The sequence below is a fragment of the Erwinia sp. E_sp_B01_1 genome, from assembly GCF_036865545.1.
Lineage (GTDB): Bacteria > Pseudomonadota > Gammaproteobacteria > Enterobacterales > Enterobacteriaceae > Erwinia.
Genome location: NZ_CP142208.1, coordinates 4,369,902 through 4,485,244, shown reverse-complemented (window position 1 = coordinate 4,485,244; position 115,343 = coordinate 4,369,902). Strand labels below are relative to the sequence as shown.

At 54.0% G+C, this 115,343-nt stretch carries 93 protein-coding genes, 2 tRNA genes, 3 rRNA genes, 3 pseudogenes and 2 riboswitches (2 of these 103 cut by a window edge); of the genes and pseudogenes, 67 read left to right on the top strand and 34 right to left on the bottom strand.

Annotated features, from left to right (window positions below):
• Window positions 1-13, top strand: the 3' portion of a protein-coding gene (locus tag VRC33_RS20815) for a PLP-dependent aminotransferase family protein (protein WP_338559064.1). 1,469 nt of this gene lie to the left of the window's left edge; only the last 13 of its 1,482 coding nucleotides appear in the window; the start codon falls outside the window, past its left edge; the stop codon is at window positions 11-13.
• Between the two features lie 137 nt (window positions 14-150).
• Here the strand turns inward: VRC33_RS20815 and thiH are convergent, their stop codons facing one another.
• From thiH to rsd, 7 genes are all read right to left on the bottom strand, one after another.
• Window positions 151-1,275: a 2-iminoacetate synthase ThiH gene (thiH, locus tag VRC33_RS20810; RefSeq protein WP_338559062.1), complete on the bottom strand. Its 1,125-nt coding sequence runs from the start codon at window positions 1,273-1,275 to the stop codon at window positions 151-153.
• Window positions 1,272-2,048: a thiazole synthase gene (locus tag VRC33_RS20805; protein WP_338559060.1), complete on the bottom strand. Its 777-nt coding sequence runs from the start codon at window positions 2,046-2,048 to the stop codon at window positions 1,272-1,274. Before VRC33_RS20805 ends, thiH begins: the two co-directional genes overlap by 4 nt.
• 1 nt (window position 2,049) lies before the next feature.
• Window positions 2,050-2,250, bottom strand: coding sequence for a sulfur carrier protein ThiS (gene thiS / locus VRC33_RS20800; protein WP_338559058.1), 201 nt, complete (start codon window positions 2,248-2,250; stop codon window positions 2,050-2,052).
• The gene (locus tag VRC33_RS20795) at window positions 2,234-2,995 is read right to left on the bottom strand and encodes a HesA/MoeB/ThiF family protein (RefSeq protein ID WP_338576839.1); all 762 of its coding nucleotides are present in this window, start codon (window positions 2,993-2,995) and stop codon (window positions 2,234-2,236) included. The genes thiS and VRC33_RS20795 overlap by 17 nt, the downstream gene beginning before the upstream one ends.
• On the bottom strand, window positions 2,985-3,632 hold the full coding sequence (gene thiE / locus VRC33_RS20790) for a thiamine phosphate synthase (RefSeq protein WP_338559056.1): 648 nt from the start codon (window positions 3,630-3,632) through the stop codon (window positions 2,985-2,987). Before thiE ends, VRC33_RS20795 begins: the two co-directional genes overlap by 11 nt.
• The gene (gene thiC / locus VRC33_RS20785) at window positions 3,629-5,563 is read right to left on the bottom strand and encodes a phosphomethylpyrimidine synthase ThiC (RefSeq protein ID WP_338567447.1); all 1,935 of its coding nucleotides are present in this window, start codon (window positions 5,561-5,563) and stop codon (window positions 3,629-3,631) included. The genes thiE and thiC overlap by 4 nt, the downstream gene beginning before the upstream one ends.
• Before the next feature lie 89 nt (window positions 5,564-5,652).
• A riboswitch (TPP riboswitch) is annotated at window positions 5,653-5,753 on the bottom strand.
• A 113-nt stretch (window positions 5,754-5,866) separates the two neighbouring features.
• A complete protein-coding gene (gene rsd / locus VRC33_RS20780) occupies window positions 5,867-6,373 on the bottom strand; it encodes a sigma D regulator (RefSeq protein ID WP_338559053.1) in 507 nt (168 codons plus the stop codon).
• 84 nt (window positions 6,374-6,457) lie between these two features.
• Between rsd and nudC the strand changes: the two genes are divergently transcribed.
• The 6 genes and pseudogenes from nudC (at window position 6,458) to VRC33_RS20750 (ending at window position 10,922) form a co-directional block, all read left to right on the top strand.
• Entirely contained in the window at window positions 6,458-7,231 is a 774-nt protein-coding gene (gene nudC, locus VRC33_RS20775) for an NAD(+) diphosphatase (protein ID WP_338559050.1), read from the top strand.
• A 39-nt stretch (window positions 7,232-7,270) separates the two neighbouring features.
• The gene (gene hemE / locus VRC33_RS20770) at window positions 7,271-8,338 is read left to right on the top strand and encodes a uroporphyrinogen decarboxylase (protein ID WP_338559048.1); all 1,068 of its coding nucleotides are present in this window, start codon (window positions 7,271-7,273) and stop codon (window positions 8,336-8,338) included.
• A gap of 2 nt (window positions 8,339-8,340) precedes the next feature.
• Window positions 8,341-9,007, top strand: a pseudogene (nfi, locus tag VRC33_RS20765) (deoxyribonuclease V).
• A 66-nt stretch (window positions 9,008-9,073) separates the two neighbouring features.
• On the top strand, window positions 9,074-9,664 hold the full coding sequence (locus VRC33_RS20760; protein WP_338559046.1) for a YjaG family protein: 591 nt from the start codon (window positions 9,074-9,076) through the stop codon (window positions 9,662-9,664).
• Window positions 9,665-9,852: 188 nt separating this feature from the next.
• On the top strand, window positions 9,853-10,128 hold the full coding sequence (hupA, locus tag VRC33_RS20755) for a nucleoid-associated protein HU-alpha (protein ID WP_013200312.1): 276 nt from the start codon (window positions 9,853-9,855) through the stop codon (window positions 10,126-10,128).
• A gap of 128 nt (window positions 10,129-10,256) precedes the next feature.
• Window positions 10,257-10,922, top strand: coding sequence for a DUF1481 domain-containing protein (locus tag VRC33_RS20750; RefSeq protein WP_338559038.1), 666 nt, complete (start codon window positions 10,257-10,259; stop codon window positions 10,920-10,922).
• A gap of 80 nt (window positions 10,923-11,002) precedes the next feature.
• Here the strand turns inward: VRC33_RS20750 and purD are convergent, their stop codons facing one another.
• Complete coding sequence (purD, locus tag VRC33_RS20745) at window positions 11,003-12,283, bottom strand: phosphoribosylamine--glycine ligase (protein WP_338559035.1); 1,281 nt, start codon at window positions 12,281-12,283, stop codon at window positions 11,003-11,005.
• Window positions 12,284-12,302: 19 nt separating this feature from the next.
• Window positions 12,303-13,892 (bottom strand): bifunctional phosphoribosylaminoimidazolecarboxamide formyltransferase/IMP cyclohydrolase, encoded by a 1,590-nt coding sequence (gene purH, locus VRC33_RS20740; protein WP_338559033.1) that lies wholly within the window; start codon window positions 13,890-13,892, stop codon window positions 12,303-12,305.
• Window positions 13,893-14,521: 629 nt separating this feature from the next.
• On the opposite strand from purH, the gene VRC33_RS20735 reads away from it, so the two are divergent.
• The 5 genes from VRC33_RS20735 (at window position 14,522) to rrf (ending at window position 19,819) form a co-directional block, all read left to right on the top strand.
• A 16S ribosomal RNA gene (locus tag VRC33_RS20735) occupies window positions 14,522-16,062 on the top strand.
• A gap of 76 nt (window positions 16,063-16,138) precedes the next feature.
• Window positions 16,139-16,215: transfer RNA gene (locus VRC33_RS20730), tRNA-Ile, on the top strand.
• 194 nt (window positions 16,216-16,409) lie between these two features.
• Window positions 16,410-16,485, top strand: a tRNA-Ala gene (locus tag VRC33_RS20725).
• A 202-nt stretch (window positions 16,486-16,687) separates the two neighbouring features.
• Window positions 16,688-19,592, top strand: a 23S ribosomal RNA gene (locus tag VRC33_RS20720).
• A gap of 111 nt (window positions 19,593-19,703) precedes the next feature.
• Window positions 19,704-19,819 (top strand): 5S ribosomal RNA (rrf, locus tag VRC33_RS20715).
• The 16S, 23S and 5S rRNA genes sit together here with 2 tRNA genes alongside, the layout of an rRNA operon.
• 179 nt (window positions 19,820-19,998) lie before the next feature.
• Here rrf and VRC33_RS20710 read toward each other — a convergent pair.
• Genes VRC33_RS20710 through VRC33_RS20700 form a run of 3 tightly spaced genes read right to left on the bottom strand, consistent with a single transcriptional unit; the run spans window position 19,999 to window position 23,508 of the window.
• Entirely contained in the window at window positions 19,999-21,687 is a 1,689-nt protein-coding gene (locus VRC33_RS20710) for a M28 family peptidase (protein ID WP_338559030.1), read from the bottom strand.
• Window positions 21,668-22,477 carry a transporter substrate-binding domain-containing protein gene (locus VRC33_RS20705; RefSeq protein WP_338559027.1) on the bottom strand — a complete coding sequence of 270 codons (810 nt, stop codon included), beginning with the start codon at window positions 22,475-22,477 and terminating at the stop codon, window positions 21,668-21,670. The genes VRC33_RS20710 and VRC33_RS20705 overlap by 20 nt, the downstream gene beginning before the upstream one ends.
• The gene (locus tag VRC33_RS20700) at window positions 22,474-23,508 is read right to left on the bottom strand and encodes a M20 family metallopeptidase (protein ID WP_338577009.1); all 1,035 of its coding nucleotides are present in this window, start codon (window positions 23,506-23,508) and stop codon (window positions 22,474-22,476) included. Before VRC33_RS20700 ends, VRC33_RS20705 begins: the two co-directional genes overlap by 4 nt.
• 300 nt (window positions 23,509-23,808) lie before the next feature.
• Between VRC33_RS20700 and VRC33_RS20695 the strand changes: the two genes are divergently transcribed.
• From VRC33_RS20695 to aceK, 5 genes are all read left to right on the top strand, one after another.
• A complete protein-coding gene (locus tag VRC33_RS20695) occupies window positions 23,809-24,642 on the top strand; it encodes a LysR family transcriptional regulator (RefSeq protein ID WP_338559017.1) in 834 nt (277 codons plus the stop codon).
• Between the two features lie 155 nt (window positions 24,643-24,797).
• A complete protein-coding gene (gene metA, locus VRC33_RS20690; RefSeq protein WP_338559015.1) occupies window positions 24,798-25,727 on the top strand; it encodes a homoserine O-succinyltransferase in 930 nt (309 codons plus the stop codon).
• 336 nt (window positions 25,728-26,063) lie between these two features.
• Entirely contained in the window at window positions 26,064-27,662 is a 1,599-nt protein-coding gene (gene aceB / locus VRC33_RS20685) for a malate synthase A (protein WP_338559013.1), read from the top strand.
• Window positions 27,663-27,680: 18 nt separating this feature from the next.
• On the top strand, window positions 27,681-28,985 hold the full coding sequence (aceA, locus tag VRC33_RS20680; RefSeq protein WP_338559011.1) for an isocitrate lyase: 1,305 nt from the start codon (window positions 27,681-27,683) through the stop codon (window positions 28,983-28,985).
• Between the two features lie 18 nt (window positions 28,986-29,003).
• Window positions 29,004-30,812, top strand: a complete 1,809-nt coding sequence (gene aceK / locus VRC33_RS20675; protein WP_338559008.1) for a bifunctional isocitrate dehydrogenase kinase/phosphatase — start codon at window positions 29,004-29,006, stop codon at window positions 30,810-30,812.
• Here the strand turns inward: aceK and VRC33_RS20670 are convergent.
• From VRC33_RS20670 to iclR, 5 genes are all read right to left on the bottom strand, one after another.
• On the bottom strand, window positions 30,758-31,399 hold the full coding sequence (locus VRC33_RS20670; RefSeq protein ID WP_338559006.1) for a bifunctional 4-hydroxy-2-oxoglutarate aldolase/2-dehydro-3-deoxy-phosphogluconate aldolase: 642 nt from the start codon (window positions 31,397-31,399) through the stop codon (window positions 30,758-30,760). The two genes, aceK and VRC33_RS20670, sit on opposite strands and share 55 nt — an antisense overlap.
• 12 nt (window positions 31,400-31,411) lie before the next feature.
• Window positions 31,412-33,232 carry a phosphogluconate dehydratase gene (edd, locus tag VRC33_RS20665; protein WP_338559004.1) on the bottom strand — a complete coding sequence of 607 codons (1,821 nt, stop codon included), beginning with the start codon at window positions 33,230-33,232 and terminating at the stop codon, window positions 31,412-31,414.
• Window positions 33,229-33,768: a gluconokinase gene (gene gntK, locus VRC33_RS20660; RefSeq protein WP_338559002.1), complete on the bottom strand. Its 540-nt coding sequence runs from the start codon at window positions 33,766-33,768 to the stop codon at window positions 33,229-33,231. Before gntK ends, edd begins: the two co-directional genes overlap by 4 nt.
• A gap of 245 nt (window positions 33,769-34,013) precedes the next feature.
• Complete coding sequence (locus VRC33_RS20655; RefSeq protein WP_338558999.1) at window positions 34,014-34,166, bottom strand: Hok/Gef family protein; 153 nt, start codon at window positions 34,164-34,166, stop codon at window positions 34,014-34,016.
• A gap of 337 nt (window positions 34,167-34,503) precedes the next feature.
• Entirely contained in the window at window positions 34,504-35,337 is an 834-nt protein-coding gene (gene iclR / locus VRC33_RS20650; protein ID WP_338558996.1) for a glyoxylate bypass operon transcriptional repressor IclR, read from the bottom strand.
• 198 nt (window positions 35,338-35,535) lie between these two features.
• Here iclR and metH point away from each other — a divergent pair, with 198 nt between their 5' ends.
• A complete protein-coding gene (gene metH, locus VRC33_RS20645; RefSeq protein WP_338558993.1) occupies window positions 35,536-39,219 on the top strand; it encodes a methionine synthase in 3,684 nt (1,227 codons plus the stop codon).
• 95 nt (window positions 39,220-39,314) lie between these two features.
• Here the strand turns inward: metH and VRC33_RS20640 are convergent, their stop codons facing one another.
• Window positions 39,315-40,052: a UTRA domain-containing protein gene (locus VRC33_RS20640; RefSeq protein ID WP_338558991.1), complete on the bottom strand. Its 738-nt coding sequence runs from the start codon at window positions 40,050-40,052 to the stop codon at window positions 39,315-39,317.
• Window positions 40,053-40,259: 207 nt separating this feature from the next.
• On the opposite strand from VRC33_RS20640, the gene VRC33_RS20635 reads away from it, so the two are divergent.
• The 6 genes from VRC33_RS20635 (at window position 40,260) to VRC33_RS20610 (ending at window position 46,529) form a co-directional block, all read left to right on the top strand.
• Window positions 40,260-41,321 carry an ABC transporter substrate-binding protein gene (locus VRC33_RS20635; RefSeq protein WP_338558989.1) on the top strand — a complete coding sequence of 354 codons (1,062 nt, stop codon included), beginning with the start codon at window positions 40,260-40,262 and terminating at the stop codon, window positions 41,319-41,321.
• Window positions 41,322-41,330: 9 nt separating this feature from the next.
• Window positions 41,331-42,149, top strand: coding sequence for an alkaline phosphatase family protein (locus VRC33_RS20630; protein ID WP_338558987.1), 819 nt, complete (start codon window positions 41,331-41,333; stop codon window positions 42,147-42,149).
• Complete coding sequence (locus VRC33_RS20625; RefSeq protein WP_338558985.1) at window positions 42,146-42,985, top strand: ABC transporter permease subunit; 840 nt, start codon at window positions 42,146-42,148, stop codon at window positions 42,983-42,985. The genes VRC33_RS20630 and VRC33_RS20625 overlap by 4 nt, the downstream gene beginning before the upstream one ends.
• A 12-nt stretch (window positions 42,986-42,997) precedes the next feature.
• Window positions 42,998-43,783: an ABC transporter permease gene (locus tag VRC33_RS20620; protein ID WP_338558983.1), complete on the top strand. Its 786-nt coding sequence runs from the start codon at window positions 42,998-43,000 to the stop codon at window positions 43,781-43,783.
• A gap of 2 nt (window positions 43,784-43,785) precedes the next feature.
• Window positions 43,786-44,778, top strand: coding sequence for an ABC transporter ATP-binding protein (locus VRC33_RS20615; protein ID WP_338558981.1), 993 nt, complete (start codon window positions 43,786-43,788; stop codon window positions 44,776-44,778).
• 125 nt (window positions 44,779-44,903) lie between these two features.
• A complete protein-coding gene (locus tag VRC33_RS20610) occupies window positions 44,904-46,529 on the top strand; it encodes a Na/Pi cotransporter family protein (protein WP_338558979.1) in 1,626 nt (541 codons plus the stop codon).
• Window positions 46,530-46,661: 132 nt separating this feature from the next.
• Here VRC33_RS20610 and panS read toward each other — a convergent pair whose 3' ends face one another.
• Window positions 46,662-47,585 carry a ketopantoate/pantoate/pantothenate transporter PanS gene (panS, locus tag VRC33_RS20605; protein ID WP_338558977.1) on the bottom strand — a complete coding sequence of 308 codons (924 nt, stop codon included), beginning with the start codon at window positions 47,583-47,585 and terminating at the stop codon, window positions 46,662-46,664.
• Window positions 47,586-48,535: 950 nt separating this feature from the next.
• On the opposite strand from panS, the gene VRC33_RS20600 reads away from it, so the two are divergent.
• From VRC33_RS20600 to VRC33_RS20585, 4 genes are all read left to right on the top strand, one after another.
• Complete coding sequence (locus VRC33_RS20600) at window positions 48,536-49,231, top strand: hypothetical protein (RefSeq protein WP_338558975.1); 696 nt, start codon at window positions 48,536-48,538, stop codon at window positions 49,229-49,231.
• A 72-nt stretch (window positions 49,232-49,303) separates the two neighbouring features.
• On the top strand, window positions 49,304-49,834 hold the full coding sequence (locus VRC33_RS20595) for a CS1 type fimbrial major subunit (protein ID WP_338558973.1): 531 nt from the start codon (window positions 49,304-49,306) through the stop codon (window positions 49,832-49,834).
• A gap of 62 nt (window positions 49,835-49,896) precedes the next feature.
• The gene (locus tag VRC33_RS20590) at window positions 49,897-52,317 is read left to right on the top strand and encodes a TcfC E-set like domain-containing protein (protein ID WP_338558971.1); all 2,421 of its coding nucleotides are present in this window, start codon (window positions 49,897-49,899) and stop codon (window positions 52,315-52,317) included.
• A 488-nt stretch (window positions 52,318-52,805) separates the two neighbouring features.
• Window positions 52,806-53,573, top strand: a complete 768-nt coding sequence (locus VRC33_RS20585) for a hypothetical protein (protein WP_338558967.1) — start codon at window positions 52,806-52,808, stop codon at window positions 53,571-53,573.
• Window positions 53,574-53,676: 103 nt separating this feature from the next.
• Here VRC33_RS20585 and lysC read toward each other — a convergent pair whose 3' ends face one another.
• Window positions 53,677-55,029: a lysine-sensitive aspartokinase 3 gene (gene lysC / locus VRC33_RS20580; RefSeq protein ID WP_338558964.1), complete on the bottom strand. Its 1,353-nt coding sequence runs from the start codon at window positions 55,027-55,029 to the stop codon at window positions 53,677-53,679.
• 96 nt (window positions 55,030-55,125) lie between these two features.
• Window positions 55,126-55,363: riboswitch (Lysine riboswitch) on the bottom strand.
• Window positions 55,364-55,415: 52 nt separating this feature from the next.
• Window positions 55,416-57,220: pseudogene (locus VRC33_RS20575) on the bottom strand (sodium:proton antiporter).
• A 216-nt stretch (window positions 57,221-57,436) separates the two neighbouring features.
• On the opposite strand from VRC33_RS20575, the gene pgi reads away from it, so the two are divergent.
• From pgi to ubiA, 8 genes are all read left to right on the top strand, one after another.
• The gene (pgi, locus tag VRC33_RS20570) at window positions 57,437-59,086 is read left to right on the top strand and encodes a glucose-6-phosphate isomerase (RefSeq protein ID WP_338558962.1); all 1,650 of its coding nucleotides are present in this window, start codon (window positions 57,437-57,439) and stop codon (window positions 59,084-59,086) included.
• 763 nt (window positions 59,087-59,849) lie between these two features.
• Window positions 59,850-60,098, top strand: coding sequence for an exopolysaccharide production protein YjbE (gene yjbE, locus VRC33_RS20565; RefSeq protein ID WP_306208686.1), 249 nt, complete (start codon window positions 59,850-59,852; stop codon window positions 60,096-60,098).
• A 78-nt stretch (window positions 60,099-60,176) separates the two neighbouring features.
• Window positions 60,177-60,824, top strand: a complete 648-nt coding sequence (locus VRC33_RS20560; protein WP_338558957.1) for a YjbF family lipoprotein — start codon at window positions 60,177-60,179, stop codon at window positions 60,822-60,824.
• Window positions 60,821-61,576, top strand: a complete 756-nt coding sequence (locus VRC33_RS20555; RefSeq protein WP_338558955.1) for a capsule biosynthesis GfcC family protein — start codon at window positions 60,821-60,823, stop codon at window positions 61,574-61,576. Before VRC33_RS20560 ends, VRC33_RS20555 begins: the two co-directional genes overlap by 4 nt.
• Window positions 61,576-63,672 (top strand): YjbH domain-containing protein, encoded by a 2,097-nt coding sequence (locus VRC33_RS20550; protein WP_338558953.1) that lies wholly within the window; start codon window positions 61,576-61,578, stop codon window positions 63,670-63,672. Before VRC33_RS20555 ends, VRC33_RS20550 begins: the two co-directional genes overlap by 1 nt.
• 176 nt (window positions 63,673-63,848) lie before the next feature.
• Window positions 63,849-64,247 (top strand): phosphate-starvation-inducible protein PsiE, encoded by a 399-nt coding sequence (psiE, locus tag VRC33_RS20545; protein WP_338558951.1) that lies wholly within the window; start codon window positions 63,849-63,851, stop codon window positions 64,245-64,247.
• Window positions 64,248-64,371: 124 nt separating this feature from the next.
• Entirely contained in the window at window positions 64,372-64,911 is a 540-nt protein-coding gene (ubiC, locus tag VRC33_RS20540; protein ID WP_338558949.1) for a chorismate lyase, read from the top strand.
• Complete coding sequence (ubiA, locus tag VRC33_RS20535; RefSeq protein ID WP_338558947.1) at window positions 64,901-65,785, top strand: 4-hydroxybenzoate octaprenyltransferase; 885 nt, start codon at window positions 64,901-64,903, stop codon at window positions 65,783-65,785. The genes ubiC and ubiA overlap by 11 nt, the downstream gene beginning before the upstream one ends.
• A gap of 85 nt (window positions 65,786-65,870) precedes the next feature.
• Here ubiA and plsB read toward each other — a convergent pair.
• Window positions 65,871-68,293, bottom strand: a pseudogene (plsB, locus tag VRC33_RS20530) (glycerol-3-phosphate 1-O-acyltransferase PlsB).
• Between the two features lie 128 nt (window positions 68,294-68,421).
• Between plsB and VRC33_RS20525 the strand changes: the two are divergent.
• The 4 genes from VRC33_RS20525 to VRC33_RS20510 all read left to right on the top strand — a co-directional run bounded on the left by VRC33_RS20525 (window position 68,422) and on the right by VRC33_RS20510 (window position 71,386).
• Window positions 68,422-68,781 carry a diacylglycerol kinase gene (locus VRC33_RS20525; RefSeq protein ID WP_338558945.1) on the top strand — a complete coding sequence of 120 codons (360 nt, stop codon included), beginning with the start codon at window positions 68,422-68,424 and terminating at the stop codon, window positions 68,779-68,781.
• A gap of 116 nt (window positions 68,782-68,897) precedes the next feature.
• Window positions 68,898-69,506 carry a transcriptional repressor LexA gene (gene lexA / locus VRC33_RS20520; RefSeq protein ID WP_338558942.1) on the top strand — a complete coding sequence of 203 codons (609 nt, stop codon included), beginning with the start codon at window positions 68,898-68,900 and terminating at the stop codon, window positions 69,504-69,506.
• Between the two features lie 104 nt (window positions 69,507-69,610).
• Window positions 69,611-70,933, top strand: a complete 1,323-nt coding sequence (gene dinF, locus VRC33_RS20515; protein ID WP_338558939.1) for an MATE family efflux transporter DinF — start codon at window positions 69,611-69,613, stop codon at window positions 70,931-70,933.
• Between the two features lie 243 nt (window positions 70,934-71,176).
• Entirely contained in the window at window positions 71,177-71,386 is a 210-nt protein-coding gene (locus tag VRC33_RS20510; protein ID WP_338558937.1) for a CsbD family protein, read from the top strand.
• A gap of 100 nt (window positions 71,387-71,486) precedes the next feature.
• On the opposite strand, the gene zur is transcribed toward VRC33_RS20510, so the two are convergent.
• Window positions 71,487-72,002, bottom strand: coding sequence for a zinc uptake transcriptional repressor Zur (gene zur, locus VRC33_RS20505; RefSeq protein ID WP_338558934.1), 516 nt, complete (start codon window positions 72,000-72,002; stop codon window positions 71,487-71,489).
• 474 nt (window positions 72,003-72,476) lie between these two features.
• On the opposite strand from zur, the gene VRC33_RS20500 reads away from it, so the two are divergent.
• The 4 genes from VRC33_RS20500 (at window position 72,477) to pspG (ending at window position 75,699) form a co-directional block, all read left to right on the top strand.
• A complete protein-coding gene (locus VRC33_RS20500) occupies window positions 72,477-73,727 on the top strand; it encodes a conjugal transfer protein TraF (protein ID WP_338558931.1) in 1,251 nt (416 codons plus the stop codon).
• A gap of 213 nt (window positions 73,728-73,940) precedes the next feature.
• Window positions 73,941-74,936, top strand: a complete 996-nt coding sequence (gene dusA, locus VRC33_RS20495; RefSeq protein WP_338558929.1) for a tRNA dihydrouridine(20/20a) synthase DusA — start codon at window positions 73,941-73,943, stop codon at window positions 74,934-74,936.
• Between the two features lie 195 nt (window positions 74,937-75,131).
• On the top strand, window positions 75,132-75,323 hold the full coding sequence (locus VRC33_RS20490) for a hypothetical protein (RefSeq protein WP_338558927.1): 192 nt from the start codon (window positions 75,132-75,134) through the stop codon (window positions 75,321-75,323).
• 145 nt (window positions 75,324-75,468) lie between these two features.
• Window positions 75,469-75,699: an envelope stress response protein PspG gene (gene pspG / locus VRC33_RS20485; protein WP_338558924.1), complete on the top strand. Its 231-nt coding sequence runs from the start codon at window positions 75,469-75,471 to the stop codon at window positions 75,697-75,699.
• Between the two features lie 305 nt (window positions 75,700-76,004).
• Here the strand turns inward: pspG and VRC33_RS20480 are convergent, their stop codons facing one another.
• Complete coding sequence (locus tag VRC33_RS20480) at window positions 76,005-76,985, bottom strand: quinone oxidoreductase (RefSeq protein ID WP_338558922.1); 981 nt, start codon at window positions 76,983-76,985, stop codon at window positions 76,005-76,007.
• A 95-nt stretch (window positions 76,986-77,080) separates the two neighbouring features.
• Between VRC33_RS20480 and dnaB the strand changes: the two genes are divergently transcribed.
• From dnaB to VRC33_RS20450, 6 genes are all read left to right on the top strand, one after another.
• The gene (dnaB, locus tag VRC33_RS20475) at window positions 77,081-78,496 is read left to right on the top strand and encodes a replicative DNA helicase (protein WP_338558920.1); all 1,416 of its coding nucleotides are present in this window, start codon (window positions 77,081-77,083) and stop codon (window positions 78,494-78,496) included.
• A gap of 118 nt (window positions 78,497-78,614) precedes the next feature.
• On the top strand, window positions 78,615-79,079 hold the full coding sequence (locus VRC33_RS20470; protein WP_338558918.1) for an Lrp/AsnC family transcriptional regulator: 465 nt from the start codon (window positions 78,615-78,617) through the stop codon (window positions 79,077-79,079).
• A 253-nt stretch (window positions 79,080-79,332) separates the two neighbouring features.
• On the top strand, window positions 79,333-79,947 hold the full coding sequence (locus tag VRC33_RS20465; RefSeq protein ID WP_338558916.1) for a YitT family protein: 615 nt from the start codon (window positions 79,333-79,335) through the stop codon (window positions 79,945-79,947).
• A gap of 80 nt (window positions 79,948-80,027) precedes the next feature.
• Entirely contained in the window at window positions 80,028-81,221 is a 1,194-nt protein-coding gene (locus tag VRC33_RS20460) for an amino acid aminotransferase (protein ID WP_338558913.1), read from the top strand.
• A gap of 185 nt (window positions 81,222-81,406) precedes the next feature.
• On the top strand, window positions 81,407-81,823 hold the full coding sequence (locus tag VRC33_RS20455; RefSeq protein WP_338558911.1) for a secondary thiamine-phosphate synthase enzyme YjbQ: 417 nt from the start codon (window positions 81,407-81,409) through the stop codon (window positions 81,821-81,823).
• 2 nt (window positions 81,824-81,825) lie between these two features.
• On the top strand, window positions 81,826-82,158 hold the full coding sequence (locus tag VRC33_RS20450) for an MmcQ/YjbR family DNA-binding protein (protein WP_338558908.1): 333 nt from the start codon (window positions 81,826-81,828) through the stop codon (window positions 82,156-82,158).
• 70 nt (window positions 82,159-82,228) lie between these two features.
• Here VRC33_RS20450 and VRC33_RS20445 read toward each other — a convergent pair whose 3' ends face one another.
• Window positions 82,229-83,281: an NAD(P)-dependent alcohol dehydrogenase gene (locus VRC33_RS20445; protein WP_338558906.1), complete on the bottom strand. Its 1,053-nt coding sequence runs from the start codon at window positions 83,279-83,281 to the stop codon at window positions 82,229-82,231.
• Between the two features lie 257 nt (window positions 83,282-83,538).
• Window positions 83,539-86,370: an excinuclease ABC subunit UvrA gene (gene uvrA, locus VRC33_RS20440; RefSeq protein WP_338558904.1), complete on the bottom strand. Its 2,832-nt coding sequence runs from the start codon at window positions 86,368-86,370 to the stop codon at window positions 83,539-83,541.
• Window positions 86,371-86,674: 304 nt separating this feature from the next.
• On the opposite strand from uvrA, the gene ssb1 reads away from it, so the two are divergent.
• From ssb1 to VRC33_RS20415, 5 genes are all read left to right on the top strand, one after another.
• Window positions 86,675-87,226 (top strand): single-stranded DNA-binding protein SSB1, encoded by a 552-nt coding sequence (gene ssb1 / locus VRC33_RS20435; RefSeq protein WP_338558902.1) that lies wholly within the window; start codon window positions 86,675-86,677, stop codon window positions 87,224-87,226.
• A gap of 450 nt (window positions 87,227-87,676) precedes the next feature.
• On the top strand, window positions 87,677-89,911 hold the full coding sequence (fhuE, locus tag VRC33_RS20430; protein WP_338558900.1) for a ferric-rhodotorulic acid/ferric-coprogen receptor FhuE: 2,235 nt from the start codon (window positions 87,677-87,679) through the stop codon (window positions 89,909-89,911).
• 100 nt (window positions 89,912-90,011) lie between these two features.
• Window positions 90,012-90,854, top strand: a complete 843-nt coding sequence (fhuD, locus tag VRC33_RS20425) for a Fe(3+)-hydroxamate ABC transporter substrate-binding protein FhuD (protein WP_338558898.1) — start codon at window positions 90,012-90,014, stop codon at window positions 90,852-90,854.
• Window positions 90,855-90,919: 65 nt separating this feature from the next.
• Complete coding sequence (gene fhuB / locus VRC33_RS20420) at window positions 90,920-92,917, top strand: Fe(3+)-hydroxamate ABC transporter permease FhuB (protein WP_338558896.1); 1,998 nt, start codon at window positions 90,920-90,922, stop codon at window positions 92,915-92,917.
• Between the two features lie 174 nt (window positions 92,918-93,091).
• A complete protein-coding gene (locus tag VRC33_RS20415; RefSeq protein WP_338558894.1) occupies window positions 93,092-93,529 on the top strand; it encodes a DUF3828 domain-containing protein in 438 nt (145 codons plus the stop codon).
• A 32-nt stretch (window positions 93,530-93,561) separates the two neighbouring features.
• Here VRC33_RS20415 and VRC33_RS20410 read toward each other — a convergent pair whose 3' ends face one another.
• Window positions 93,562-94,497: a VirK/YbjX family protein gene (locus VRC33_RS20410; RefSeq protein ID WP_338558892.1), complete on the bottom strand. Its 936-nt coding sequence runs from the start codon at window positions 94,495-94,497 to the stop codon at window positions 93,562-93,564.
• 265 nt (window positions 94,498-94,762) lie between these two features.
• On the opposite strand from VRC33_RS20410, the gene VRC33_RS20405 reads away from it, so the two are divergent.
• On the top strand, window positions 94,763-95,731 hold the full coding sequence (locus VRC33_RS20405; RefSeq protein WP_338558890.1) for a DMT family transporter: 969 nt from the start codon (window positions 94,763-94,765) through the stop codon (window positions 95,729-95,731).
• A gap of 849 nt (window positions 95,732-96,580) precedes the next feature.
• Here VRC33_RS20405 and VRC33_RS20400 read toward each other — a convergent pair.
• A complete protein-coding gene (locus VRC33_RS20400) occupies window positions 96,581-97,048 on the bottom strand; it encodes a transposase (protein WP_338558888.1) in 468 nt (155 codons plus the stop codon).
• 467 nt (window positions 97,049-97,515) lie between these two features.
• Between VRC33_RS20400 and VRC33_RS20395 the strand changes: the two genes are divergently transcribed.
• Window positions 97,516-98,772 (top strand): polysaccharide biosynthesis C-terminal domain-containing protein, encoded by a 1,257-nt coding sequence (locus tag VRC33_RS20395; RefSeq protein WP_338558886.1) that lies wholly within the window; start codon window positions 97,516-97,518, stop codon window positions 98,770-98,772.
• An 8-nt stretch (window positions 98,773-98,780) separates the two neighbouring features.
• The gene (locus VRC33_RS20390; protein ID WP_338567440.1) at window positions 98,781-99,734 is read left to right on the top strand and encodes an ATP-grasp fold amidoligase family protein; all 954 of its coding nucleotides are present in this window, start codon (window positions 98,781-98,783) and stop codon (window positions 99,732-99,734) included.
• A 56-nt stretch (window positions 99,735-99,790) separates the two neighbouring features.
• Here the strand turns inward: VRC33_RS20390 and VRC33_RS20385 are convergent, their stop codons facing one another.
• Complete coding sequence (locus VRC33_RS20385; protein WP_338558884.1) at window positions 99,791-100,072, bottom strand: YjcB family protein; 282 nt, start codon at window positions 100,070-100,072, stop codon at window positions 99,791-99,793.
• Window positions 100,073-101,003: 931 nt separating this feature from the next.
• On the opposite strand from VRC33_RS20385, the gene VRC33_RS20380 reads away from it, so the two are divergent.
• On the top strand, window positions 101,004-102,296 hold the full coding sequence (locus VRC33_RS20380) for a diguanylate cyclase (protein ID WP_338558882.1): 1,293 nt from the start codon (window positions 101,004-101,006) through the stop codon (window positions 102,294-102,296).
• Window positions 102,297-102,316: 20 nt separating this feature from the next.
• Here the strand turns inward: VRC33_RS20380 and soxS are convergent, their stop codons facing one another.
• The gene (gene soxS, locus VRC33_RS20375) at window positions 102,317-102,706 is read right to left on the bottom strand and encodes a superoxide response transcriptional regulator SoxS (RefSeq protein ID WP_338558880.1); all 390 of its coding nucleotides are present in this window, start codon (window positions 102,704-102,706) and stop codon (window positions 102,317-102,319) included.
• 91 nt (window positions 102,707-102,797) lie between these two features.
• On the opposite strand from soxS, the gene soxR reads away from it, so the two are divergent.
• The 5 genes from soxR to VRC33_RS20350 all read left to right on the top strand — a co-directional run bounded on the left by soxR (window position 102,798) and on the right by VRC33_RS20350 (window position 108,631).
• Complete coding sequence (gene soxR, locus VRC33_RS20370) at window positions 102,798-103,265, top strand: redox-sensitive transcriptional activator SoxR (protein ID WP_338558879.1); 468 nt, start codon at window positions 102,798-102,800, stop codon at window positions 103,263-103,265.
• A gap of 75 nt (window positions 103,266-103,340) precedes the next feature.
• Window positions 103,341-104,003, top strand: a complete 663-nt coding sequence (locus VRC33_RS20365) for a glutathione S-transferase (RefSeq protein WP_338558877.1) — start codon at window positions 103,341-103,343, stop codon at window positions 104,001-104,003.
• Between the two features lie 396 nt (window positions 104,004-104,399).
• The gene (locus VRC33_RS20360; RefSeq protein ID WP_338558875.1) at window positions 104,400-105,749 is read left to right on the top strand and encodes an NCS2 family permease; all 1,350 of its coding nucleotides are present in this window, start codon (window positions 104,400-104,402) and stop codon (window positions 105,747-105,749) included.
• A 243-nt stretch (window positions 105,750-105,992) separates the two neighbouring features.
• Window positions 105,993-107,642: a Na+/H+ antiporter gene (locus tag VRC33_RS20355; protein ID WP_338558873.1), complete on the top strand. Its 1,650-nt coding sequence runs from the start codon at window positions 105,993-105,995 to the stop codon at window positions 107,640-107,642.
• 461 nt (window positions 107,643-108,103) lie between these two features.
• A complete protein-coding gene (locus VRC33_RS20350) occupies window positions 108,104-108,631 on the top strand; it encodes a DUF2778 domain-containing protein (RefSeq protein WP_338558871.1) in 528 nt (175 codons plus the stop codon).
• 265 nt (window positions 108,632-108,896) lie between these two features.
• On the opposite strand, the gene VRC33_RS20345 is transcribed toward VRC33_RS20350, so the two are convergent.
• Window positions 108,897-109,799 carry a LysR family transcriptional regulator gene (locus VRC33_RS20345; protein ID WP_338558869.1) on the bottom strand — a complete coding sequence of 301 codons (903 nt, stop codon included), beginning with the start codon at window positions 109,797-109,799 and terminating at the stop codon, window positions 108,897-108,899.
• Between the two features lie 100 nt (window positions 109,800-109,899).
• On the opposite strand from VRC33_RS20345, the gene VRC33_RS20340 reads away from it, so the two are divergent.
• The 3 genes from VRC33_RS20340 to VRC33_RS20330 all read left to right on the top strand — a co-directional run bounded on the left by VRC33_RS20340 (window position 109,900) and on the right by VRC33_RS20330 (window position 111,707).
• Entirely contained in the window at window positions 109,900-110,328 is a 429-nt protein-coding gene (locus VRC33_RS20340; protein WP_338558867.1) for a CidA/LrgA family protein, read from the top strand.
• A complete protein-coding gene (locus VRC33_RS20335) occupies window positions 110,321-111,019 on the top strand; it encodes an LrgB family protein (RefSeq protein ID WP_338558866.1) in 699 nt (232 codons plus the stop codon). Before VRC33_RS20340 ends, VRC33_RS20335 begins: the two co-directional genes overlap by 8 nt.
• Before the next feature lie 142 nt (window positions 111,020-111,161).
• Window positions 111,162-111,707, top strand: a complete 546-nt coding sequence (locus VRC33_RS20330; RefSeq protein ID WP_338558864.1) for a YfaZ family outer membrane protein — start codon at window positions 111,162-111,164, stop codon at window positions 111,705-111,707.
• A 42-nt stretch (window positions 111,708-111,749) separates the two neighbouring features.
• Here VRC33_RS20330 and actP read toward each other — a convergent pair whose 3' ends face one another.
• From actP to acs, 3 genes are all read right to left on the bottom strand, one after another.
• Window positions 111,750-113,408, bottom strand: coding sequence for a cation/acetate symporter ActP (gene actP / locus VRC33_RS20325; RefSeq protein ID WP_338558862.1), 1,659 nt, complete (start codon window positions 113,406-113,408; stop codon window positions 111,750-111,752).
• Window positions 113,405-113,710, bottom strand: coding sequence for a DUF485 domain-containing protein (locus VRC33_RS20320; protein WP_338576833.1), 306 nt, complete (start codon window positions 113,708-113,710; stop codon window positions 113,405-113,407). The genes actP and VRC33_RS20320 overlap by 4 nt, the downstream gene beginning before the upstream one ends.
• Before the next feature lie 235 nt (window positions 113,711-113,945).
• Window positions 113,946-115,343 carry the 3' portion of an acetate--CoA ligase gene (gene acs, locus VRC33_RS20315; protein ID WP_338558858.1) on the bottom strand. The gene runs 558 nt beyond the window's last position, so only the last 1,398 of its 1,956 coding nucleotides appear in the window; its start codon lies off the right edge, out of view — the gene reads right to left on this strand; its stop codon occupies window positions 113,946-113,948.

The window sequence follows — 115,343 nt, the reverse complement described above, 5'->3', positions numbered from 1 at the left end:
CATGAGGGAGTAATCCTGACCCTGGTCAACCCCCTGAGGGGGTCAACGCGGTCACTTTACCGCCTCTGCTGAGGGATCCCAGCGGAGGTGGCTGACAATGTGTTGCTGCTTCCAGAGATTATTTATCTCATTACCTGCGTGTCACTTTTTTTACGAGCCCCTTCCCAGATAACCATCCCAGTCTTTCCAGACTGGCTGCATCCCCGCAGCCACCAGCGCTTCTGCCACCTGCTGAGGCCGGCGGTTATCGTGAGGCGAGAACTGTTCCAGCTCTGTCTGGCCATCAGCGTAGCCACCTGGCTGAGTTTTGGAAAAGGCGCTGAGGGTATTAATCGCCAGCGGCACAACTTTATCGCGAAACTGTGGCGACTCACGCGTCGAGAGCGACTGCTCCACTTCGGGTGCAAACAACCGGAAAGCGCAAATCACCTGAACCAGTTGAGCCTCATCCATCAAAGACGCTGGCTGTATACCGCCAGCACAGGGGCGCAGCCGGGGGAAGGCCACGGAATACCGGCTCTGCCAGTACGTTTTCTGTAACCACAGCAGATGCTCTGCCATCATATAGCAGTCAGTCCGCCAGCTGTCCGACAGGCCGATCAAGGCCCCAAGGCCAATCTTATCCACACCAGCCCGCCCCAGCCTGTCCGGCGTTTCCAGCCGGAAGAAGAAATCCTGTTTATTGCCTTTCAGATGATGCTGGCTGTAAACAGAAGGGTGGTAGGTCTCCTGATAAACCAACACGCCATCCAGCCCCAGCGTTTTCAGTTCGGCATACTCAGCTTCACTCATCGGCTGGACTTCCATCATCAGAGAGCTGAAGTGCTGTCGAATAGCCGGTAAATGTTCACGGAAATAAGCCATGCCTACTTTGCTCTGATGTTCACCCGTTACCAGTAATAAATTGTCGAAGCCCATCGCGCGGATGGCGGCACACTCCCGCGCGATCTCCTCTGCGTCCAGCGTTTTGCGCCTGATGCGGTTACTCATTGAGAAGCCGCAGTAGGTACAGTCGTTGGCGCAAAGATTGGAAAGATAGAGCGGGACAAAAAGATTAACAGCATGGCCGAATCGCTGACGGGTAAGACGCTGGGCTTTTTGCGCCAGCGGTTCCAGATAGGCCTGGGCTGCGGGAGAGAGCAGGGCCATCAACTCCTCGCGGCCCACTTTCGCGGCGTTCAGGGCGCGCTCCACATCGGCCGCTGTTTTGCTGTGGATCCGCATGCGGATGTCATCCCACTCCAGTTGCTCCCACTGCGAGACAAAACTTTTCATACCGGTTCTCCGGCCTGCAGGAAACTGGTTAGCGGGCTGGTGGCTACGGCCTGATAATGCCGGCTACCTAATCCGCTACGCCAGGCCAGTGCCCCTGCCTCAACGGCCAGCTTAAAGGCGCGAGCCATCTGCACCGGATCCTGCGCGGAGGCTATAGCAGTATTGACCAGTACGGCATCCGCGCCCAGTTCCAGGGCTTCGCTGGCGTGGCTTGGGGCGCCAATCCCGGCATCAATTACTACCGGGATCCCGGCCTGCTCAATAATGATTGCCAGGAGATCGCGCGTTTTAAGCCCCTGATTGCTGCCAATGGGTGCACCAAGAGGCATTACTGCCGCACAACCCACTTCCTCCAGTCGCCGGCAAAGCACGGGATCGGCATGGCAGTAGGGCAAGACGGTAAATCCTTCTCTTACCAGCGTTTCTGCCGCTTTCAGCGTTTCAATAGCATCAGGTAGCAGGTAGCGGACATCGGGATGGATCTCCAGCTTCAGCCAGCTTGTGCCCAGAGCCTCGCGCGCAAGACGAGCGGCGAAGATAGCTTCTTCGGCCGTTTTGGCACCGGAGGTATTTGGCAGTAGCTGAACTCCCAACTCCTGTAACGGGCGCAATATCCCGTCATCGCCACCGCGCAAATCCACCCGCTTCATAGCCATCGTCACCAGCTGGCTGCCGGACTCGCGCAGGGCATCAAGCATCACCTGCGGACTGGAGAATTTACCGGTGCCGGTAAAAAGACGTGATGAAAAGGTTTTATCAGCAATCTTCAGCATATCAGCCTCCGGCGATGGCCTGGAAAATCACCACTTCATCGCCCTCCTGTAAGTAATAGTCAGACCAGCGGTCACGGGAAATAATGTGCTGATTTACCGCCAGCGCGGTACCGGGCTGGTGGCGGCTAAGATGCTCCAGAAGCCCGACCAGGGTTGGTGTGCCAGCCAGCGTCAGGCTGTCATCGTTAACAAGCAATTTCATGACTGCTCCCACAAACTTTGCAGCCGGCACTGCGTTCCAGCGACAGCGTTCGCCAGGTTTGCTGCCGTCCGTCAAACAGGCGCAGTTTGCCAGCAAGACTGGAAGGCTGACCGGCAAGCATTTTCAGCGCCTCCAGCGCCTGAAGCGTCCCCATTACACCCACTACCGGGCCAAGAACGCCGGCATTGCGGCAATTACGTTGTGGCTCTGCTTCATCTGGCCACAGGCAGCGATAGCAGCCGTGGGTAAAGGGCGGGGTCAGAACCAGTAACTGGCCGCCAAAACCCACCGCGCTGGCGCTGATCAGGGGTCTGGCATTCCTGACGCAGGCAGCATTCACGGCATGGCGTGTTTCCATGTTATCGCTGCAATCCAGCACCAGATCGACCCACTGCACGGTTTCATTCAGCGCATCAGCGGTCATGCGGCGATCCAGCGCGATAAACTCAACTTGCGGGTTCAGGGCCTGAAGGTGCTTTTTGGCCATTGCGACCTTTGACTGGCCGGTTTCGGTGGAGCGGAAGAGGATCTGCCGTTGAAGATTGCTGATATGCACCTCATCATCATCAGCCAGCACCAGCTTGCCCACACCTGCCGCCGCGAGGTAAAGAGCGGCTGGTGAACCCAGGCCGCCAAGGCCGATAATCAGCACGCTGGCCGCCTGAAGCTTTTGCTGACCGTCCAGACCAAACTCCTCCAGCAGTAGCTGACGGCTGTAACGCATAAAGTCACTGTCACTGAACATCAGTTTCTTCTCCTGTCCCGGCCAGTTCAAGCAGCTGCGCCGTAGCGGCCCGCCAGTCGGCAGCCTGGGTAATAGCGCTGACGACGGCAATGCTACCCACGCCTGTAGCCAGTACTTGTGGTGCACGTTCCAGACTGATGCCACCGATTGCCACGGTTGATATCCCCTTCAGCCTGGAAACATGGCGCTTCAGCTCTTCCAGCCCCTGAGGGGAGGAGGGCATCGCTTTCGTTTGCGTGGGAAACACATGTCCCAGGGCGATATAGGAGGGCTGTTCAGCCAGCGCACGATCCAGCTCGCTGTCATCATGTGTTGAAAGACCCAGTCTCAATCCGGCCCGGTGCAGGGCATCCAGGTCGGCCACATCCAGATCTTCCTGTCCCAGATGCACGCCATACGCCTGATACCTGATGGCCAGGCGCCAGTAATCATTGATAAACAGGCGTGCCTGATAGCGTTTGCCCAGCGCCACGGCCGCCGCGATATCCTGTTCTACCGCCTGTTCCGGAAGATCCTTAATGCGGAGTTGCAGCGTACGCACGCCAGCATCCAGCAGGCGCTCAACCCATGCTACCGTTTCCACCACCGGGTAGAGGCCGAGACGTGCAGCCGTTGCGGGAAAGGGACCACGACTCATGCTTTTTCCTCCGGTGTAAATGCATCGGCAGGATGGTAAAGCTCACTGCCTCGCTTGCGGAAAGCCCGGGACATTTCAGCCATGCCAATCTCTACCGGTTGCGCTTCGGCTTCCTGTCTGGCGGCATACTCGCGGACTTCCTGAGTGATTTTCATTGAGCAGAATTTTGGCCCACACATTGAGCAAAAATGCGCAACCTTGCCCGATTCCTGCGGCAGCGTCTCATCGTGATAAGCGCGGGCGGTATGGGGATCCAGCGCCAGATTAAACTGATCTTCCCAGCGGAATTCGAAGCGGGCTTTAGACATGGCGTTGTCGCGGATCTGCGCGCCGGGATGACCTTTAGCAAGATCGGCAGCATGCGCAGCGATCTTATAGGTGATCAGCCCCTGCTTAACGTCCTCTTTATTGGGCAGACCAAGGTGCTCTTTAGGCGTCACGTAGCACAGCATGGCGCAGCCGAACCAGCCGATCATCGCGGCGCCAATGCCTGACGTGAAATGGTCATATCCCGGTGCGATATCCGTAGTCAGCGGGCCTAAAGTGTAGAAAGGTGCTTCATGGCAGTGTTCAAGCTGTTCGGTCATATTGCGGCGGATCATCTGCATCGGAACATGACCCGGCCCTTCGATCATCACCTGAACGTCATACTCCCAGGCAATTTTGGTCAGCTCACCCAGCGTGCGCAACTCGGCAAACTGCGCTTCATCGTTGGCATCCTGAATGGAGCCAGGACGGAGGCCATCACCCAGCGACAGCGAGACGTCATAGGCCGCGCACAGTTCGCAGATCTCACGGAAGTGTTCATACAGGAAACTCTCTTTATGGTGCGACAGGCACCACTTCGCCATGATCGAGCCTCCGCGAGAGACGATACCGGTCAGACGTTTAGCGGTCATCGGCACGTAGCGCAGCAGCACCCCTGCGTGAATGGTGAAGTAGTCGACACCCTGCTCGGCCTGCTCCAGCAGCGTATCCCGGAACACTTCCCAGTTCAGATCTTCTGCCACGCCGTTCACCTTCTCCAGCGCCTGATAAATCGGCACCGTACCAATGGGAACCGGACTGTTGCGCAGGATCCATTCGCGGGTTTCATGAATATTGCGCCCGGTAGAGAGATCCATCACCGTATCGGCCCCCCAGCGTGCCGACCACACCAGCTTCTCCACCTCTTCTTCAATTGAAGAGCTGACCGCAGAATTGCCGATGTTGGCATTGATCTTCACCAGGAAGTTACGGCCAATGATCATCGGCTCGGACTCTGGATGGTTGATATTGGCGGGGATAATGGCGCGTCCGGCGGCCACTTCCTGACGGACAAACTCAGGAGTGATGTTCTCCGGCAGCAGGGCACCGAAGCCATGACCCGGATGCTGTTGTAACAGGACTTCGCCACGGATCCGTTCACGACCCATGTTTTCACGCAGAGCGATAAATTCCATCTCAGGAGTAATTACGCCCAGACGGGCATAATGCAGCTGTGTGACGCAGCGCCCAGCAAGGGCTTTTCGTGGCCGGGGCAGTTGATCGAAACGCAGGTGATCGAGGCCTTCGTCCGCCAGCCGTTGCTGCGTATAAACCGAGCTTAGCTGCTCAATGTGCCCGGTATCGCCCCGGGCGAGGATCCAGTCGTTACGCAGCTTTGCCAGCCCGCGATGCACATCTATTTCCGCCTCGGGATCGCCATAAGGCCCGGCGGTGTCATAGACCGGCACCGGCTCATTCTCTTCAAAACGGGGTTGGTCTTTACTGCCGCCCACCCGGGTAGGAGTGAGCTGGATTTCGCGCATGGGGACACGAATATCATCACGGGAACCGGTAAGCCAGATGCGTTTGGAATTGGGGAAGGCTGTTCCTTGCAGGGAGTCGATAAACTTTTGTGCCTCGGCACGTTGCTCGCGACGGGTAGGTTTTTTAGTACTGGTAGACATAGCTCGTTCCTGAAAAATAGGGAATTTGCTTGCCTGGAGTCCGGAGGAGTAAGCGCAGGGTGTGAAAACGCAGGGATCCACACCCTCACTGAATGTTTACTCTTGTTCCCTTCGCAGGTACTAACCTGATCAGGTTCCGCGGATCCCGAATTAACGGTCTCAGCCCCTTAGGGCACTCCGACAAGAAGAATTTTGCGGTACGCAGAGGCACCAGCAAAATGGCGGTGGTGAAAAGTTTCGCTCACCGCTTATAGCCCCTTCAGCATAAAGGGGCTTTTTTAAAACTGCAACATTTTCGTAACGTTAAGCGGGGCGGGCCAGGGCGTTATCATTCGCGGCGGCAAGATTAACGCCGTTTTTTTCCAGGGCCAGCTGAATAAATCTGTCTTCAAGGGTAAATCTGGCTTCCAGCGCTTCCCCCACGGACGACAAGGCAGTCTGGAACTCCAGATAGTTATCATGATCGATGGCGCATTCCAGATGCGAATCATAAACCTGCATAATCAGCTCGGTATTGGCCTGCAAAGAGGGGTAAATAATGGCGGCTCTGGCTAATTGCTCGCTGCCTTCCATCTCTTCGATAAAACGCTCATAAATTGTGAAGTGGCCTGTAGAAAGGTAATCCACTAACCCCTGGCAGAAATTATCCAGCGCGTTTTCGTCGAGCGTAGTCACTGATTCCTTGTTAGGCTTGATGCCAACCAGATGATAATAGGTAATCAGTAGCTGCTTGCGCGAGCGCAGGCAAAAGTCTACCAGGTCGCTACATCCGCCAACACGCGCGGTCAGGACTTCTAACTGGTTTAGCATGAGAAACTCCATGAGTGTAATTGTAAACTTTTCAAACCCAATCCAGTAATTCAGAAAGTCTGTAAGCTGAGGATGAGCAAATTTATGGCACGTGAGATAACAAGCGTAGACGTTGGCTGGTGGGTTGTCAGTCACGAACATAAACTTTGGTTACCAAAAGGTCAATTACCGTTCGGTAGCGCACAAGATTTAAACGTTGTGGGATCCCAGGGATCTTTAATCGGTGAATGGCAGGGCGATCCTGTCTTTTTGATCTCTGAAAATCGGGACAGCGGCATGGGATCGTTACGGCAGATCCTTGACCAGGATGTCGGCCTGTTTCAGCTTGCCGGGAAGGGGATTCAACTGGCGGAGTTCTACCGATCCCATAAGTGGTGCGGCTATTGTGGTCACGAAATGCATCACAGCAAAACCGAATGGGCCTGCCTCTGTCGCCACTGTCGCCAGCGTTATTATCCTCAAATTTCCCCCTGCATCATTGTTGCGATCCGTCGCGGAGAAGAAATTCTACTGGCCCAGCACACTAAACACCGTAACGGAATCTATACGGTGCTGGCGGGCTTTGTTGAAGTCGGCGAAACGCTCGAACAGGCGGTGGCACGTGAAGTGATGGAAGAGAGTGCGCTGAAAGTGAAAAATTTGCGCTACGTCTCCTCGCAGCCCTGGCCCTTCCCACAGTCGCTGATGGTGGCGTATCTGGCCGATTACGACAGTGGTGAAATCAATATCGATCCCAAAGAGCTGCTGGATGCGGGCTGGTACCGTTTTGATGCCTTACCGCAGTTGCCGCCTGCCGGAACCGTAGCCCGCCGCCTGATAGAGGACACGGTGGCGCTCTGCCGCGCCGAAGCCGAATGAATGATATACTGCGCGCCTGAATGAAAGAGAGCCCTGAAGATGAGTGAACTGAAGAACGACCGTTATTTGCGCGCCCTGCTGCGCCAGCCTGTAGATGTGACGCCAGTGTGGATGATGCGCCAGGCCGGTCGCTATCTGCCAGAGTACAAAGCAACCCGTGCAGTGGCCGGGGATTTTATGTCGCTGTGCAAAAATGCCGAGCTGGCCTGTGAGGTTACGCTACAACCGCTGCGTCGCTATCCGCTTGATGCGGCTATCCTGTTCTCGGATATCCTGACCATTCCTGATGCGATGGGATTAGGCCTCTATTTTGAAGCAGGTGAAGGCCCGCGTTTCTCCAACCCGATCACCTGTCGTGCAGACGTTGAAAAACTGCCCGTGCCGGATCCGGAGCAGGAGCTGGGCTATGTGATGAACGCGGTGCGTACCATCCGTAAAAATCTCAACGGCGAAGTGCCTCTGATCGGCTTCACCGGCAGTCCCTGGACGCTGGCTACCTACATGGTTGAAGGCGGCAGCAGCAAGGCCTTCACCAAACTGAAAAAAATGATGTATGCCGAGCCGGAAACCCTGCACCTGATGCTGGATAAACTGGCAGACAGCGTCACGCTTTACCTCAATGCTCAGATCCGTGCCGGAGCGCAGTCGGTGATGATCTTTGATACCTGGGGCGGCGTGCTGACAGGCCGTGACTATCTCGAGTTTTCGCTGCACTACATGCACAAAATTATCGATGGTCTGCAGCGTGAAAACGACGGCCGCCGCGTGCCGGTGACCATGTTCACCAAGGGCGGCGGACAGTGGCTTGAAGCGATGGCTGCCACCGGTTGTGATGCGCTGGGTCTGGACTGGACTACCGACATTGGCGATGCGCGTCGCCGCGTTGGCGATAAGGTGGCCCTACAGGGCAACATGGATCCGTCTATGCTTTACGCATCGCCCGCCCGTATTGAGCAGGAAGTCGCCTCTATTCTGGCCGGCTTTGGCAACGGCACGGGCCACGTATTTAACCTGGGTCATGGCATCCATCAGGATGTCCCGCCTGAAAACGCTGGCGTATTTGTGGAGGCAGTTCACAAACTTTCACGCCCTTACCATCAGGAGTAAACATGGATATTCAGGCATTAAAGCAGGAGCAGCTTGCACGCGCAGCAGAAGTAGTGCGTGAGGACGATTTTGATGTGATGCCTCCCCGATACATTGGCGGTGCCGATGTGGGGTTTGAACAGGGGGGACGTGACCCGCGCCGCCCTGGTCATCCTGGAATATCCTTCGTTAAAACTGGTTGAGCATCGTGTGGCACGTGTTGCCACCACCATGCCCTACATTCCCGGCTATCTCTCCTTTCGTGAATACCCGGCGCTGCTGGCTGCCTGGCAGCTACTGGAGCAAAAGCCGGATCTGCTGATGGTGGACGGGCAGGGAATTGCCCATCCGCGTCGTCTGGGTGTTGCCAGCCATTTTGGGCTGCTGGTGGATGTGCCGACATTAGGCGTAGCCAAGCGACGTTTGTGTGGCAAATTTGAGCCTCTCGATGAGACGCCAGGCACCACGCAGCCGTTAATGGATAAAGGCGAGCAGATTGGCTGGGTACTGCGCAGCAAGGCGCGTTGTAACCCTCTGTTCATCTCTACCGGCCATCGTATCCATCACACCACGGCCCTGAGTCTGGTAGAGAGCTGCCTGAAAGGTTATCGCCTGCCAGAACCCACTCGCTGGGCCGATGCGGTTGCTTCACAGCGGCCTGCTTTTGTCCGCTGGCAACAGATGGGTTAACGGTGTCGCCTGCCCCCTTTTCGGTTACACTGCAGGCCGCGCATTTTATGTTTAAGAGATCCCAACATGTTACGTAATCCGATTCACCTGCGGCTTGAGAAACTGGAAAGCTGGCAGCACGTTACTTTTATGGCCTGCCTGTGTGAGCGCATGTACCCCAACTACTGGGCGTTTTGCCAGCAAACCGGCTTTGGTGATGGCCAGATTTATCGCCGTATTCTCGATCTGGTCTGGGAAACGCTGGTGGTCAAAGATGCGAAGGTGAATTTTGACTCGCAGCTGGAGAAATTTGAAGAAGCTATCCCGGCTGCAGAAGATTACGATCTGTACGGTGTTTATCCCGCCATTGATGCCTGTGTGGCACTCAGCGAATTGCTGCACTCTCGTTTAAGTGGTGAAACGCTCGCCCACGCAATTGCCGTCAGCGAGTCCTCAATTACTTCTGTAGCGATGCTGGAAATGACTCAGGCTGAGCGGGAAATGACCGAGGAAGAGTTAAAAGTGAATCCCGCGGTGGAAGATGAATGGGACATTCAGTGGGAGATTTTTCGCCTGCTCAGTGCCTGCGAGGAAAGGGATCTCGACCTCATCAAAGGACTGCGATCTGACCTGCGGGAAGCCGGGATCAGCAACATCGGTATAAATTTTCAGCAGTAAGGCGATAAAACGTGACTTCAGGCCTGATTTGTAGCGCCTTAAGGCTTCACATTCGCCCCCAGTCTGGTCTACATTTGGGGGGCTGAAAAATGTGGCTATCGGTGCGTGTATGCAGGAGAGTGCCAGAACCTGGTTTTTCCCTCGCACTTGATGCTTAGCAAGCGATAAATACACTGTAAGGATAACTTATGAACAAGACTCAACTGATTGATGTAATTGCGGACAAAGCGGACCTGTCTAAGACCCAGGCCAAAGCTGCTCTGGAATCCACCCTGGCTGCGATTACTGAGTCTCTGAAAGAAGGTGATGCTGTACAACTGGTTGGTTTTGGTACCTTTAAAGTTAACCACCGTGCCGAGCGTACTGGCCGCAACCCGCAGACTGGTAAAGAAATCAAAATTGCTGCTGCTAATGTACCAGCGTTTGTTTCTGGTAAAGCACTGAAAGACGCTGTTAAGTCATAGTGTGACAGTGAAGAGTTTTAAACAGGGGGGCGTTAAGCCCCTTTTGTTATGGCTCTGCTGTTGCTGAATTTTCTGCCCTGGCTACCCCGGCTGCGGCAATCCCTCTCGCTATGTGTGATAATCACACCATGATACGAAGCCCGGTTACTTTCCCCACTCTGATTTTAATGCTGCTGATGCTGGCAGGTTGCAGCTCGCGTCCTGACATTCCTGACTTTACCGCCAGCGGTTATCTGGCCGACAGGGGAGCAGTAAGGATATGGCGCAAAGACAACCATCAGCACGCCAGCCATCTTGTGACGGTCTATACCCCCTTTACCGGCGGCACTGCTGAAACGACCGATTATCAATGGCAGCAGGACAAGCTGATCTCCATTGAACGGAAAAGCCAGGGTGAACACCCGGAAATCGTTACGCTACGTTTTGATCAGGATGGCAGCCTGAGTTTTATGCAGCGCCAGCTGGAAGGGCAACGTGAGGCGCTCTCACCCGATGCTGTGGCGTTATACCAGTTCGAGGCGGGGCGTATGCTGAAAATCAGTGACGATCTGCTGGAAGGGCGTGTGTGGCTTAAACAGGGCTACTGGTCACCTTCCGGTACGGTGACACTCTGTCAGGGCGGGGTGGAAAAGCCGACCTTTGATCGGTTCTTCACCAACTACATCACTCAGCATCAGCGTGAGTCCGGTAAACCAGTGAGCATTGCCTGGCTGGAAGCGCCCACAGGCACGCAGTTGATTCTGGTATCTGCCGACGATCAGTGCCGGACTGAGCCAAAAGCCGCTGATTTATAAATGAAGGGAGCAAGCTCCCTTCATTTATATACTGCTTCAGCTTTACGCGTTCAGGGCATCAGGACGATGCCCCTTAATGATTACTTGCGGCCAATCGCGCGGTAACCAATGTCCGTGCGGCAGAAGCTCCCTTCCCAGGAGATCGATTTCGCCAGCTCATAAGCATGTTTCTGAGCCGCAGCCACATCTTCGCCCAGGGCCGTAACACACAGTACGCGGCCACCGTTAGTGACCACCAGATCATCCTGCATTGTGGTACCAGCATGGAAGACTTTGCCATCCGGCGTCGCTTCCAGCGGCAGACCGTGGATCTGATCGCCCGTGCTGTAATCGCCAGGATAGCCTCCGGCAGCCAGTACCACACCCAGAGAAGGGCGAGGATCCCAGACGGAGTCTTTGGTGTTCAGCTTGCCTTCAACGGCGGCCAGGCAAAGCTCCACCAGATCTGACTGCAGACGCAGCATGATCGGCTGGGTTTCCGGATCGCCAAAGCGGCAGTTGAATTCAATCACCTTCGGCTGTCCGCTTTTATCGATCATCAGACCTGCATAAAGGAAGCCGGTATAGACGTTGCCTTCCGCAGCCATGCCACGCACGGTTGGCCAAATCACCTCGTCCATCACACGCTGGTGGATTTCACTGGTGACAACCGGGGCGGGGGAGTAAGCACCCATGCCGCCAGTGTTAGGGCCAGTATCGGCATCGCCCACTCGCTTATGATCCTGGCTGGTAGCCATAGGCAGAACGTTTTCACCATCCACCATCACAATGAAGCTGGCTTCTTCACCATCAAGGAACTCTTCAACCACGATACGGTGTCCGGCATCGCCAAAGGCGTTACCTGCCAGCATATCCTGGATCGCGTCTTCGGCTTCCTGCAGGGTCATTGCCACAATCACGCCTTTACCGGCAGCGAGGCCGTCGGCCTTGATGACGATAGGGGCGCCCTTGCTGCGGGTATAAGCCAGCGCAGGTTCAACTTCGGTGAAATTCTGGTATTCAGCAGAAGGAATGTTATGGCGGGCCAGGAAATCCTTGGTAAAGGCTTTGGAGCCTTCCAGCTGGGCTGCGGCCTGAGTGGGGCCAAAAATCTTCAGGCCAGCGGCACGAAAAGCATCAACCACGCCAATCACCAGAGGCGCTTCCGGCCCCACGATGGTCAGATCAATTTTTTCGCTCTGCGCAAAATTCAGCAGTGCCGGGATATCCGTTGCGTTGATCGCCACGTTTTGCAGGGCAGGCTCAAGTGCAGTGCCAGCATTACCAGGTGCAACAAAGACGGTTTCTGCCAGAGGGGACAATGACGCTTTCCAGGCCAGCGCATGTTCACGTCCACCATTACCAATCACTAAAATTTTCATTGTTCTTTCTGCTCCGTAATTAATGGCGGAAATGGCGCATGTCAGTGAAGATCATCGCAATGCCGTGTTCATCGGCGGCGGCAATCACTTCTTCATCACGAATAGAGCCGCCAGGCTGAATGACGCAGCTCACTCCGACTGCTGCAGCAGCATCAATACCGTCACGGAACGGGAAGAAGGCATCAGAAGCCATGGCGGAGCCTTTCACTTCCAGTCCTTCATCACCGGCTTTAATCCCGGCAATTTTTGCGGAGTAGACGCGGCTCATCTGGCCTGCACCTATGCCGATAGTCATATTCTCGCGGGCATAAACGATCGCATTGGATTTAACGAACTTAGCCACTTTCCAACAGAACAGCGCATCACGCAGTTCCTGTTCAGTAGGCTGGCGCTTGCTGACAACACGCAGCTGGCTTTCATCTACCATGCCAAGATCGCGGTCCTGCACCAGCAGGCCACCGTTGACGCGTTTGAAATCCAGGCCTTTCTGACGCTGCTGCCACTGACCACAGGTCAGCACGCGAACATTCTGTTTTGCAGCGGTAATCTTCAGCGCGGCTTCGCTGGCTGAAGGCGCGATAATCACTTCCACAAACTGGCGGCTGATGATGGCCTGCGCGGTGGCTTCGTCCAGTTCACGGTTGAAGGCGATGATGCCGCCAAAGGCCGAGGTTGGATCCGTTTTATAAGCACGCTCGTAAGCATCCAGAATTGAACCGCCTACGGCTACGCCACAAGGGTTAGCATGCTTGACGATCACACAGGCAGCCTCGGTGAACTCTTTCACGCACTCCAGCGCAGCATCCGTATCGGCGATGTTGTTGTAAGAGAGCGCCTTGCCCTGAACCTGCTGTGCAGTGGCAACAGAAGCTTCAGAGACATTCTCTTCTATATAGAAGGCAGCATCCTGATGGCTGTTTTCACCGTAGCGCATATCCTGCTTCTTAATGAAGTTCAGGTTCAACGTGCGAGGGAAGCGACCGGAAGGTTGTGTGGTTTCGCCGTGATAGGCTGGAACCAGACTGCCGAAGTAGTTGGCAATCATGCTGTCGTAAGCGGCCGTGTGTTCGAAAGCTTTAATAGCCAGGTCGAAACGGGTCTCCAGCGTCAGCGAGTTTTCGTTGGCATCCAGCTCAGCGATGATCGCCTGGTAATCACTGCTCTTGACTACGATAGCGACGTCTTTGTGGTTCTTGGCCGCTGAGCGCACCATGGTCGGTCCGCCGATATCAATATTCTCAACGGCATCTTCCAGAGAGCAACCTTCACGGGCAACCGTTTCAGCAAACGGATAAAGGTTAACGACCACCATGTCGATAGGGGAGATGCTGTGCTCCTGCATGATGGCATCGTCCTGACCACGGCGTCCTAAAATGCCGCCGTGCACTTTCGGGTGCAGAGTTTTGACGCGTCCATCCATCATTTCCGGGAAACCGGTGTAGTCAGAGACTTCGGTAACAGGAAGGCCAGCTTTCGCCAGCAGGCTTGCCGTGCCACCCGTAGAGAGCAGTTCGACACCGCGCTGAGAGAGCGCCTGAGCAAATTCGAGGATGCCAGCTTTGTCAGACACGCTGAGAAGAGCGCGGCGTACAGGACGAGGTTGTTGCATGAGGAGTATCCCTTGGCTTTGGTTCGCATAGATAAGATCGTTACCTCAAGCTTAGCCATTTTCTTTCTCTATATAGAAGAAGAATGGATTCGGCCTCAGGTAACGCCCTTAACAGAGGCAAATATTTTGCGGGGGCATTGTAGCGAAAACGTTTGCGTGGCGCTTGTCTAATTTAACGGAGGGGGTAATTTGTGGATAACGTTGTTGATAACTGCGTATAAACAGCCCTTTTGCTGGGGATTGCAGCGAACGCGCTATTTATCGCAATTTAGGGGTTGTCAGGGCTTCAGAACTCCCTATAATGCGCATCCATCAACACGGAACAACGGCTTAACAGTCACCGGGTTGAGAGGTTCAGGAAGCTGAACCGCCGGAGAAAAACTTCTGAAAAAGACGTTGACTCTGAAGGAGGATAGCGTAGTATACGCCACCTCGCAGTAAGTCGCCAAGGCGCTTACCGCACCGCTCTTTAACAATTTATCAGACAATCTGTGTGGGCACTCGCAGGATTGATATCAGCGTCTTTGGACGCAAAAAAATATCAAGCCTTAAGAGTGAACACATAATGAAATTCATTATGACGTTTTACACTTGAGCATCGCTGCACTTGTTGCAGCAAATCGAACTTTTAATTGAAGAGTTTGATCATGGCTCAGATTGAACGCTGGCGGCAGGCCTAACACATGCAAGTCGAACGGTAGCACAGAGAGCTTGCTCTTGGGTGACGAGTGGCGGACGGGTGAGTAATGTCTGGGAAACTGCCTGATGGAGGGGGATAACTACTGGAAACGGTAGCTAATACCGCATAACGTCTTCGGACCAAAGTGGGGGACCTTCGGGCCTCACGCCATCGGATGTGCCCAGATGGGATTAGCTAGTAGGTGGGGTAATGGCTCACCTAGGCGACGATCCCTAGCTGGTCTGAGAGGATGACCAGCCACACTGGAACTGAGACACGGTCCAGACTCCTACGGGAGGCAGCAGTGGGGAATATTGCACAATGGGCGCAAGCCTGATGCAGCCATGCCGCGTGTATGAAGAAGGCCTTCGGGTTGTAAAGTACTTTCAGCGGGGAGGAAGGCGATAAGGTTAATAACCTTGTCGATTGACGTTACCCGCAAAAGAAGCACCGGCTAACTCCGTGCCAGCAGCCGCGGTAATACGGAGGGTGCAAGCGTTAATCGGAATTACTGGGCGTAAAGCGCACGCAGGCGGTCTGTCAAGTCAGATGTGAAATCCCCGGGCTTAACCTGGGAACTGCATTTGAAACTGGCAGGCTAGAGTCTTGTAGAGGGGGGTAGAATTCCAGGTGTAGCGGTGAAATGCGTAGAGATCTGGAGGAATACCGGTGGCGAAGGCGGCCCCCTGGACAAAGACTGACGCTCAGGTGCGAAAGCGTGGGGAGCAAACAGGATTAGATACCCTGGTAGTCCACGCCGTAAACGATGTCGACTTGGAGGTTGTGCCCTTGAGGCGTGGCTTCCGGAGCTAACGCGTTAAGTCGACCGCCTGGGGAGTACGGCCGCAAGGTTAAAACTCAAATGAATTGACGGGGGCCCGCACAAGCGGTGGAGCATGTGGTTTAATTCGATGCAACGCGAAGAACCTTACCTGGCCTTGACATCCACGGAATTCGGCAGAGATGCCTTAGTGCCTTCGGGAACCGTGAGACAGGTGCTGCATGGCTGTCGTCAGCTCGTGTTGTGAAATGTTGGGTTAAGTCCCGCAACGAGCGCAACCCTTATCCTTTGTTGCCAGCGAGTAATGTCGGGAACTCAAAGGAGACTGCCGGTGACAAACCGGAGGAAGGTGGGGATGACGTCAAGTCATCATGGCCCTTACGGCCAGGGCTACACACGTGCTACAATGGCGCATACAAAGAGAAGCGACCTCGCGAGAGCAAGCGGACCTCATAAAGTGCGTCGTAGTCCGGATCGGAGTCTGCAACTCGACTCCGTGAAGTCGGAATCGCTAGTAATCGTAGATCAGAATGCTACGGTGAATACGTTCCCGGGCCTTGTACACACCGCCCGTCACACCATGGGAGTGGGTTGCAAAAGAAGTAGGTAGCTTAACCTTCGGGAGGGCGCTTACCACTTTGTGATTCATGACTGGGGTGAAGTCGTAACAAGGTAACCGTAGGGGAACCTGCGGTTGGATCACCTCCTTACCTGAAGATACTTTCCCGCGCAGTGTCCACACAGATTGTCTGATGAAAAAGTAACGAGCAGAAAAAAAACCTCTACAGGCTTGTAGCTCAGGTGGTTAGAGCGCACCCCTGATAAGGGTGAGGTCGGTGGTTCAAGTCCACTCAGGCCTACCAAATTTCATCTCATGCGGCGTTATGCGCGCGGTCGTTTACGAAAGGTAAACTTCCCTTCCGCATGCCTTGCCTGAGAAGAAATTACATTTTTTCGTAAGAAAAAGAATGTAAGCGGTCGGAAGAAACGGTTATTCACGTCAGTGAAGAACAGCCTCCGGTTGAGTGGTAGTAGATGGTCTCTGCAGTAACTGTATGGGGCTATAGCTCAGCTGGGAGAGCGCCTGCCTTGCACGCAGGAGGTCAGCGGTTCGATCCCGCTTAGCTCCACCATACAGTTCACTAAAAAATACTTCAGAGCGTACCGGCAACGGTGTGCTGCGAAGTATTATGCTCTTTAACAATCCGGAACAAGCTGAAAATTGAAACGACGCGTCGTTTTCATTCTCCGTAATAAGAATGAAATTTACGACGTGGTCGAGTCTCTCAAATGCCCGCAACAGCTCGTGTCCTCCGGGACGCTTGTGGGTTGTGAGGTTAAGTGACTAAGCGTACACGGTGGATGCCTAGGCAGTCAGAGGCGATGAAGGGCGTGCTAATCTGCGATAAGCGTCGGTAAGGTGATATGAACCGTTATAACCGACGATACCCGAATGGGGAAACCCGGTGCACTTGTGCATCATTGCATGGTGAATACATAGCCATGCAAGGCGAACCTGGGGAACTGAAACATCTAAGTACCCAGAGGAAAAGAAATCAACCGAGATTCCCCCAGTAGCGGCGAGCGAACGGGGAACAGCCCAGAACCTGAATCAGTTTGTGCATCAGTGGAAGCGTCTGGAAAGTCGCAGGGTACAGGGTGATACTCCCGTACACGAAGATGCACTTACTGTGAGTTCGATGAGTAGGGCGGGACACGTGACATCCTGTCTGAATATGGGGGGACCATCCTCCAAGGCTAAATACTCCTGACTGACCGATAGTGAACCAGTACCGTGAGGGAAAGGCGAAAAGAACCCCGGCGAGGGGAGTGAAACAGAACCTGAAACCGTGTACGTACAAGCAGTGGGAGCACCTTCGTGGTGTGACTGCGTACCTTTTGTATAATGGGTCAGCGACTTATATTCTGTAGCAAGGTTAACCGTATAGGGGAGCCGCAGGGAAACCGAGTCTTAACTGGGCGTTAAGTTGCAGGGTATAGACCCGAAACCCGGTGATCTAGCCATGGGCAGGTTGAAGGTTGGGTAACACTAACTGGAGGACCGAACCGACTAATGTTGAAAAATTAGCGGATGACTTGTGGCTGGGGGTGAAAGGCCAATCAAACCGGGAGATAGCTGGTTCTCCCCGAAAGCTATTTAGGTAGCGCCTCGTGAACTCATCTCCGGGGGTAGAGCACTGTTTCGGCTAGGGGGCCATCCCGGCTTACCAACCCGATGCAAACTGCGAATACCGGAGAATGTTATCACGGGAGACACACGGCGGGTGCTAACGTCCGTCGTGAAGAGGGAAACAACCCAGACCGCCAGCTAAGGTCCCAAAGTCATGGTTAAGTGGGAAACGATGTGGGAAGGCACAGACAGCCAGGATGTTGGCTTAGAAGCAGCCATCATTTAAAGAAAGCGTAATAGCTCACTGGTCGAGTCGGCCTGCGCGGAAGATGTAACGGGGCTAAACCATGCACCGAAGCTGCGGCAGCGACGCTCAGGCGTTGTTGGGTAGGGGAGCGTTCTGTAAGCCGTCGAAGGTGGACTGTGAGGTCTGCTGGAGGTATCAGAAGTGCGAATGCTGACATAAGTAACGATAAAGCGGGTGAAAAGCCCGCTCGCCGGAAGACCAAGGGTTCCTGTCCAACGTTAATCGGGGCAGGGTGAGTCGACCCCTAAGGCGAGGCCGAAAGGCGTAGTCGATGGGAAACAGGTTAATATTCCTGTACTCGGTGTTACTGCGAAGGGGGGACGGAGAAGGCTATGTTGGCCGGGCGACGGTTGTCCCGGTTTAAGCGTGTAGGCTTGAGTTCCAGGCAAATCCGGAACTCTTTAAGGCTGAGGCGTGATGACGAGGCACCACGGTGCTGAAGCAACAAATGCCCTGCTTCCAGGAAAAGCCTCTAAGCATCAGGTAACACAGAATCGTACCCCAAACCGACACAGGTGGTCAGGTAGAGAATACCAAGGCGCTTGAGAGAACTCGGGTGAAGGAACTAGGCAAAATGGTGCCGTAACTTCGGGAGAAGGCACGCTGGCGCGTAGGTGATGGGACTTGCTCCCGGAGCTGAAGCCAGTCGAAGATACCAGCTGGCTGCAACTGTTTATTAAAAACACAGCACTGTGCAAACACGAAAGTGGACGTATACGGTGTGACGCCTGCCCGGTGCCGGAAGGTTAATTGATGGGGTTATCCGCAAGGAGAAGCTCTTGATCGAAGCCCCGGTAAACGGCGGCCGTAACTATAACGGTCCTAAGGTAGCGAAATTCCTTGTCGGGTAAGTTCCGACCTGCACGAATGGCGTAATGATGGCCAGGCTGTCTCCACCCGAGACTCAGTGAAATTGAACTCGCTGTGAAGATGCAGTGTACCCGCGGCAAGACGGAAAGACCCCGTGAACCTTTACTACAGCTTGACACTGAACATTGAGCCTTGATGTGTAGGATAGGTGGGAGGCTTTGAAGCGTGGACGCCAGTCTGCGTGGAGCCAACCTTGAAATACCACCCTTTAACGTTTGATGTTCTAACCTGGCGCCGTGATCCGGCGTGGGGACAGTGTCTGGTGGGTAGTTTGACTGGGGCGGTCTCCTCCTAAAGAGTAACGGAGGAGCACGAAGGTTAGCTAATCACGGTCGGACATCGTGAGGTTAGTGCAATGGCATAAGCTAGCTTGACTGCGAGAGTGACGGCTCGAGCAGGTGCGAAAGCAGGTCATAGTGATCCGGTGGTTCTGAATGGAAGGGCCATCGCTCAACGGATAAAAGGTACTCCGGGGATAACAGGCTGATACCGCCCAAGAGTTCATATCGACGGCGGTGTTTGGCACCTCGATGTCGGCTCATCACATCCTGGGGCTGAAGTAGGTCCCAAGGGTACGGCTGTTCGCCGTTTAAAGTGGTACGCGAGCTGGGTTTAGAACGTCGTGAGACAGTTCGGTCCCTATCTGCCGTGGGCGCTGGAAGATTGAGAGGGGTTGCTCCTAGTACGAGAGGACCGGAGTGAACGCACCACTGGTGTTCGGGTTGTCATGCCAATGGCATTGCCCGGTAGCTAAGTGCGGAAAAGATAAGCGCTGAAAGCATCTAAGCGCGAAACTTGCCTCGAGATGAATCTTCCCTGGGCCTTTAAGGCCCCTGAAGGGACGTTGAAGACTACGACGTTGATAGGCCGGGTGTGTAAGCGCAGCGATGCGTTGAGCTAACCGGTACTAATGACCCGTGAGGCTTAACCTTACAACACCAGAAGCGTTCTGGTGGGCGTCTGAGAGACGCACCGATTTTCAGCCTGTTCGATAACGGATTGATTTGCGTGGCCTGCGAGGGCGGCGTGAACAACAGAATTTGCCTGGCGGCTTTAGCGCGGTGGTCCCACCTGACCCCATGCCGAACTCAGAAGTGAAACGCCGTAGCGCCGATGGTAGTGTGGGGTCTCCCCATGCGAGAGTAGGGAACTGCCAGGCATCAAATCAAGCAATAACCCCGACCGCAAGGCCGGGGTTTTTTGCGTCTGCGCGCGATGAAAATCCGGCCAGTATTACCCGAGATTCAGGTCCGGGCCCGGCGAAGACCGGCGTGACCGGTGAAAAAGTGCAAAGAAAAAGGCCCCGCGCTGACGCGCCGGGCCTTTTCTTATGCAAAATCAGCTACCTTTCAGCAATACCTGACTTAACGTCAGTAAACTAAGTGCCCGATCGCGCTGACGCACATACTGGGTAGTCATTGCCAGAAAAGTCAGTGGAGAAGTTGTCTGTTGCCGCTGCTCTCGCAGTATTTGCAGGCCCGGAAAGGCACCTCCCCGGTAGCTACGATCGTAATGGAAATCATCTGTCGAACTGTAGCGAACCCGATGTAAAACTCCAACCAACTGATTAATAACGTTAAATTCAGGCGTCCAATTCCCGTTGTTCATTGCTGAGATTTGCTGCTCCAGGCTCATCAGCTTCTCTCTAATCTCAGAAAGATCAAACTGTGCATCCAGACTGCTCTGCAGATTATCCAGCTCCTCAAGCAATTTCCTCAGATAATGAGCAGGATCAACAGGCAGCTGTTCCTGATATAAAAGCTCGTTCAGCCACCCGATATGGATTTGGCAGTCACGCCATAAAATAGCTTCATCCACTTTATTCAGGGTATCCTCTTCGGTATGCCACCACCAGCCGCCACCGCTACCCGGCGACTGGCTGGTTCGGATTTCGGCTTCTTCACGAAAAGCGAAATGCAGTGGAATACCACAGCCCCAGAAAGATTGATCGCCACCTTTTCCCAATGGGGTAATGCGTCTTATCTCTTTACCCGTGATTTGAAGCACAGCTCGTTGCAAAAATGCAATATTCTCTGCTCCACTGGCATTGACCACCACTTCAGTCGCCCCTTTACAACCGGGAGAATCGACATTGATATGTGCCACGCAATGCTGTTGTAAACTCTGTCGGTAGCGATCGGCATACCATGCTGAACCCCCGTAACGCGCATTAGAGTGACCAGGCCACCAGGCGATACGTAGCCCGCGTTTGAGCTGAGACTGGTGATGAAAATGGGCAGCCACGGCCAGGCAAAGTGCATTGCCAGTAGCATTGTCAGTCATGCCCTGATGCCATGAATCATAATGACTGGAGAGAAGAACATACTCATCAGTTTCACCAGGTATCTCCAGCACTGGCAGGCTACAGCTTGCAACATGCTCATTCAGCGTAGTGCTGATCTTTGCCAGAACGGGCTGGTTTTGCTTATCAATAATATCCAGTAATAACTGGCCCTGATGATGGGTCACTGAGATAACGGGCAGGGAAGGATAAAGAGCCAGGTCGTCCGGAACCGGTGTGCCCCAGACTGGTCCCACGGTCTCTTCATGCAGAGCCTCTTCAGCCGATCCCCAGATATGGACCAGCCCCACAGCGCCGGCCCGGACCAGACGCTGTACATACTCTTCAAATCCCTGATCGGCGATAACGATCCTGCCGCGTACCGCCGATTCCCACGCATTACGATCGCTATCGGCTATCATCTGGAGTGAGCGCTTATCATAGAAAAGTGGCGCACTGATGCCTTCAGGAACGCTGGCCGAAAATGAGCGAGTTTTGGCAAGTCCCTGCCACTGAGGGAAGTCCGGCAGCACCAGCGAACCAGCGATCGGGTCGCTAAGGTAAAGCTGACAGGTTTTCCGCTCGGGGGAGAGGCCTGCTTCCTGCAACTGGCGGATCAGCTCATCAACAGCCTGCTCCGCCTCATCACTTCCGGAAAGGCGGGGCATGTGCTGAAAAGCCCCCAGCAGTTTGCCCATTAGCGGGACAAGCGTAGCCTGGTCAGGATCACTGGGCAGTGGCCACATCTGCACTCTCCGTCCGGGTAACTTTCATTGCGATATCGCCAAAATAGTGCTGTTTAATCTTCTGCCAGGTGCCATCAGCCATGATTTTTGCCAGCCCCTCATTCAGCATCTTCTGCGTTTTCTCATCACCTTTACGGATTCCATAGGCTGACCCGATGCTAAACAGGACATCGTCACGGACTTCCGGACCGGTCAGCGCAAAATCTTTCCCTTCAGGTTTTTGCAGGAAACCAAAAGCTACTGCAACAGCCGGACTCAAAGCGCCATCAAGCCGACCTGCGCTCAAATCCTGATAAATAACATCCTGGTCGGGATAGGTTTTGATCTCCACGCCCTCAGGTGCCCAATACTTATTGGCATACATCTCCTGTATTGATCCCTGCTGTACCGCAATATTTTTACCCTTAAGGGATGCTGGTGTGGGCTGCAAATCAGAGCCTTTACGTGCGACCAGTTGGGAGGGAACGTGATAAATGAAGTTACTGAAATCTATCGATTTCTTACGCTTTATTGTGGCGCCCAGCGGAGAGATGAAATCCACTTTCTTTGCCATCAGGGAAGGGATTTCCGCGTCAAAACTGCTGACGACGTACTCACACTTTACCGCAATGGCCTTACATACCGCGTTGGTGATATCAATCTCAAAGCCGGTTGGTTTACCATTCACATCCCGATACTGGAAAGGAGGATAGGTCAGATCGGCACCTACACGAAGTGTTTGCCCTGCTGCCAGCGCAGAGGAACAACAGAGGGCCAGCGTTGCCAGCATCACTACACGGGATTTGATCATTGTTTATCTCCTGCTGAAACAGTTTGTGATTGCCACTGGATAAATTCGTTTTTCACCGCCGCCAGCTTTTCGTCGTCATGGCATAAATCATAGGCCGTCATAGCCAGCGCTTTGGCTGCTGTCAGCATTGCTTTGAGGCCTGTAGCAGAACCGGCGGCATCAGCGAATTCAGGGGTGTGAGGCGTAACATCACCGATACGCAGATAAGGATGGATAGCTGCTGTAATCTGACTGACGTTACCGATATCCGAAGAACCAACACCGCCACTTGTCGGAGGGTCATAGCACGTCTCCCCCAGATGCATCATGTTTCCGGTAAAGCATGCAGCCAGGGCAAGATTATTATTACGCTCGGCGTAAATCAGTCCCTCTTCAATCTCCAGCCGTGCACCGCTCATTTCCGCTGCGCCTTTGGCAGCAGCATAAACTTTACGGCGAACTTCGCTCAGGCCCGCCACCGTCGCAGCGCGAAGGATAAATTTGGCTTCAGCAAAAGCCGGCACGATATTCGCAGCGCTGCCCCCCTGGGTTATGACCCCGTGTACACGGACATCATCAGTAAAGAACTGGCGCAGGGCGTTAATACCATTGAAGGTGTGGATGACCGCATCCAGCGCGCTGATGCCCAGTTGTGGCGCAGACGCCGCATGCGAAGCCTTACCATAAAATTTGAACGTGGAGTCGTGGCAGGCCAGGGCTCCACGCACCACCATATTTTTCTCTCTGGGATGGAACATCATGACGGCATCGACATCATCAAATACCTTTTTTTCAACCATGATGATCTTACCGCCGCCATCCTCTTCTGCCGGAGTGCCGATAACCTCTATGCGGCCATTGAATTCAATGCCGGCACTCTTTAACGCCAGTGCAGCGGCAACCGAAGCGGTGCCAATCAGGTTGTGGCCGCAGGCATGCCCCAATCCAGGCAGCGCATCATATTCCGCCAGAAATGCGATAGTCGGCCCGCCGGTACCCTGCTTCCAGCTCGCGCGAAAAGCCGTCTCAAGTCCGCCAGTCCCGGTTTCAATGGTGAACCCCCCTGACGCAGAGGCTGGATAAGCTCCGCCGCAGAGCGGTGCTCTTCAAAACTGACTTCCGGATGCTGATGCAGGCTTAATGCCAGTGCCTGCATGGCGGACCCGCTCTGTTCAACTGCATAAATAATTTTATCTTTCTGCGCGCTTATGGTGCGTTCAGGCATTGTACTTCCCCATCCAGGTGCAATTAATTTATTTAAAATTAGCTAGTTATACATATATAGGCCTTTTTTTGTTCTATTCCCAATTGAGCTTTTTTATGGCTTGCAAAGCGCAGCCAAAAAATATTTTATGGAAGAGGATCCCCTGGCGATCGAGAGCACGATGAACGAGAAAGACTGGTTAATCATCCGTACCGTCTGGCAGTACAAAAACATCACCCGTGCGGCTGAAGCGCTGTTCACCTCTCAGCCGGCACTGAGCTACCGGCTAAGGCAGATAGAGCGCAAACTGGCCATTCAGCTGTTTGAAGAGGGAGGACGGGGCCTTACCTTCAGCGCACAGGGTCGTTATCTGGCACAGCACGCTCAAAGCGTCCTCGACGAACTTCAGCTGCTGCGCACTACGCTACAAAGCCTCAACGGACCACAACGGGGTGAGTTGCGGATCGGGGTTTCCAGCAACTTTGCCGCCTATCGTCTGCCGGAATTACTGGCCGGATTCAGTCAGCAGCACCCTGGGATCAACGTCAATCTTGTCAGCGGATTAAGCGAAGAGATGTTCCAGAAATTACAGCGTGGGGAGGTTCACCTGGCAATAACAAAAGATGACTACGGCTGGAAGGAAGGCAAGAGGCTGATCGACGAGGATGACTATTATGTGATCAGCCGTGAGCCTGTAGATCTGGCGCTGCTGCCGCATTTACCGCAGATCAAAATAAATCACGGTGGCCATATCACCACGTTGATTGAAAGGTGGTGGAATACCAGTTATTCGCTGGCACCCCGTGTGGCAATGAGTGTGGATAAGCTGGAAGTATGCCTGGCAATGGTAGAGCGTGGACTGGGTTATGCCATTGTTTCCAGTTATCAGCCACTTGCGCCGACGTTGTTCCGCACGCCTGTTGCCGTAGGGGGAAGTGGTCAAAAGCCGTACCTGGCTGCTCTACCGTCATGCCAGCACTGATGCGGCGGTTACGCTGCCTTTCGTCGAGATGTTCCGCGATCGGAGGTGAAACATTTTCAACTTACGGATGAAACCTCGACATTAGGTTCTCATCAGGCTATCTTCGGGTGTCTGGATGTCTAAACGTTTAAATGGTTAATTGAGGAAAGCAGGTTATGCCAATCAGGGTACCCGATGAATTACCAGCCGTGAGTTTTTTGCGCAACGAGAATGTCTTTGTGATGACTTCCTCGCGGGCCAGCACTCAGGAAATCCGTCCGTTGAAGGTGCTGGTACTGAATCTGATGCCAAAAAAGATTGAGACGGAAAACCAGTTTCTCCGCCTGCTTTCCAACTCGCCGTTGCAAATTGATATTCAGTTGCTGCGCATCGACAGTCGGGAAACCCGCAATACACCGATGGAGCATCTGAATAATTTTTACTGTAATTTCGAAGACATTCAGCATGATAACTATGATGGGCTGATCGTTACCGGCGCACCTTTAGGGCTGGTTGATTTTAATGACGTGGCTTACTGGCCGCAGATCCAGCGGGTACTGCACTGGGCAAAAGAACATGTCACCTCTACGCTGTTTGTCTGCTGGGCCGTGCAGGCCGCGCTGAACATTCTGTATGGCATCCCTAAGCAGACGCGTGAAACCAAATTATCGGGTGTTTACGACCACCAGATCCTGCATCCTCATGCTTTACTCACGCGTGGGTTTGACGACAGCTTCCTTGCTCCTCATTCGCGTTATGCTGATTTTCCATCGCATTTGCTACGCGACTACACCGATCTGGAAATATTTGCTGAATCGGATCAAACCGGTGCCTATCTTTTCGCCAGCAAAGACAAGCGACTGGCGTTTGTCACCGGACACCCGGAATATGATGCGCTGACGCTCTCCGGAGAATATCACCGCGATTATGAAGCAGGGCTCAATCCTGATATTCCGTATAATTATTTCCCGCAGAATAATCCTGAGCTTCCACCGCGTGCCAGCTGGCGCAGCCACGGTAATCTGTTGTTTTCTAACTGGCTTAACTACTATGTTTACCAGATCACTCCATTTGATCTGCGCCATATGAATCCCAGCCTGGACTGAACGCTGCGATAGCAGAATAAGGGCCGATCTCTTACCGGGATCGGCCCTTTTTTTGTGTTAAAAATCGCCCCGTTGATGGCTGCTTTACTCTGTAATCTTTCAGCATTCCCCCGGTATTCCTCTAAAAAGTCATCTTATGAAACCCACTTCCTTTCAGATAAAAAGTTTAATTCTATTTTAATCATCGCCTTACATGTAATTAACATAAAAAATGGAAATAGTTTTTGATTTTGTTATTTGGTTGATCGTATTTTGATCCTGCGGGTTAAAAATTACCCAACGCAAAACAGTCCTCTCAGGAGGCTTTCAGACAGGATCGATGACGGGAGTGGGGATATGACTCAACAAGTTATCAGCACGCAACTGATGTTCCATCGCCCTTCAGGGCAGGCAGAACGGCAAATACTGACCGATACCGCGGTCGAATTCCTCAGCGAACTGGTGATACGTTTCACGCCACGGCGCAATGAACTGTTACAGACCAGAAAGCAGCAACAGCAGCGGTTTGATGCGGGAGAGTTACCGGACTTTATTTCGGAAACAGATTCCATAAAAAACAGTGACTGGACTATTCGTGGTATTCCGGCTGATTTGCAAAACCGCAAAGTAGAGATCACCGGCCCGGTAGAACGCAAAATGGTGATCAATGCCCTGAATGCCAATGTGAATGTTTTTATGGCGGATTTTGAGGACTCGCTGGCTCCCTGCTGGGAAAAAGTGATCGAAGGGCAGATCAACCTGCGCGATGCGGTAAATGGCACCATCAGTTACAGCAACGAAGCCGGAAAAATCTATCAGCTCAAACCCAAGCCTGCGGTGCTGGTATGCCGCGTACGTGGGCTGCATTTGCCCGAGAAGCATGTCACCTGGCGCGGCGAAGCCATCCCCGGCAGCCTGTTTGATTTTGCACTCTATTTCTTCCACAACGTGGAGGCGCTGCTGGCCAGGGGCAGTGGTCCCTATTTTTATCTGCCTAAAACCCAGAGCTGGCAGGAAGCGGCCTGGTGGAGCGAAGTGTTCAGCTACGCAGAAGATCGTTTCAATCTTCCCCGTGGAACGATCAAAGCCACGCTGTTGATCGAAACGCTGCCAGCGGTATTCCAGATGGACGAGATCCTTTTCAGTTTACGCGATCATATTGTCGGCCTTAACTGTGGCCGCTGGGATTACATCTTCAGCTATATCAAAACCCTGAAAAATCACTCTGACCGTGTGCTGCCCGATCGTCAGTCCGTGACCATGGAAAAAGGCTTTCTGGATGCTTATTCGCGCCTGCTAATCAAAACCTGTCACCGTCGCGGCGCTTTTGCGATGGGCGGTATGGCGGCGTTTATCCCCAGCAAAGAGCAGGAGCGCAATGAGTGGGTACTCAACCGCGTGAAGGCGGATAAAGAGCGGGAAGCCAGAAACGGTCATGACGGCACCTGGATTGCTCATCCGGGACTGGCCGACACGGTAATGGCTGTTTTCAGCGATGCGCTGGGTGACCGTGATAACCAACTGGATGTGCTGCGTGAAGAGGACTCCCCAATCACCGCAGAACAGTTGCTGGCACCCTGCGCCGGGGAAAGAACGGAAGCGGGTATGCGGGCCAATATTCGCGTGGCAGTGCAGTACATCGAAGCCTGGATTTCAGGTAACGGCTGCGTTCCCGTGTACGGGCTGATGGAAGATGCGGCCACCGCGGAGATCTCACGCACCTCAATCTGGCAATGGATCCGTCACGGTAAAACGCTGGATACCGGCGAGCAGGTCACGGAAGCGCTGTTCCGGCAGATGCTGGCTGAAGAGATGCTGGTGATCCAGCAAGAGCTGGGCGAACAACGTTTCAGTCAGGGGCGCTTTGACGAAGCGGCTGACCTGATGGAACGCATTACCACTGAACCAGAGCTGGTCGAGTTCCTGACTCTGCCGGGCTACAGCTTACTTCACTGACAGAAAGGGGATCCTGCTATGACATCTCGTACCCAACAGATCGAACAGCTCAATCATGACTGGCATGCTGCACGCTGGGAGGGCATTACCCGCCCTTATTCTGCGGAAGAGGTAGTGAAACTGCGTGGCTCGGTGAATCCGGCCTGCACGCTGGCACAGCTGGGGGCAGAAAAGCTCTGGCATCTGCTGAATGGCGGCGCGAAAAAAGGCTATATCAACAGCCTGGGGGCATTAACCGGCGGTCAGGCTTTGCAACAGGCTAAAGCCGGAATCGAGGCGGTGTATCTTTCGGGCTGGCAGGTAGCGGCGGATGCCAACCTGGCGGGCAGCATGTATCCGGATCAGTCGCTCTATCCGGCGAACTCGGTGCCTTCAGTGGTGGAGAGAATCAACAGTACCTTTCAGCGGGCCGATCAAATCCAGTGGGCCAGCCAGATCGAACCAGGTGACCCCCGTCATGTCGACTACTACCTGCCGATTGTTGCCGATGCGGAAGCTGGTTTTGGTGGGGTACTGAATGCGTTCGAGCTGATGAAAGCGATGATTCAGGCCGGAGCAGGCGGCGTGCATTTTGAAGACCAGCTCGCTTCGGTGAAGAAGTGTGGTCATATGGGAGGCAAAGTGCTGGTTCCGACACAGGAAGCGGTCCAGAAACTGGTTGCGGCCAGGCTGGCGGCGGATGTGATGGCGGTACCAACCGTATTGATTGCGCGAACAGATGCGGAGGCGGCCGATTTGATTACTTCAGACTGCGATGAGTATGACCGTGAATTCGTCACCGGTGAGCGCACGCCTGAAGGCTTCTTCCGTACCCGGGCAGGCGTTGAGCAGGCCATCAGCCGTGGGCTGGCCTATGCCCCTTACGCAGATGTGTTGTGGTGTGAAACCTCCACGCCGGATCTGGCGCTGGCAAAAAGATTTGCTGATGCTATCCACGAGCGCTTCCCTGGCAAGCTGCTGGCTTATAACTGTTCCCCTTCTTTTAACTGGAAAAAGAATCTCGACGACAGGACCATCGCTCACTTTCAGCAGTCACTGAGTGAGATGGGCTATCGCTTCCAGTTCATCACGCTGGCGGGGATCCACAGCATGTGGTTCAACATGTTCGATCTGGCCCAGGCTTATGCGCAGGGTGAGGGCATGCGTCACTACGTGGAGAAAGTGCAGCAGCCGGAATTTGCGGCCCGGGATCGGGGCTACACCTTCTCATCGCATCAGCAGGAAGTGGGTACCGGCTATTTTGACAGCGTCACCACTGTCATTCAGGGGGGCGTTTCGTCGGTGACGGCGCTGACCGGCTCCACGGAAGAACAGCAGTTCTGATAAGCAAAGGCGGCCCCTATGTCACAGCTGGAAACCCTGATCGCCCGGACTATCCTGCAGGGATTTGATGCGCAGTATGGCCGCTTTCTGGAAGTGACGGGCGGGGCGCAGCAACGCTTTGAACAGGCGGACTGGCACGCCGTTCAGGCGGCAATGAAAGCCCGTATTCATCTGTATGATCATCATGTTGGTCTGGTGGTGGAGCAACTGCGCTGCATTACCGGGGAGCAGGTTTATGAAAATGCCTTGCTGCTGCGGGTGAAGGCAGTCTACACCGGGCTGCTTCCCGATTATCCCCGTTTTGAAATCGCCGAAAGCTTTTTTAATTCGGTTTACTGTCGTCTGTTGGATCATCAGATGCTTACGCCAGAACGGCTGTTTATCTTCAGCTCACAGCCTGAAAGACGCTTTCGTACCCTTCCCCGACCGCTGTCAAAAACCTGCCCGGCAGCGGGTGACTGGCAGACATTGCTGACCCGGGTGCTGCACGACCTGCCACTGCGGTTACCCTGGCAGGACCTTCAGCGGGATATCGGCTTTGTTATTGCTCATCTGCAGGAAAACTTTGCTGAACAAATGCTGGAAACCGGCTCACTGGAAGTCGCCAGTGAACTGTTCTATCGCAACAAAGCCGCCTGGCTGGTGGCGAAACTCCGGCTTGCCTCAGGCGTCTATGCTTTCCTGCTGCCGATCCACCGGAGCGAGCAGGGGGAATTGTTTATTGATACCTGCCTGACCCGCAAGCGGGAAGCCAGCATCGTGTTTGGCTTTGCCCGAGCCTATTTTATGGTTTATGCCCCCTTGCCAGCCGCGCTGGTGGAGTGGCTGCGCGAGATCCTGCCGGGAAAAACCACCGCCGAACTTTATATGGCCATTGGCTGCCAGAAACATGGCAAAACCGAGTGCTACCGCGAATATCTGCACTATATGGCGGCGACATCAGAGCCGTTTGTTATCGCACCCGGCGTGCGCGGGCTGGTAATGCTGGTATTCACGCTGCCCGGTTTTGACCGGGTATTTAAAGTGATTAAAGATCGCTTTGCACCGCAAAAGGAGGTGACTCCGGAGCGGGTCAGGGCGTGTTATCAACTGGTCAAAGAGCACGATCGTGTGGGGCGGATGGCCGACACTCAGGAATTTGAAAACTTTGCGCTGGATAAGGCACGTATCAGCCCGGCGTTGTGGCAGGCGTTGCAGCAGGAGATCCCGGAGAAAATTCAGGATCGGGGCGACAGGATCCTGATCGCCCACCTCTATCTCGAACGGCGGATGACGCCACTGAATCTCTGGCTTGAACAGGCGAACGATCGGCAGCAACGTGAGGCGATCGAAGAGTACGGTAACGCGGTGAAGCAGCTGGCCGCCGCCAACATTTTTCCCGGCGATATGCTCTACAAGAATTTTGGCGTAACCCGTCACGGACGCGTGGTGTTTTATGATTACGATGAGATCAGCTACATGACTGAGGTGAATTTCCGGGATATCCCGCCGCCCCGTTATCCGGAAGATGAGCTGAGTCAGGAGCCGTGGTACAGCGTGGCGCCGGAAGATGTTTTCCCGGAAGAGTTCCGCCACTATCTGTGCGCCGATCCGGCTATAGCACGGTTATTTGATGAGATGCATGGAGAGCTGTTCACGGCCAGCTTCTGGCGCACGTTGCAACAGCGTATCCGGGAGGGGCATATTGAGGATGTCTTCGCTTATCGTCGCCGGCAGCGGTTCAGCCAGCGCTATTCGCAGAGCCAGGCGATGAGCCCGGCTCAGCAACAGGATCAGGCTGACGCGCCTGCCACGGCTTCACGTGCCAGTGAAGCGATCCGATCGTAATCACCGTTCTCCAGCGCGTCGACGGGCACCAGCCAGGATCCGCCGATGCAGTGCACGCTCTTCAGCGCCAGATAGTCGCGGTAGTTAGCCAGTGAAATGCCGCCTGTCGGGCAGAAACGCACCTGCGGGAAGGGACCAGCAATCGCCTGTAACGCCTTCACGCCGCCGTTGGCTTCAGCCGGGAAAAACTTAAACTCACGCAGGCCATGATCCATCCCCAGCATCAGTTCCGAAACGGTGCTGATCCCTGGGATCAACGGGATCGGGCCAGCATTTGCCGCCTCAAGCAGATCCTTAGTCAGGCCAGGGCTGATGGCAAACTGCGCCCCGGCTTCAGTTACCTGCTGAAGCTGTTGCGGATTGATCACCGTGCCAGCGCCAATGATGGCCTCGGGGACTTCACGGGCAATGGCGCGGATAGCCTCGAGCGCACAGTCGGTGCGGAGCGTCACTTCCAGTACCCGCACGCCGCCTGCGACCAGGGCTTTCGCCAGCGGGACGGCCTGCTCCACTCTGGTGATAACAATCACCGGGACGACCGGGCCGGAAGTCAGGATCTGCTCTGCGCTGGTTTTCCAGTTATTCATAGGTATTCTCCGTTAAAATTTGATGCAGCAGGCACCCTGCTCGGCGCCTGAAAGCTGGCTGCGCAGCGCGCCAAATAACTCACGTCCGCAGCCGATATGTTCTGCGCTCAGATCCGGCTGATACGGCAGTCTTTCAGCCAGAGCCGCTTCATCCACCAGCAGCCTGAGCTCGCCGGTGCGGCCGTTAACGCGGATTCTGTCCCCGCTGCGGACTTTGGCCAGCAGGCCGCCGGTGTAAGCTTCCGGCGTGACATGAATGGCCGAGGGCACTTTGCCGGAAGCACCGGAAAGACGACCGTCCGTAACCAGCGCCACCCGGAACCCGCGATCCATTAATACGCCAAGTGGCGGCATCAGTTTATGCAGCTCAGGCATGCCGTTGGCCTGCGGCCCCTGAAAACGCACCACCACCACGCAATCTTTATTCAACTCACCGGCTTCAAAAGCCGGGAGAACGGCGTGCTGGCTTTCGAATACCACGGCGGGGGCTTCGATAATCTGGTTATCTGCCGGAACCGCAGATGTTTTCATCACCGCGCGGCCCAGATTTCCCGTCAGCACTTTGGTGCCACCATGCTGTTCGAAGGGCTGTGACACGCAGGCGATGACCCTGTCATCCAGTGAGGTTTCCGTGCCTTCGCGCCAGGCCAGCTGGCCGTTATCCAGCCAGGGCTCCTGCGTGTAGCGGTGCAGGCCAAATCCGGCAACGGTATTCACCTCTTCATGCAGCAAGCCGTGATTCAGCAACTCGCGCACCAGCAGTGCCACTCCCCCGGACGCCTGAAACTGATTGATGTCCGCCGGGCCGTTGGGGTAAATCCGGCACAGCAAAGGGATCGCCTCTGAGAGATCAGAAAAATCATCCCAGTTGATCTGAATCCCGGCTGCACGCGCCATAGCTACCATATGCATGGTCAGATTGGTCGAGCCGCCGGTAGCCAGCAAGGCCACTATGCCGTTGACCACCACTTTCTCATCAACCAGTTTGCCGACGGGCAGATAATTGCCGGACATCTCAGTCAGACGGGTCACCTGCCGGGCTGCCGCTTCGGTCAGTGCTTCACGCAGCGGTGTCTCAGGGTGAACAAACGAAGAGCCGGGCAGATGCAGGCCCATCACTTCCATTATCATCTGGTTGGTATTGGCGGTGCCGTAAAAGGTGCAGGTGCCAATGCCGTGGTAGGAAGCCGCTTCGGCTTCCAGCAGTGCGTGACGGTCGGCTTTACCCTCGGCGTAGAGTTGACGAACGCGCACCTTCTCTTTGTTCGGCAACCCGCTGCTCATCGGCCCGGCTGGCACAAACAGCGCCGGAAGATGGCCAAAGGAGAGGGCGGACATCACCAGGCCAGGCACGATTTTGTCGCAGATCCCGAGGAAAAGCGCGCCATCGAACATGTTGTGGGAAAGGCCTACCGCAGAAGACATCGCGATGATATCGCGGCTCATCAATGACAGCTCCATGCCATCCTGTCCCTGAGTGACGCCATCGCACATCGCCGGTACGCCACCTGCCACCTGGCCTACCGCACCCACCTGATTCAGGGCGCGACGAATTTTATCCGGATAGTTTTCGTAAGGCTGGTGGGCCGAAAGCATATCGTTATAGGCGGTGATGATCGCAACGTTGCTGCGGACCATATTTTTCAACGCCGCTTTGTCGTCAGGCTGGCAGGTGGCAAAGCCGTGCGCGAGGTTGCCACAGGCAAGTTTGGCACGCTGAACGGTTTGCGAACGGGCAACCTCAATCCGGGCCAGATAAGTCGCCCGACTGGCTGCAGAACGCTCAACGATACGCTGGGTTACGCGTGCAATAAGGGGATGGACCGGGTTCATGCGCAGGCGTCCTGTGGCTGAAAGTGCTGAATATGCTGCACTGCCTGGGCAATAACCTGCTCCAGCGGCCGATCAATATTGATTATCTTCACATCGCTCTCGTCAGCGCCCGGTTGTTCCAGCGAGGCGAACTGGCTGACCAGCATCTGAGTCTTGAAAAAATGGCCGCTGCGGGCGGCAAGACGCGCTTCAATCACCGGGAAATCCCCGTGCAGATAAATAAACGAGAGCGTGCTGTTACCGGCGCGCAGCCGGTCGCGGTAGTGCTTTTTCAAGGCTGAGCAGACAATGATCGAGATGTTGTTCGTGCGCTGCATGGCAAAAGCAGCATCGTTCAGGGCATTAAGCCAGGGCGCCCGATCGCCATCGTCCAGCGCTTCGCCTGCGGCCATTTTTTGAATGTTGTGGCGTGGATGCAGGAAATCCCCATCCAGCAAACCTGCGGAGAGCTGGCGTGCAACGCTGGCCGCCACTGCGGATTTCCCGCTGCCTGACACGCCCATGATGACGTAAATTCTGTGGTGTTGATTGCTCATTGCTCAGCTCCCCATGAAAAAAGGCACAACGTCGGAAGATGGTTGTTACCGGTAACATCTGTCCATACCATTGTTGGGGGAAAGCGAGTAAAGACGCAATCAGAACCCGCAGGAATCGACGGTAATTGTGATCGGCTTCAAGTTTTGCAAGGAGTGGGGCGCAGAGAAGCTGGCAGGGGAAGGGTGCTCATGGATCACACCTCAACAGAGTACCAACGGGCAATTTGCCCGTTGGTAGGGTTGCTTTACCTTGTCGAATTACAGGCTAAGCTGGCAGCAACCTCCGTCCCTCCTTGCTTAAAGTGCAGTTCGCAGAGCGAATCGCGGGTAATCCAGATCACCGTTACGAGCGTAATGCAGACCACCATTAAACAGAGGGTGAACATTTTTTGTGCCATCTTTGGCCTCCTTTCTCCATTGCTTTTCAGCAGGTAAAAGGCTACCTTCACACTGTCGGGTGTAAAGAGCAGCCTCACTTTGAGTAACATCAAGTGGGGCTTTTCTCTTTTTGTCCCGAACACTCAGGACAAAAAGATCCTGAGCACCCGTCGCGCAGTGTAACGCACAACTTTCCCTGTCCACGCCATCACTTTACTAAAGTTAATTCTGGTACTCTTTTTTTGCAACAGCGATGAAACGCTCCGATAAAGTTTCGGGCCAGCTCCAGCTTTGCACTATGACTTTGCTCCTGCGTAACGTCCATGAACAGAGCAGCCTGACCGGGTTATGGAAAAATCAGCGGGCACCGCCGTACTCTCGGGTGATCTCTTTGGCAGCTTTAATCACCAGTGCCCCCAACTCGGTGACGCGATCGTCAGTTACTCTGGAAACCGGGCCGGAGATTGAAATCGCGGCGAAGGGTTCGTGATGCTCGTCGTAGATACAGGCGGCCACACAGCGCAACCCCAGCGCATGTTCCTCATCATCAAAGGCGAAACCCATTTTGCGCACCAGCGCGAGATTCTCTTTCAGGCTGTGCGGCGACATCAGCGTTTGCGGCGTGTAATGGTGCAGACCCTGGCGGTGCAGTAACTCCGTCACCTGGGCATCATCCAGATTGGCAAGAAAGGCCTTCCCGGCACCGGAGGCGTGCATCGGCAGCTTGCCGCCAATCGGCGCAGACATGCGCATCAGCTGTGTACACTGCACCTGGTCAATAATGACCGCACGGCGATCGCTGATATCCAGCACCGCCAGATTCACCGTTTCGCCGGAATCCTCCATCAGCCTGCGCAGCATCGGGTGTACCAGCGCCAGCAGGTTGCGGCTTTGCAGAAAACTGCTGCCCACCACAAACGCATGTGCGCCAATGGTCCACAGCCCTAAATCGCCCACCTGACGGACAAATCCCTGCTGTTGCATCGTGGTCAGCAGGCGGTGAGTGGTGGAATTTGGCAGGCCAGCCTGCTGAGCCAGCTCGGTCAACGCAATATTGCCGTGCGAATCGGCGATAAATTCCAGCAGCTTCAGGCCACGGGTCAGTGACTGCACCTGCCCGGCAGGTTGGGCTGGCTGAGCGGTTGTGGCACGGGGTTTCTTGCCACGTTTTGCCACCACGGGGGTCGCCATGTCTGACTCCTTAATTTTCACCATATGGAAATCATTTTCGTTTTATTGATTAATAATGCAACGTCCGCTTTGCTGGTCGGATCTGTTGCAGCGGCTGGCTGAAAATGTCTCACGGTGGTTTTCTTTTACCTGCTCAAAAGTTGTGCCAGTATGTCCAGCTGGCATAGTTGCCATTGGGTAGAGGTTGAAGGGGCGAGAGTGAGCAACAGAACAGAAGTGCTGCAGCAGCAGCTGGCGAAACGAATCATGCTGCTGGATGGCGGTATGGGCACAATGATCCAGAGCTACCGGCTGGAAGAGCAGGACTTTCGCGGTGAACGTTTTGCCGACTGGCAGAGCGATCTGAAAGGAAACAATGACCTGCTGGTCCTGACCCGCCCGGATGTGATAAGCGAAATCCATAATGCTTATCTGGAAGCGGGTGCCGATATTCTGGAAACCAACACCTTCAACTCCACCACCATTGCGATGGCTGATTACCACATGGAATCGCTGTCGGCAGAAATTAACTATGAGGCAGCCCGGCTGGCGCGAATCAGTGCCGACGAGTGGACAGCCCGCACGCCTGAACGTCCGCGTTACGTCGCCGGTGTGCTCGGCCCGACCAACCGTACCTGCTCAATTTCACCAGACGTCAACGATCCTGCCTTCCGTAACGTTACCTTCAATCAGCTGGTGGAAGCCTATCGCGAATCGACCCGCGCGCTGGTGGAGGGCGGGGCTGATATCATCATGATTGAAACCGTGTTCGACACCCTCAACGCCAAAGCCGCCATCTTCGCGGTGAAAACGGAATTTGAGGCGTTGGGTGTTGAACTGCCGCTGATGATCTCCGGCACCATTACCGATGCCTCTGGCCGCACCCTGTCCGGCCAGACTACCGAAGCTTTCTATAACTCATTACGCCATGCTGAACCGCTCTCCTTCGGGCTTAACTGCGCGCTGGGGCCGGATGAGCTGCGTCAGTATGTGGCTGAACTCTCCCGCATTGCAGAAGGCTATGTGACCGCGCACCCGAATGCCGGCCTGCCCAACGCCTTTGGCGAATACGATCTCGATGCCGGAGTGATGGCTGAGCAGATCGGTGAATGGGCGAGATCGGGCTTCCTGAACATCATCGGTGGATGCTGTGGCACCACGCCGGAGCACATTGCTGCAATGGCGAAAGCGGTTGAAGGCGTGGCACCGCGTGCTTTACCTACGCTGCCGGTAGCCTGCCGCCTGTCCGGTCTGGAACCCCTGACCATTAGCGCAGAGTCGCTGTTTGTTAACGTGGGTGAGCGAACTAACGTTACCGGGTCGGCGAAGTTCAAACGCCTGATTAAAGAAGATAAATACAATGAAGCGCTGGACGTTGCGCTCCAGCAGGTGCAAAGCGGCGCACAGATTATCGATATCAACATGGATGAAGGCATGCTGGATGCGGAAGCCGCTATGGTGCGTTTCCTCAACCTGATTGCCGGTGAGCCGGATATCGCCCGCGTCCCTATTATGATCGACTCCTCAAAATGGGACGTGATCGAAAAAGGCCTGCAATGTATTCAGGGCAAAGGCATCGTCAACTCCATCTCGATGAAGGAAGGCGTTGAGGCTTTTGTTCACCATGCGAAGCTGGTGCGCCGTTATGGTGCCGCGATGGTGGTGATGGCCTTCGACGAAGTGGGTCAGGCAGATACGCGCGCGCGTAAAATTGAAATTTGCCGCCGTGCCTACAAAATCCTGACCGAAGAGGTCGGTTTCCCACCTGAAGACATTATTTTCGACCCCAACATTTTCGCCGTGGCGACCGGGATTGAAGAGCACAACAACTACGCGATGGACTTCATCGGTGCCTGTGAAGACATCAAACGTGAATTGCCACATGCGATGATCTCCGGGGGCGTCTCTAACGTCTCTTTCTCCTTCCGTGGCAATGACCCGGTACGTGAAGCCATTCATGCCGTTTTCCTCTACCACGCTATTCGTAATGGTATGGACATGGGCATCGTCAACGCCGGACAACTGGCCATTTATGACGATCTCGACGAGGATCTGCGTGAAGCTGTAGAAGATGTGATCCAGAACCGACGGGATGACGGCACTGAGCGGTTGCTGGAGCTTTCAGAGAAATACCGCGGCACCAAATCCGACGAGGGGAGCACCAAACCCCAGGCTGAATGGCGCAGTTGGGAAGTGGAGAAACGGCTGGAATACTCGCTGGTTAAAGGTATTACCGAATTTATTGAAGAAGATACCGAAGCCGCCCGACAGAATGCCAGCCGACCCATCGAAGTGATTGAAGGCCCGTTGATGGCCGGGATGAATGTGGTGGGCGATCTGTTTGGCGAAGGAAAAATGTTCCTGCCGCAGGTGGTGAAATCGGCCCGCGTAATGAAACAGGCTGTGGCCTACCTCGAACCTTATATTGAAGCCAGTAAAGAGAAGGGCAGAACCAACGGCAAGATCGTGCTGGCGACGGTAAAAGGCGATGTCCACGACATTGGTAAGAACATCGTTGGCGTGGTGCTCCAGTGTAACAACTATGAAATCATCGACCTGGGCGTCATGGTACCGGGTGAAAAAATCCTCAAAACGGCCAGAGAGCACAACGCCGACATTATCGGGCTTTCCGGGTTGATCACCCCTTCGCTGGATGAAATGGTCAACGTGGCGAAAGAGATGGAGCGTCAGGGCTTTACCCTGCCACTGCTGATTGGTGGAGCTACCACCTCTAAAGCGCATACCGCCGTGAAAATCGAACAGAATTACAGTGGCCCTACGGTCTATGTACAGAATGCTTCGCGTACGGTTGGCGTGGTTTCTGCGCTGCTGTCTGCCACCCAGCGTGACGAGTTCGTGGCCCGTACCCGCAAAGAGTACGACACGGTTCGCATCCAGCATGGCCGTAAAAAACCCCGCACGCCGCCGGTAACTTTGCAGGTGGCAAGAGAGAACGATCTCTCTCTGGACTGGGAAAGCTATACGCCGCCCGTAGCACACAGGCTTGGTGTGAGCGAAGTAAGTGCTAACATCGAAACCCTGCGTAACTACATCGACTGGACGCCATTCTTTATGACCTGGTCGCTGGCGGGCAAATATCCGCGCATTCTGGAAGATGAAGTGGTCGGTGAAGAGGCAAAACGCCTGCTGGCCGATGCCAATGCCATGCTGGATGAGTTGAGCAGCAAAAACCTGCTGACTCCACGCGGCGTGGTCGGTATTTTCCCGGCTAACCGGGTGGGCGATGACATCGAAATCTATGCGGATGAGTCACGAAGCAGCGTATTGCAAGTAAGTCGTCACTTACGTCAGCAGACAGAGAAGACGGGCTTTGCGAATTACTGCCTCGCCGATTTTGTGGCGCCGAAGTCCAGCGGTAAGGCGGATTATCTGGGGGCATTCGCAGTGACCGGCGGGCTGGAAGAAGATGCGCTGGCTGAGGCTTACGACGCGCAGCATGATGACTACAACAAAATCATGGTGAAGGCGCTGGCTGACCGCCTGGCGGAAGGATTTGCCGAATATCTTCACGAACGCGTGCGTAAGGTTATCTGGGGCTTTGCCGCTACGGAAAACCTGAGCAATGAAGAGCTGATCCGTGAGAATTATCAGGGCATTCGTCCGGCTCCGGGCTATCCGGCCTGCCCGGAACATACTGAAAAAGAGACAATCTGGAAGCTGCTGGATGTGGAAACGCATACCGGAATGAAGCTGACAGAGTCTTTCGCGATGTGGCCAGGCGCGGCTGTTTCCGGCTGGTACTTCAGCCATCCCGACAGCAAATACTTTGCGGTGGCGCAGCTTCAGCGCGATCAGATTGAAGATTACGCCCGTCGCAAAGGCATGCCGGTACAGGAAGTGGAGCGCTGGCTGGCCCCGAATCTGGGGTACGATGCCGATTGACCTGCCTCCTCGGGCCGGAGCCTCTCCGGCCCACTTACACACCGTCTGATTTCAGCGTGCCAGGCTTTCACCGGCACGCAATTTCTCTGTCGACTTCATACAGCCGGAGGTTCTGCGGCCTGTTCCTGTTCTCTGACCTGCACGTCGATATATAACGCATCGTAGCGCCAGTATTCATAGTCACAGTCGATGATACGGTCGTGCCGATCGCGGTTAATCCGGGTGATAAATAATGCCGGGCTGCCTGCGGCGACTTTGAGGGCCGGGGCGGCAAAAGGGGGAAGGGGTCCGGGCAACATGGTGAACCCGACGCGCCCATAACTGATGCCATACTCTTCCTGATACAAATTGGTGAGCGACCGGGTCAGGTCGAAGCTCAACAGGTCCGGGAAATAGTGGGGGTTAAGGTAATGTTCAACGTACAACACCACACGGCCATCAATGCGCCGCAGTCGCCGGATGCGATAAACTTCCTCGCCTTCTGTCATGGCCAACTGATGGGCTAAAGTTGCGCTGGCGCTGACTCTGTTGGCATCCAGCACCTCTGTTTCTGCTGTCCGGCCCTGACGCTCCGCCATCGCATGAAAATGGCTACGCAGTAACGGGTCATAAGCGAGTCGGGGTGGCGCTATAAACCAGCCACGCCGCAGTTCCCGGTAGATAATCCCCTGAAACTCCAGCTGGCCCAGTGCCTCGCGCAGCGTAATGCGCGTTGTGGAAAAGTGCTCGCTCAGCCATCGCTCTGAGGGCAATCGTCCGCTGGCCGAAAAGTCCCCTGCGGCAATGCGGCTGGCAAGCCGCTGGCAAATAAGATCTACAGTTAACGCTTTCATCACATCAAAGCCTCAATTTGGTGCGAAGCTGCACATAAACAGATCGACCGCCGCGCAAAACCCCCTGACCCCTGCTACAGAGAGTGTGGACTAGTCCACAGCCCAATGGGTACTGACATAAAACTGTCATACCGCCAGGCTAGATTGGCTCGGATCTTGCTGGACTAGTCCAGAAGGCCACTCAACTTATCATCTGGAGCAGCAGTTATGAAATCATTGTTCGCCTCTGTGTTAGCCAGTGCCATTATCCTTGCCCTTCCGGCAGCGCACGCTGCCGATCCCGACCTTGCCGCACTGGAAAAAGCGGCCAAAGCTGAAGGTCAGGTCAACAGCGTCGGTATGCCGGACAGCTGGGCTAACTGGAAAGGCACCTGGGAAGATATCAGCAGCAAATACGGGATTAAGCACAGCGATACCGACATGTCCTCTGCTCAGGAACTGGCGAAATTTGCCGCTGAAAAGAGCAATGCCACCGCAGATATTGGTGATGTGGGTGCCGCGTTTGGCCCGGTTGCCGTGCAGAAAGGGCTGGCTCAGCCTTACAAACCCAGCACCTGGGATCAGGTACCAGACTGGGCAAAAGATAAAGAGGGTAACTGGGCGCTGGCCTACACCGGCACCATCGCTTTCATCATCAATAAAGATCAGGTCAAAGACATTCCTCACAGCTGGGCGGATCTGAAAAAGGGCAAGTATGTGGTCACTATCGGTGACGTCGGCGTTGCTGCTCAGGCCGCGAACGGTGTCCTGGCCGCCGCTTATGCGATGGGCGGAAATGAAAAAGATCTCAAACCCGCGCTGAGCTTCTTCAGCGATCTGGCGAAAGAAGGCCGTCTTGGTGTCACCGACCCGGTGATTGCGAATATCGAGAAGGGCGAAATTCAGGTTGCCGTGGTGTGGGACTTTAATGGCCTTAACTATCGCGATCAGATTGATAAAAGCCGCTTTGAAGTGGTGATCCCTTCTGATGGCTCAATCACTTCCGGCTACACCACCATCATCAACAAATACGCGAAGCACCCTAACGCCGCAAAACTGACCCGTGAGTATATTTTCTCTGATGCCGGTCAGATTAACCTGGCACGTGGCTATGCCCGCCCAATCCGTGCTGAGCATTTAACGCTGCCAGCAGATGTGCAGGCTAAGTTGTTGCCAAACGCCGAATACAAAAGTGCTCACCCGATTGCCGATCCACAGGCCTGGGACAAAACCTCGAAAATGCTGCCTCGCCTGTGGCAGGAAAACGTCATTGTTAACATGAAGCAATAAGGATTCAGGATGAAAACGATTCTGGTAGTGCTGGACGGCCTGAGCTTTGAAGTGGCTCAACATGCCATGGGGTATCTGCAGGCAGAGTGCGCGCAGGGAAACGGGCAGCTCTACCAGATATCCTGCGAGCTTCCTTCGCTTTCCAGGCCGCTGTATGAATGCATTCTCACCGGTGTGACGCCGGTGAAAAGCGGCATTATCCACAACGGCGTCAGCCGTCTGAGCAAAGAGCGCAGTATTTTTCATTATGCGCGCGATGCCGGGCTGACAACGGCGGCGGCGGCCTATCACTGGGTGAGCGAACTGTATAATCGTTCACCCTGGCATCCGGCCCGCGATCGCCACACTGAAGATGCCGCACTGCCCATTCAGTACGGCCATTTTTACTCTGACGACGGCTATCCGGATTCGCATCTGTTTGAAGATGCAGAGAGCCTGCGTCTGTGCTTTAACCCTGATTTCCTGCTGATCCACCCGATGAATATTGACGATGCCGGGCATAAATATGGCCTGTCGACGCCGCAGTACCGCAACAGGGCGCGTATGGCTGATGGCTATCTCTCTCACTGGATGCCGACCTGGCTGGAAGAGGGCTATCAGGTGGTGGTCACCGCCGATCACGGCATGAACGATGATCGCAGCCATGGCGGCATCTTGCCGGAAGAAACCCAGGTTCCGTTGTTTGTGTTTGGCAGCGCGTTCTCACTGCAGATCGACGCTGCGCCATTGCAGACAGAGCTTTGTGGCACGTTGTGCGACATCCTCGGCGTGGATCACGACAAGCCGGTCTGCCCGGAGCTGCTCGGCCCGCGGGAGTTTGCAGAATGAAAGGCAAAGGAATAGCGCTACTCTGTCTGCTTCCCTTTGCGCTGTTCTACATCGCTTTCCAAATCGCACCGCTGGTGTGGATTGCGATCAACAGCTTCTACAGCGAGATGAACGAAGCCTGGGGCTGGGCCAATTACAGCGACATCTTTACCTCAACCTTCTATCAGCAGGCGATCCGGTTCTCACTGACTATCTCCTTCTGGTCCAGCGTTTTTGGCCTGCTGATTGCGCTGGTGGGCGGTTATTCGCTGCATCAACTGGGCGGCGGCAGGCTGCACAGCTTCCTGATGTCATTTACCAATATGACCAGTAACTTCGCCGGTGTGCCGCTGGCGTTTGCTTTTGTGATCCTGCTGGGGCTGAACGGCTGTCTGACCTTACTGATGCGTAAATATGGTCTGATGGACGGCTTCAAACTCTACTCCACCGACGGGCTGATTGTGGTCTACACCTGGTTCCAGATCCCCCTTGGGCTGCTGCTGCTTTATCCGGCTTTTGACGGGCTGAAAAAGGAGTGGCAGGAGTCGGCGGCCCTGCTTGGCGCCAGCCGCTGGCGTTACTGGCGACACATAGGCCTGCCGATCCTGACGCCAGCCCTGCTGGGAACCTTTGTGATCCTGCTCGCCAATGCGCTGGGTGCCTATGCCACCATCTATGCGCTGACCACCGGGAATTTCAATGTGATCCCGGTAAGGATTGCCGCGCTGGTGTCGGGCGACATCTCGCTGGATCCGAACATGGGTAGCGCGCTGGCGATGGTACTGGTAGCGCTGATGACGGTGATCACCGTGGTTCATCAGTGGCTGGTTCGCCGCAGCTACCAGAACGCGCGCTAACGGAGAACAACAATGTCCCGAACGGAATATATTTATCACCGGGTGGTCGTCTTGCTGGTTTTTCTAATCCTGGCGCTGCCCCTGGTGGCGACGTTGCTTTACGCCCTGGCTTCGCGTTGGGGAGCCACCATCCTGCCCGATGGCTTTACGCTTAAATGGATGATCCAGTTGTGGAGCGATCCGCGTTTCCTGGTGGCCCTGGGCCATTCGCTACTGATCTGCTTTGGCGCGCTGTTCTTCTCGCTACTGCTGGTGTTGCCGACAATGTTTGTGATCGCTTACTACTTTCCCAAGCTGGATGCGGTGATGAACGTGCTGATCCTGATGCCGTTTGCCGTGCCGCCGGTGGTCTCCTCAGTCGGGCTGCTGCAACTCTATTCCGAACCGCCGCTGATGTTGACCGGCACGCCGTGGATCCTGATCGGCTGCTACTTCACCATCGCGCTGCCGTTTATTTACCGGGCAATTTCAAACAACATGCAGGCGATCAACATGCGCGAACTGATGGATGCTGCCGCGCTGTTAGGAGCCAGTACCTGGCAGGCCGCCCTGCTGGTGGTTCTGCCTAATCTGCGCAAAGGCGCGCTGATTGCGGTGCTGCTCTCTTTCTCCTTCTTAATCGGTGAGTTTGTGTTCGCTAACATGCTGGTCGGCACCAGCTATGAAACCCTCCAGGTCTATTTGTACAACGTGCGTAATGCCAGCGGTCACTTCAGCAGTGCGCTGGTGATCTCCTATTTCTTTGTTGTCCTGCTGGTAACCTGGCTGGCGAACGTCCTGAACCGCGAGAGAGGCTGAAGATGTCTTACTTAACCGTCACCCAACTGAATAAAAGCTACGGCCCGACAACGATTTTTCAGGATATCGACTTCACCGCCAGCGAGGGCGAGTTCGTCACGCTGCTGGGGCCAAGCGGCTGTGGCAAGTCCACGCTGCTGCGCTGCCTGGCCGGGCTGACTTCAGTGGACAGTGGCAAAATAGTGCTTCAGGGTCAGGATATTGTGCCGCTGACGCCGCAGAAGCGCTCCATCGGCATGGTGTTCCAGAGTTATGCGCTGTTCCCTAATATGAGCGTGGAACGTAACGTCGCCTTTGGTCTGAAGATGCAAAAATTGCCAGCCGCCGATATTCAGCGCCGGACTGCGGAGGTGCTGGAACTGGTCGAGCTCAACGATTATGCCAAACGCTACCCTCATCAGCTTTCCGGTGGGCAATGTCAACGTGTGGCGCTGGCCCGCTCGCTGGTGACGCAACCCCGACTGCTGCTGCTGGACGAACCGCTCTCCGCGCTGGATGCCCGTATCCGCCGTCATCTGCGTGACCAGATCCGCCGGATTCAAAAAGAGCTGAATCTCACCACGCTGTTTGTCACTCACGATCAGGAAGAAGCCCTGACGCTCTCAGACCGCATCGTGCTGATGAACAAAGGCAGGATTGTGCAGAATGGCAATGCGGAATCCCTCTACACGCAGCCGGTGGATCTCTTCGCCGCCGGTTTTATTGGCAACTACAACCTGCTCAGTGCGGAGCAGGCCACAAGGCTGACCGGTGACTCGTATCACAGTCAGGTTGCCCTGCGTCCGGAGTCTGTTGCTTTTTGCACGCCGGAGCAGGGCATCCCGGCAGAAATTCTCAGCCACAGCCTGTTGGGCAACGTTATCCGCTATCGGGTTAAAGCAAAAGAGGTGGAGTTGTGGGTAGATGTGCTGAACCGCTCGGTTGAGGATCTTCACCCGGCAGGCTTCCTGGTTGGGCTGAAGCTGGACAGGTTGACGCTCCGGGAAGTGGCCTGATTATCACTAACTATCACCCTGATTAACCAGATTTTTTCAGTAAATCGACTAAACTTAACCGCAGTGGCAGGACGGGGGCGCCCGTCCTGACGGTGTTCAGTTTTGACGTTGTGAGGTCGATATCGGTGTTAACCCTGCTTAATTTGCTTTCTGCTATTGCGCTGCTGGTCTGGGGAACGCATATCGTGCGGTCCGGGATTATGCGCGTCTACGGTGCTGATTTACGTCGCGTGCTCAGCCGAAGCGTGTCAAAGAAACCCATGGCCTTTGTTGCCGGGATTGGCGTGACTGCACTGGTCCAGAGCAGCAATGCCACCACGCTGTTAGTCACCTCTTTTGTCGCCCAGGAGCTGGTGGGGCTGACGTCTGCACTGGTGATCATTCTGGGTGCCGACGTGGGTACCGCGCTGATGGCACGTATCCTGACGTTTGATCTCTCGTGGCTTTCGCCGCTGTTTATCTTTTTTGGCGTGGTATTTTTCCTTGGCCGCAAGCAGACGCGCGCCGGACAGCTTGGCCGCACCAGCATCGGGCTGGGACTGATTCTGCTGGCACTGCAGCTGATTGTGGCGGCGGCTACGCCAATCACTCAGGCTGCCGGTGTGAAGGTGCTGTTCTCCTCGCTGACCGGGGATGTGATGCTGGATGCGCTGATCGGTGCGGTTTTTGCCATTATCAGTTATTCCAGCCTTGCGGCGGTATTGATCACCGCCACGTTGACGGCTACGGGCGTCATCTCCTTTAAGGTAGCCCTCTGTCTGGTGATCGGCGCGAACCTCGGCAGTGGACTGCTGGCGATGCTGAACAACAGCACCTCCAACGCTGCTGGAAAACGGGTAGCCCTGGGCAGCCTGCTGTTTAAGTTTATCGGCTCGCTGATGGTGTTACCCTTTATTGACCTGCTGGCGGAGTGGCTGCAGAAACTCGCCGTGAGCGACGAAGAGCTGGTGATCTTCTTCCACGTTTTCTACAACCTGATCCGCTGTGTGATTATGGTGCCGTTTGCTGAGCCGATGGCGGGCTTATGCAAAAAGCTGATCCGCGATGAGCCGGAAACCGATCTCCGTCTGAAACCAAAGCACCTGGATACCAGCGCGCTGACTACCCCGGCGCTGGCGCTGGCCAATGCCACGAGAGAGACGCTGCGCATGAGTGAGGTGCTGGAGCAGATGCTGGCGGCCTTCAGCAAAGTGGTGCACGGTGAACTGCGTGAAGAGCGCGAAATCCGTAAGCTGGATGACGATGTGGACGTGCTTTATACCGCCATCAAGCTCTATCTGGCGCAGATGCCCAAAGAGGATTTGCCAGAGGAAGATTCACGCCGCTGGGCAGAAATCATTGAGATGGCGCTGAACCTGGAAATGGCGGGCGATATCCTGGAAAGGATGAGCGGCGATGTGGCCGATAAATCGCTGACGGCACGACGGGCATTTTCTGTGGAGGGCCTGGAAGAGCTGGACAAGTTAATCGAGCAGTTGTCTGCTAACCTGCGGCTCAGCCAGTCGGTATTTTTATCGCGGGATATCACCAGCGCTAAGCGACTGCGCCGTTCCAAACACCGCTTCCGTATTACCAACCGCCGTTATTCGCACAAGCATGTGGATCGCCTGCATCAGCAAAACGTGCAGAGTATTGAAACCAGCTCGCTGCACCTTGGGTTACTGGGGGACATGAAGCGTCTGAATTCGCTGTTCTGTGCCGTAGCCTATACCGTGCTGGAACAGCCGGAAGATGAGCGAGAAGAAGAGTAACTGGACTCCCGTCAGCGTTGAGAGCTGAACCGGTAAAACGCTCATACGGCATGACAACCCTCCCGCCAGCGGTGAGAGCTGAGCTCCGGATCTGCTCCGGAGTTCAGCTCAACCTGGCAAGGAAAAGGCTGACTAAAGCCTCTTTTTCTTGATGGGTTTACCGGACCAGTAGCCAGCCAGCAGGGAACCAGAAAGGTTGTGCCAGACCGAGAACAGGGCACCTGGCAGCGCAGCCAGCGGTGAGAAGTAGAGTTTGCCCAGCGTCGCCGCCAGACCGGAGTTCTGCATTCCCACTTCCAGCGCCAGCGTGCGGCACGTTGACTCATCAAAGCCAAACAATTTCCCGCCCCAGTAGCCGCCGAGTAATCCGATGGCGTTATGCAGTATCACCGCCGCAATCACCATCAGCCCTACCGATCCGATAAAGCTCTGGCTGCCTGCCACTACCGCACTGATGATCAGCAAAATGCAGACCATAGAGAAGGCAGGCAGATAAAGCTCCACGCGCCGGACCAGACTGTTCATGGTGTGGTGGATAATCAGGCCAATGCCTATCGGCACCACCACAATTTTCACGATGCTCAACAGCATGCCCACCACATCCACCTGGATATGCGTATCGACATAGAGTTTGGTCAGCAGCGGCGTGGCAAATACACCCACCAGCGCCGAAACGGAGGAGATGGTGACCGACAGGGCGACATCGCCCTTAGCCAGATAAATCATCACGTTGGAAGCGGTTCCGCTGGCCACGCTGCCCACCAGAATCATCCCGGCCGACAGGTCAGGCGGCATATGGAACAGCTTAGCCAGGCCCCATGCTGCCAGCGGCATCACCAGATAGTGCAGAAACGTCCCGGCGATCACCGGTGCAGGGCGCGTCAGCACGCGTTTGAAATCCCCGATATTCAGCGTGACGCCCATGCCGAACATAATCAGCATCAGCAGGTAAGTGACCCAGGGGCCAATACCGGTGAAAGTGCCAGGGGAGTAATACGCAGCAACAGAGAGCAGGACTGCCCATAACGGGAACAGTCGGGTAACAATGGCGAGCATAGCCAGACTTCCTTTTATCGATGTTGTGGTTATTTTTTGCAGGTTTTGCCATAGCGCGCTTTTTCCGGAACGCGGAAAAAGTGAACGCCGAATCATAGCATTAAATCCGGCCGGGAAAAGGGGCTGGATGTGATGGAGCGGACCCGGGTAATCCATCAGTGTCCCCGGAGCATTGCTGTCCGGAGGGAAGCAGAGGGTTGCCATTCAACTCTCCCTGTTTCTTTAATTTATATCAGGTGACGATAATTTAATTTCCGATCTGCTAAGGAATATTCTGTAATCTGGCTGGCAAAACAGGTGCTCTTATTTGAAGCATGTAAACGGAAAGTAAAAATGAACTTACTCATCTCTGGCTGGACTTTATGTAGAGTGATTTAAAAAAGTAAACTTCAGTCGTGAAATAGTATCTTTGAAAATAATTACGGTTAATTTTACCTGCGATTTTCTAGTTAAATATGTAGTGATTGAGTAAATGAAATGAATTAACACGCATTTATTTTTTTGTTGTTATGTAATTTTTTTGTTTTATATTTCCCTGAAGGTTAAATGGTTGCTCAACAAGACGGTTTGTAAGCCGCTCAGTAAATAATAGAGATTTCTCTGCGACAAACTCCTTCCAAATTAGAGATGGCAGTATATTGTAGGGTATTTATTTTAATTCAAACACTTGAGGGTTAAGCGCAAAGCATATTGATCGGTTGAAGCGATCAATTAAAGACGTTTTGATTACCCTTTTCTTTCAATAATCTAAAATCTGTTGTTATTGACTCCGGTTAATTGAATATCTGACAATTACGTCCTGAAATTTATAGTGTCGATAGTTTTTGTTAATTCTTTCGGATTTATTTTCCCCAAATCGCCAGTTTTTTATAACAGGCACTGATGAGAATCTTATGAACTGTTTCTACCGTCTGTTTATAATAGCTTGCCTTAGTGCTACAGGCTTTGCCGTGCCTCAATTGTCCTGTGCCACACCGGTTATTGGCATTGGCAGCATGTATGATCTCCTGGTGCCTGGCATGCAGAGTATGACCAAACGTATTTATAATACCGGTGATTCGACGGCATTCATTCGCGTTGAACTTCTTGAAATTCATCCGGAAAACCGTACAGAAGCTCCGCAAAAAGAGATGTCCGGCACCACGCTGGAACAGGACAGGCTTATCGTCACGCCTCAACGGCTGATTATTCCTCCTGCCGGATTTCAGGCCGTGCGTATTCTCTGGCCTGGTGGGCGTGAAAAAGAAAAATACTTTCGCATCCGGTTTACGCCAGTTATGCCGGAAGTTGACGACAGTTTTGGCCTCGATAAAAAAACAGTGGATGAATACCGTAAAAGTGCGCTCTCTGCCGGACTTAACGTGCTTACAGGTTACGGAACGGTATTGATCGTACAGCCGGACAATCCGCTATTTAACTCTGTAGTGCTTGATACCTCTCCGGAGGCTGTGTCAGTCACCAATAACGGCAATGCCACCATCTCTCTGGATAACATCCGTCAGTGCAAAATGGCGAACACAGACTGCGGTTCCGTTTCCAGGGAATTTATTCTGCCAGGCAGAACGCATCAGGTGGTCAAAAAGGCCGGATATAAAACGAATTTCACTCTGATTGAGGGAAATAACAAACGGGTATTGAGCTATTAACATCTGCCAGTTTGTCAAAGAAGTTATGCACGCTAACAAATGGATTACTTTTAGTTCTCAAGGAAAATTTAAATGATACACAACCGTTATACGCTGAATAAATCTCTGGTAGCCCTGTTTTTGTCCTGTGCTGCCCTTGGCAGTTCAATGGTGCAGGCAGAGGATCAGAGTTACACCATTAACCTGACGGCAACTGTCCCGGCAGAAAGCTTCCAGGTTATTCCGGTCGAGAGCGGCTGGATTTCCCAGACTCAGGATATGGGTTACGACATTGCCACCAGCAAGCTTCAGATTTTTGAGAGGCAGTTCCAGTATAAAAATACCTCAGGTGCTATTCAGGCCACGCTGACAGGTAACCTGAACTCCGACGGTAAACCACAACTTTCTAACGGTACCGACGTCATTCCTCTGGATGTGACCTTTAACAACGTCACCATGAGTAAAACTGCTGCACCTGTTGTTACGGCTGAAGCTGCAAAAGCGGGTGGCCGTACGGCATTAAAAATCTCTCAGAGTGATAACAAACCATTAACGGTCACAGGCTCGTTCACCGGCAGCGTTTCGATGCTTTTTGAACCCGTCGTCACGACCCCTGCACCCTAAACCTTCCGTAAATATCTTTCTGTACTTAATGGAGGCTGCCGCAGGATCGCGGCAGCTTATTTATGAGAAAACCCCTGCTTATCCTTGCCATGTTCCCCTTGTTTGCATCGGCGACAGAGATGACGCTGGCTGCAAACATGCGTGGGTTGCCCGAAGATTTCAGACGATATTTTTACAACTCGGAAGTTATTGTTCAGGTTTATATGAATGATAAACGGCTGTTTGATGCGGCGGTTTCCCTGAAAGAGAACGGTGAGGTCAGGCTGCTGCGTACGCTTGATGAAACACAGGATATCGATCCCGACGTACGGACCTTATGGACTGACGTACTCAGAAAGGGCGTTTCCGTGGGGAAATGTACTGAACATTGTCCCTCCGGGCTGATGGCTGTGGAATACCGCCTCGACAATTCTGTGCTTCGGCTTTACACCGCGCAGTATGAGACGGCCCAGGCTAAAAGTCGCTACATTTCCATGCCGGATGAAACAACCGGCGGCGTGATTATGTATAACGACCTGTCGGTGACAAATACTGACTCTTCACGCAGTTGGGGAATAAACTCCTCCCTGACTTCTGCGCTTGGAGGCTGGAGCCAGAAGGCTTCATTTCAGTCCTCAGGAGTCGATGGCGACTACCGTTACAGCAGCTCAAGCCTGTACGAACTTTATTCCCAGAAAGAACTCCAGGGCAGTTTTGTTCGTCTGGGTTTTTTCACTCCTGACGGTGATACTGGCAATGTCCAGACCTCCGGCTTTGGCTATGACACTGTTGCCGGAGCCATGTGGGCAACCTCTGATGCATTGATGATCGGCGACGATAGCGTCAGCACCTGGCCGGTCTATGTGACAGGGCGTAATCAGTCGATAGCCGAAGTCTGGCGCGATGGCAGGCTTATCCATACCCAACAGCTTCAGGCTGGCTTACAGGCTCTGGACACCCGCAAGCTACCTGGCGGCATCTACGATATCACTATCAACATCATTGAAAACGGGCAGAGAGTCGATACGCAGCAGGCGCAGATTTATAAACCCCAGGGCTGGAGTAATCCGGACAGGCGCTGGCGCATGAATCTCTGGAGCGGGCAGCGCCGGACTCTGGCCACCGGCGATATCTACAAACGTGAAGACAATCCCTTTGCTGTGGGGGGCGGCGTTGATATCCTGGCTCATCCTCGCGTCATCCTGGGCGTAAGCGGGGCGGCCACGGAGGACGAACATCAGGTCCGGACGCGCGCTAACATTACGCTTTCTCCTGACGATACGCTGTTTGCCCAATTTACTTCAGGTAATACAAAGTACCAGTCGAACCAAAATACCGATTTTCGATACTACCGTAACCTCTTTGGAGGAGGCTCGGCGAGCCTGTTTTGGCGTTCAACCACTACAGATGTTTATGGCAGCAGAACCACCTCTCGCCAGCAGGGTGACACCTGGGGATCTTCTTTATCACTGAGACTCCCCTGGTCGACCTCCCTGTTACTTAATGGCCAGTATATGGATACCGCGTGGCGCCGGGGATTGGGTGCCGATTTCTCCGTCACTACCCTGGCCACCCTGTCAGGCAGGGAGATGAACTTCAGGGTCAGCGCCTATGACCGGCCTGGTTTTAACAACAATCGCCGTGACCACGGCGTGTCATTCGGTCTCAACATTTCTCTGGCCCCTGCGGCCCGCCACACCCTTTCAGCTGAAACCGGCATGAACCAGAATCAGGGATACTCCAGCCTGAACTATCAGTGGCAGCCGGGTAATGAAAGCAGTATCCGCACTTTGGGCGCAGGCGTTTCGTACAGCCCTCAGAATACGGTGATCGGCAGTAACGCCTCTGTGGACACCCCTTATATCAGCGGCGATGGTTATGCACAGCACAACACACGAGGGAGTACCAACACCTTTGGCGGCAATCTGAGCCAGATTCTGGTGATGGGCGGAGGCAAATTGGCCTCTACCAGCGGCAGCAGCAGCCGTAATATTGAGTCTGCGCTTATTGTGGATGTGGAGTCAGACGGTGAAAACGGCGGCATCATCGCCTCGGGCAATATGGCCGAGACGCGACTGACGGCTGGCCGAAATATCGTACCGACAGAGTTGTGGAAAAAGAACACTATTCAGTTTACAGCCAGTGGCGGCGAGAACGTTCAGGTCTTCCCCCAGCGCGAGAGCCTGCAGATGAATCGTGGAAGCGTGAAGTACATAAAAGTGAAGGCGATGAAAACCTTCACTCTGGTCGCCAGGCTGCAAAACGAACGGGGCGAGGTGTTGAAAAATCGTTATGTAAACAGCGATCTCTCCGGCAGCGTGATAAACGCAGAGGGCGTACTGACCCTGGATAACGGAGCGACCAACCGGTTACTGACAGTCAGGGCCGAAAATGCACAGCCAGCAATGCAGTGTGAGCTTCCCCCTGAAATGGACCGTACTAAAAAAGTGCAGTTTATCAGTGCGATCCGGTGCCGGGCTGTCAGTACAGGAGCAGAGAAATAATGATCATATTAAGATTACTGGCAGGCCTGGCCTTGCTGACAGGTTCAGCTGCAGTACAAGCTATCACTACCCACTTCACGGCAAGTTTTGCACCCTCACTGAGTAATCCGGAAAATAACAGTTTTACCAACACCACGCCTGTCAGTGGCTATTGTTTGAATTTTCCGGAAGAGTGTGAAGAAACGGGCACATTCAGTATCGACATAGGATTAAAAGCAACGCTAATCACTGAGGGCATTTATGCCAACGCCTCCCCTCGTGACAGCATGTATTTTGGAATGCCGGGAGCATGGCGTGATTTAGTTGTCACCAACAGTACAACGGGCAGCACTGCAACCTTGAGATTCAGAGTCTCTGCCTTCGCCGCGAAATACTATTTTCCTGATGGAAAGGGCAGTGGGACGTGGCAAGGCGGATCCTTTGTTTATGCACCCCCTCCATGCCTTTATTCAGGTGTTCTTTGGGGAGGCAACAGGTCAAACCAGTTTATGTGGAAACTTCCCAGCTCGGCCAGTGATGTGGCCTGCTATAAAATCGCTACTGTGGACTACCTGGGGGCCCCGACCTCTATTGAATCCTTCAGTATTGGGTATGAACTCAATACGCCGAATCCGCTACAGATGCAGTCAGGTGAATATTCGGGAACGCTGAATTTAAGCGTGGGACAGGGGGCAGATTTCGATTTTGGCAATAACTTTGCGATGAATGACAGCAACGTTTATTTAAATTTCACCCTCTCGGTAAACCATGAGCTGAACATCACTACGACGCCTGAGGATCAGAAAGTCACTCTTCAGCCCTGCGCTGGCGGTAAAATCTGCACGGAAGCAGAAGGAGAGGCAAACTGGGAACGCTGGATGATAACCCGCATTACGCCCCAGCTTACCGGCAGAAGCCATTTCAACCTGTCCAGCTCCGGCGCTTTTACGGTTTATCTCGCTTGTGAGCAGCAAAGTGGTTCCGATTGTGCCCTCAGAAGCGATAATGCGCCTTCACAGCTGATCCCTGTGCAGACGCTGCTGACGTTGCCGGAAAATGTAGTGGATAACGCCACCGGCACCCGGATTTCAAAAAGGCGCCTGGCAGTGGGTAAAGAGTTGGAGAAGAATGTCTTTGTAACCAAAACCTTTGGTCAAAACAAAAGGGGAAGCATCGATTTTCTGATCGACCAGCGTGAGGTGGATACTATGCTGAAGACCCGGCCAGATACTTTTCGCGGCGCGGTTACTGTGATCTTTGACCCTAAAATCTACTGATTGCCCGAAGCCGCCTGCGAATGTTGCAGGCGGCCGGATTTCGTGAGTAGCAATACAGGGATTTTGCGCTGCTAAAGCGCACTGACTGTTGTGGCGTCAGGCGTTATTCAAACAGATTATGGTGCAGCGTCCGCACCACCTGCTCGGCATCGTTACCCGGCACCAGGAAGCAGAGGTTATAGCTGCTGGCACCGTAACAGATCAGACGCAGATTGAACGGCTCCAGCACGCCAAACACCTCTTTGCCCACGCCACAGGCCTGAGAAAGCTTGTTGCCAATGATGGCAATCAGCGCCAGATTTTCTTCCACTTCCACGCGGCACACCGAAGAGAGTTCGGTCAGCAAAGCCTGAGTTAACAGGCTGTCACCGGTGGAGGTCGAGCCGGTCGTATCCAGCGTCAGCGCCAGGCTCACTTCTGAAGTGGTGATCAAATCAACGGAGATATTGTGGCGTGCCAGAATGGTAAAGACTTCCACCAGGAAACCACGCGAGTGCAGCATGTTCAGGCTGTGCAGGGTCAGCAGAGTTTGCTTGCGGCGCAGGGCAAGCGCCCGGAACAGCGGCGGGTTCTGCGTCTCATTGCAGACGCGGGTGCCGCCAGCAGCGGGATCTTTGCTGGAGCCGACAAACACCGGGATATCGCTGCGAACGGCAGGCATCAGCGTGGCGGGGTGCAATACCTTGGCACCGAAAGTCGCCATCTCCGCCGCTTCACCAAAGGTAATTTCGTCGATGCGTTTAGCGGACGGAACCACACGTGGATCGGTAGTGTAAATGCCCGGTACATCAGTCCAGATATCAATACGGCTGGCATTCAGGGCTTCACCCAGCAGGGCGGCTGTGTAATCGCTGCCGCCACGGCCCAGGGTGGTGGTGCGGCCTTTTGCCTCGCTGCCAATAAAGCCCTGGGTCACAATCAGCGCTTCTGCCAGGCGGGGAGCAAGCTGGCTTTGGGTCAGTTCAGCAATCAGCGGCAGCTCCGGGGCTGCACGGCCAAAATGATCGTCCGTGCGCATCACTTTACGCACGTCAAACCACTGCGAGGTGACGCCACGCTCGCGGAGGATCTCAACGAAAAGCAGGGTAGACAGCAGCTCGCCGTGGCTGACCAGTTCGTCGGTCAGGGCGGTGGAATTTGCCAGCGCCGCCGCTTCGGAAAGCATGGTGATGTTTTCCAGTACGCGATCGACCTCTTCGCGGATCACTTCTGGCTCAGCGAGCTGATCCACAATGGCGTACTGAATACGGCGAATTTCATCAAGCTGATAAGCCCGCTGCTCCTGTTCCTGTCCTTCAGACAGCGAAACCAGCAGATTGGTCACGCCCGCAGAGGCGGAAAGCACCACCAGTCGGGTGTCAGCATCGGCAAGCACCACGTCGGCGCTGCGGTTCATGGCGGCGAAATCGGCAACGCTGGTACCACCAAATTTGGCCACGATCAGGGATTGGGACATGTAATGACATACCTCGTGTCAGGTTAAATTCTATCAGCCTTGGCACAAGGAAAGAGCAGAAACGGGGAAAGACGTAGAAAAGGGGATTACTACGAGTCACCCAGAAGCGCCCCACCTTGTATACCCGCTTATTTGTCGCTGCATCAGCGCCAAATAAATTAAGTATGAATCGTCCGGCCTGCGAACGATCCTGGTGACAACCCAGAGGATTCAGCCCCTGCGGTCGATATTCACCCCTCCGGGGGGAATATCTCGGCGTCGCACCCCATGATGTGTTATCACTGGATTCGGTTCCTCCAACACACTGCCTGGGCGACGCGCCTCTTCTGGCTTGCGCATCAGATGCGCAACTAGCGCGCTACTAATATCTATTTATCTTGCCGCTGTCAATCTCTGCCGTCTGAGGAATTTTCATTTTGCACCAGCGCGATCAGCGTGCAGGGCAGGGCTGGCGTCTGTTCACCTCGAACCATATTCAGATTTCCTGCACCGTCCTGAATGAATAAAGGGATTACGCCCTGGTTCTTTTCCAGGTATTCCAGCCAGCCAAAATTCTCATTCAGCCGGGTCGCTTTAATGGTCGCGCCTTTAGAGAGCAGGCTGCTCAGCCGGGCATAGGTCTGCTCCTGACCAAACAGCACCTCATGGCGTTTGAATCGGGGGCTTTCACTGTCACGCTTGCCTTTGAATGCCGCGCTGGAGCGGATAGCCGCCACTTTGTTTTCACCAAACAGGTGGCTGAAATGGTAAACCCCAAGCGCATTCTGGTGGCGGTTAGGTGAGAGCGCCAGCACCTGAGCGGTTTCACTCAAATCCAGGTAGTTCTCCGCATGTTCAGACCAGGCATTGCCGTAATAGGCCGGGATGCCCTCCATACGTGCCAGCCGGTAATATTCCCAGCTACTGTCAGTGACCAGCACGGGGATGTCCAGCTTCTTCAGGGCGGCGGCCAGGGTGCGGGCCACGGTATTTGCGCCAATAATCAGCACGCCGCGCGGCTCGCGTTGCTGAACTTTCAGCATTCGCGCCAGCACCGAACTGGTCAGGCTTTGCAGCACCACCGTGCCAATAATCACCGCAAACACCACGGTGACCAGCTTATCAGCCCCGGCAAACCCGGTCTTCTCCAGCGTCAGCGCAAACAGCGAACTCACCGCCGCAGCCACAATGCCGCGCGGTGAAACCCAGCTCAGCATCAGCCTCTGGCGCAAAGAAAGGGAAGAGCCCCAGGTCGATACCGCGATACACAAGGGACGGGCAACGAACTGTACGATAAGCAGTAAACCTACCAGCGGCCAGCCCATCGCCAGCAGCGCAGCAAGATCCAGCCGCGCAGCCAGGATAATAAACAGACCTGAGATTAGCAGCGCCGACAGCTCCTCTTTAAACGCGATGATTTCGGTGAGATCCACCTCGCGCATATTGGCAAGCCAGATGCCCATTACCGTGACCGTCAGCAGGCCTGATTCATCCGCCAGCGCGTTGGATAACCCAAAGGCCGTGAGCATCACTGCGAGGACGGCAAAGTTCTGCAAATACCCCGGCAGCCAGACGCGTTTCAACGCCACGCCCAGTAACCAGCCAAAGACCACCCCGGCAATCAGGCCAACGGCCGCCGTCAGCCCTAACGTCCAGAACAGGTGCGTTAACGATTCAGCTTTCTGACGCAGCACAATAAATTCAAACACCAGAAGGGTAAAAATAGCGCCTACCGGATCGATCACTATGCCTTCCCAGCGTAAAACCTGGTTAATGGCTTTATCAGGGCGCACAACGCGCATCAGAGGGGCGATCACGGTCGGGCCGGTGACCACGGTCACTGAGCCGACCAGGGCGGCGAGCTCCGGGGAAAATTCAACAGAGCCCAGCAGGCCACGCTGATCGCCAGAAAGGTAATCAGCATCCCGACGGTAACCAGATTGCGTACCACCTTGCCCAGACCACGGATCTCATCGAAGCGCAGCGTTAACGCACCTTCGAACAAGATGATCGCCACCGAAAGTGAGACAAAGGGGAACAGCAGCGACCCAAACAGGGCATCAGGCTGCAAAACATGGCAAAGCGGACCCAGGACAATGCCGAAAACCAGCAGCGGCAAAATGGCGGGCAGGCGCAGTAACCAGGCCAGCCACTGGGCTACCAGCGAACTTAATCCAATGATAACCAACAGCAGTGGGGCGGAGAGCTCCATAAAATTTTTCCTTTCAACAGCAAGAGTAGTCATACTGAAACGCTGAGCGGCCAGGCTGGCCACCGACTGAATTATAAATAGCCCCGGATAAAATGGCGGGAAATCCTGCCAGTGATAGTTGAGACCTGTTACAGGAAGAGGAAAGCCCGCAGGGTCCTTCAGGTAACATGGCGTCCGGTCTGATTTACGGTTCTTAAATAAAAAGAGTGTGTTGTCATGAAAAATATCAATCCGACACAAACCGCTGCCTGGCAAGCGCTGCAGCAGCATTTTGAAGAGATGAAAGACGTTGAAATTGCGGACTTGTTTGCTAAAGACAGCGACCGTTTTGCCAATTTCTCTGCCACCTTCGACGATCTGATGCTGGTGGACTTCTCTAAAAACCGCATTACCAGCGAAACCCTCGCCAAATTGCAGGATCTGGCAAAAGAGACCGATCTGCAGGGCGCTATCAAGTCGATGTTCTCCGGCGAAAAAATCAACCGTACCGAAGACCGTGCTGTGCTGCACGTTGCCCTGCGCAACCGCAGCAATACGCCGATCGTGGTCGACGGCAAAGACGTGATGCCGGAAGTTAACACGGTGCTGGAGAAGATGAAATCCTTCTCTGAGCGCATCATCAGCGGCGACTGGAAAGGCTACACCGGCAAACCGATTACTGACGTGGTCAACATCGGTATCGGCGGCTCTGATCTGGGGCCGTTCATGGTGACCGAGGCGCTGCGCCCGTACAAAAATCACCTCAACATGCATTTTGTTTCCAACGTTGATGGCACGCATATCGCCGAAACGGTGAAAGACCTTGATCCTGAAACCACGCTGTTCCTGGTGGCTTCCAAAACCTTCACCACGCAGGAAACCATGACTAACGCCCACAGCGCGCGTGACTGGTTCCTGAAAACGGCGGGTGATGAGCAGCATGTAGCTAAGCACTTTGCTGCGCTCTCTACTAACGGCAAAGCCGTGGGTGAGTTCGGGATTGATACCGCCAACATGTTCGAGTTCTGGGACTGGGTGGGCGGACGTTACTCGCTGTGGTCTGCCATTGGCCTCTCTATCATTCTGTCGATCGGTTTCGACAACTTTGAGAAGCTGCTGAGTGGCGCGCATGCTATGGACAAGCACTTCTCCACTACGCCAGCCGAGAAGAACCTGCCGGTTATTCTGGCGCTGATTGGTATCTGGTATAACAATTTCTTCGGTGCTGAAACCGAAGCGATTCTGCCTTACGACCAGTACATGCACCGTTTTGCCGCCTATTTCCAGCAGGGCAACATGGAGTCAAACGGCAAGAATGTTGACCGTAACGGCGCCCCTGTTTCCTATGAGACGGGCCCAATCATCTGGGGCGAGCCGGGCACTAACGGCCAGCACGCGTTCTACCAGCTGATCCACCAGGGCACCAAGCTGGTACCCTGCGACTTCATCGCGCCTGCGGTTTCGCACAACAACCTGGGCGATCATCATGCCAAGCTGTTGTCGAACTTCTTTGCTCAGACCGAGGCGCTGGCCTTTGGTAAATCCCGCGATACGGTAGAGAAAGAATTTACCGATGCCGGTAAAGACGCTAAATCCGTAGAACACATCGTGCCGTTTAAGGTGTTCGAGGGTAATCGCCCAACCAACTCCATCCTGCTGCGTGATATCACGCCGTTCAGCCTGGGGGCGTTGATTGCGCTGTATGAGCACAAAATCTTTACCCAGGGCGCGATCCTCAACATCTTCACTTTCGATCAGTGGGGCGTTGAGCTGGGCAAACAGTTAGCTAACCGCATCCTGCCGGAACTCTCCGGTAGCGAGCAGATCAGCAGCCATGACAGCTCTACCAATGGCCTGATCAACCGCTACAAAAACTGGCGCGGCTAGGATAGCGCGTTGAATCTGAGGGCTGGTGCCAGTTCGCCAGCCCTCAGGTTATTGCGAAGGTGCAGGCTCAGGGAGCCTGTGCCTCTCACAAAGACGCAAAAAGCGCCGTCCGTGTCAGCTCAGCACGGGCCGTACGTGGCCCGTGATGCTTTGTTCAAGGCACAGGCTCCCATCGCTTCAGGTTCAGCGATCAGATACGTATTCAGATCCGGCTTTACCTGTTTATGGTCCTGGTTGACACTCTCTCAATTTCCTTATTTTCCCGACGGTTGCCCGCTTAGCGACACGCAGCGTCTGAAAAATCCCTCTGAATACCCCCAATAATGGGTAAAGTCGTCAGCCTCAGGCTGAGGTTAATCCTAAAAACAGCCCGGAAAAGCGCATTCACGCCAAGATAAATCTGAAAGAACCGGACGGGTTAAAAGGGGTTATTGCCATTCTTCGCGCTATAACTTCCTGAAAATTATTAATTTTAAGCAAAAGCACCGCCTCGCAGGCCCATTTCCGGTTAAACCGCTTCTCTAAAGACTATTGTCAGGCATTGGCACTATTCAGAGGGTGTATTGCAGTCATTAAGTCTGATTTTATGAATTATTTAGTCAAATGTTGCTCTGGAGAGGCAAAGCGTGCTTTTTTTAGGCAGGTAAAATTGGCGCGTCCGGCCGCCGGGATCCCACTGAATTCTGGTCATTTATTGCCTTATACTGGACCCGCCTGAAACCCTTCAGGTGAGGTATCCATTCATTTAATGAAGGGAAATGTTATGAAAAAAGTCTTATGTGCTGCTGCAGCCATAGTGTATCTGGCAAGTGCTTCAGCCGCGTTCGCCGCGCCTGAAGAAGCTGGCGCCGCGGCGGGTGCTACAGCGGGGACTCTCTCCGCAGGAACCACCACGGCTGTGGGTGTGGGTGCGCTTGGCGCCCTGGTGGGTGTTGCTCTGGCAGCATCCAGTGGCGGAAACGGTTCTAATACCGGCACCACCACCACGACCACCACCAGCACCACGCGTTAAGTGCGGTAAATTAATCATAACCACACAGTTGTGTGGTTATTTTTCGACATTGTCGACTTTGCTCAGGGACACACACAGGTGCGCTACCTACCACTGCTGCTTTTATGCCTGCTTCTCCAGGCCTGTACACAAACACAAAAAGGGCTGGGAGAGACGGTAAAACTCGCTCTGCTCGGGCCGGACGACGTTCAGGTCTCTGATGAACAAGTAGAAAGTCTGCCTTATGCCAGCATGTACCTGCGCGTGAATCACGGGCAGCGTATCTTTGTGGTGCTGGGCTTTGATGAAAATGGCCAGCAAAAATGGATCACCCGCGATCGGTCGATGGTGGTGACTCAGCATGGCCGTGTGGTGAAAACCCTGGGGCTGAGTGACAACCTCACCGAGGTCACTAATCTGCAGCAGGACCCGCTGATTAAGCCGCTGGAGTTAACGGAAGGCGCAAGCTGGACCCGCACGCTGAGCTGGACTGAAGCCGGGAAATTCCGGGCAGGAACTGCCACCTCGCGCTTCACCCGACTGAAAGATCAGGTACTGGCACTGGCCGGTAAAAACGTTGCCTGCCGGGTCTGGCAGGAAGAGGTTGAGCTGCCGGCTGAGGGCAAATCCTGGACGAATATTTTCTGGATTGACACCACTACCGGACAGGTTCGCCAGTCACAGCAAACGCTGGGCGGCGACTATTTCCCACTTGAAACCACCATCCTGAAGCCCGCGAAATCATGAAAAAAATAACTCTTCTTCTCGCAGGCCTCTCAGCCTGCGTCTCGCTGAGCGTGTGCGCAGAAAGTCAGGTAACGGTTTATTCTCCCGGCCAGGCCCAGACGTCGACAGTCAGTCATGCAAAGAATCTGGCGGAACTGGTCAGCAGCCCGGCGTTGATGGGCAAAAGCTGGTGGCCCGGTACGGTGATTGCCGAAAAACTGGCTACGGCAGTGGCTGTCCAGCAGCAGCAACAGGTACTGGCGCGTCTGAAAGCCTGGAGCAATAAGCTTCATGCAGAAGGCGATAGCGAACAGGCTGCGGTGGTGGATAACGTCTTACAGCAGGTGGCATCCGTCAACGTCACGGGCCGTCAGTTAGCCAATCTGGATCCGGACTGGGTCCGAACCCATCCGGAGGAGAACCGTCGACTGGAAGGCGATTACAGCGTTTATACGCTGAACAAGCCTGCGACGGTAAGGCTTGCCGGAGCGATCGCCAGCAGCGGTCAGGTCACCTGGTTACCGGGCCGCAGCGTGGTGGACTACCTGGAAAATCATCCCCGCCTATCAGGTGCAGAGCGTAACGTTGCTCTGGTGATTGCCCCCAACGGTGAAGTGAAGGAGGTTCCTGTCGCTTACTGGAATCGCCGCCACGTCGAGCCTGAAGCTGGCAGCACTATTTTTGTGGGCTTTTCTTCCTGGACGCTGCCTGGTGACGACGAAGATCTCAACCAGCAGATTGTTTCTGTTTTGACGCACCGGATCCCTGACTGATGAAAAAAACGTATCTTCTCAGCCTGATGGCTATCTCCGTGGCCTGTGCCTGCCAGGCGCAGGCGGCGACGTATCCCGATCCGGTAGGGCCTTCGCAGTCAGACTTCGGCGGCGTGGGTCTGCTTCAGGTTCCCACGGCCCGTATGGCAAAAGATGGCGAATTCAGCCTGAACTATCGCTATAACGATCAGTATCGCTTCTACTCATCCTCAGTGCAGCTCTTTCCCTGGCTGGAAGCGACCATCCGCTACACCGACGTGAAAACCCGTCGTTACAGTGCGGTGGACAGCTTCAGTGGTAATCAGAGCTATAAAGATAAAGCCTTCGATCTGAAAGCCCGTCTGTGGCAGGAAGGCTACTGGCTGCCGGAAGTCTCCGTAGGTGCCCGTGACCTGGGCGGTACCGGCCTGTTCGACAGCGAATACATGGTGGCCACCAAAGCCTGGGGCCCGTTTGATTTTACCCTCGGCCTGGGCTTCGGTTATCTGGGCAACAGCGGCACGGTGAAAAACCCGTTCTGTGAAGCCGACAGCAATTACTGCAATCGCTCTGAAAGCAGTGGTACAGCCGGATCGGTAAACGGCAAAGACATGTTCAAAGGCCCGGCGGCGATTTTCGGCGGCGTGGAGTATCAGACGCCGTGGCAGCCGTTGCGACTGAAAGCCGAATATGAAGGCAACGATTATCAGGATGACTTTGCCGGACGCCTGGAGCAGAAAAGCAAAATCAACGTCGGGGCGATTTACCGCCTGACCGACTGGGCCGATGTTAACGTCAGCTATGAGCGTGGCAACACCTTTATGGCCGGCTTTACGCTGCGCACCAATTTCAACGATCTGCATACTGCCTCAATTGACTCAGCAAAACCGGCCTATAAGCCTCAGCCGCAGGGTGAGTTCCTGGAGCCCACCACCGTGGCTAACCAGCTGACCGATCTGAAATACAATGCTGGTCTGACTGCTCCGAATATTCAGGTCAAAGGCAATACGATGTATGCCTCTGGCCAGCAGTCGAAATATCGCAATACCCAGGAAGGGATCGATCGTGCCAACGTGATCCTGATGAACAACCTGCCTTCTGGTGTCGACACGCTGAACGTCACCGAAACCCGCAACCGGATGCCTCAGGTAACCACCCAGACCAGCGTTGCCAGCCTGCGTCAGCAGCTGGAAGGTTATCCGCTGGGCAAAGAGCAGCCTCTGGATCAGAAACGTATTGAACCTGTGGAACCGGGTCATACTCAGCAGGGTTATTACATCGACGGCGATCGCTTCAACTACAGCCTCTCGCCGGTGCTTAACCAGTCTGTGGGGGGACCAGAAAGCTTCTACCTGTATCAGGTCGGGGTGATGGGCAATGCCAGCTACTGGCTGACCCAACACTTGTTAATTGACGGCAGTGTGTTTGGCAACCTGACTAACAACTACGACAAGTTCAATTACAACGGCGCACCGAATGACTCTTCACTGCCTCGCGTGCGTACCCATATCCGCGATTACGTGGAAAACAACGTCTACGTTAATAACCTGCAAGCCAACTACATGCATGAGCTGGGTAACGGCTTCTATGGCCAGGTTTACGGTGGCTATCTGGAAACCATGTATGGCGGCGTAGGGGGCGAAGTGTTGTACCGTCCGCTGGACTCTGACTGGGCGTTTGGCATCGATGCCAACTACGTTAAGCAGCGTGACTGGGACAACATGATGCAGTTTAACGATTACTCAGCCAAAGTGGGTAACGTGACGGCTTACTGGCGGCCTTCGTTCTTCAACAATCAGGTGCTGGTAAAAGCGAGCGTGGGCCAGTATCTGGCCGAGGATAAAGGCGCGACCGTGGACATCTCCCGTCAGTTCGACAGTGGGGTGATTGTGGGTGCTTATGCCACCAAAACCAACGTCTCGGCAGAAGAGTATGGTGAAGGTGATTTCACCAAAGGGTTCTATATTTCGATTCCAATGGATCTGTTTACCGCTTCGCCAACGCGGGGCCGTGCGCAGGTCAACTGGACGCCGCTGACGCGTGATGGCGGTCAGATGCTGGGCCGTAAGTATCAGCTGTATGACATGACCACCGATCGCGATATCGATTTCCGCTAAAAGCAGTGGCCGGGGGCGTCAGGGGGGCAAAACGTTTATGCCGCCCGGCCTCCTGTTTTTCCTGCCTGCATCAGCATGAAAGCGCTAAGCAAAACTTGTGAACTGGCTCACACTAAAGCATATTGTGCTCATCAGGATTATTCTGACGGATACAGTGACTTTAAGGGGTTTTTCACATGATTACCGCCACGCGCATCGCCTGGTTTCTACAGATGTTACTGAATATCGGACTGATATTTTTAGCCTGTATTCTGGCAATCTTTTTGGGTAAAGAGACCTTACATCTGGCAAACGTGTTACTCAACACTGGCGAACAGACTTCCTCTTATCTGCTGATCGAAGGGATAGTGATTTACTTTCTCTACTTCGAGTTTATTGCGCTGATCGTCAAATATTTCCAGTCGGGCTATCACTTCCCTCTGCGCTATTTTGTCTATATCGGCATCACGGCCATTATCCGGCTGATCATTGTCGATCACAAAAACCCGCTGGATACGCTGGCCTACTCCATTGCCATCCTGATCCTGGTCGTGACGTTATGGCTGGCGAACAGCAACCGGCTGAGACGCGAATAATCTTCCGGCGCGCTGACAGGGCGCGCCCACTTCTGGTGAAAACCGCACAATTTCCTCCCTGCTTCTGTGTTCTCTCACAACCTCTGCGTTACACTATGGCAAAATTTTTGTCCGGAGATGCCTGATGGACCTTAACGCGCTGTCGCAACTGCGCGCCCTTGAGTGGCTGCCTGCCAACTCGCCGCTGCTTACTGCACCTCTGCTGGACTGGCTGATGGAAGAAGACTCCATGACCCAGCGTTTTGAACGGCACTGCCAGAAGGTGACGGTCAACGTGGTACGCGAGGGATTTATTGGCCCGGAAGAGGTGGGTGAGGAAGTGGCATTACTGCCGCAGGAATCCCGTTACTGGCTCCGTGAAATTCTGCTGTGCGGGGATGGTGAGCCCTGGCTTGCCGGACGCACCATAGTGCCGGAATCCACATTAATTGGCCCGGAACAGATGCTGCAGCAACTGGGAACCCGGCCTCTGGGGCGCTATCTGTTTGCTTCATCCACGCTGACGCGCGATTTTATTGAACCCGGCCAGCACAAGGGATTATGGGGGCGCCGCTCACGGTTGCGCCTCTCTGGTAAACCTCTGTTGCTGACCGAACTGTTTTTACCTCCGGCACCGCTCTATCGGTCTTTGCCGGAAGCAGGGAGCCTGTTACGTGGAGACTAGTGTGCCAGTGAGTAAATTCCAGGCTTACAGCCGTCTGATGCGCATCGACAAGCCGATTGGCTCCCTGCTGCTGCTGTGGCCCACCTTCTGGGCGTTGTGGCTGGCAGGCGGGCAAATCCCGCCGCTGAAGGTGCTCATCGTCTTCACCCTCGGCGTCTTTTTTATGCGTGCCGCGGGCTGTGTGGTGAATGATTACGCCGACCGGAAGATTGATGGTCACGTTAAACGTACCAGGGCGCGCCCTCTGCCCAGCGGGGCGGTAACCTCTAAAGAAGCTAAACTGCTGTTCGCCGGTCTGGTGCTGGTTTCCTTCTGTCTGGTGCTGACCATGAACGCCATGACCATCTGGCTGTCGTTTGGCGGGCTGGCGCTGGCCTGGGTTTATCCCTTTATGAAGCGCTACACTCACCTGCCGCAGGTGGTGTTGGGCGCCGCATTTGGCTGGGCAATCCCGATGGGGTGGGCAGCCGTAAGTGTAACCGTGCCCTTAACCTGCTGGCTGCTGTTTGCCGCCAATATCTGCTGGACGGTGGCTTACGATACCCAGTATGCGATGGTAGATCGGGACGATGACCTGAAGATAGGCGTGAAGTCTACGGCCATTCTTTTTGGCCGTTTCGACAGGCTGATTATCGGCCTGCTTCAGCTGACAACGCTGATTCTGATGGCCCTTATTGGCTGGATGATGCAGCTTGGTGGGGCGTTCTACTGGTCTCTGCTGCTGGCGGGAGCGCTGTTTATCCACCAGCAAAAACTGATCGCCGGCCGCGAAAGGGATCCCTGCTTCAGGGCGTTCCTGAACAATAACCTCGTCGGCATGGTACTTTTTATCGGTATTGCCCTGAGCACCTCGCCGCTGGTCGACTGGCTCTGATCGACCCGGTGTACGTCCTGAAAAAAACGCCTGATGAACTTCATCAGGCGTTTATACGGTTAATCAGGGACTGGTCAGGCAAAGCCTACTCGTGCGGCCCTGCACTCTCGATGGTCATTCTGACTTCCTGAGTAATCAGGTCTGCCAGCATCTGATAGACCTTATGCGTCTCTTCTACCTGCGCATCGCCGGTATCACTGATATAACCCTCATCCCGCAGCGTCAACACCAGCGAAGAGAACACGGCCTTATCAAAGAATTCCGGCGCATTGATACCGTGCAGAACCGACAGGCGCTGAGCCATCGTCCGGCTCTCTTTCTCCAGCGTACCGCGGTTAATCGACGGGTTAGCGCTGAGGATCGAGAAGGTGATGGCATAACGCTGCAGTGTTTCACGCACGCCCGCAGCCAGTAGCTGAAGCGTAGGGAAGCGCGCAGGGCTTAGACGCAGCATCTGATCTTCCGCGGTCAGCAGCCCCTGACGGGCCATCTCGCTGAGCAGCGAGTCCAGCACCCCTGGCAGATCCTCTTTGTTCCAGTGCAGGAAGAGTTCGCTCTTCAGCATGGGATAAATCACGCTGATCTGGCGCAGCAGCTCGGCTCTGGTCAGCTCACGATAGTGCATCAGGATCACCGCTATCAGCGACGGCATCACCAGCATATGGTGAATGTTGTTGCGATAGTAGGTCATCAGCACGGCCTGCTCGCGTGGCAGAACGATGATCTCGCCGATATTATCCTGCTCAATCTCGAACTTATTCATGCTCAGGGCGTGGTCCAGCATCGCTTCTGGCGTCATATCCGGGACGGTCGAATCAGGCGAATAGGGCACGTTGCGCAACAGCTGTACGTAGCATTCCAGCTGACCAATCAACTGCTCACGGGTCAGCGAGCGCTGACGCGAAGCCAGAAGGGCGGTCACGCACAGGTTCATGGCGTTCGCCGCACCGGCGTTGTTGATCCTGACCATTACGCGCTGGGCAATATCGTTCACCGCTGGCGTTAACCAGGCCGGACGCTGGGCTTCAATAGGATCGATAGCCTCGCGCCACTCAGGCACGCGCTTATTCAGGTAGGTCACCAGCGGCAGGGGTTCACCAAAGTTGACATAGCCCTGGCCGAGATTACGCAGTTTGCGCAGGCCACGGACCATCTGCATAAAGCCTTCTTTCTCTTTGGTCGCGCCACGCAGCTCTTTTGCGTAGGTGCCCACTTCCATCACGTGCTCGTAACCGATGTAAATCGGCACCAGGGTGATAGGGCGGTTACCGCCGCGCAGCATGGCCTGAATGGTCATCGACAGCGTGCCGGTTTTTGGATCAAGCAGTCGGCCGGTGCGTGAGCGCCCCCTTCCACAAAGTATTCCACCGAGTATCCACGGGTGAACAGTTCGCCAAGATACTCACGGAATACCGTGGAGTAGAGCTTGTTGCCTTTAAAGGTACGGCGAATAAAGAATGCACCCAGACGACGGAAAATCGGGCCGGCTGGCCAGAAGTTCAGGTTGATACCGGCGGCGATGTGCGGTGGTACCAGTCCCTGGTGATAGAGCACGTAGGAGAGCAGCAGATAATCCATATGGCTACGGTGGCAGGGCACATAAACAATCTCATGCCCGTCCTGCGCCAGCTGACGCACGCGTTCACCACCGTTAACGTTGATGCCCTGATAGAGCTTGCTCCAGGTCCAGCCCATGATGCGGTCCGTCAGACGGATAGCCTCATAGGAGAAGTCCGCAGCGATCTCTTCCATCAGCTCAATAGCGTTCTGCTGAGCTTTTTCATGGGAGATCTTTTTGCTGCGTGCTTCATCTTCCACCGCTTTGGCAATGGCCTTGGATTGCAGAAGCTTGTTAAACAGATCCTGACGCACCGGCAGACGGGGGCCAATGGCTGCCCGGCGCTGGCGGGCAAAGTGCATTCTTGCCACTCTCGCCAGCTTCTGCGCGATGGTTTTATCCGTACCGTGTTCCGTCGCCATACGGCGCAGGGAGACGATAGGGGAGAAACGCACAAAGCTGTCACGACCCAGCCACAGCACCGCGAAAAATTTCTGGATGCCGTTGAGTACCCGCAGATGCGGCTGTTCATCACCCTGTACTTCGCGGCCTGGCGCGCGGCCAAACATCACCGACACCGGCACCATCTGCACATCAAGCAGAGGGTTGCTGCGATGAAGGTCCAGATATTCATGGAACAGTTTTACAGATTCCAGATTTGGCACGAAATAGGGGAAGACGCGCGGGCCATCATGGATAAACACATGACGAGGCAGCACAGTGCCGTCGATTTCCAGCGGATCTAAGGGATCGGGAAGATCCTGTTTGCGGCATTGTTCACGCAGCGCCAGAAGATCGGCCTTTGAATCATAAGGCAGCACATACATAATGGGGCGCGATGTATCCAGCGCCAGCTCAACGACCGGCTCAGCGGGGATCGCTTTACTTTTTACCAGTAATTTAACTGGAAAATTCAATAAGTTATAATATAAGTTACGCCAACCTGACATAGATAACATGAAGCCTCTTGTTAGCAAAGCGCCGCAAGCATACCAGAAAGCGCCAGTGAGATCTGTGGTGTTGCAAAATGTGCGCCACCCAGACATTGACGGTAAACATCACAAAGGGTTCCCTCATTATGGCAAATAACGTCACCGGACTGACCCGTATTTTCAAAGCCGCAGGCTATTCATGGAAAGGAATACGCGCAGCGTGGCAGAACGAAGCGGCATTTCGTCAGGAAGCCGTGGCCGCTATTGTGGCGGTTGTTGTGGCCTGCTGGCTGGATGTGGATGCTGTTACCCGCGTGCTGCTCATCGGGTCTGTCGTGCTGGTCATCATCGTTGAAATTCTTAACAGTGCCCTGGAAGCCGTGGTGGATCGTATCGGCAGCGAATTTCACCCTTTATCGGGGCGTGCCAAGGATATGGGCTCTGCCGCCGTATTAATCACCATTTTACTGGCCGTTTTTGTCTGGGCGATGCTGCTGCTGCGCTGATGGCGGCCTTTTCTTCCCTTTGTCACATACCGCTATTTTTTACGCATCTTTAGGTTTTCATCCTGGAAATACCTGTATATACTCACAGTCGACTGTATAAACAACCAGGGGGCGGGATGAAAGCACTAACGGCACGGCAGCAGCAGGTTTATGACCTGATACGCGCCCACATTAACCAGACCGGTATGCCACCGACGCGGGCAGAAATCGCCACACAGCTCGGTTTCCGTTCCCCGAATGCGGCTGAAGAGCACCTGAAGGCGCTGGCGCGTAAAGGCGTGATTGAGATTGTCTCCGGAGCCTCCAGGGGTATCCGTCTGATGATGGAAGAGGAAGACGGCCTGCCGCTGATTGGCCGCGTGGCAGCCGGTGAGCCTCTGCTCGCAGAACAGCATATCGAAGGACACTATCAGGTCGATCCTGAATTGTTCAAGCCTGGCGCCGATTTCCTGCTGCGCGTCAGCGGAATGTCGATGAAAGATATCGGTATTATGGATGGCGACCTGCTTGCCGTGCATAAAACTCAGGATGTGCGTAATGGTCAGGTAGTGGTTGCGCGCATTGATGATGAAGTCACGGTAAAGCGTCTGAAAAAGCAGGGCAATATTGTGCATCTGCTGCCTGAAAACAGCGAGTTTCAGCCGATTGTGGTGGATCTCCGTCAGCAGACGCTGTCGATTGAAGGTCTGGCCGTCGGGGTGATCCGCAACGGCAACTGGCTGTAACAGCCTGACCCGGACGCGCGGCCCCGGCGGCGCGTTTTTATTGCCGTGGTACCTGCTTCCGGTGCCTGCGGCACGGCTTTAAGCCCGTCGCACAGTGGATGGCCATGCGGTTCTTCTCTCACTCAGATAAAAACCTCTGGCGGCTGGCGCTGCCAATGATCCTGTCGAATATCACCGTCCCGCTGCTCGGGCTGGTGGATACGGCGGTCATCGGCCATCTTGACAGTCCCACCTATCTGGGCGGCGTTGCCGTCGGCACTACCGCAACCAGCTTCCTCTTTATGCTGCTGCTGTTCCTGCGGATGAGCACCACCGGGCTGACTGCTCAGGCTTTTGGTGCCAAAGACAAACCTGCTCTTGCCCGCGCGCTGATGCAACCTCTCTGTATTGCGCTGATCGCTGGCCTGCTGTTTATTCTGCTCAAATCCCCCCTCAACTCACTGGCGCTGTCGATCGTCGGCGGCGATGCGGATGTTTTGCATCAGGCTTCCCTGTTTATGCACATCCGCTGGTTAAGCGCGCCCGCTACCCTGGCAAACCTGGTGCTGCTTGGCTGGCTACTGGGCGTTCAGTACGCTCGTGCGCCGGTGATCCTGCTGGTAGTGGGGAACCTGGTCAATATTGTGCTGGATTTGTGGTTTGTTATCGGTCTGAACTGGGGCGTGCAGGGCGCAGCAGCAGCAACGGTGATAGCAGAGTACGCCACGTTTTTCATCGGTCTGGTGATGGTCTGGCGGGTAATAAAGCTGAGGGGGATTTCATTTTCCCTGTTTAAAAACGCATGGCGGGGCAATTTCGGGCGTTTGCTGCGGCTGAACCGCGACATCATGCTTCGCTCTTTACTGCTGCAACTCTGTTTTGTCTCGCTGACCATCTTCGGAGCGCGGCTGGGGGGCGAAATCGTGGCCGTGAACGCGGTCCTGTTAATGTTCCTGACCTTCACAGCCTATGCGCTGGATGGCTTCGCCTACGCGGTGGAGGCCTGCTCCGGGGAAGCCTTCGGTGCCAGAGATGCCAGCAAATTGCTGCTGGTATGGCATGCCGCCTGTCGGCAGGCCGGGCTGGTCGCGTTACTCTTCTCAGCCATTTACGCATTGGGTGGCACACATATCGTTGCCTTACTCACTTCTCTACCGGAGTTACAGCAGCAGGCCGACAGCTATCTGTTCTGGCAAATTGTGCTGCCGGTGTGCGGCGTATGGTGTTATCTGCTTGATGGCATGTTTATCGGTGCCACAAGAGCCAGTGAAATGCGTAACGGCATGGTTGTGGCGGCCGCCGGATACGGGCTGACGCTGTTTACCGTGCCGGTGCTTGGCAACCACGGGTTATGGCTGGCCGTAACGGTGTTCCTGATATTGCGCGGCCTGTCGCTGTGGTGGCTCTGGCGGCGTCACTGGCAGAACAACAGCTGGTTTGCTGGCTGAAATATTTAGTTACGTTGAGGTTGCCGCTTCGTTATCTTCTGATCTTACAGACTTTTTTCATATAAGCGTTGTCACTTTTGCTGCAAATAGGGTGTAAAATTTTCCATTCGCGAGCAAATCCTCCACCTTCTACTACAATTACCTGTACGTTCAGCAGTTAAGCAGCGTTTTATGTTGCTGCTAAGTGCATTGCTGAGACGATACTACTACCACTGTGTAAACCTAAGGTCGAGGAGTGACAAGATGAATAAAGACGAAGCCGGCGGTAACTGGAAGCAGTTTAAAGGTAAAATGAAAGAAAAATGGGGCAAGCTGACCGATGACGACATGACAGTCGTGGAAGGTAAACGCGATCAGCTTGTTGGCAAGATTCAGGAACGTTATGGCTATGCTAAAGACGAAGCTGAGAAAGAAGTCAGCGATTGGGAAACTACCCACAATCACCGTTTTTAAAAGACATTAACTTTCTCTGACAAGAAACAGATGTTTCAGGACGATGCTCCTACCCAGGCACATGGAATGTGCCGCATAATTCTCAGCACACCCCTTCAGGTTAACGCCCCCGTTTCTTAGAGACCAGAGTATGATCGTGCTGGCACGCTTCCTGATGCGTACAGGCTTCCACCTCTGCACAATTCCCGCATAATCCATGCGCTTCAATAACGCTGTGCGTCAACGCGAATCCTGAGGTCAGGGCCAGTGTTTTCAGGATGCTCTGCACGCCTTCTGCCTGTTGCTCCGCTACCGAACCGCAGCGATCGCAAATCAACATCGCTGACGTATGCGACGGCTGCTCAAAGTGATGGCAGACCACGTAGCTGTTGGTTGATTCCACCCGATGGATAAAACCCTGCTCCAGCAGAAAATCCAGCGCCCGATAAATGGTTGGCGGCTTTGCCTGAGGTTCACTGGCTCGCAGTAAATCCAGCAGGTCATAGGCGCTGATAGCCCCGTTATGCAGGCTCATTAACCGCAGCACTTCAAGACGCTGTGGCGTCAGGCGGACATTGCGTTGCTGACAGAGGGCTTCTGCCTGTGACAGGATTTTTTCAGGACTGCTTACGTTCATAACTTCCCCTCAGGCCAGATCAGATTGTTATGTTATCACGCCCGCTTAAAAACGCCGAATCTCCGGCAGCCCTCAGGCGCTCTTTGCAGCAGCGAATTTAAGCCGCTGAAAAAACTCCAGAAATAATTGGTATTTGCGTCAGGTGAAAAGGCTTAACTCTTCTTAATCAATTTATGATTTCTGAACAGTGCCATATTATTTCAATAAAACCCTGTTAATGTTATTTGCAGCCGGTAACGTTCATGGCTATCTTGTTACGGGGCATAAGGAAATTCTTAACCATAAATACTGCTGTACCGGGCTTATAGATTAGCGTGGTAACAGATAAATAATTCGGCAATCAGCTGAAAAGCCCCTGCATTGTTACTTACTTCTCAGCAATGAAATGCTGCCGCCATGTTCATTATTCGGGCAGCAATTATTCACGCTTATACAGGTGTTTTTTCCCCTTTTTTTGCATGGGTTTAAGGTAAAATGGCCAAAATCATTCGTAAGTTGAACAGCTTTTCCCGTCCTGTAGTTATCCCCCTCTTATTTATGGCTCCGTTGAGCGCTTTAGCCGCTGGCAACTATTACGATGCGCGTAATGACGCGATGGGTGGAACGGGTGTTGCCTCCTCTACTTACGGCACTGCGGTACTGGCTAACCCGGCACTGATGACCAAAGCGCAGCCGGATGACGATGTCAGCATTATTCTGCCGGCAGCCGGTCTGCAGGTGACTGACAAGAACAAGCTGGTGGACAAGGTTGACGATCTGACCGATAGCGTTGATCGCTATCAGGATATTGCCAACAATCTTAACTTCGCTAATATCGCCACTGATTACCCGAAGGTGCAGGCGGCGGCGGGCGATTTAGCCAGCCAGCTACGTGGTATCAAAGGCAATCAGGCCCATGGTACTGCCGGGGCAGCATTTGCAGTCACTGTTCCTAACGAAGTGCTGCCTTTTGCTTTTGTCACTAAAGCTTACGGTACGGCGCACATCTCTGCCGACGTTACCCAGAGTGATATCGACTTATTACAGGGCATCTCCGATGGCACTGTAAACCCGCTACTTGTGAATCAGAACAGCCTGACTTCATCTGCTCTGGGGCGTGGGGCGATAGTGTATGACTACGGGATTGCCGTGGCGCACGAGTTCACCATTGCCGGGCATCCGGTCTCCGTGGGCGTGACGCCTAAGTTGCAAAAAACCTACCTGTATAACTACAGCGCTTCGGTTTACAACTATGACAAATCAGATTTCAAAAAAGGCCGTTATAAAAACGACGACACCGGCTTTAACCTTGATGCAGGTGTAGCCACAGACGTAGGTGATAACTGGACGCTGGGCCTTAGCGCGCAGAACCTTATCTCCCGCGATCTGGATACAAAAGAGGTCAACGGCTTTAAAGATACCTATCAGATTAGCCCCATCGTCACGCCGGGTGTTTCTTTCCATACCGAGCGTCTGACGGCTGCCCTGGATGTGGATGTTACGCCAACCAAACGGTTTAAAACTCAGGATGAGAGCCAGTATGCGGGCGTGGGTGCCGAATACCGCCTGCTGAGCTGGTTACAGCTGCGTGCAGGTTACCGTGCCGATATGAAATCCAACGACACCAATGTCTATACCGCCGGTTTTGGTCTGTCACCCTTTAATAAGGTGCATCTGGATCTGGCTGGTATGAAGGGCGATGACAACACCTGGGGTGCAGTGGCTCAGGTGAACTTCACCTTCTGATTTCTCTTCTGCTTTAAAGGGCGCATCCAGGATGCGCCCTTTTTGTATCCGGAACCTCACAGCCCCGGCTCAGATCGGGCGTATGGGATTTCATTCAGCCCGGTGCTACATGCTGAGCCTTATGCGGCCTGCCGGTAATGCTTGCCGCTGCGGGGCGTGTTATCATTGCGCACATTATCGTCATTTGTTAATCACACCGAGTTCGCATCCTTTATGACCCAGAGTTTACCTGCACACCGCTTTTCCGTTGCCCCGATGCTTGACTGGACCGACCGTCACTGTCGTTATTTCCTGCGTCAGTTGACGCGTCACTCTTTGCTCTATACCGAAATGGTGACCACCGGTGCCATCATTCATGGCAAAGGCGATTATCTGGCATGGAGTGAGGAAGAGCAGCCTGTTGCCCTGCAGTTAGGCGGCTTTGATGCAATGGCGCTGGCCGAGTGCGCGAAGCAGGCGGAAGATCGTGGCTATAACGAAATCAATCTGAACGTGGGCTGTCCTTCGGACCGGGTGCAGAACGGGCGTTTTGGTGCCTGTCTGATGGCGGAGCCAACGCTGGTAGCTGACGGCATCAAAGCGATGCGGGACCGGGTGTCGATTCCGGTAACGGTGAAAACCCGTATCGGGATTGATGAACAGGACAGCTATGAGTTCCTGTGTGAATTTATTCGTCAGGTCTCAGAGCAGGGCGGCTGTGACAATTTCATCATCCATGCGCGTAAGGCCTGGCTGTCGGGTCTCAGTCCGAAAGAGAACCGTGAGATCCCACCGCTGGACTATGAGCGTGTTTACCAACTTAAGCGTGATTTCCCGCATCTGACGATGTCGATTAACGGAGGCGTGAAATCGCTGGCCGAAGCCAAAGTGCATTTACAGCATCTGGATGGCGTGATGATGGGCCGCGAGGCGTACCAGAATCCGGGGCTGCTGGCACAGGTAGATCGCGAGTTGTTTGGCAGTGAGTTGCCAGCACCCGATCCGGTCGCTGTAGTGCGTGCCATGTACCCCTATATTGAAGCGGAGCTGGCACGGGGAACTTACCTTGGTCACATCACCCGACATATGCTTGGCTTGTTCCAGGGGATCCCGGGTGCCCGCCAGTGGCGTCGTCACCTGAGCGAGAATGCCCATAAGCCTGGTGCAAATATTGAAACGGTTGAGCAGGCGCTGGCGCTCGTCGCCGATAAGATTCCGGCAGCTGTTTAAGGGCTAAGGGCTAAGGGCTAAGGGCTAAGGGCAAGGGCTTAAGGGCTAAGAACTAAGAACAAAGGCTGGTCTGGTGGAAAGGCGTCACCTGTCAGCATCAGCGGCATGGACGCCGCTTGAGTCCCCAGGGACGGGGTCACGACGACTTTGCGGCAGCCCACTCTCCCTGACCTTGCTAACGACTTTTCAGGCAACATGCCTTCTGCAAATCCTGACCTTACTAACGACTCTTCAGACAACATGCCTTCTGCAAATCCTGACCTTGCTAACGACTCTTCAGGCAACATGCCTTCTGCAAATCCTGACCTTACTAACGACTCTTCAGACAATCTGCTCTTTACCGATCAGCACCTGATCCCCGCCAGCCAACGTATGCGTTTTAGTTAAAATTTCACCAACTAGTGACGTATTTGACCAGTATTTTCCCCATATCCTTGCTTCCCTCTATTAACATTCAATGAGTTAGCCTGTTCATGACCCTGGCACAGTTCTTGTAATAGTCCCTTAAGAATCTTTTTAAGGAGCACCCCTGATGGAAATCTTATTTGTCCTTGGCTTCTTTATGATGCTGTTACTGACTGGCATTTCTCTGCTCGGCATACTCGCGGCTTTGGTCGTTGCTACTCTGTTCATGTTGTTTGGCGGCATGCTGGCTATTGTTATTAAAATGTTGCCGTGGCTGGCCCTGGCGGTAGTTGCCGTATGGATATATCGCGCGTATAAAAAACCGGGCTCAAAAGTTGATCGATGGTTATCCCGTTAGTATCAATGTGTTAATGCAAAGTTTGCTGTCAGGAATGAGGAGTGGATCACAACCTGGCGGATTGCACGGATGATTTTGCAATTAAACATATTTTTTACTTATGAATTCTGGCAGGATGTTTTCACTGAATTTAAAACGAATTCATCGCTCTGACCCTACAACCAGCGCGAACTATAAAAAAGAAAAAAAGGGCTTCCTGCGGGAAGCCCTGTTTGCATCTGCAGATCGGAGAACTGGTAAGCCTCAAGGCTGTTCGCTCTGACGATTGAAGCTCATCACGCCCTCAACCTGTTTGCCTCTGGCAATCATGGGATCAGCAAGCTTGAGCCTTGTGTACCACGGCTTTCCAGCGTCTTATGTGCCTGCTGCGCATCTTTCAGCGCAAACTTCTGCTGCTCCGGCACTTCTACTTTGATTGCGCCGCTGCCGATCAGTGAAAACAGTTCATTGCTGGCATGGGTCAGTGCATCTCGCGTCGTTACATAGCCATTCAGTGAAGGGCGCGTAACGTACAGAGAACCTTTCTGGTTCAGGATCCCCAGATTGACGCCGCTCACCGGGCCTGAAGAGTTGCCAAAGCTCACCATCAAACCGCGCCGCTGCAGGCAGTCCAGCGAGGCTTCCCAGGTATCTTTGCCCACAGAATCGTAAACCACGCGAACCTTCTTACCGTTAGTCAGTTCGCTGACGCGCTTCGCAATGTCTTCTTCGCGGTAATTAATCGTGGCCCAGGCTCCGGCATCTTTCGCGCGCTGTGCTTTTTCAGCCGATCCCACAGTACCAATCAGATGTGCGCCTAAAGCTTTCGCCCACTGGCAGGCAATCAGCCCCACGCCGCCTGCGGCAGCCTGAAACAGAAAAACTTCATCAGGTTGCACAACATAGGTCTGACGTAACAGATAGTGCACCGTCAACCCTTTAAGGAAGGAAGCCGCTGCCTGCTCGTAGGAGATATTGTCCGGCAGCAGCGCCAGCTTATCCACGGGGACAGCATGAAAATCGCTGTAAGCCCCGAGTGCTGACTGGGCATAAACAACACGATCGCCTGGCTTAACAGCCGTCACGCCTTCGCCAACGCTTTTCACCACGCCAGCCGCTTCGGTACCCAGACCAGAAGGCAGCGGGGCAGGATACAGACCGCTGCGCACGTAGGTATCGATGTAATTAATACCTATAGCTTTGTTCTCAACCACCACTTCCCCGGCTTTTGGCTCGGGCATCGCTACATCAACCAACTGCATCGTTTCGGGGCCGCCATGCTGGCTGATTTGTATACGTTTTGCCATGCTCACTCCTGTTGATTCCGCGTCATTGAGGGAGGACGACAGCAGCCCAAACGGGTATACTTGCCCGTCCCCACACTATTCGGTATTGCATCACTATGGCAGGAAATAAACCCACCAACAAATCCGTTGATAACCGTGAACCTCGCGATCGTCAGATGGAAGGGCTGAAACTGCCTCCCCACTCTCTGGAAGCGGAACAGTCCGTTTTGGGTGGGTTAATGCTGGATAATGAGCGCTGGGACAACGTCTCCGAACGTGTGGTAACACAGGACTTTTTCAGCCGTCCGCACCGCATGATTTTCAGCGAAATGCAGCGCCTGCTGGAGCTGGGCAAACCCATCGACCTTATCACCCTCTCCGAATCTCTGGAGACCAGGGCTGAGCTGAATCTGGTTGGCGGATTTGCCTATCTGGCAGAACTTTCCAAAAATACCCCAAGTTCTGCAAATATTGGCGCCTATGCCGATATCGTCCGTGAACGTGCCGTTGTGCGTGAGATGATCTCGGTAGCCAACGAAATTGCCGATGCGGGTTACGATCCTCAGGGGCGTACCAGCGAAGATCTGCTGGATCTGGCAGAATCCCGCGTTTTTCAGATTGCAGAAAGCCGGGCAAATAAAGACACAGGGCCTAAAAGCGTCGATCAAATCCTTGAGGCCACGATCGCCAGGATCGAATCCCTGTACCAGACACCGCACGATGGTGTAACCGGAGTGGATACCGGCTATCAGGATCTCAACAAAAAGACTGCCGGTCTCCAGCGTTCAGATCTGATTATCGTTGCAGCACGTCCAGCAATGGGTAAAACCACCTTCGCCATGAACCTGTGCGAGAATGCCGCGATGCTGCAGGATAAACCGGTGCTGATTTTCAGTCTGGAGATGCCAGGCGAACAGATCATGATGCGTATGCTGGCTTCACTCTCACGCGTGGACCAGACCCGAATTCGTACTGGCCAGCTGGATGATGAGGACTGGGCGCGTATCTCCAGCACTATGGGCATCCTGCTGGAGAAAAAGAACATGTTTATCGATGATTCCTCTGGCCTGACCCCGACGGAAGTCCGCTCCCGCGCGCGCCGTATTTTTCGGGAACACGGCGGCCTGAGCATGATCATGATTGACTACCTTCAGCTAATGCGTGTGCCTTCACTTTCTGACAACCGTACGCTGGAAATTGCGGAAATATCCCGCTCCCTGAAGGCGCTGGCGAAAGAACTGCAGGTGCCTGTGGTGGCGCTGTCACAGCTTAACCGCTCGCTGGAGCAGCGTGCCGACAAGCGTCCGGTAAACTCCGACCTGCGTGAATCCGGCTCTATCGAGCAGGATGCCGACTTGATCATGTTTATCTACCGTGATGAGGTTTATCACGAGAACAGCGACCAGAAAGGGATTGCCGAAATCATCCTCGGCAAGCAGCGTAACGGCCCGATCGGTACGGTTCGCCTGACCTTTAACGGCCAGTGGTCGCGATTTGATAACTATGCCGGCCCGCAGTACGACGACGAATAATCCTGCCTGCATAAACGCCTGCCAGCCTGGTATCTATTGGAAAATAGTGTTGGACAAGGGGGCAAAAAATGCGGTTATCTGTTCGGGTAGCAATGCTGATTAGCCACCCGGATCGATAATGACTCAGATTGATGATCACGACCTTAAGATACTGACTTTACTTGAAACTAATGGTCGTCTGACCAATCAGGAACTGAGTGATTTGGTGGGGCTCTCCGCCTCGCAATGCTCACGTCGCCGAATCAATCTTGAACAGGCAGGGCTGATACTGGGCTATCACGCCAGGCTCTCGCCAGATGCCGTGGGACTGGGGATGATCGGACTGATTGAAGTTCGCCTCATTAACCACACCTCCGAGTACGTTGAAAGCTTTCACCGCATGGTTGCCGAACAGTCGGCGATTGTGGATGCCTATAAGACCACCGGCGATGCCGATTATTTACTGAAAGTAGCGGTGGCGGATCTGGCAGGACTGAGTGCCTTAATCAGCCAGCTGGTTGCTGGCCACCAAAGCGTTTCACATGTGAAAACATCCGTGGTGCTTACCCGGTTGAAAGAGAATGGCATGATGACGCCCGCATAATCCCTGCGCACTATTCTGGTGCGCCGTGCATCAGAATAGTGCATATAAAGTCACTGAAATGCGCGAGCCGCGCGGGAAAAAGAGTTTTAGTGCGTGATATGACGGAGTAGCCCGTATTTCATGCACAAAAATGTGTAGTAAAGCGCCTTGTATTCAATGGGTTGATTCGCTGGCACCATCCGGCAGTCTTCAGCACTGCCGGATTGGTGCGATTTTTGCTATATCAGGGATTATTTCTCTGAGAATCAGCACTATGGATAACGTTGTACACCCCACCCGAATTCCCCACACGTTAGTTGAAGACGCTCTTGCCATCGTTTTTGGCACGCTGCTGGTCTCTTTTGGCGTGACGCTGCTGAAAACGGCTGGCGCCCTGACAGGCAGTACTGCCGGTATCGCTTTCCTTATCAGCTACCTGACACACACTTCATTTGGCATGGCTTTTTTCATCATCAACCTGCCGTTCTACTGGCTGGCCGCGCGCCGTATGGGCTGGGCATTTACGCTGAAAACGTTCTGTGCAGTAGCGCTGGTATCGCTCTTTACTCACTTGCATCCGCTTTTCATCCACTTTTCCGTGCTGGATCCCTTTTACGCGACACTGTTCGGTAACGTGATAATGGGAATTGGGTTTATAGTGTTGTTTCGTCATAAAGCCAGCCTGGGCGGCATCAATATCCTGGCGTTATGGCTTCAGGATAAGTACGGTATTCGTGCCGGAAAGCTCCAGATGGGCGTGGATACCTGTGTGGTACTGGCTTCTCTGTTTGTGGTGTCATTACCGATGCTGGCCGCATCAATTGCGGGAGCCGTTATTCTTAATCTTATTATTGCGATGAATCACCGCCCCGGCCGCTATTCCGTCTGACCAGCCTACGACGAAAAATTAACCAAAGCGCTGCCTCTGAGCGGCGTCAGCCTGACCAAACAATTATGGAGATCTGCACCGTGTTTCAAAACGTTGATGCCTACGCCGGCGATCCAATCCTCTCCCTGATGGAGACATTCAAGCAGGACACGCGACCGCAAAAGGTGAATTTGAGCATCGGGTTATATTATGACGAGCAGGGGACAATCCCACAGCTGAAGGCGGTTGCCGAAGCGGAAGCCCGTCTGAATGCTCAGGCCCACAACGCGTCACTCTACCTGCCGATGGATGGACTGCCGCCTTACCGAAGCGCGATTGCTCCGCTGCTTTTTGGCCAGGACCATCCGATGCTGAAAGCAGGACGGATTGCCACCATCCAGACCGTAGGCGGCTCCGGCGCGCTGAAAGTGGGTGCGGATTTCCTGAAAACTTATTTCCCGGGTTCAGAAGTTTACGTCAGCGATCCCACCTGGGATAACCATGTAGCGATCTTCTCCGGTGCCGGTTTCCAGGTAAAAACCTATCCGTGGTATGACGAAGAGAGCAACGGCGTGAAGTTTGACGAGCTGATCGCCAAACTGAAAACCCTGCCGGCGCAGACTATCGTGCTGCTTCACCCTTGCTGCCACAACCCGACAGGTGCCGATCTGACCAATGCGCAGTGGGACACGGTGACGGAAGTGCTGAAAGGCCGCAACCTTATCCCATTCCTGGACATCGCCTATCAGGGCTTTGGTGCCGGCATGGAAGAAGATGCCTATGCTATCCGCGCCATCGCGGCAGCGGGTTTGCCAGCGCTGGTCAGCAACTCGTTCTCTAAAATCTTCTCGCTCTACGGTGAGCGCGTAGGCGGCCTGTCAGTGGTCTGTGATGATGCGGAAGAAGCTTCCCGCGTACTCGGCCAGCTTAAAGCGACCGTGCGTCGTAACTACTCCAGCCCGCCAAACTTTGGCGCTCAGGTGGTCTCCTGCGTGCTGAACGATGCAGAGCTTAAAGCTGACTGGCTGGCTGAAGTGGAAGCGATGCGCCTGCGTATCCTGGCCATGCGTCAGGCGCTGGTGGATGTGCTGACCCAGGCGATGCCCGGCAAAAACTTTGACTACCTGCTGAAGCAGCGTGGCATGTTCAGCTACACCGGCCTGAGCTCAGAGCAGGTTGATCGCCTGCGTAACGAGTTTGGCATCTACCTGATTGCCAGCGGTCGTATGTGCGTAGCCGGGCTGAACAGCAGAAACGTTCACCAGGTGGCTGAAGCCTTTGCTGCAGTGATGTAATACATCTTCCTGTACGTTGATGTAATACGCCTTAAAGTGCGGCTCCTAAGGGGGCCGCACTGCTATTGAGCGCAGACAGACCACCCATTATTTCCAGGAAGATTAAAAAAAACAGTTAACGCGGGTTTACCTTTCTGACTCTTGCTGCACACTTAACAGGATGTATTTGGTTAAGGAGCACTACGATGTGGTACCAGCAGACTATTACGCTTAGCCCTAAATCCCGGGGTTTCCATCTGATTACCGACGAAATTACCGAAGAACTGCGGCGCTTAAGCGACGTGCAGGTTGGCATGCTTCATCTGCTGCTGCAACACACCTCGGCTTCACTTACCCTGAATGAAAACTGCGACCCCACAGTCAGAAGCGACATGGAACAACACTTCCTGCGTGCCGTGCCAGAGAACGCGCCTTATGAGCATGATTACGAAGGGGCGGACGATATGCCCGCGCACATCAAATCCTCCTCTCTGGGCGTTTCACTGGCTATACCGGTCAGCCGTGGGCGTCTGGTGCTCGGAACATGGCAGGGCATCTGGCTGGGAGAACACCGCATTCACGGTGGTGCACGACGCATTGTTGTCACGCTACAAGGGGAATAATAATGAACGTATCGGACCTTTTATCTTATTGCATGGATAAGCCTGGCGCGGAGCAAAGCGTTCACAGCGACTGGAAAGCGACACAAATCAAAGTGGATGACGTGCTGTTTGCCCTGGTGCATGAAGTGGATGGCCGTCCGGCCGTGGCGTTAAAAGCCACCCCAGCGCTGGCGGATTTATTACGGGAAAAGCATGAGGATGTGCATCCCAGTGAGCATCTGAATAAGTCTCACTGGAGTACCGTTTTGCTGGATGGATCGCTGAAAGATTCGCAGATTTACTATCTGGTGGATGCGTCATTGCAGAAAGCGCTGGATACGCGCGGCGCGCATTAGCCGAAGCGGGTCTGGCTGGGTCTGGCCCGGCCAGTCGCTGAAGGGGCGAATTCCTTCGCCCCGTTCTGACTTAACCGCGCAGCGTATCGATATCGATCACAAAGCGGTATTTCACATCGCTTTTCAGCATACGTTCGTAAGCTTCGTTGATCTCTTCCATCTTGATCATCTCAATATCTGAGGTAATCCCGTGCTTGCCACAGAAATCCAGCATCTCCTGCGTCTCTTTGATGCCGCCAATCAGGGAGCCCGCAATGCTGCGACGTTTAAAGATCAGGTTAAAGACCTGCGGTGACGGATGGTCATGTTCTGGTGCGCCGACCAGCGTCATGTTGCCATCGCGACGCAGCAGGGTGATGAACGGATTCAGGTCATGCTGAGCGGCGACGGTATTCAGAATAAAGTCGAAGCTGTTTGCATGGGCCGCCATCTGTTCAGCATCCTTAGAGATCACCACTTCATCTGCGCCCAGGCGCTTACCGTCTTCAATTTTTGACGGGGAAGTGGTGAACAGAACGACGTGCGCGCCCATCGCATGCGCGATTTTAACGCCCATGTGGCCCAGGCCGCCAAGGCCTACGATACCGACTTTTTTGCCCGGGCCCACGCCCCAGTGGTGCAGAGGGGAATAAGTGGTGATGCCTGCGCAAAGCAGTGGAGCGGCACCCGCCGGATCCAGGTTTTCAGGCACGCGCAGCACGAAGTCTTCGTTCACCACCACCTGAGTGGAGTAGCCGCCGAAGGTGATATCACCGCTGACCCGGTCTTCGCCGTTATAAGTGCCGGTAAAGCCATTCTCGCAGTATTGCTCAAGATCTTCTTTACAGCTGTCGCACTCACGACAGGAATCCACCATACAACCTACGCCGACTAAATCGCCAACTTTGTATTTGTGGGTATGGCCACCGACGGCGGTAACGCGGCCAACAATCTCATGACCAGGGACGACAGGAAAAAGGGTGTTTTTCCACTCGTTACGGGCCTGATGCAGGTCGGAGTGGCAGACGCCACAGTACATCACTTCAATCTGCACATCGTGGTCACGCAATTCGCGTGGCTGAAACTCAAACGGGGCCAGCTTTGATTTTGCGTCCTGTGCTGCATAAGCATGCGTAATATTCATGGTGTCTCCAGTCAGTGAAAGGGGTTGAACGTAACGCTTTGGGAAATTTCTGGCGTGAAAAGCTCTGTCTGACTTGCATCAGAGAACACTAAGGATAGTTAGCGTAGCGCGAAGAGGGTATGCCGGAACCTGCTAATATCTTGCCTGATCCTGCAGGAATGACGCTGAAACGACAAAAAACAGGGAGAATGGATGCTGAATTATTGAAAAGAGAAGAGTTTCCGGCGGGATTACCGTCGGAAACTCAGGGCTGGCCTTTACGCCAGATTCAACAGCGGCTTAAGGAAGCGCGCAGTATGGGACTCTTCACAAAGCGCCACCGTTTCTGGCGTGCCTGACACCAGGATTTCGCCGCCGCCACTGCCGCCTTCCGGCCCCAGATCCACAATCCAGTCAGCGGTTTTGATCACATCAAGGTTGTGCTCAATCACCACGATGGTATTGCCCTGGTCGCGCAGCTTGTGCAGCACTTCCAGCAACTGCTGAATATCCGCAAAGTGCAGACCGGTGGTCGGCTCATCCAGAATATAGAGCGTCTGACCGGTGCCACGTTTGGAAAGCTCACGCGCCAGCTTAACGCGCTGTGCTTCTCCGCCGGAGAGCGTGGTCGCAGATTGCCCCAGACGGATGTAGGAAAGCCCCACGTCCATCAGCGTTTGCAGCTTACGGGCCAGCGCCGGTACGGCATCGAAGAACTCGCGAGCCTCTTCAATCGTCATTTCCAGCACTTCGTGAATGCTCTTGCCTTTGTACTTAATCTCCAGCGTTTCACGGTTATAGCGCTTGCCCTTACACTGATCGCAAGGCACGTAGATGTCCGGCAGGAAGTGCATCTCCACCTTGATCACACCGTCGCCCTGGCAGGCTTCACATCGCCCGCCGCGCACGTTAAAGCTGAAGCGGCCTGGCGTATAACCACGGGTACGGGATTCCGGCACGCCGGAAAACAGTTCACGAACCGGCGTAAAGATGCCGGTATAGGTTGCCGGGTTTGAACGAGGCGTACGGCCAATCGGGCTCTGGTCGATATCGATAACCTTATCGAAATTCTCCATCCCGGTGATTTCACGATAGGGTGCCGCTTCCGCGATAGTGGCGCCGTTAAGCTGGCGCTGGGCAATCGGGAACAGCGTATCGTTGATCAGCGTGGATTTACCCGATCCTGATACCCCGGTGATGCAACTGAACAGGCCCACAGGCAGGTTCAGCGTCACATCTTTCAGGTTATTGCCTTTCGCCCCGGTAAGCTTCAGCACTTTAGTGGGGTCGGCTTTAACCCGTTCCTTTGGAATAGCGATGCCACGCTTGCCGCTAAGGTACTGGCCCGTCAGCGACTCTTCCACTGCCATGATGTCATCAACGGTACCTTCGGCCACCACCTGGCCGCCGTGGACGCCAGCACCTGGGCCGATATCAATCACATGATCGGCGGCGCGGATCGCATCTTCATCGTGCTCAACCACTATTACCGTATTGCCCAGGTTACGCAGATGAATCAGCGTTTCCAGCAGGCGTTCGTTGTCACGCTGATGCAGACCAATTGAAGGTTCATCAAGCACATACATCACGCCCACTAAGCCGGCACCGATCTGGCTGGCCAGACGGATACGCTGGGCCTCACCGCCGGAGAGCGTATCCGCAGAGCGGGACATTGAGAGATAGTTCAGGCCAACGTTCACCAGGAACTTCAGGCGGTCGCCAATCTCTTTCAGCACTTTTTCAGCAATCTGCGCGCGCTGTCCGCTCAGCTTCATGTTCTGGAAGAACTCCAGCGCGTGGCCAATGCTCATATCTGAGATAGTGGGCAGCGTGGTGTTTTCCACAAACACATGACGGGCTTCACGCTTAAGGCGCGTGCCATGACAGCTGGTGCAGGAGCGGTTGCTGATAAATTTCGCCAGATCTTCACGCACGGCGGAAGATTCGGTCTCTTTATAGCGGCGCTCCATGTTGTGCAGCACGCCCTCAAACGGGTGGCGACGAACCGACGTATCACCGCGATCGTTGATGTATTTGAATTCGATATTCTCTTTGCCGGAGCCGAACAGGATGATCTGACGGGCTTTTTCGTCCAGCGAGTCAAAAGGCGCTTCGATATCAAAATTCAGGTGCGAGGCCAGCGAACGCAGCATCTGGAAGTAATAGAAATTGCGTCGATCCCAGCCGCGAATTGCGCCGCCAGCCAGCGAAAGTTCAGGGTTTTGCAACACACGATCGGGATCGAAATATTGCTGCACGCCCAGGCCGTCACAGGTTGGGCAGGCACCGGCCGGATTATTGAACGAGAACAGGCGCGGTTCCAGCTCGCTCATGCTGTAGCCACAAACCGGACAGGCGAAGTTGGCAGAGAACACCAGTTCTTCTGCTGCTTCGTCATCCATATCCGCTACCACAGCCGTACCGCCGGAGAGCTCCAGTGCGGTTTCAAACGATTCGGCCAGTCTTTGCTGCAGATCCTCACGGACTTTGAAACGATCCACCACCACTTCGATGGTGTGTTTCTTTTGCAGTTCCAGCTTGGGCGGATCCGACAGATCGCACACTTCCCCGTCGATACGGGCGCGGATGTATCCCTGTGAAGCCAGGTTTTCCAGCGTTTTGGTGTGCTCGCCTTTGCGCTCTTTCACAATCGGTGCCAGCAGCATCAGCCGGCGGCCTTCGGGCTGCGCCAGAACGTTATCTACCATCTGGCTCACCGTTTGTGCGGCCAGCGGAACGTCGTGATCCGGGCAGCGAGGCTCTCCCACGCGGGCGAAAAGCAGGCGCAGGTAGTCGTGAATTTCAGTGATGGTTCCCACGGTTGAACGTGGATTGTGCGACGTCGACTTCTGCTCGATCGAAATGGCTGGCGACAGCCCCTCAATATGATCGACATCCGGCTTCTCCATCAGGGAGAGAAACTGGCGCGCATAGGCAGAGAGAGATTCAACATAGCGGCGCTGGCCCTCAGCATACAGCGTATCAAACGCCAGCGAAGACTTACCGGAGCCTGACAGGCCTGTGACAACGATCAGTTTGTCGCGAGGGATGATCAGGTTGATATTTTTCAAATTATGGGTGCGTGCACCCCGTACTTCGATCTTATCCATTCACACTTCCCGGATTAACACAGACCTCACCATGCCTGTCCGGCATGACCAGAATGAAGCCTGTAATTATGGCACAAAAAAACCTGAATGGATATACAGTGCTTTGCCAGCAAGGCAGGAGAGGATCCCGATCCCGCCTGGTGTCGGGCGATAAAATTCTTCGATCCTTCTCAGGCCGCAACCTGCAACGGGGCAAGCCTGAGAAACCCTTTGCGATCCCGATCTGAAAGTAGGATCTAAGGGAGTGGCATGTTAGAATTTCCGGCTTAGACTTAAAGCAGAACAATTATCGGAGAGACGAATCATGGCCAGCAGAGGCGTAAACAAAGTGATCCTGGTGGGCAACCTGGGTCAAGACCCGGAAGTTCGCTATATGCCAAATGGCGGCGCTGTTGCCAACATTACCCTGGCCACGTCTGAAAGCTGGCGTGACAAGCAGACCGGCGAAACCAAAGAGAAAACTGAATGGCACCGTGTAGTGCTGTTTGGCAAACTGGCGGAAGTCGCGGGCGAATACCTGAAAAAGGGTTCTCAGGTCTATATTGAAGGCGCACTGCAAACCCGTAAATGGACTGACCAGGCCGGCGTTGAAAAATACACCACTGAAGTGGTTGTTAACGTTGGCGGCACCATGCAGATGTTGGGCGGCCGTCAGGGCGCTGGCGGCGGCGCATCAGCCGGTGGCGGCCAGGGCAGCAACAACGGCTGGGGCCAGCCTCAGCAGCCTCAGGGCGGCGCACAGGGCGGCAACCAGTTCAGCGGTGGTCAGCAATCGCGTCCACAGCAGCCACAGCAGAACAACGCTCCGGCTAACAATGAACCGCCAATGGATTTCGACGACGATATTCCTTTCTGATTCGATTCAAAATTGCGTTGAGTATCCCTGTAAGGCCCCGCTGATGCGGGGTTTTTTTTGGCTAAGGACAACCCGGGTGCTGCTGTTACGCTGCACTTCATCACAGACGATTACTGCATATCTTGCCTGCCGCTTTCATTGCTTCCCGCATCCATCATCAGCGCTGGTTTCAACAGATTTACCTGGCTGCACTCTGTCGCGCCCTTATCTTCACTTTCCCACCGGTATCATTCATAACCGTTTTCATTATAAACAATTGATATATATTAATTAATATTTTGTTACTTATTAGCTGTGAACTCCTGCGCGACTGACTGAACGTAAATGATTAGTATTCACATTCTCAACAAGATGCGCGAGTTGCAGGACAACGGCAGCCAGGCGTGTGGTGGACAGCGAAGAAAAAAATAAAACGCTGTTGCTTCCGGTAAATTTTCGATGGGATCTGATATGTCTTTTATTGGCAGGGGAAACGAGGCGGCTTTGCGCGCGTCGAACAGTAAAAACAGCGTAAATTTTTCATTGTCGGCACTGGCCATGCTGGTGCTGATGCAGCCCGCTCTGGCGCAGGCTGACAAGGCGAATACAACGTTAACGGCAGCGACATCCGACGCGAACGCCGTTGCGGTTTCATCTGCCTTGCCCGGCGAGCAGCAGGACATGGTGGTGGGGGCCACGGTGGATGACTCCGCCAGTGAGCAACACGACTACAGCGTGAAAACCACTACGGCAGGCACCAAAATGCTGTTGACCCCGCGCGATGTTCCCCAGTCGCTCAGCGTTATCACCAGCCAGCGGATGAAGGATCAAAATCTTCAGTCGGTGGGGGATGTGCTGACGAACACCACCGGCGTTTCGGCAGAAATCATCGACAGTGAACGCGCCTCTTACTTCTCCCGTGGTTTTGAAATCAGCAGCTACACCTACGATGACATTCCCTCTTCAGTCACCGATACCTGGAATTTTGGCGATGCGGCTGAGGACACGGCTATTTACGACCGTATCGAAGTGGTTCGTGGCGCAACCGGGCTGATGACGGGGGCCGGTAGCCCTTCAGCCTCGGTGAACATGGTGCGTAAGCACGCCGACAGCCGTGATTTTACCGGCAATCTCAGCGCCAGTTACGGTAGCTGGAACAAACAGCGCTATGTGGCGGACGTCTCCGGCCCGCTGAATGAGGCCGGTACCGTGCGTGGGCGGGTTGTTGCAGGTTATCAGGATCAGGACAGCCAGCTTGACCGTTACCATAAAACCAAAAAATTCCTCTATGGCGTGGTGGATGCGGATGTTACTGAAAACACCACGCTGTCGCTGGGCTATGACTATCAGGAATCCAACACCGGCAATCCTACCTGGGGCGGTCTGCCAACCTGGTACAGCAACGGCGTCCGTACCCATTACAATCGCAACACCAGCACTTCAACGGACTGGACGCACTACAACATCAATTCCCGCAAGGTGTTTGCCAACCTCAGGCACGATTTTGATAACGGCTGGAGTGTCCGGCTGAATGGCACCCACGGCGAACAGACGTTCAACGATAAGTTGCTCTATATCGAAGGTTTCCCGGATGCCGTTACGGGTGAGGGCACGAGCGGATTTGGCAGTCAGGATCGCGGGACGCGCAAGCTGGAATCCGTTGACGCTTACGCCACGGGTCCGTTCTCGCTGTTTGGCCGCCAGCACGAACTGGTCGCCGGCATGAGCTACAGCCGTCAGCGTAACTCCACGGAAAGTAATGACGGCCCGATCGATACGGAACAGATGGGCAGTTTCAGTAACAGCTGGAGCGGCAACGTTGCCGAACCGGAATGGCAGGGGTGGTATCAGAATCTGGACGATACCGTCCGGCAGAAGTCGGGTTATCTGGCCGGACGCTTCTCTCTGGCTGACCCGCTGTCGCTGATTATCGGTACCCGTTACACCCAGTGGAGCACGGTTGGCACCAGCGGCAATGTGCACAAGAATAACCTCACGCCTTATGCTGGCCTGATTTACGACCTCAACGATAACTGGTCGGCCTATGCCAGCTACACCTCCATCTTCCAGCCGCAGACCGACCGCGATCGAAGCGGGGCCTATCTCTCGCCGGTTACCGGAAAAAACTACGAAACCGGGCTGAAATCCGACTGGATGAATGGGCGTCTCACTGCCACCTTCGCCGTTTTCCGTATCGAACAGGATAATGTTGCCCAGTACGATGGCGATAATACCGTCGGCAGCGAGCAGGCTTATTACGCCGCAAAAGGAACGGTCAGCAAAGGGGCTGAGTTTGAACTGAACGGTGCGGTAACCGATAACCTGCAACTGACGTTTGGCGCAACGCGCTATGTTGCCACAGACGGAAGCGGTGCCCGGATAAGCAGCAATATGCCGCAGACGCAGCTGAAGCTGTTCAGCCGCTACCAGTTACCGATGTTGCCAGACCTCACCATTGGCGGCGGCGCAAACTGGCAGAACCGCACTTACCAGACGGCCACCGCGCCAGACGGGGAATCGGTAAAAGTGTATCAGGGCAGCTATCCGCTGGTGGATCTGTTTGCCCGTTACCAGCTCACTAAACAGCTCGCGGTACAGGCCAACGTCAACAATGTGTTTGATCGTACTTATTACTCCTGGCTGAGCGATTATGCCGTCTATGGCGACGAACGTAATTACTCTGTAAATCTCTCCTATGCCTTCTGATGAATTCAACGCCGGGAAAAATCCCGGCAGGGTAAAAAGGGAGAAGCGTGCGCAGAGGCGGAATATTGACCCGCAGCGGCGTCGTCTCCTCACCGCTCTGATGCTGGCTCCGCTATTCGCCGGTCAGACCGTTCAGGCTGCTTCTGACAACGGGGTCCGGCGCATTATTGCGCTGGAATGGCTGCCGCTGGAGATGCTGTTCGCGCTGGGCGTGACGCCGCTGGCGGCGGCGGATACGCATGATTATCAGCTGTGGGTGAAGGACCCCCCGATTCCTCACGGCGTTGTTGATGTGGGCAAACGCTCTGAACCCAATCTGGAATATATTGCTGAACTGCAACCTGATTTGATTCTTTATACCCAAGGGTTTGGCCCGCGTGAGGCGCAACTGCATGCTATAGCCCCTTCGATGGTGTTTAACTTTTCCGATGAGCAGGGGCAGCCCCTACAGACTGTCCGTGCCGGCATAGTGGCGCTGGCGGAGAAGCTGGGCAGGCTGGAGGCCGCCCATACGCACCTGGCCTGGTTTGACCGGCAACTGGTGGAAGCTCACGCACAGCTCGCCTCTTATCGACGGCAACCTTTGCTGGTTTTCTCAATGATAGATGAACGCCATGCGGTCATTCTCGGCAATAAAAGCCTGTTCGGCGGCGTGATGCAAAAGCTGGCGATTGAAAATGCCTGGCAGGGAGAGAACAGTTTCTGGGGCACGGCGACGGTAGGCATTGAACGGCTGGCTACGCTGCCAGCGACGCGGGCCATCTGTCTCGATCACGGTGATGAAGCCGCCCGTGCGCGTATCGCCGCCACGCCGGTCTGGCAGGCTATTCCTTTTGTTCGTCAGAATGCGCTTCGCACCGTTCCCGCCGTCTGGCTGTTTGGCGCCACCCTTTCAGCGCTGCGGTTTTGTCGGATGCTTCAGCAACTGGAGAAGCAGTGGTGAACCCGGTGCAACCTTCCTCCCGGCGGCCACAAGACGCCATACTTAACCCTGATCAAAACGTCGCCATGAAACGCCCGTCTTTTCCCCTGATTCTGCTGATCCTGGCGGCGCTGGCCGCTGTGGTGCTCAGCATTACCAATGCCCGGCAGGTGCTGCCTTACCGTTTTTGGGCAGAAGCGCTCCTTCATCCCAACGCCACGGATATCCGGCAGGTGCTGTTTTATTACAGTGCATTACCGCGTCTGGCTATTTCTTTGCTGGTGGGCGCCGGTCTGGCGCTGGCGGGGGTCCTGTTCCAGCAGGTGCTGCGGAATCCCCTGGCGGAACCTTCCACGCTGGGGGTAGCCAGCGGCGCGCAGATGGGAGTCACGCTCGCCAGCCTGGGCCTCCTGCCCGGCTGGATGGCGGGGCAGCAGGGCGCTGCTTTGTTGGGGGCGCTGGTTATTGCTGTCGCCGTGTTCGGGACGGCATGGGGAAAACGGCTCTCTCCGGTCACGCTGATCCTGGCGGGACTGGTGCTCAGCCTCTATTGCAGCGCCTTTAACAGCCTGCTGGCGATATTTCATTATCAGGAATTACAGAGTCTCTTTTTATGGAGCAGCGGGGCGCTTAACCAGCAGGACTGGCTACAGGTGCAATATCTGCTTCCGCGTCTGATCCCCTGTCTGTTGCTGGCGCTGATGCTGGTCAGGCCGCTGACGTTGCTTGGGGTTGATGATGATGTTGCGCACCAGCTCGGCCTCGGTCTGGCTACCGCCCGGTTGATGGCGCTTGGGCTGGCGGTGGTATTGAGTGCCCTGATGGTCAATGCCGTTGGCGTGGTGGGATTCATTGGCCTGTTCGCACCGCTGCTGGCGAAATTACTGGGTGCCCGCCGCCTGTTGCCGCGTCTGTTGCTGGCACCGGTACTGGGGGCGTTACTCCTCTGTCTCTCCGATCAGTTTATGGTGCTGTTGGCGCGGGTCTGGCAGGAGGTGCCCACCGGTGCGGCAACGGCGTTGATCGGTGCGCCAGTGTTGCTGTGGTTGTTGCCACGACTGCGTCATGCTTCACAGCCTGCGGTATCCGGCCAGGAGGGCGGACTGCGGGCAGAGCGAAAATATCCGGAACTCTGGGCAGGCGCAGGCATCGTACTGGTACTGGTTGTGCTGGTGGTGGTGCTGATGGTAGGGCGTAACAGTCAGGGTATCAGCTGGGCTGGCGGAGAGCTGTGGCGTGTCTGGCCCTGGCGCTGGCCGCGAACGCTGGCTGCGATGAGTGCCGGGATCATGCTGGCAGCAGCAGGCACCCTGATTCAGAAACTCACCGCCAACGTAATGGGAAGCCCGGAGGTACTGGGTATCAGTGCTGGCGCGGCGTCTGGCGTGGTATTAACGATGTTTCTGCTGCCCGCTACCGGCTTCGGGACGCTGCTGTTTGCGGGTAGTGCAGGAGCCGCAGTCACGCTTGCCGCTATTCTTGTCGTTGCGGGCAGGAAACATTTCTCAACCCAGCGCTTACTGCTGGCGGGGATCGCGCTGGGAACACTGTTTTCAGCCGTGATTTCTCTTTTGCTGGCGAGTGGCGATCCCCGTCTTGGCAATCTGCTCAGCTGGATATCCGGCTCGACTTACAGCGTGGAGCCTCCTCAGGCCCTGGCCAGTGCGGTTCTTGCGCTGGTAATGATGACGCTGATCCCTTTGTGCCGTCGCTGGCTTAACGTGCTGCCGTTGGGGGGAGATACGGCCCGGGCTTTGGGTATACCGCTGGGACGTGCGCGCCTGATTATTTTGCTGCTGGCCGCTGTACTGACAGCCGGTGCCACATTGACGGTCGGGCCACTGAGTTTTATCGGGCTGATGTCACCGCATATGGCACGGATGCTGGGCTTTCGCCGGGCCATGCCGCAACTCGTCATGGCGGCGATCCTTGGCGCATTGTTGATGCTGCTGGCAGACTGGTGTGGGCGCATGATGATGTTCCCGAACCAAATTCCCGCCGGCCTGCTGACAACGTTTATTGGCGCGCCTTATTTCATCTATCTGCTGCGCCAGCAGGGCCGCTATCCTGGCGGCAAAAAGTGACGTGCACAGACGCAACGGGCAGGGTGAGTTTTACTGCCCGGCATCATGGCCCGCTGGCTGAAGGCAAACCCGCTATAAACAGTTACTAAAAAGAACGCAGAAAACTCTCCGGGCCGGGGTATGAAAGAGTAAATTAGCCAGGGTATTTTGGGCTGACCGGCAGAGATAAAACAGATGAGAAAAGGGTTACTGGTACCAGCTATGCTGCTGCTGGCAGGGAATGGGATCGCAGCACAACACAATGTGGACCCTGAAACGGTTAGCAAAAACTTCTATAGCTGGTATCTGACGGCATTAAGCAAAGATGAAAGCCCCGCTGACGAGCAGGACCCCGAGCTGAAGCACTACGTCACGCCGCAACTGCTGAATAAGATCACCCTGCTGATCAAAGGTCCTGAAGGCATGGATGATGACTTCTTTCTGCAGGATCAGGACTACAGTGACTCCTGGGTTGATCACGTCTGGGTAGGGAGTTTTACCCTCAACGGTTCAACCGCCTCAGGCGATGTCATGCTGGGGAACGATCCTGCCGATCTGCAACATCTTCTGGTCACGTTGCACAGGGATGCGGCGGGCTGGAAAATCGATGACGTGGAAAAAGAGTACAGGTAGCCCCGGTTCTGCAGGGCTACGCGCTGATCTTCTCAGGCAATGGCGTGAGTAAACTGTTGCTGCATCGCATCCAGCAAATCGTAACGCTTACGGTATTCCGAGCGTTTTTTACTGGCGATCTCTTCCAGAGGTTTACGTGGGAAGACGAGCGGTAACGCATAAAGTTTGCGGCTTACTGGCTGGGCGTTCAGCGATACCCAGAATTCGTTATAGCTGGCATGGAACAGCCGACGCTTCTTCAGACGATAACGCAGGCTACGGAAAATATGGCCGCTGTCGCTGACCGCCTCAATCTTCTTAATGCCGGTTGCGGCACAAATCAGGGTAAGGGTTTCCATCAGTAGCCGTTTGGGGAACAACCCGTAGCAGGCCTTGGTCGCTTCGCGGATCATTTCGTGAGGGGTGTCGCGGTGCGCGCCCTGAATCCCGCCAATCATCACCACTTGTTCGCCATTCACGAGGGTGACGGCGAACGTCAGCATTGCCAGCTGCACGCCATCGCGGCGAAACAGCAGGTTCACTTCCCCTTCCCGCTCACAACGGCCCGTACAGGCCAGGGTGATGGTAAATGCTTCGCCGTTTTTTCCGTTCAGATGGATCAATTCCAGCCCCTGTTGGGTCAGCATTGCCTGACGAAGGCGCAGGGAAGGAAGCTGCTTTACATAGTGATAGTGGCTGATAATGGCATTAGCGCGTTCGGCCATTGGCATCCCGTTATACAGATAGGGGCGGTGTATCTTGCCAGGCAACGTATGCTGTACCGGCAGGATCTCGCGCATTACCGGCTCTTCATTGATTGCCGTGAGCAGCTTCCAGGTAGTGACAGGCCACGCCAGCGAGCGGAACAGATACTTGATGCGAAATTCACGGTCATACCACAGCTTACCCGGCTTACATTTTCCGGAGACCAGCGAAAGAAAAAAGGTCAGGCTGTTTTCCTGACGAGGGGCAAGCGTGGTATCAGACATGATCGGTAATCCTGGGAGAAAACCCCAGTCAAACACCCCCATGCTCAACAACAAATAAACACCGCTGGCGGTGCCAGGACTATTCCGAAATGGTTGAACAGGCGTTTAATTAACGCTGGAATAAAGTCAAATTCCGGCCAGCTTTCCCCCGCCTGGATTGGGTAACCCAAACGTCGTAAGCTGCCTGCTCACCTTTTTTACCGGGCAGAGTGTGCCAGAGCAGGGGCTACACTGCGCCTTAGCTTTACTGAGAGGCCGATTTTCTATGTTTGCAGGTGTGTTATTTGCTCTGGCCGCAGGGCTGATGTGGGGCCTGATATTTGTCGGGCCGGTGCTGGTTCCTGATTATCCGGGCGCATTACAGTCCGTGGCCCGCTACCTGGCGTTTGGCCTGATCGCTTTGCCACTGGCCTGGCAGGACAGGAAACGTTTACGGTTGCTCTCCCGCAGTGACTGGACTGAAGCGCTGAAACTGGCACTGGTCGGCAACCTGCTTTATTACACCTTCCTGGCGAATGCCATCCAGCGCACCGGGGCACCGGTCTCCACCATGATTATAGGCACCTTGCCGGTAGTGATTTCTGTCAGTGCGAACCTGCTGTACGGGCGGCATGAGGGGCGGCTGGCCTGGCGCAGGCTTTTCCCTGCACTGGTCTTGATCGGGACGGGGTTGGGTTTTGTTAACATGGCTGAACTACAGGCAAACGCTGAGCAAACCGATATGTGGCGCTACCTGAGTGGCATCGCGCTCGCGGTTCTGGCGGTGATCTGCTGGACATGGTATCCGCTGCGTAATGCCCGCTGGTTACGTAAGCATCCTGACAGCAAGGCCACCACCTGGGCTACCGCTCAGGGCATCGCCACGCTGCCTCTGGCGGTAGTGGGCTACCTGCTGGTCAGTCTGCATCTCCACCTGACGCAACCGGCATTCTCCCTGCCTTTCGGGCCGCGTCCTGAACTCTTTGTGCCGTTGATGATAGCCATAGGCCTGCTCTGCTCCTGGCTTGGCGCACTATGCTGGAATGAAGCGAGCCAGCGTCTGCCAACGGTACTGGTTGGGCCGCTCATCGTCTTTGAAATCCTTGCCGGGCTGGCTTACAACTTCCTGCTTCGTCAAAGCTGGCCGCCTTTACTGACGCTGACGGGCATTCTGTGCCTGGTCGCTGGCGTGATAGTGGCAACCCGGATAAAGCCTGAAGCGGTTATCACCGAAGTGGCTGTAAAGAATGATTAAATTGCGGGAAAAGTACACAATTTCTTGCAGAAGGCTTCTCTATGGGCTGGCCGCAAACTGAATCCGATAAAAAGTTAAACTTGTGATGTACAGCGTATTTTTAGGACTATGCCGCCCCCTCAAATCCCGGTCTGGCGCGCACATTTCCCTGACACAGTAAGTTATTGTTCCGCTATAAGAATAATCGCTAATAATTAGGGCGCTATTTTTGGACAGTCAACAAACGCTCATTAATGATAAACCCGCTATTTTTGAGACGGTTTTTTTAAAGTAAAACCACGCTTAACTCAAATTACAGTGGCAGTGAAACGTCAGATAAGTGCCAGGAAAGCGTTAAAAACATAAGTAAAACACAGGTGATGATTTATCCTGTGGTTGTTTTTTGAGCTTAATTGTACTGTGACTTAAGTTTTTCTACATGATTTCATCTGTCATAAATGGCGCTGAAGCTGTGTAAACCTTTGTCAGTAGCGTGCTTAAGGCAAATTAGCGGGTAGCATAGGGTCTGGAATTTTACAATAAGGATAAAATACATAAACCATTCTAAAAAAGAAAAGGTTTACGATTTTTTAAGTGCTGAGAGGGCAGAACAGGCTTTGTGTAAGCCGGGGTTATGTCAGGAAAGGCGCATTTATCTTTGACTTCAAAGATAAATGCGCTCATAAGTAATTGAAATGGATGTATTTTTAGCTGGTGCTTAATAAATATACAGCTCAGAATGGGACAATCATGACAATTAACTCATCAGGAATACACGTCACCATAAAAACGTTTCTTACTTTTCAATTAGCATCAGGAATATTTTAATTTGGCCCTGCAGGTAATTTTAAAGTGTGCTGTAGATCGCATTTACTGATTTTCAACGTTGTAGGGATAGTGATAAACGCTACGGCTAATATCCAGTAAACGGCAGCTGCGACGGGTTCCGATGTCAAAAGTATCCTGTAGATAATTAACAGCCTGGCGCTTGTCGTTAGTAGTGAAAAAGTTTTTCAGTACGCTTTGCAGCATCTCTTTATCAGAGGTCAACGTCAGTAATTCTCGTTCCATGCTATGTACTTTTTCTTCTAACTCCTTGATCTTTCTTCCTTCTTCTGAAGAAAGGCCGGCAAACTTTTTCTTCCAGCTATAGAACGTAGCTTCCGAAATTCCCAGTTCATCACAAATCTCTTTTACCTTTACACCACATTCAGATGCTTTAATGGCACTGGTGATTTGCTCTTCTGTATATCGTGACTTTCTCATAAATGCTCTTCCTTTTCTTAACTGTAATGTGATGAGAGTGACTGCATTAATAAATGGCTCTGAATAATCCATAAATTAGGCTGGTCACGTTAAGTGCGCGATTTGAATGGCAAGGATTACGTTAAGGGATTATGAAGAAATATCATCATGGGATTTCTCCTATTTTATTTCCAAAGCCCTTTGTTAGCTTTCGATATGCAGGTTTTTGTTATAAATTCGTCTCATACCAATCACCTGGTCAGTGAGTAATTCAGAATACTCCAGAATGCTACCAGTCAAATTTGTGCCAGGATAATTAGCGCCAAAAGTGGCTTGTGAATTCCAGACAAAAATTGAGTCCAGATAATTTCAGACTCACTTTGTGTGATAAAACGAGTGTAAAAAAAAGCTTTTGAATAAGCACGGGTTAGGAATAATCCGCATTATAAAATTTCAGGACCATTTTTTCGCCAGGGTTATTGAGCGTTAAACTTTCCCGTTTTCGACATGGATGTACAGAGTAACTGCAGCAGGTTATTTGTTTTACAAAGGATGCTTCAATGAAACACAGCGCTATGTCAAACGCCATCTGGATGATGTCGGAAAAAGTTGTTTCCGTATTCGGGGTGATATTTGTCACGTCTTACGTCGCAAAATCCTTTGGCCCTTCCATATTTGGGCAAATAGCATTTTCTGCATCACTTTTTTCAATTGTTCAGACCGTAGCCATTTTCGGTACTGAAACCATTCTGTTTAAAAGTATCAGCAAAAGTGCGCCAAAAGGAATACGGCTGATGGCAGTTGCCAAACAGCTGCGAATGGCTTTGTTATTGTTACTGTCCGTGCCGGTATTAATTTATGTCTGGCTGGAAATGCGTGAAAATTTTCTCATTTTCGCCATAGCTTCATTTTTATCAGCAATGTTTGTGACTCAGGATATTTTTAGCGTTTACAACAATGCGCGGCTGGAGTCGCGGATGAATACGGTGGCGAATGCCGCAGGAATGCTGCTCAGCTTTGGCATCAGCTTTACGGTTGCCTGGTTCAAACTCAGTCCTTTGCTGCTCTCGCTCTCTATCGTGACAGTGACGCTGGTGCCGTATCTGATTAAGCGAAGCCGGTTTTATCAGGCTAACAGCATCACTCCACCGCCTAAGCGTAAGCACAGAAGTTATTTGCGATACCTGTTACATGCCGGATTGCCGCTGGCTATCTCCAGCGTGTTTATCTCGATTCAGGTCAAACTGGCTCAGTTTTTCCTGGTAGGAGTAGGTTCAGCGCACGACCTGGGCCTCTTTACCGCAGCCAATACCATTTCCGCTTCGTGGATTTTTATTCCGGTGGCGATCATTACATCCTGTTTTTCTGAGATTTTCAGAGAGCGTGCGGATGTGGCAGTAAAACTGGCTTCGAGACTGAATGGCTATGTAATAGCAGTATCCTTTTTGATGCTTCTTATCATCGCGTTTTATGGTGAAGAGATCATCACTACCCTTTATGGGCAAGACTACACACAATCGGGAAATCTCGTTACGTTATTGTCGTTAGCAACCTGCTTTTCGGCAATGGGAACAGTAGCTTATCGCTACATGGTAAAGGAAGGTGGTTTCAATTACTTACTGGTTAAGATCGTCCTGCTGGTAGTAATTAGCGTGGTAACCAACTGGTTCTTCATCCGTTTCTGGGGATTAACAGGCGCTGCCTGGAGCGTACTTGTCACCGAGTTGCTCTCCCTGACCGTAATGAATTATTTCTTTAAGAATGGCGTCATTCTTAAAATACAGCTTTCCTCACTCAACTACAAAACTTACAAATGAGGTAAAAAATGTTAAAACTCAAGTCAGAATTGAGAAAAGGCGTCTTATACCTGCTTAAAAAAATGCCCTGGTCCTATCAGGACAGAGTTCATTATTTTCACAGATTTAAGCGGTTGCCTAACATACACCAGCCAAAATTATTTAATGAGAAGATTCTGTATCGCAAATTTGTCACCGGCGACTATGTTCGTTATGGGAACCTTTCGGATAAAGTACTTGTGCGCGACTACATTGCAAAAACTATCGGTGAAGAATATTTAATTCCTCTGCTGCATGAAACGGATAATCCGCTAACGCTGCTGGGGCTCAGCTCGCTTAAAAACACCGTAATTAAACCGAACCACGGTTCAGGTATGGTAGAAATCCTGCTTGAAGAGCCAGACTGTATTCAAAAGCAGCTGCTTATCAAGCGCTGTGATGAGTGGCTGAAATGTGATTTTTCGCACCAGTCCCGTGAAATTCACTATCGCTATATCAAACCGCGGATTTTGGTTGAAGAGTATGTGGGCGAGGGCAAGCTGGCAGCCGTCGATTACAAATTCCACATGTTCAACAAGAAAGATGGCAACTTTGAATATGTGCTGCAAATCATCTACAACCGTAATGGTGATGCACCGCTGTCGATGAACTTCTACGTCAACAGTCTGGAACAGTGCTTCTACAAGATCCGTGACACCGGGCTGGATATCAGCAGTGACAGGGAAACGCTGGAAAAAGCGCTGGCGCTGAGTCAGAAACTGGCCAGCGACTTCGACTATGTGCGCGTGGACTGGTACATCTGCGAAGGTCAGATCTTCTTTGGTGAACTGACCTTTACGCCAGGCGCAGGAATGGTGACAGGGCTGGATATGGGGCTGGATAAGATGATGGGTGATATGTGGCTGCAGGAACGTAAGGCCGCAAAACTGAAACAAAACTCAGGAGATGTAACACCACTGCCGGTTGCCTTTAAAAAGATGTAATGCCAACCGAAGCATTAACAAGCCGTTTCCTCTCAGAGAAAACGGCTTGATTGTTTTCAGGGCAGGGGATAATCAGTAGGGGTGTGGCTCATCACATCGATAAAAACGTCTTTAGTGATATGCCAGAAGTTATGCAGATTTTCCATGCTCAGCGTAATACCCAGCAGCCCGGTGACGAACCAGCATGACATGCCGATACCCACGCCGGTAAAGATGAAGGCCATACCCTTATGGCTGGTTTTACGGCACTTCACGTTGAAAGTGCTGGCAAAGAACATCATCACTGCACTAACCAGTTCCCATCTCATCAAGACCAGGCTGGCGGTTAAGGTACCCATAGCTGTTTCCCATTCTGAAAATTTTGCCCTGACAAGAGGCTTTATCATCACCCGTTCAGACGGCTAGTTGCCAGGTAAGCTGGCCTCTGAACAACGATTACTGCTTACAGAAATGTGATGACGGTCACATTATATCACTCGATTTTAAAATTTGAACAAAATTTAGACCTGGTATGGTAGTTTTTTGCTGCGCAGAAATATAGCCGTTTACTTACTGAGGTTTACGTAATTTATTCCTGAATATTGGGAATAATGCTGTTCATAATTTGAAGAAAGTGCCACTGAGCTATTTTTCCAGGCCTGATATACAGGTGAAGAAAATTAATTTGGTAATTTTAAAGGTTTTATTTTTGATATAAGTAAGTTAGCGAATTTATGAGACGCTAAATGATAGTATTTATTATTATTAAAGATAAGATTTCCTGGCGCTGAAAATGACGATATTGATTTGCCGCTATTGAAACTTCCGCAAAAACAGATTGTTGATATTGCCAGCATTGGAAATTTTTGAAGAAAACTTAATCCTTTCTAAGGATTTTTACGGCGTGACTTAAGTCAAATCACACCTTTGGGATGAATCTTACCCGCGAAAAGTTGTACAACGCACCAATGGAATGTAGGATTTTTTGCAAGAAAAAACCTTATAACTCATTCCCTTCCATTTTTGAGGGGCGGGGATTTTGCACCCTGAATAAAGCTCGCTAAAAATTCGCCTGAGCGAAATGTCTTCATGTAGCGCTAAAAAAAATAAAGGAGCCTTTGTGTTTTTCACTGGCTATTTGGGGCCGAAAGGCCCGATACACCCCCCAGGAACCTCTCTTGCACTCTGTATCAGGCCGTGCAGCAATCTTCTGGCTCAGGCCGGGGCTGCTGACTACGATAATCTGCGTGTCCAGGGCTAAATCACCGCCATCAGGGCGAGGGAGTAAGCATGCCTGATCACTCTTCAGGGCGCGCCGGCACGAAACCATTGCTGACGCTGAAACAGTATCTGCAACGCATTCATCTGGTCATCATCATCGTTTCGCTGCTGTTCAGCGGGATTTCGATGTCGGTGCTCTCAATGTTTGCCCTGCGCAGCTATGCCGAAAATAACCTGCAGCTGGTCGCCACCACCATCGGCTACAGTGTGCAGCCTGCATTACTGAATGGAGATGCCGCATCGGCCAGTGAAATTATCCGGCAAATCGGCACCAAAACGGCCTTTGCCAATGCAAAGGTGGTCGATGCCAACAGCAGGATCCTGGTCAACTGGCCCTCGCCGGGCGTGAACCGCAATAAACAGGGGGCAGGAGAACTGGTTACCCACTGGCTGTTCCCGGAGACATTAAAAGTGCCGATCATGCATGCCAACCGTGAGATAGGGCAGGTCTGGCTGACGGGGGATGCCAGCCGGGTGCTGCACTACCTTAGCCAGGCGCTGACCTGGCTCAGCGGTAGCCTGCTGGTCGCGGCGTTGCTGGCCTGCTGGCTGTCGCGCCGGATGCACGCCGGGATTGTCACCGGGCTGCAAAATATTGCCTCAGTGGCGCATGATGTCCGCAAACGCCGGGCTTTTTCGCAGCGCGTGCCCTCCTCTCCCATTGCTGAGCTGAACAAGCTGAGCGGTGATTTCAACAGCCTGATGGAGGAACTGGCGGAGTGGCAGCATCATCTTCAGCGCGAGAACGATTCGCTGGCTCATCAGGCGTTGCATGATGCGCTCACCGGTTTGCCTAACCGCAAAGCGTTCGAGCTGGAGCTGGATAAACTGCTGGGCAACCTGCTGACGGCCGGGCAGGTTGCCGTGCTCTTTATTGACGGTGACCGGTTTAAGGCGGTCAACGACACCTATGGTCATGCGGCTGGTGATAACGTGCTGATGCAGACTGCTCAGCGCCTGCGCGAACGCTTACGCAAAGAAGATCTGGTTGCCCGTCTGGGAGGCGATGAGTTTGCCGTATTGCTGTCCGGGATTGAGAACGGTGAGCAGGCGGCAAAAGTGGCAGAGAATGTGATTGAAGCGATGCGCGAACCGATCGTGCTGGAGAACGGCAAAATGGTGGCACAGTCGTTGAGTATTGGCGTGGCGCTGGCTAAAAATCACAGTTCGGGTGAAGCGATGATCGCCCAGGCCGATGCGGCGATGTACCACATCAAAGAGCTGGGCGGCGGCTGGTATTTTTCCCCGTCATTCTGGGGACAGGATCCGCGGGCCGTTTCTGACATTCATCATGGGGCCTGATGAGAGGCCAGCGGCCCTCATCAGTTGGCCGCTGCGGCAAAGTCGCTGCAGTCAAAGCTGTAACCGGCCTGGCGCGTCAGTGACTGACGACGCAGGGTATGGCGGTACGCAGTAGGTGTCTGTGAGAACTGACGGCGGAACACGCGCGAGAAGGTCTGCTGCGAGTCGTAGCCGTACTGCATCGCAATATCAAACACCGGGCGCTGCGTCTGACGAAGAGCTTCTGCGGCCAGCGTCAGTCGCCGCTCCCGAATATATTCTCCCAGCGTCTGCCGCGTCACGGTGCGGAACATCCGCTGCAAATGCCACTTCGAATAGCCTGACTTCGCAGCGACCTCATCAATCGACAGCGTTTTATCAAGGTTATTTTCAATCCAGTCGGTAAGGGTGTGGATGATGTCGTCATGCATACTGCTCTTCTCCCTGGTAAGAAAATTACGTTTCGCCTTCTCAATGGCTGCTGAGTATAATTCCTCAAGTTAACTTGAGGTAAAGAGCTAAATGAAAAAAAGTCGCAACTGCCCCAACAAGCGAGAACTGACCCCCGGCGATGTGGCCCAGCGATGTGGTGTGGCAGTCTCTGCACTGCATTTCTATGAAAGCAAAGGCTTAATCAGCAGCTTCCGCAATGCCGGTAATCAGCGACGCTACCACCGTGATGTGCTGCGCCGCGTGGCGATTGTGAAGATTGCCCAGCGCATTGGTATTCCTTTGGCCACCATTGGCGATCATCTGATGCAGCTTCCGGCAGGTAATCGTATGTCAGCGAAAGAGTGGAAAGTGCTGACGGAAAAGTGGCGCGAGGAGCTGGATCGCCGTATCGAAACCCTGACCCGGCTGCGGGACGATCTGGATGGCTGTATCGGCTGTGGCTGTTTATCAATGCAGGATTGTCCGCTGCGTAACCCGGGAGACCTGTTAAGCGAGCGCGGAACCGGCGCCATCCTGCTGGAATCTGAACGTGAGTGATGGAGGGGCAGGACGGCTTCAGGTTATACGCAGCGGGCTATACTGAACAGACACTCATTAACACAAGGTTCGTGCATGATCACCGTTCATCACCTGAATAACTCCCGATCGCAGCGCGTGCTCTGGATGCTGGAAGAGTTAGAAGTCCCCTATCAGATCAAACTGTATCAGCGTGAATCCACCATGCTGGCTCCTGACGCGCTAAAAAAAGTGCATCCACTGGGCAAATCCCCGGTTATCACAGATGAAAATCGGGTGATTGCGGAATCTGGCGCGATCCTTGAGTACCTGGCAGAGCGATATGACGCAGAAAACAGGCTGAAACTTCATGACGAGGAAGCGCGTCTTCAGTCTCGTTACTGGCTGCATTATGCCGAAGGCTCAGTGATGCCGTTGCTGGTGATGAAACTGATCTTTGGCCGGATGGGGAAACCGCCGGTGCCGTGGCTGCTGCGGCCCATTGGCAACGCATTTGGTCAGGGCGTGCAGAAAGCCTGGCTGGATAAGCAACTGGCCACGCACCGGGATTTCATTGAACACCACCTGACCACGCACGGCTGGTTTGCCGGCCCGCAGTTCAGTATTGCTGATGTGCAGATGAGCTTCCCGCTTCAGGCTATGAGCGCAAGGGGCGGAGCGGCTGATTCCCCTGCGATTCAGGCCTGGCTTGATAAAATACAAAACCGGGCAGCCTGGCATCGCGCCCTGCAAAAGGGCGGAGAAATCAGGCTTAGCTGAATTATTTTCCCCTGAAAATCCCCCAGCGTTTCAGGTCCGGAGAGGGCTGAAAACAGCATAAGAAATTGCTATTACGACGATGCAGGCAGGCCAGATAGAGTCACTTCTGCCTGCGGCGAAAGGACGCTCGTGGAGGGCTGGCTCAGAGTTTGTGCAAATATAGGCGCGAACAGGAGTTGAAAAGGCACTATTAAACGCTGGATAATCGTTTGCCTTTTAAATAGTGCAGCACCATGCGTGTCGTAGTAAACGTTTGCCTTTTTTCCGATCGCCGCTTCAGTCTGAGGCTTTTGCGATCTGTGAACAGTGCGTCCTGGGATGGTGAAACGTTGAACTGGTCCTGCTTCATGCGTCACGCATCAATAACTCATAAGAAATCTCAGGGGATTTTTCACTATGTCGACTCCTTCTCACCAGCCCGGCGGTTCGCTGGACAGCTGGTTTAAAATTTCTGCGCGCGGCAGTTCGGTCCGTCAGGAAATTTTAGCCGGCCTCACCACCTTTCTTGCCATGGTCTATTCGGTCATCGTTGTCCCGTCCATGCTGGGGAAAGCCGGTTTTCCGCCTACTGCCGTGTTCGTATCAACCTGCCTGGTTGCGGGCTTTGGTTCACTGATTATGGGGCTGTGGGCTAATCTGCCTATGGCTATTGGCTGTGCCATTTCACTGACCGCCTTTACCGCTTTCAGCCTGGTGCTGGGGCAGCATATCAGCGTGCCGGTGGCGCTGGGTGCGGTGTTCCTGATGGGGGTTTTGTTCACCATTATCTCCGCCACCGGCATCCGTTCCTGGATCCTGCGTAATCTGCCGATGGGCGTGGCGCACGGTACTGGTGTAGGCATTGGTCTGTTCCTGTTGCTGATCGCGGCGGACGGCGTTGGGCTGGTGGTGAAAAACCCTGCACCGGGCCTGCCCGTAGCGCTGGGTGATTTCGCCTCGTTCCCGGTGATGATGTCAATGCTGGGGCTGGCGGTGATCTTCGGTCTGGAGAAGCTGCGCGTTCCGGGCGGCATCCTGCTGACTATCATTGCTATCTCCATCCTCGGTCTGATTTTTGATCCGGCAGTGACCTATCAGGGGCTGTTTGCCATGCCAAGCCTGAAGGATCCGCAGGGCAATTCGCTGGTATTCAGCCTGGATATTCTGGGCGCGCTGCAACCTGCCGTCCTGCCAAGCGTGCTGGCGCTGGTGATGACCGCTGTTTTCGATGCCACCGGCACCATCCGTGCCGTAGCAGGGCAGGCCAACCTGCTGGATAAAGACAATCAAATCATTAACGGCGGCAAAGCGCTGACCACGGATTCTGTCAGCAGCATCTTCTCCGGGCTGGTCGGCGCATCGCCTGCGGCGGTCTATATCGAATCTGCGGCCGGAACGGCAGCGGGTGGCAAGACGGGCCTGACCGCTATTGTCGTTGGCGTGCTGTTCCTGATGATCCTGTTCCTTTCTCCGCTGGCTTATCTGGTGCCGGGCTATGCCACAGCGCCTGCGCTGATGTATGTCGGCCTGCTGATGCTGAGCAACGTCTCTAAAATCGATTTCGATGATTTTGTGGATGCGATGTCCGGCCTGCTGTCGGCGGTATTTATTGTGCTGACCTGTAACATCGTTACCGGCATCATGCTGGGCTTCGGTTCACTGGTGATTGGCCGTATTTTTGCGGGTGAATGGCGTAAGCTGAATGCCGGCACGGTAATTATCGCGGTGGCGCTGGTCGCCTTCTATGCTGGTGGCTGGGCAATCTGATCCCTTCCGGGGCCGCCAGCCGGCCCCGTTTCTCTCCTCCCTGCAAATTCAGACGTGCCCTGTCTCTGTCTTCTTGCCATTTTTACCTGCACATTGTTATCGTTTCTGGCTGTTACGGAATTTTAAGACCGGATAGCGCACTTCCTGTTTTTAAACCGTTTACAATTTTGTTTTACTATTGGTCAGTCAGTTCGCTTTTTCACCCGGACACAGGTCCTCCACAGGGAGACGTAAAAAAATCGCATGGAAATTTTCTTTACCATTCTCATTTTAACGCTGATGGTTTCGCTCTCCGGCGTTGCTGCACGCATAATACCTTTTCAAATCCCGTTGCCGCTGGTGCAAATCGCGCTGGGGGCGCTGCTTGCCTGGCCGACGTTTGGCCTGCACGTTGACTTCGATCCGGAGCTGTTTCTGGTGCTGTTTATCCCGCCGCTGCTGTTTGCCGATGGCTGGAAAACCCCCACCAGTGAATTTCTTAACCACGGACGAGAGATCATCGGCCTTGCGCTGGTGCTGGTGCTTATTACCGTGGTGGGGATTGGCTACCTGATTTACTGGCTGGTGCCAGGCATTCCGTTGCTACCTGCGTTTGCGCTGGCGGCAGTGCTTTCACCTACCGATGCCGTGGCGCTGTCCGGTATTGTGGGAGAAGGGCGGATACCCAAGAAAATCATGTCAATACTGCAGGGCGAAGCGCTGATGAACGATGCATCAGGCCTGGTTTCCCTGAAGTTTGCCGTTGCCGTAGCGATGGGCACTATGGTGTTCACCGTTTCAGGTGCCACGATTGAGTTTCTGAAAGTGGCGATTGGCGGCCTGCTGGCCGGGATTGCTATTTGCTGGCTGTACGGTAAGTCACTGCGTCTGTTCAGCCGCTGGAGCGGAGATGACCCGGCAACGCAGACCGTGTTGTTGCTGCTGTTGCCGTTCGCTTCCTATCTGATTGCGGAACACATTGGCGTGTCGGGCATTCTGGCCGCTGTGGCCGCAGGGATGACTATTACCCGTTCCGGGATAATCCGTCAGGCTCCGCTGGCGATGCGTCTGCGTGCTAACAGCGTCTGGCAGATGCTGGAGTTTGTGTTCAACGGCATGGTGTTCCTGATGCTGGGTCTGCAGTTGCCGGACATTCTGCATAACTCCGTGACCCAGGCAGAAGTCGACCCCAATGTGGATTTCTGGATGCTGGTGCTGTCTGTAGCGCTGATTTATGCCGCGCTGATGATAGTGCGTTTCAGCTGGTTGTATATGATGCAGTTGATCAGTAAACGTCTGCTGAAGAAGAAGCCGATGGAGTTCACCAGTTATTCGATGCGTGAGCTGCTGATTGCCTCTTTTGCTGGTGTTCGTGGGGCAATTACGCTGGCCGGTGTGCTGTCGATCCCCTTGTTCCTGAGCAATGGCGATGCTTTCCCGGCGCGTTACGAGCTGGTGTTCCTTGCCACCGGCGTGATCCTGTTCTCGCTGCTGGTGGGCGTGATCCTGTTGCCGCTGCTGTTGCGTGGCATCGACGGGCATGACAAAACCGCTCACCGCCATGAAGTGCAGATGGCCCGTGCCGTGATGGCAGGTACCGCCATCGAGAGTCTGCATAAGATGGAAGAGCGTCTGGTAGCGGATACAGAAGAGAATATCGATCCTGAGCTGATTAAAGAGGTGAGTTCAAGGGTGACAGGTAATCTGCGCCGCAGGGTGGTGGGCAAAGAAGATCTCGACCGTTCATTGTTCGCTGAGAATCTTGAGCGCCGCTTCCGCCTGACGGCTTTGCGCGCCGAACGCGGCGAGCTGTATCACCTGCGCGCTACCCAGAAAATCAGCAACGAAACAATGCAGAAGTTACTGCACGATTTGGATCTGCTGGAGACGCTGCTAATCGAGAAAGAAGAGTAACTTCCTGGCGACATTCTTTCTTCCCGCGGGCTCAAGTTGGGCCTGTGGGAAGGGGGTGATTTCTTCAGGCTTTTGTGTTGTCTGTGGGAAGGGCGTGATTTCTTCGGGCTTCTGTGTTGTCTGTGGGAAGGGCATGTTGTCTTCAGATTGGGCGGTACGGTCAGGGAGAGTGGGTTGAACACAAAGACGCAAACAGCGTCGTCCTGACAGCTCGGCCCGGCACGTCCATGTGCCGGGACGCTTTGCTTATCAACCCACTCTTCCTTCCCATCGGTTTTTGTGTTGTCTGTGGGAAAGGCATGTTGTCTTCAGGTATTTGGGATTATTTCAAAGGATCGGTTGGAAAAAATCGTGCAGGTAATAAAAGTTCAGGAAAAGGGTTATCCCACACAAAAATTAATGAAATGAGTTGATAGAATCCTTTTATCGTTTATGGATTAACGAATAAAGGAGTTTTACCTGTGACGCTTCAAGGAAAATTCGTCGTGAATGAAGCAAATTTCAGCCCGCTGCTGATGTATGGCGTAGGCACATTTATGGCTTATTCTGGTAAAGACCAGTACCGAAATCGTGCTGGCTGTATTGGTGTACCGGACTTAGGGCCAATACCAGACGGCCGCTATCATATAGTTAAAAGACCTGGCGGGGGATGGAAAGGTGTGATTCGCACTGACCTCCACGATATGTATTCATGGCCAACATCTACGCCGGTAATCAAACACGAGTGGTTTGCTCTCTACAGAGATGACGGTAAAATCGACGATCATACGTGGATTAACGGTGTTGAGAGAGGGAACTTCCGTCTTCACCCTCCTGGGCCAATGGGGGTATCGCTTGGCTGCATCACACTTCAGCACCGCACCGACTTCTTAGCAATCAGGCAATATCTGCTGTCCACCCAACAGGTGAAGTTGCCGAATGGCTTAATGTCTTATGGAACAATTGAGGTGATTTTGAATGGCAGTCCGACATGTCCCAGCGGGTCTTAAAATTCTACTTGGGTCAGGGTTTTTTATTCTCACTTTCCTGCTTGTCCGGCCCTCAGATCCGGTAACAAAGGGTGAATACGCTTTTTGGAACAAGTTTTCAGGTCTGTTTGGTGAGAACGACGTAGAGGGTTTCGTTGGTATTGCATTGCTTGTTATCAGCGCTGCAGTGACTATGGTCTGTTATAAAATTGCAATTCGTCTGATAGAACGTCAATTGACTAAACTGCAGTGAAATGGGCTGGGCTGTGCCCGGCCCTGTCAGGCTTCACACCGATAAAGTAGGGGCCTCACCGGGCCAGAACTCCCGGCAGCAGGCTATCCATGCCTGGGCACTTTTCGACAGATAACTGCCTTCGCGCCAGATCAGGCCCAGCTTCCACACCAAATCTGACTCCAGCGGCAGCCACAACAGCTGGCTCTTATCCAGCCGCTGACATATGGGCTCCGGCAGGATCGCCACGCCCATTCCGGCCTGCACCATTGCGGCGAGAAAATCCCACTGGCCACTGCGTACCGCAATCTGTGGCGCAAAACCGCTGGCCTGAAAAGCCCGCATCAGCTGGCGGTTCAGCGAAAACTCCTCGTTGTATATCAGGATCGGCTGGCCTGCTAACTCTGAGATAGGAATATGCGTGCGCCTCAGCCACTCCTGAGTGCGCGGCACCAGCACGCACAGTGGATGGCTCATTAACGGCAGCGCATTCAACGGCAAATCATCGGCTACCGGCAGAGCCGTCAGCGCAATATCCAGACTGCCGGAGAGCACCGCCTGCTGCACTGTCAGGCCGCCAAACTCGGAAATTTTCAGCTCCACGCCCGGATAGCGCTGGCGGAAAGCAGAAATAGACCCCGCTATCTGCATCCCCACCATAGGTGGAATGCCCAGCCGCAGCTCACCGGTTTTTAAATCATTGATATCGCTGATTTCTGCTTCAAGCTGCTTAAACTCCTGCAGGATCGTCATCCCACGCTGAAACACTGCCTGACCTGTGTCCGTCAGATGCAGCTTCCGTCCCTCGCGGATCAGCAGCGTGCAGCCCAACTCATCTTCCAGCTGGCGAAGCATCTTACTGATGGTGGGCTGGGTGACAAAAAGCTGCTCCGCAGCACGGGTAAAGCTTTGCTGGCGCACCACTTCGACAAAATAGCGTAAGGCCCGGACGTCCATAAACATTCCTGTAAGGCATAGTTTGAATAATATTAAGTCATTTTTTTCACTCTTTGTTACCGATTTATACTGGCTGCCTAAACATTCGTGGAGAAGCATCATGGCGTCAGCATTACGTCCGCTCAGCACGGGCTGGCTGCAGCGGATTCAGGTTCCGGTTCAGGTTGTACTGTATATCGTCTTCTTTTTGATCGCCCAACAGCTCGTGGAGTGGCTTCACCTGCCGCTGCCTGCCAATATCGTCGGCATGTTATTGCTGCTGGCGTTAATCCTGCTTCGTGTCCTGCCGCTGAACTGGGTTAAAGCCGGTTCACGCTGGCTGCTGGCCGAAATGCTGCTGTTCTTCGTGCCGGCCGTGGTGGCCGTGGTCAACTACTCCCAGCTGTTGCGGGTGGAAGGCTGGCGCATCATGCTGGTGATCGGCATCAGCACGCTGTTGGTGCTGGCAACCACGGCACTGGTGGTAGATCGGGTCTATCGGCTGGAAATCTGGCTGGCAGAGCGTAAAGAAGGCCGTCGCCATGAATGATTTTCTCCTCAGCGTGATCTGCCTGATTGCCACGCTTGGCATCTACTTTCTTAACAAACGGCTCTATCGCCGCTGGCACAAACTGCTGATGATGCCGCTGGTGATGACGCCGATGGTGCTGGTGGCGCTGCTGGTCGTCACCCATATCTCCTGGCAGAACTACATCGGTGAAAGCCACTGGCTATTATGGCTGCTCGGCCCGGCCACGCTGGCTTTTGCTGTGCCGGTGTATGAGAACCTGGCCATTATCCGGCGACACTGGATGTCTTTGACTGCGGGCGTTATTACCGCCACCACCGTGGCCGTGTTCAGCTCCGTCTGGCTGGCGCGGCTGATGACGCTGCCGGAAGAGATCCAGCGCAGCCTTGCCGTGCGCTCCATCACCACGCCTTTCGCGCTGGCCGCTGCGAAACAACTTGGCGGACAGCCGGATCTGGTCGCGCTGTTTGTGGTGATCACCGGCGTATTTGGCATGGCGGTGGGGGATGTGCTCTTTTTACGCCTGGCGGTGAAGCAGGGAATGGCTAAAGGGGCGGGGTTTGGCGCCGCTTCACACGGGGCAGGAACCGCCCGAGCCTACGAGCTCGGCCAGGAGGAGGGTGTGGTTTCCAGCCTGGTCATGATGCTCTCTGGCGTGGTTACCGTGGTCATTGCCCCTGCCATTGGTCATCTGCTGTGGGCGACCCTGTAGTGAAACATTCTGTTACCCAGGGTTTGTAATGTTAACTAAATTCTGACGTGACAGGGCGATGTCCCATATTATTCAGCCGGCAGTTGGTTTACTCTGCGGAGCCGCCCGTACAGGGCGTGAGTAAATTCATCAGGAGAATAAAATGAAAGCAGTGGCAACTACCGCAGGCGCACTGGCGCTTCTGGCGCTGGCAGGACAGGCGCAGGCAATCGAAGGCGGCGTTGACGTCGGTGAGGATTACACCCATGTGCGTGTTGGACTGGGTACCGACTCCCCAGGTTTTGCGCTTTCGGGCGACTGGCTGCGCAGCGATCATGATGGCAATGTAGAGAGCCTGGGTCTCGGCTACAACGTGGCAGTTGGCGACATCTTCCTGACGCCTGGCGCGAAAGTCATGTCCACCAATCCTACTGACACCAAAGACGGCTATGCCGTTGCAATTGGTGGCGGCGTGAAAGTGCCTGTGACCAAAATGTTCAACGTGTTCGGCGAGTATTACTGGTCTCCGGACTCGTTCTCCAGCCATATCGACAACTATCAGGAAGCGTCTGCAGGCGTGAGCTTCCAGCCAATTTCTTTGGTTGATGTGCGTGTAGGCTATAAGTACATGACCCTGAACGGCAAAGACGGTCGTAAAGACAACGTGGTTGCCGACGGTCCTTATGTAGGTGCAGCAGTTCACTTCTGATGCGCAGGGCGGATCCTCAGATCCGCCCCTCTTTACCCCACGTCAGTGGGCTTTACCGCCTTCAATCCCTACACCCGTCTGTGAACGAACAAACTGTGCCTGGAAGCGCAGGCGTTCCTGTGCGCCTGATGCGGAGTGATCGGTCACTGAGAACAGCCAGGTGCCGATAAAGGCTACCAGCATTGAGAACAGCGCCGGATACTCATAAGGGAAGATTGCCTTAGCGTTGCCCAGCACCTGCACCCAGACTGTCGGCCCAAGCACCATAAGCAATACCGCCGTTAACAACCCCAGCCAGCCGCCAATCATTGCGCCACGCGTGGTGAGTTTTGACCAGTACATCGACAGCAGAATGATCGGGAAATTACAGCTTGCCGCGATAGAGAACGCCAGCCCGACCATAAAGGCGATGTTCTGCTTCTCAAAGAGGATCCCCAGTGCAATTGCCACTATACCCAAAATCACCACGGTGATTTTAGAGACCCGCAGCTCCTGACGCTCTGTAGCCTGTCCTTTGCGGAAGACGCTGGCGTAGAGGTCATGCGAAACCGCTGAAGCACCCGCCAGCGTCAGACCTGCCACCACGGCCAGAATAGTGGCGAAGGCGACAGCAGAGATAAAGCCGAGGAACAGATTGCCCCCCACGGCATCAGCCAGATGCACCGCCGCCATATTATTGCCGCCAATCAGCAAGCCGCTGGCATCTTTAAAGGCTGGGTTAGCCCCCACCAGCAGGATTGCCCCAAAGCCGATAATAAAGGTCAGGAAGTAGAAATAGCCCATAAATCCGGTGGCGTAGAACACGCTTTTACGGGCTTCGCGGGCGTCACTTACGGTGAAGAAGCGCATCAGAATATGCGGCAGGCCAGCGGTACCAAACATCAGCCCCAGCCCCAGAGAAAGCGCCGATATCGGGTCGTGAACCAGCCCGCCCGGTCGCATAATTTCAATGCCTTTAGGGTGCACAGCCATCGCCTGAGTAAACAGGTTATTGAAGCTGAAGCCCACGGTTTTCATCACCATGATCGCCATAAAGCTGGCGCCGAACAGCAACAGCACCGCCTTGATGATCTGCACCCAGGTAGTGGCCAGCATGCCGCCGAACAGCACATAGAGCACCATCAGGATCCCAACCAGCACCACAGCAACGTGATAGTCCAGGCCGAAAAGTAGCTGGATAAGCTTGCCCGCACCCACCATCTGAGCGATCAGATAGAGCGCTACCACAACCAGCGAGCCGCAGGCGGAAAGGGTGCGGATGGGGAGCTGCTTCAGGCGATAAGAGGCCACGTCGGCAAAGGTATAACGGCCAAGATTACGCAGACGTTCGGCAATCAGGAACAGGATGATCGGCCAGCCCACCAGGAAGCCCAGCGAATAGATCAGGCCATCGTAGCCTGAAGTGTAAACCAGCGCGGAAATACCCAAAAAAGAGGCGGCAGACATATAGTCTCCCGCTATGGCCAGCCCGTTCTGTAAGCCGGTAATGTTGCCTCCGGCAGTATAGTAATCGCTACGCGAACGGGTACGTTTGGAGGCCCACCAGGTGATGCCCAGCGTCGCCGCCACGAAGACGATAAACATGATTATTGCTTCGTAGTTGGTCGGCTGCTTTTGCACAGCACCGGTGATAGCATCCGCAGCCAGGGCGGAAACAGGCAGCAATGCCGCCAGGCAGAGTAACAGTCGGCGATGTCTCATCCTTTCACCTCTTTCAGCAGTTCGCGGGTTAGCCGATCAAATTCGCCATTCGCGCGCCAGACATAAATCCCGGTCAGCACAAAAGAGATCACAATCAGGCCCATGCCAATCGGGATGCCCCTTGTGACATTGGTCCCCTCATGCAGAGGCGTGCCCAGCCAGCCAGGGGCAAAGGCAATCAACAAAGCCACGTACAGAACGAGCATGATAACGGAGAGCAGAGTGGCAAAGGCCTGTCGCTTCCTGACCAGTTCCTTAAACTTCGCACTTTTCTCTATCCGTTGATAAATAACATCATTCATCACAGCGTCTCCAGAAGTCTTCATCGGGAGGCGATCTTGCGGATCAAGGTGACGGCAGACACATAATCCTCGCCTGGCGAGGTTAACAGCGTGCGGGCCGGTGTCAGACTGACTGCACCGATACGCCTCAGTTAAAGGATCTTGTTATTAAAATAATGATGTGACGGTTACTGAAACAAACCGGGACGGCGCAGGAGGATCCTGTGCCGTCCCGGTAAGGTAATGCTGCCCGCAATCAGGGCATTTTGATCGACTGTTTTTCTTCCAGTAATTTCTCCACCACGCCAGGGTCGGCCAGGGTGGAGGTATCGCCCAGATTGCTGGTATCGCCGGAGGCAATCTTACGCAGGATACGACGCATGATTTTGCCGGAGCGGGTTTTAGGCAACGAATCAGTCCAGTGCAGTACATCCGGCGTCGCAATCGGGCCGATCTCTTTACGGACCCAATTGCGGACTTCGGTATAAAGCTCAGGCGTAGGCTCTTCACCGCTGTTCAGGGTGATATAAGCATAAATCGCCTGACCTTTGATATTGTGCTGGACGCCCACGACGGCGGCTTCGGCAATTTTAGGATGGGAGACCAGCGCCGATTCAATCTCAGCCGTTCCAAGACGGTGGCCAGAAACGTTCAGCACGTCGTCCACGCGACCGGTGATCCAGTAATAGCCATCTTCATCACGACGGGCACCATCCCCGCTGAAATACATGTTTTTGAAGGTGGAGAAATAGGTCTGCTCAAAGCGGTCATGATCGCCGAACAGGGTACGTGCCTGACCCGGCCAGGAATCCACAATCACCAGATTGCCTTCGCAGGCACCGTCCTGGGCATTGCCCTCGTTATCCACCAGCGCAGGCTGCACGCCAAAGAAAGGTTTAGTCGCCGATCCCGCTTTTAACTCGGTAGCGCCCGGAAGCGGGGTGATCATAAATCCGCCGGTCTCGGTCTGCCACCAGGTATCAACTATCGGGCAGCGTCCGTCGCCAATCTTGTTGTAATACCACTCCCAGGCTTCCGGATTGATAGGTTCACCTACCGATCCCATGATACGCAGGCTGGAACGATGGGTACCGGCGATGGCTTTGTCGCCCTCAGCCATCAACGCCCGGATAGCGGTTGGCGCGGTATAGAGCAGGGTGACTTTATGTTTGTCCACCACTTCAGCCATGCGGCTCGGTTGCGGCCAGTTAGGCACCCCTTCGAACATCAGCGTGGTGGCCCCGCAGGCCAGCGGCCCGTATAACAGGTAGCTGTGCCCGGTGATCCAGCCCACATCGGCGGTGCACCAGTAAATGTCGTCCGGCTTATGATCAAAAACGTATTTAAAAGTGGAGGCGGCATAGACCAGATAGCCGCCGGTGGTGTGCAGCACGCCTTTAGGCTTACCAGTGGAGCCGGAGGTATAAAGGATAAACAGCGGATCTTCAGCATTCATCTCTTCAGGCTGATGGTGCGCACAGGCTTTATTGACCAGCTCGTGCCACCAGAGATCGCGGCCATTTTGCCAGCCGATCTCTTTGCCGGTGCGGCGGAATACCACCACGTTGGTGACGGTTTTCACCCCCGGATTGGCCAGGGCATCGTCCACATTTTTCTTCAGCGGAATGGTGCGGCCGGCACGTACGCCTTCATC

Excerpts from the sequence above, each read along its gene's own strand:
- VRC33_RS20465 (WP_338558916.1), top strand. The coding sequence starts at position 79,333 with ATGGATAACGTTGTACACCCCACCCGAATTCCCCACACGTTAGTTGAA.
- dusA (WP_338558929.1), top strand. The coding sequence starts at position 73,941 with ATGACCCAGAGTTTACCTGCACACCGCTTTTCCGTTGCCCCGATGCTT.
- VRC33_RS20710 (WP_338559030.1), bottom strand. The coding sequence starts at position 21,687 with ATGTGGCCACTGCCCAGTGATCCTGACCAGGCTACGCTTGTCCCGCTA.
- VRC33_RS20455 (WP_338558911.1), top strand. The coding sequence starts at position 81,407 with ATGTGGTACCAGCAGACTATTACGCTTAGCCCTAAATCCCGGGGTTTC.
- aceA (WP_338559011.1), top strand. The coding sequence starts at position 27,681 with ATGACATCTCGTACCCAACAGATCGAACAGCTCAATCATGACTGGCAT.
- thiE (WP_338559056.1), bottom strand. The coding sequence starts at position 3,632 with ATGAGTCGTGGTCCCTTTCCCGCAACGGCTGCACGTCTCGGCCTCTAC.
- VRC33_RS20335 (WP_338558866.1), top strand. The coding sequence starts at position 110,321 with ATGAATGATTTTCTCCTCAGCGTGATCTGCCTGATTGCCACGCTTGGC.
- VRC33_RS20750 (WP_338559038.1), top strand. The coding sequence starts at position 10,257 with ATGATACGAAGCCCGGTTACTTTCCCCACTCTGATTTTAATGCTGCTG.
- pgi (WP_338558962.1), top strand. The coding sequence starts at position 57,437 with ATGAAAAATATCAATCCGACACAAACCGCTGCCTGGCAAGCGCTGCAG.
- uvrA (WP_338558904.1), bottom strand. The coding sequence starts at position 86,370 with ATGGATAAGATCGAAGTACGGGGTGCACGCACCCATAATTTGAAAAAT.
- VRC33_RS20620 (WP_338558983.1), top strand. The coding sequence starts at position 42,998 with ATGTCCCGAACGGAATATATTTATCACCGGGTGGTCGTCTTGCTGGTT.
- ubiC (WP_338558949.1), top strand. The coding sequence starts at position 64,372 with ATGGACCTTAACGCGCTGTCGCAACTGCGCGCCCTTGAGTGGCTGCCT.
- metA (WP_338559015.1), top strand. The coding sequence starts at position 24,798 with ATGCCAATCAGGGTACCCGATGAATTACCAGCCGTGAGTTTTTTGCGC.
- hemE (WP_338559048.1), top strand. The coding sequence starts at position 7,271 with ATGAGTGAACTGAAGAACGACCGTTATTTGCGCGCCCTGCTGCGCCAG.
- VRC33_RS20480 (WP_338558922.1), bottom strand. The coding sequence starts at position 76,985 with ATGGCAAAACGTATACAAATCAGCCAGCATGGCGGCCCCGAAACGATG.
- VRC33_RS20445 (WP_338558906.1), bottom strand. The coding sequence starts at position 83,281 with ATGAATATTACGCATGCTTATGCAGCACAGGACGCAAAATCAAAGCTG.
- pspG (WP_338558924.1), top strand. The coding sequence starts at position 75,469 with ATGGAAATCTTATTTGTCCTTGGCTTCTTTATGATGCTGTTACTGACT.
- thiS (WP_338559058.1), bottom strand. The coding sequence starts at position 2,250 with ATGAAATTGCTTGTTAACGATGACAGCCTGACGCTGGCTGGCACACCA.
- lexA (WP_338558942.1), top strand. The coding sequence starts at position 68,898 with ATGAAAGCACTAACGGCACGGCAGCAGCAGGTTTATGACCTGATACGC.
- psiE (WP_338558951.1), top strand. The coding sequence starts at position 63,849 with ATGATTACCGCCACGCGCATCGCCTGGTTTCTACAGATGTTACTGAAT.
- VRC33_RS20390 (WP_338567440.1), top strand. The coding sequence starts at position 98,781 with ATGTTAAAACTCAAGTCAGAATTGAGAAAAGGCGTCTTATACCTGCTT.
- thiH (WP_338559062.1), bottom strand. The coding sequence starts at position 1,275 with ATGAAAAGTTTTGTCTCGCAGTGGGAGCAACTGGAGTGGGATGACATC.
- VRC33_RS20510 (WP_338558937.1), top strand. The coding sequence starts at position 71,177 with ATGAATAAAGACGAAGCCGGCGGTAACTGGAAGCAGTTTAAAGGTAAA.
- VRC33_RS20670 (WP_338559006.1), bottom strand. The coding sequence starts at position 31,399 with ATGAATAACTGGAAAACCAGCGCAGAGCAGATCCTGACTTCCGGCCCG.
- dinF (WP_338558939.1), top strand. The coding sequence starts at position 69,611 with ATGCGGTTCTTCTCTCACTCAGATAAAAACCTCTGGCGGCTGGCGCTG.
- VRC33_RS20395 (WP_338558886.1), top strand. The coding sequence starts at position 97,516 with ATGAAACACAGCGCTATGTCAAACGCCATCTGGATGATGTCGGAAAAA.
- rsd (WP_338559053.1), bottom strand. The coding sequence starts at position 6,373 with ATGCTAAACCAGTTAGAAGTCCTGACCGCGCGTGTTGGCGGATGTAGC.
- VRC33_RS20585 (WP_338558967.1), top strand. The coding sequence starts at position 52,806 with ATGTGGAAACTTCCCAGCTCGGCCAGTGATGTGGCCTGCTATAAAATC.
- VRC33_RS20705 (WP_338559027.1), bottom strand. The coding sequence starts at position 22,477 with ATGATCAAATCCCGTGTAGTGATGCTGGCAACGCTGGCCCTCTGTTGT.
- actP (WP_338558862.1), bottom strand. The coding sequence starts at position 113,408 with ATGAGACATCGCCGACTGTTACTCTGCCTGGCGGCATTGCTGCCTGTT.
- gntK (WP_338559002.1), bottom strand. The coding sequence starts at position 33,768 with ATGAGCAATCAACACCACAGAATTTACGTCATCATGGGCGTGTCAGGC.
- VRC33_RS20345 (WP_338558869.1), bottom strand. The coding sequence starts at position 109,799 with ATGGACGTCCGGGCCTTACGCTATTTTGTCGAAGTGGTGCGCCAGCAA.
- VRC33_RS20695 (WP_338559017.1), top strand. The coding sequence starts at position 23,809 with ATGGAAGAGGATCCCCTGGCGATCGAGAGCACGATGAACGAGAAAGAC.
- purH (WP_338559033.1), bottom strand. The coding sequence starts at position 13,892 with ATGCAACAACCTCGTCCTGTACGCCGCGCTCTTCTCAGCGTGTCTGAC.
- VRC33_RS20400 (WP_338558888.1), bottom strand. The coding sequence starts at position 97,048 with ATGGATTATTCAGAGCCATTTATTAATGCAGTCACTCTCATCACATTA.
- VRC33_RS20490 (WP_338558927.1), top strand. The coding sequence starts at position 75,132 with ATGCCTTCTGCAAATCCTGACCTTACTAACGACTCTTCAGACAACATG.
- VRC33_RS20595 (WP_338558973.1), top strand. The coding sequence starts at position 49,304 with ATGATACACAACCGTTATACGCTGAATAAATCTCTGGTAGCCCTGTTT.
- VRC33_RS20450 (WP_338558908.1), top strand. The coding sequence starts at position 81,826 with ATGAACGTATCGGACCTTTTATCTTATTGCATGGATAAGCCTGGCGCG.
- aceK (WP_338559008.1), top strand. The coding sequence starts at position 29,004 with ATGTCACAGCTGGAAACCCTGATCGCCCGGACTATCCTGCAGGGATTT.
- aceB (WP_338559013.1), top strand. The coding sequence starts at position 26,064 with ATGACTCAACAAGTTATCAGCACGCAACTGATGTTCCATCGCCCTTCA.
- VRC33_RS20405 (WP_338558890.1), top strand. The coding sequence starts at position 94,763 with ATGTTTGCAGGTGTGTTATTTGCTCTGGCCGCAGGGCTGATGTGGGGC.
- nudC (WP_338559050.1), top strand. The coding sequence starts at position 6,458 with ATGGCACGTGAGATAACAAGCGTAGACGTTGGCTGGTGGGTTGTCAGT.
- VRC33_RS20615 (WP_338558981.1), top strand. The coding sequence starts at position 43,786 with ATGTCTTACTTAACCGTCACCCAACTGAATAAAAGCTACGGCCCGACA.
- VRC33_RS20360 (WP_338558875.1), top strand. The coding sequence starts at position 104,400 with ATGTCGACTCCTTCTCACCAGCCCGGCGGTTCGCTGGACAGCTGGTTT.
- fhuD (WP_338558898.1), top strand. The coding sequence starts at position 90,012 with ATGCTGGCTCCGCTATTCGCCGGTCAGACCGTTCAGGCTGCTTCTGAC.
- VRC33_RS20635 (WP_338558989.1), top strand. The coding sequence starts at position 40,260 with ATGAAATCATTGTTCGCCTCTGTGTTAGCCAGTGCCATTATCCTTGCC.
- VRC33_RS20385 (WP_338558884.1), bottom strand. The coding sequence starts at position 100,072 with ATGGGTACCTTAACCGCCAGCCTGGTCTTGATGAGATGGGAACTGGTT.
- VRC33_RS20415 (WP_338558894.1), top strand. The coding sequence starts at position 93,092 with ATGAGAAAAGGGTTACTGGTACCAGCTATGCTGCTGCTGGCAGGGAAT.
- lysC (WP_338558964.1), bottom strand. The coding sequence starts at position 55,029 with ATGTCCCAATCCCTGATCGTGGCCAAATTTGGTGGTACCAGCGTTGCC.
- edd (WP_338559004.1), bottom strand. The coding sequence starts at position 33,232 with ATGAACCCGGTCCATCCCCTTATTGCACGCGTAACCCAGCGTATCGTT.
- panS (WP_338558977.1), bottom strand. The coding sequence starts at position 47,585 with ATGCTCGCCATTGTTACCCGACTGTTCCCGTTATGGGCAGTCCTGCTC.
- VRC33_RS20320 (WP_338576833.1), bottom strand. The coding sequence starts at position 113,710 with ATGAATGATGTTATTTATCAACGGATAGAGAAAAGTGCGAAGTTTAAG.
- VRC33_RS20410 (WP_338558892.1), bottom strand. The coding sequence starts at position 94,497 with ATGTCTGATACCACGCTTGCCCCTCGTCAGGAAAACAGCCTGACCTTT.
- soxR (WP_338558879.1), top strand. The coding sequence starts at position 102,798 with ATGAAAAAAAGTCGCAACTGCCCCAACAAGCGAGAACTGACCCCCGGC.
- VRC33_RS20640 (WP_338558991.1), bottom strand. The coding sequence starts at position 40,052 with ATGAAAGCGTTAACTGTAGATCTTATTTGCCAGCGGCTTGCCAGCCGC.
- VRC33_RS20760 (WP_338559046.1), top strand. The coding sequence starts at position 9,074 with ATGTTACGTAATCCGATTCACCTGCGGCTTGAGAAACTGGAAAGCTGG.
- VRC33_RS20365 (WP_338558877.1), top strand. The coding sequence starts at position 103,341 with ATGATCACCGTTCATCACCTGAATAACTCCCGATCGCAGCGCGTGCTC.
- VRC33_RS20525 (WP_338558945.1), top strand. The coding sequence starts at position 68,422 with ATGGCAAATAACGTCACCGGACTGACCCGTATTTTCAAAGCCGCAGGC.
- VRC33_RS20655 (WP_338558999.1), bottom strand. The coding sequence starts at position 34,166 with ATGGCACAAAAAATGTTCACCCTCTGTTTAATGGTGGTCTGCATTACG.
- fhuB (WP_338558896.1), top strand. The coding sequence starts at position 90,920 with ATGAAACGCCCGTCTTTTCCCCTGATTCTGCTGATCCTGGCGGCGCTG.
- VRC33_RS20805 (WP_338559060.1), bottom strand. The coding sequence starts at position 2,048 with ATGCTGAAGATTGCTGATAAAACCTTTTCATCACGTCTTTTTACCGGC.
- VRC33_RS20630 (WP_338558987.1), top strand. The coding sequence starts at position 41,331 with ATGAAAACGATTCTGGTAGTGCTGGACGGCCTGAGCTTTGAAGTGGCT.
- yjbE (WP_306208686.1), top strand. The coding sequence starts at position 59,850 with ATGAAAAAAGTCTTATGTGCTGCTGCAGCCATAGTGTATCTGGCAAGT.
- VRC33_RS20355 (WP_338558873.1), top strand. The coding sequence starts at position 105,993 with ATGGAAATTTTCTTTACCATTCTCATTTTAACGCTGATGGTTTCGCTC.
- thiC (WP_338567447.1), bottom strand. The coding sequence starts at position 5,563 with ATGTCTACCAGTACTAAAAAACCTACCCGTCGCGAGCAACGTGCCGAG.
- VRC33_RS20330 (WP_338558864.1), top strand. The coding sequence starts at position 111,162 with ATGAAAGCAGTGGCAACTACCGCAGGCGCACTGGCGCTTCTGGCGCTG.
- VRC33_RS20625 (WP_338558985.1), top strand. The coding sequence starts at position 42,146 with ATGAAAGGCAAAGGAATAGCGCTACTCTGTCTGCTTCCCTTTGCGCTG.
- iclR (WP_338558996.1), bottom strand. The coding sequence starts at position 35,337 with ATGGCGACCCCCGTGGTGGCAAAACGTGGCAAGAAACCCCGTGCCACA.
- VRC33_RS20555 (WP_338558955.1), top strand. The coding sequence starts at position 60,821 with ATGAAAAAAATAACTCTTCTTCTCGCAGGCCTCTCAGCCTGCGTCTCG.
- VRC33_RS20340 (WP_338558867.1), top strand. The coding sequence starts at position 109,900 with ATGGCGTCAGCATTACGTCCGCTCAGCACGGGCTGGCTGCAGCGGATT.
- VRC33_RS20470 (WP_338558918.1), top strand. The coding sequence starts at position 78,615 with ATGACTCAGATTGATGATCACGACCTTAAGATACTGACTTTACTTGAA.
- purD (WP_338559035.1), bottom strand. The coding sequence starts at position 12,283 with ATGAAAATTTTAGTGATTGGTAATGGTGGACGTGAACATGCGCTGGCC.
- VRC33_RS20590 (WP_338558971.1), top strand. The coding sequence starts at position 49,897 with ATGAGAAAACCCCTGCTTATCCTTGCCATGTTCCCCTTGTTTGCATCG.
- VRC33_RS20795 (WP_338576839.1), bottom strand. The coding sequence starts at position 2,995 with ATGTTCAGTGACAGTGACTTTATGCGTTACAGCCGTCAGCTACTGCTG.
- soxS (WP_338558880.1), bottom strand. The coding sequence starts at position 102,706 with ATGCATGACGACATCATCCACACCCTTACCGACTGGATTGAAAATAAC.
- VRC33_RS20550 (WP_338558953.1), top strand. The coding sequence starts at position 61,576 with ATGAAAAAAACGTATCTTCTCAGCCTGATGGCTATCTCCGTGGCCTGT.
- fhuE (WP_338558900.1), top strand. The coding sequence starts at position 87,677 with ATGTCTTTTATTGGCAGGGGAAACGAGGCGGCTTTGCGCGCGTCGAAC.
- hupA (WP_013200312.1), top strand. The coding sequence starts at position 9,853 with ATGAACAAGACTCAACTGATTGATGTAATTGCGGACAAAGCGGACCTG.
- zur (WP_338558934.1), bottom strand. The coding sequence starts at position 72,002 with ATGAACGTAAGCAGTCCTGAAAAAATCCTGTCACAGGCAGAAGCCCTC.
- dnaB (WP_338558920.1), top strand. The coding sequence starts at position 77,081 with ATGGCAGGAAATAAACCCACCAACAAATCCGTTGATAACCGTGAACCT.
- ssb1 (WP_338558902.1), top strand. The coding sequence starts at position 86,675 with ATGGCCAGCAGAGGCGTAAACAAAGTGATCCTGGTGGGCAACCTGGGT.
- VRC33_RS20380 (WP_338558882.1), top strand. The coding sequence starts at position 101,004 with ATGCCTGATCACTCTTCAGGGCGCGCCGGCACGAAACCATTGCTGACG.
- VRC33_RS20500 (WP_338558931.1), top strand. The coding sequence starts at position 72,477 with ATGGCCAAAATCATTCGTAAGTTGAACAGCTTTTCCCGTCCTGTAGTT.